Source organism: Paracoccus litorisediminis (assembly GCF_009711205.1).
GTDB lineage: Bacteria > Pseudomonadota > Alphaproteobacteria > Rhodobacterales > Rhodobacteraceae > Paracoccus > Paracoccus litorisediminis.
Map to the genome: position 1 here is coordinate 1 of NZ_WMIG01000019.1, position 85,885 is coordinate 85,885.

The window sequence follows — 85,885 nt, forward strand, 5'->3', positions numbered from 1 at the left end:
CATTAACTGCTCACGCGTCTTCGGCAAATTCGTTGTCCTTGCGATAGGCAATCAGTTCCTCGACCGGAATGGCGACGCGGTGTTCACCCATTCCCAAGAAACCACCGACATCGATCACGGCCTGCGTGATCGCGCCCCGTTCAATGGTCATTGCATCGGCGGATTGCGCCGGAGGCGTCGCCGCTTCGGTCGCTGACGCGCAGGTCGCATCATGGCCGACATTGCCGATCTTGTCGCCTTCGACCTTGGCCGTGCCGCTCACGGCGGGATCGGTCGACGCGACGCCATCAGGCGCGGCCATCGGAGGCGGCGTCGTGGCGTCAGAGGCCGGGTTGGCGGTGCTGGCCGAAGGTGTCGCGTCCGTGCCTGCGACGCTGGTGCTCGCATTGACAAAGACAAGGCCATGAACCTCGCCAAATTCATAGCGCAGATGCCCGCAACGGTGGTCGACATCGTTGCGGGGTCAGCGGATCACGAAACGCTTGAAAAGGCAGTTATTGCGGCTGGGCTTGCCGAAACCCTGTCAGGGCCCGGCCCCTTCACCGTGTTTGGCCCGACCGACAAGGCATTCGCGGCTTTGCCTGCGGGGGCGCTTGATGACGCACTGAAACCGGAGAATGTCGAAATGCTTCGCAAGATCCTCGGCTGTCATGTGGTGTCCAGCAAGGCCATGGCCGCTGACGTCATCGCGCTGGCCGAGAAGGGCGGTGGAACAGCCGAAGTCACCACGATCGGAAACTGCCGCCTGCGGCTGTCGGTCGTGGATGGCAAGGTGAAGATCGACGATGTGGTCACGGTCACCGCCGCTGATCTGGCAGCCGGAAATGGCGTGGTCCATGTCATCGACGGCGTCCTCATGCCGGCGAACTGATCACCGATGCACCTCATCACGCGTGGGGCCAGATGCCTAGACGCACCCGTCCCGCGCCATTCGGGCCCTGTCCGAAGTTCCCGACCCTGCGGCCTTGCCCGCAGGGCCTTCCGAGCCGCCGCGCTCCGCGCAAAGAACGCGTTTGACATGAACGCGGCAAGCATTGGTTTGGAACGACAAAAGCCCTCGCCTTAGGCGAGGGCTTTCCAGTTCATGGAAAAGTCTCAGGTCCGTTCGCGGACGAAATCGTCCATGTGCCGTTCGGCCTCTTCTTTGGTCCAACCGTATTTTTCCTGAAGCTTGCCGGCCAGTTTGTCCTTCTTGCCGGCAATCTCGGTCAATTCGTCATCGGTAAGATCGCCCCATTGCTCTTTGACCGAGCCTTTGATCTGGTTCCACTTGCCTTCAATGATATCCCAATTCATGAGATGCTCCTCCATTTGTATTGCCTTGGGGATTGAAGGGTGAGGCGGCACCGGGCCGCATTCACCCGTTTTTGCAAAACGCCTATTGAACGATCTGGACGACTTTGCGGCTGCTGGGATCGACGATCACCGGCTGCTCGTTGACATAGACATAGCGATATTGCGAATTCGGGATCTGCTGGACTTCGACCGTCTGAGGCAACTCAGTGCCGATCACGACCTGCCCCTCGACGGGCACCGACTGGATGCGGTTTTCCAGCACATAGGTGCGCGTCTCGGCCGTCATCGCATCTTCGGCGACATCGCCCGCCACGGCACCGGCCACGCCGCCGACCACGGCCCCCACCGGACCGCCGACGACCGCACCGGCAATCGCACCGGTCGCCGCACCACTGGCGGCACCGCCGCCCGAGGTATCCTGGCCGGGCTCGACCTTCTGTTGGGTGACGACTACCGGTTCAGTGGTCGTCGTCACCGTCGTTTGTGCAAGGGCGATACCCGAGCCCGAGACAAGCGTGAACGCACCCAGAGAAAGGGCAAAAATGCGGTTCATGGTCTTGTTTCCTCTGCATTATTCCTTCGACGTAACAACAGGGAAGAACGCCCGATGTTCCCAGAAATTTGCCGTAAACACGTTAGAGGGGCCTGTCGCGACGCCCCCGCAGCGCCGCAAAACTTTGAGCGCGCGGGAAAAAAATGCACTCGCAAAAAACCGCCGACGCCGCTTTGACAACGCCTGCCACGCGGCGCGCGACGCGCACAGACGCACCCAAAAGGGACAGTTCGCGCGGCGCTCGATATCAGAATAAGACCTTTCGGCCCTCACGCGGTCTGGCGGGCATTGACCCTCCTGCAAACTTCTGGAACCGCAAGACCATGGCGCGCGTCACTTTGCCACAGGCAGCAGAGGGTCAAGATGGAAACGCAGCAGAATCTGCCAAACGAAGCCGCCAAGGCCATTCCCGCCGAAAAACTTGAAGAGCACATGCCCTCGAAGGCCGCGACGGTGCATGAAATCCTGCGCCGACAGGGCGAGCGCGAGCTTTCGCGCGAGGTCTTCGCGCTTTTCTGGTCGGCCTTGGCGGGCGGCATCACCATGAGCCTCTCGCTGGTGGCGCGCGGCATCTTTCAGGCAAATCTACCCGAGATCGAATTGGGCTTTCTGATCGAGGCCGTGGGCTACACGTTCGGCTTCATCTTCGTCATTGCCGCGGGCCAGCAGCTTTTCACCGAAAACACCGTGACGCCCGTCATCCCAGTGCTGCGTCGACCGAGCCTTGGCAATATCGCACGCCTCTTGAGGCTCTGGGGCGCGGTTCTGGCGGGCAATATCATCGGCGGGGCAATCGCGGCGGCGGTCTTTGTCTGGATGCCCCTCTTCAGCCCCGAGACCGACGAGGCCTTCCTCACGATCAGCCAGCATCTGATGGAAAAGACCCCCATGCAGATGTTCACCGGCGGCATCGTCTCGGGCTGGATGATCGCGACCATGGTCTGGGCGATCCACGGGCTCGAAGCGTCGAAACTGTCGCTGGTTTTCCTTGCGACATATCTGATCGCGATCGGGGATTTTCCGCATGTCGTCATCGGCAGCATTGAGGTCGCCTATCTTCTGTTTTTGGGCGAGACCGCGATCTTCGAGGCATTGCTGACCTTCCTGATCCCGGTGACCTTGGGCAATATCGTCGGCGGCACCGCGATATTTGCGCTGGTGAGCCATCTCGAGGTCCGGGCCGACGAGGAAGCGGACTGATTGCCCCTGCGGGCAAGACGCGCGGTCCCTTGCCGTCGCGGCCGCACCCTCGGAACCCCTGACGCGACAAGGGGTTGGGCCGGTCTGACGCAATTGCCGAAGGGGTCCCGATGCAAGGTTGGGTTCAGACATCGATGATCTTCCTCATGGCGCTCACCGCTGCTTGGAGCGTGGGCTACCTGCTTTACCGCCTCGCGTTGAAGACACTTCAGAACCGCGACAAATTCTGGCGGCGCATGGTTGCGCAGGCGCGCGGGTCGCTGCAGCTTGGGCTGATGGTGGTGGCACTGTCCTTCGCAGCCAATATCGCACCCTTGCCGGAATTGCAGGGCCAGACCCTACGCAAGCCTGCCAAGCGCTACGCCCCGCCGCAGCGACATGCCATCGGCCCCGCGACTTTCCCCTTGCGAGCGGGTCCGCCCCGCCGCATCCATGGCGGAACCAGATGGATGCGAAAATGACGACCGAAAGCCTGCGCCGCGAACTTTATCTCGGCACCCGCGACCTGCATGAGGCGCTTGACCAGAACATCGGGCATTTCGCGCATCCCGGCGATTATGCCCACTATTTGCAAGGCACGTTCCAGTTTCGCTCCGCATTGGAACCCGCGCTTGCGGGCGCTGATTTTCCGCCGCTTCCGATCCTTGCCGATCTGCGCCGCGATCTCGCCGATTTCGGGCTTGAGGCCACGGCAGACCTGCCGCCGCTTGCGCTTGCGACGCGTGAGGCGCGGGTGGCGGCGCTTTATGTCTCGGAAGGCTCGGCGGTTGGCGCGCGGCTGATTTCGCGCAAAGTTGCGGGGCTGGGGCTTGGCGAAAGCTTCGGGGCGCGGCACCTCGCGCGGCAAACCGGCGACCGGAGCCGCTGGCCGGCTTTTCTGGATTGGCTCGCGCTGCAAGAGGTCGCACCGGAACGTGCGGTCATTGAAGCGCGAGGGATTTTCCTGCTTGCAATGCAGGCATATCGGGTCAATGCCTAAGCGATGACATCTCAGCCTGCCTTCGATGCCTCGCTTGTCGGACAACCCATCGATCTCAGCAATTGCGATCGAGAACCCATCCATATTCCGGGCAGCATTCAGCCGCATGGCTGTCTTTTGGCCTGCGACAATACGGGCCGCCAAATCTTGCAGCATTCCGCCAATGCGACCGAGATGCTCGGTCTGCGGGACGCTCCGGTGGGGCAGGATCTTGTAGAAATGATCGGGCATGAAAACGCCCATCGCATCCTGAACACGCTGGCGATCGCGGGGGCACGACCGCAACCTGGCCTGATCTTCGGGATGAAGATCAATGACAGGGCTTTCGATGTCAGCGCGCATCGTTTCAATGGCCGCGCGATCATCGAATTCGAGCCCGCCGCCGAGGTCGGGGCCATTTTCAGCCTGTCGCGCAGCATTCTATCGCGGCTGCGCGGATTGCAGGACCCCGAGGAACTGGTCGAGATGGCAGCGGCGCTGATCCAAGCCCAGATCGGCTATGACCGCGTGATGATCTATGAGCTTGGCCCGGACGGCGCAGGCAAGGTGGTCAGCGAGGCCAAGCGCGAGCATCTCGAAAGCTTCCTCGGCCAATATTTCCCGGCCTCCGACATCCCGCAGCAGGCCCGCGCGCTTTATCTGCGCAACCCGATCCGGGTCATTGGCGATGCCTCTTGCCAGACCGTGCCACTGTGCGGAACAACCGCCGAGCAAGCGCTGGACCTGTCTTATGCGCACCTGCGTAGCGTCTCGCCGATCCATTGCGAATATCTACGCAATATGGGCGTCTCGGCCTCGATGTCGGTGTCGATCATCATCAATGGCGTGCTGTGGGGGCTGATCGCCTGCCATCACTATACGCCCAAGGTCATGGGCATGGCCGAGCGCGCCGCCGCCGAAATGATCGGCGAGTTTTTCGCCATGCATCTTGATACGCTGACCCGCAGGCAGGCGCGACATCTTGAACGCGCCGCGCATCAGACCATCGCGCAACTGCTGATCGATACGAGCCACGGCGCGGATGTCGCGAGCGCGCTGCGCAACCGTCTGCCGGATCTCTCGGAGATGATCGAAGCCGACGGGCTCGCGCTTTATTTCGACGGCACATGGACCTCGCTTGGCTGCGCCCCGAACCTCGAAGAAGTTGCGCCGCTTTTGCACCATATCGAGGCGATGGACAGGGGGCAGGTCTTCAGCAGTTCGCACCTTGCCGTCGTTCTGCCCGAGGCCGGCGAATTGACCGGGCGTTTTGCCGGGGCGCTGGTGGTGCCGCTGTCGCAGCGCTCGCAAAACGCGTTGATCTTTATCCGCCGCGAGGCGCTGCAGACGCTGAACTGGGCGGGCGATCCCAGCAAGAACTATGAAAGCGGGCCGCATGGCGACCGGCTGACGCCAAGGAAAAGCTTCGCGATCTGGAAAGAGACCGTGCGCGCCACCTCGATGCCATGGTCGGAAAATGACCTACGCTTTGCCGAGGCTTTGCGCAATTCCGTGGTCGAGGTCATGCTTATGAACAGCGAGATCCTTGCCGAAGAGCGCGCCCGCGCCGCCACACACCAGAATGTGCTCAATCAGGAACTCAATCACCGGGTGAAGAATATCCTCGCGCTGATCAAATCCCTGATCAATCGCCATCCCGGCGACGATGCTTCGCTGCCCGGCTTTATCGAAAGCCTGAACGGGCGCATTCAGGCGCTGTCGGCCGCGCATGATCAGGTGGTCCGCGATGGCAGCGGCGGCCGTTTGGGCGAGTTGATCGGGGCCGAGCTTGGCCCCTATCTGGCCCAAGACGGGCAGATTGAAATCTCCGGGCCCATGGTCGAGCTGGAAAGCCGCGCCTATTCCATTATGGCGCTGGTGCTGCATGAAATGGCTACCAATGCCGCGAAATACGGGGCCTTGGCACATGGCGGGCATCTGCGCGTCGTCTGGACCATCTCGCCCGGAGGCGATTGCCGCATCGCATGGACCGAGACCGGGCTCACCGGCCTTGTGAAGCCCTCTCGTAGCGGTTTCGGCTCGGAACTTCTGGAGCGTGCGCTGCCCTTCGATCTGGGCGGGGCAAGCCAACTTGAGTTTCGCAGCGAAGGGCTTGCCGCCGAATTCACCCTGCCTGCGCGCTTCATCCGGCTGATCGACGCGCAAGAAGACGTGATCCGCCCGAGTGTTACCGCCGCGAAGCAATCCCCTGCGGCGGCGCTGACCGGCGCGCGCGTGTTGATCGTCGAGGATCAGGCCCTGATCGCGCTGTCGCTGGAATCCGATTTGATCGATCACGGCATGCAGGTCAGCGGCATTGCCGGCAATGTCGCGGCGGCCTTGCGGCTGATCGACAAGGACGCGCCCGATCTTGCGGTGCTGGATGTGAACCTGAACCATGAAAGCTCTCTGCCCATTGCCGAGCGCCTGCTTGCGCTTGCCATCCCCTTCGTCTTCGCGACGGGCTATGGCAGCCGGGTCGATCTGCCAGACGACATGCGCGGCGTGCCGGTGGTCGAGAAACCCTATCAGATCACGGAAATCCTCGCGAAACTGCGCGAGGCGCGCGGAGAGGTCTGATCCGCCGGGCTTAGACGGCTTCGGAAGGGCGCGTCCCCCGAAGCCGCAAGGTGCACCTCAGGCGAGCACGCTTTCAGCTTCCTCGTCATATTCTGCGGCGGCGTCATTGATCGAGCCTTCAGCCAGCGCGCTCAGCTTGCCGTCGGCGGCTTTCTCTTGCCCAAGGATCGCGTCGATATGGTCGCGCACCTCGTCAAGACCCAGTTCCTCGGCAAAGGCGCGGAACGAGCCATAGCGGGTGATCTCCTAATGCTCGACCGCCTGACAACTGAAGATGATCGCCGCATCCGCAGCAATGCTGTCGCCAAAATCCTCAAGGAGGCTTTCGCCTTCCTTGCGGATGCCGTCGATCGCCTCGCATTTCTCGACGCGCGCCCGTTTGCTGCGCTGGTCCCGGCTCGTCTTTGCGCTGTCACGCCCTCGCTGCGCGCCAACTTGCGGGAATTGGACTTGGGTTGGGTCGCCATCGTCATCCTCCATGGGCTGAAATCCAACATGCGGGGCTGGAAATCAGCCAAACCGACGCTTTGCTCCCTGCGTCGCGCATGTATTTTCTTGAATGATATCTCCGGAAACATCCGGCGCAGCTTGAGGTTTCAAACCTTTGGTTTTCCAGCGGGATATGGCGAATGCGTGGTCAGAGTTACCGAGCTTAGGGAACCTATTCCGACCGTTCGGGTTTGGCCTTCCAAACAAGAAGAAGGACTAGGCGAGATGAACTTCCAAATCCGTCATGGCCATTCGGGACATTTTACCAAGGATCAGAACGATCTTACCGGCAACATTGCGCCGAGCCGCGCGCTCATCGACCGGCTGACGCGCAGGCATTATTCGAGCGTGCTTGAACTGGGCTGTTCGCCCGTCACCGCGCATGCGGAGCTGGCGCGCCGCGCCGACCGCTTTCTCGCCCTTGATGACGATGCCGCGCATGTCGCGGCGGCGCAGACGCGGCTGATCTGCCGCCCGCAGGCTCGGGTCCGCCAGACCTCGGTGCCTCGCAACTGGCCCCGGCGCGAGTTCGATCTCATCGTGATCTCCGAGATGATCGCCCGCCTGAACCTTTTCGAACAGCGCGAGCTGGCCCGCAGATGCGCCGAAAGCCTAAGCGATTGCGGCGAGCTGGTCCTGCTCTGCGATCTCGAAGACAGCGCCAGCGTCGTCCAGCGCATCGCGGCGATCGAGGAATTCCGCCGCGCCTTCGGACGCCTGCGGCAGCTTGAGATCAACCGCCATACGCATGCCGGATCGGTCCTGCACCTGACCATTCTGGCGCGCGGCCCGGTAAGCCTGCGCGCCTGTCCCGAGTTTAGCGAGCGGGCATGAAAACCGGCAGGCGCATCGCCTCTGCCCGCGCGTGGCGACAAATTGCCGCCCGGCTTTGGCACGAGATCACCGAGGATCATGTCTCGGTCGTGGCGGCGGGCATCGCATTTTACGCGCTGATCGCCATGTTCCCGGCCATCGCCGCGCTTGTCGGCATGTCCGGGCTGTTTTTCGACCCGGTCGATCTGGGCGGCGAATTGGCGCGTCTCTCGGCGCGGCTTCCCCCGAGCGCCGCCGAGATCGTCCGCGATCAGGTTGTCTCGGTCACGGGCGGCAGCGGCGCAGGCAGCGGGCTGGTCGCGCTTTCGGGCCACGCAGTAGCGATCTATGGCGCGATGAAAGGCGTGCTGACCCTGATCGAAGGGCTGAACATCGCCTATGACGAGGACGGAAAGCGAGGACTTGTTCGGCTCTATCTCACTGCGCTTGCTTTGACCCTCGCGATCCTGATCGGATTTCATTTGCGGCTTGCGATGATTGCAACGGTCATGGCGACCATCGCCCTATATCTGATGCGGATTCTAGTCACCCCGGCCATGCGGCCTGAAGAGGATGACTGAGCGGGATCTGAGATTTTGAAGCTTGCCGGAAACAAACCGCAAGGTCGTTGGTTACTAGCCCTCGGAAACGGGCAAATAGCCCGCTGCGGAAAGGAAAAGCCATGAATGACACGGTTGGAACGCTGGTATCCTCGGCCAATGTGAATGGCACCGCGGTCTATGGCCGCGACGGCAGCCATATCGGCACCATCGGCCACCTGATGATCGACAAGCTCTCGGGCAATGTCGCCTATGCGGTGATGGGCTTCGGCGGCTTTCTGGGGCTGGGCGAAGAGCATCTGCCGGTGCCGTGGCATGCGCTGCGCTATGACAGGACATTGGGTGGCTACGTCACCGACTTGACCGAGGAGCAGGTCACCGGCGCGCCCGCCCGCAGCGAAGGCTGGGACCGCGACCGCAACTGGGAAACCCGGACCTACGAATATTACGGCATCGCGCCCTATTGGATCTGATCCAAATCGCATTTCCGCCCATCCGTCTCACCTTCGCTTGAGCTGGCGAAACGGCGAGGGGCGCGGATCATTGATTTTCCCCACGCAACCATCAGGAGGACGAGAGATGGATCACGCTTTGCATCAACGCCTGACCGAAAGCGAGCTGACCGATGCCGTGCTGTCCGGCGCGACGATCTATGGGCCGGGCGACGAAAACGTCGGCACGGTCTCGCATCTGCATGGTTCTGGCGCCAGCGCCGAAGCCATTATCGATGTCGGCGGTTTTCTTGGCATCGGTGCCAAGCCCGTCGCGATCCGCGTCAGCGAGATCAACTTCATGCGCGTTGAGGATGGCACCGTCCATCGCGTGACGCGCCATAGGCTCCTGCCTCGGTCGATCCGACTGCCGTCATGCGGCTCTGTCGAGAGGTCCTTTGGGAACATGCTTCGGTCCGTGGTCAGCGCAAGGGCTGCCGACAAGATGCTGGTTCGATGCAATTCCGGCGTGTCCATCTCATAGGCGTGCTCAGACTGGCTGGCGACGGTCTAGACCCCGACATCACCGGAACCGCGTCCCTTCGGGACCTCGAGAGCCTGCGGTCAGGCAGGCGAAGCGGCTTGGATTAAGTTGTAGGCGCCCCCTCCATTCTGAAAGTCGTCCCATCGACCCAGATGCGATGCAGCACAACTGCCATGCGCCGCGCCAGGGCGACCATGGCGCGCTTGCGGCCGTGGCGTCGGTCGACACGCGATGCCCATGTCCGGAGGTCATTGCTTCGCCCGCGATTTAGCATGACAGTGGCTGCCTGGCAGAGGGCACGCCTGAGGTTCACATCGCCGGCCTTGGTAGTGCCGCCTGAGACGTCCCGCTCTCCGGACTGGCTGCGAGAGGGTGTCAGGCCAACCCAGGGGCCCACATTCTTTGATGATCGGAAACGCGACGGGTCGTCGATGGCAGAACGATAGGTGAGTGCGACGACGGCTCCGATGCCCGGCATGGTCATCAGGCGCAGGCACACAGGGTCTTCGGAGGCCATCTGCCGGACCAGCTTCTCAGCCCTGCAAATTCCTGGCGCAAGGCCGAACGAACGCGCAGCATCGGGTGCGACGCGGTTTCGAGCATCGTGTTTCCTTCAACCAGTTCCCGGATGCGCGCCTCGAACCTCCCGCGCAAGATCGTGCCCACCTTGAGGCCGAAGTTTCGAAGCAGCCCGCGCAGCGACATCTCCAGTGCGATCATATTGCCCTGGATGGCCTTGCGTGCCGCCAGTATCGCGCGGAGCTCTTGAGAGGAGACCGACTTGCAATGGACCGGGCGGAACCAGCCGAGGTGCAGCAGGCGCGCGATCCCCTCGGCATCGCGCCTGTCTGTCTTGATCGGCATGGCCTTGAGGGCGCCCTTTACTTGACGGGTTTCCATCAGCACGGCGGGCATGCCCGCTTCGGTCATCGCCCGGTGCAGCCATTGCGACAACGGGCCGGCTTCGAGCCCGATCGCTTCGAGAGTGCCCTCGAGGCTCCGGAGATTTCTGATCAGTGGCTCCGGCTCGCTGGCCACTTCCACTTCCATGACAATCTTGCCGTGCTCTGTGAGCGCGCAGAGCGCGGTCTTCGCGAGCGGTACGTCCAGTCCGACAAACAGCTTCATCCCATCGTCCTCCGCAAGAGTTCACTACGGGAAGGGCAGCTGCACGCGCGACATCGGGCAAGTCGTAACGGTCGTGAAGCATCCGACCCGTTACGGCATCTCATTAAATTTCACAGCCAGAACAAGACAGTTGCAGCGAGCATAATTGCAGAGAGGAAAGTCTCGGGGCATCGGTCGTATCGTGTGGCGACGTATGAGGAAGATCAGAAAACAGTCCGGGGGACTGTTTTCCCGACGATTGGCCAGTCCTTGAGGCGGCCAAACATGATCTCGATGCGGTTGCGCCGTTTGTAACGCCGCTTGTCGTATTTCACCGCCTTCTTGCGCGATTTCCGGCCGGGGATGCAGGCCTTTATCTCCTTGTCTTTCAAGCGTCATAGCCCCGATCTGCCAGCAGCCAGTCCGCCTTCGGCAGGCTGCCCAGAAGAGCCGCAGCGCCGGTGTAATCACTCACCTGACCAGCCGACATGAAGAAACCGATCGGTCGCCCTTTGGCCTTGTGTTCAGCGCGCTCAGTGGCCAGACCCACCATGATCCGGGCGAAGACCCCGTTGTCGCTCCAGCGCTTCCAGCGGTTGTAGAGGGTCTTAGCCGGGCCGTATTCCTTCGGCGCATCGCACCAACGCAAGCCATTGCGATTGATGAAGATTATACCGCTCAACACACGTCGATCATCGACCCGCGGCTTGCCATGGCTCTTCGGCAAAAACGGCAACAGGCGCTCCATCTGCGCCTCGGAAAGCCAGTATAGGTTGCTCATCGATCAGATCTCCTTGCAGAGCCTGAATCACGCCAAAAACCTGAAATCAATGGGTCTGGAGCCTAGGTCGCAAATCCCCGCACGTCGCGGGGCGTATCGACCGAGCCTGCGCCCCCCGCGACAGCGCATCAGCGAGCGCCGCCTGATCGCCTTTCTTGGTTTTGCCAATGAAAACGCGTCAAAAGCGCGATGAAACCAATATTTTTTGAAGGCGTTACAGATCCGGTCCCGCAGGCATTGAGCTGCGGGATACGGAACACAACGACTAAACCGGATCACAAGAATAACCCGGAGGACATAATGGCATCAGCAAATCTGGCCCAATCCATTGGTCAGGAACTTCCCTTTTTGCGCCGCTATGCGCGCGCCCTCACAGGAAGCCAGACAGCGGGCGACAATTACGCCGCCGCAACCCTCGAGGCGATCCTGATCGACCAAAATCTGGTTCAGACGGATGACATCCGCGTCGGGCTGTTTCGCACCTTTCACAGCATCTGGCACAGTTCAGGCGAACCGGTCTCGACGGATGTCCAAAGCGTGCGCGAGATGCGCGCGCAGGCCTATCTGCGTCGCCTGACGCCGAATTCGCGCGAGGCGCTGCTGCTTTACACGATCGAAGGCATGACCCTCGAACAGATCGCCCGCATCATGGAGTTCGACCCGATCGAGGCCGACGAGCTGATCACCATCGCCCGGGCCGAGATCACCGATGCGCTTTCGGCCAAGGTGATGATCATCGAGGATGAGGCGATCATCGCGATGGATCTCAAGGGCATCGTGCAATCCATGGGCCATGAGGTCACCGGAATTGCCCGGACGCAACATGCCGCCATCGAGCTTGCGCATCGCGAGCGCCCAGATGTGATCCTGTCCGACATCCATCTTGCCGATGGTTCCTCGGGCGTCGAGGCCGTCGGCCAGTTGCTGAGCGATCTGGGCGATATCCCGGTGATTTTCATCACCGCCTTCCCCGAGCGTTTGCTGACCGCCGAACGGCCCGAACCGGCCTTCCTTTTGCCCAAGCCTTACGGTGCCGAGCAGGTCGCCTCGGCCCTGAGCCAAGCGATCTTTTTCGCCTCGACCGAAGATCTGGTCATCGCATGAACAAGTTCTGTTGAGGCATCCCGCGGATGTCTCGGCAGAGCCCCTTCGGGGCACAGCGGCATGAAACCGCGCATCGGCCCCGCTCGCGAAATCTTGTGCGAACATTGCCCTCGCCCATCAGTTCTTCCCTGACAGCGCCTTTCGCGATGAGGAGAAGCGATGCCGGACTTAAAAAAGACGAGCAGCATCTGCCCCATCATCCCGCCCAAGAACACAGCACCTATCCCTCGGGTATGGAGCGCGAGCGGCGCGAGCCCGTGGGCGGACCGGAAAAACCCAAACCCTCGCCCGGGCCCGTCCCGAGGAAGCAGCAGAAGAAAGGAACGCGTAATGAAAGGTCTCGCCGCATGGTTTCTGGGCGTCCCGATCGTCGTGATCATCCTGCTTTATGTGACCGGGATTTTCTGAAGGGACGTGGTCGGGTGTCAGTCGAAGGAGGTCCATAAGCACCAGCGTGATCCGCTGGGGCGGAGGTAAGTTCCGGATTGCCAACAGCAGACCTTTCCATCCCCGCTCCGCCTGCGATGGGAATGGGACGATTCTGGGCGCCGTCGCCGTCTTGCCGACAGCGGTCGACAGTCTTTCGCATGCATACGACTTCGGCTTTGTCACCTGTGGTGATGACACAAGAATTCGCTGCCTTGGGGTCGATCCGAAATGGCTCGCCGAATATGGAGCCATCTCGCAAAATGGACGTCGCGATGGCAGATCGAGCGTTGCAACGGGCCTCAGCAGGTTTGGCGATTACTGTCGGCGGACCCTGCGACCCTGCTGCGGACGAACGATCGGTTCATTTTGCTCTCGCTGCCTTACAGGACTGGACGTTCGGCTCTTTCGACGTTGGCCCGTCCGCAATCATTGCTTGCGCGTTCTGCTCGATATAGTCGAGGACCGATTGGCCTTGCGCTTCAACCTTCTGTCTAGCGACGCAATGCCCGATCGAGAACGCCAAAAGGTGGATCTATCCGCCTGACGTCAATCCCAGCTCGCGTCTATCGGCGCACGGACAATGCACACGACACCTGTTTCCTCGTAGGTCAACTCCACCTCACCGTTCAATTCGGCGGCCAGGGCATCTTTGATCAGCAGCGATCCAAAGCCCCTTTTTGCCGGCACGCTCACGCGAGGCCCTCCCCTCTCTTCCCAGATCATCCGGAAATTCTCCCGCTCCGGGCAATGAACCCAACGGATCGAAATTTCCCCCGCTGGCGTGGAAAGCGCGCCATATTTTGCGGCATTCGTTGCAAGCTCATGCAGGGCCATCGACAAGGTCACAACTGAGCGTGGCGGCAGGCGCAATTCGGGACCATCGAAGCTGAAACGCTCCCGTCCAAATGCCTTGCTGACGCCGGCAACGACCGAATGCAATGTCGCGCCCTCCCAGCTTTGTTGCGTCAGCAAGGAATGGGCCTGAGACAAGGCGCGAAGGCGGTCTGAAAATGCCCGATATCTCTCCGGGTCGGCAGAGCCGAAACTCTGGTTTGCGATCACCTGGACCGTTGCCAGCACATTCTTGACCCGATGATGAAGCTCTCCAACAAGTATCTGCTGCAGGCGCTCCGATTTTTTCCGATCGGTGATATCGCGCGCAATCTTGGATGCCCCGATAACCTTGCCGTCCGTGTCATGAATCGGCGAGACAGTCAGCGATACGTCAATCAGCGTGCCGTCTCGACGCAAGCGCTGGGTCTCGTGCGTCTCAATCTGCTCGCCGTTCATGATTTGGGCCATGATCACGTCTTCTTCGTCAGGCCGATCGCTCGGGACGAGGACGGTCACCGGTTGCCCCAGGATTTCTTCCTTCCTGTAACCGTAAAGGGTCTCGGCACCCCGATTCCAGTCCGTTACCCGCTGATCGAGATCCATCCCCAAGATCGCATCGCTGGACGAGGACACAATGGCTGCGAGCCTCCGTTCGGCCTTCAGTGCCTCGACACGCTCGGTCGTCTCGGACACGATGCAAAGGACAGCGTGCACGTGGCCCAATTCATCCTGAATCGGTGAATATGAGATGTCGAAATGGACCTTCTCGATGAAGCCGTGACGATCGATCTCAAATGGCCTGTCTTTCGCCGAGACTGTTTCGCCGGTCGTTCGCACCCTCTCGAGCAGTGGCCCAAGATCCTGCCACAGCTCTGCCCAACCTTCGGATGCGGGCCGGCCCAAGGCATGCGGGTGCTTATCACCAATCGTTGGCGCATAAGCATCATTATATAACGCGATATAATCCTTGCCCGCGAAAATGACGATCTGCGCATCTGCAGGCAGCGCAAGGTTGACCGCAGCTTTCAGGCAGCCCGGCCAATTCTCTATCGGACCCAGCGCGCAATTGGAAAAATCCAGACCCGCAATAAGCTGTGCCATGTCACCACGCCTGCGATCTTGAGTCTTGGTCACATTCGGCTCCAGTGCGAAATCCCCGTTTTCTGAACGTAATACATGCTATAATCAATGAAAATCATCATAATATCGTGCTGTCATATGCTGACTTGCTGCCCCAAGATTTGATTGGCATTCTGCTGTCAGCGCCGGATCAATTCATGAATGACCGGCAGCAGAGCATCGGCGCGGAACGGCTTCTCGATGATCGGCGCATCCTGAAAGCCCTGTGGCAGGTGCTGGCGTCCGTAACCAGATACGAAGCAGAAGGGAATCTTGCGTCCCCGTAGCGCATTGGCGACCTCGTCCACGCGTTCGCCGGACAGGTTTCCGTCCAGCAGAGCCACGTCGATTTCGGCGGCGCGGATTGCTTCAAGTGCCTGTCCGATCGAACGCGCGATATCGACCTTGCCGGCCCCGGCGGCAGTCAACTCATACCTGATGTCCAATGCGACAAGCGGCTCGTCTTCGATCACCAGAACTCGCGAACCGTCGAGTTCGGGCCTACCACTCTCGATCTTGGCCGGTTCGATCAAACGCTCCTGATCGGGCTGGTTCGGCTGGGCGACGCCGACAGACAGGGTGATGGTCCAGATCACCCCCGAGGCGCTCCAATCTACCGAGACACCGTCATCCTCGCAACCTGCACTGGCTCGGATCAAGGTGGTGCCAAAGCCTGTGCGGGCCGGCGGATGCACCTCAGGACCGCCGCGTTCCTCCCATCTGAGCACGAGCAGTTCATCGTTGTAGGTCCATGTCAGACGGATCTCCCCGCCTGGAACCGAGAGTGCACCATACTTCGCGGCATTCGTTCCAAGCTCATGCAGGCTCAAGGCAAGGCGTAGGGCGTTCTCGGGGGTCAGCTGGACCGTCGGCCCCTTGCGCAGCAGCCGCGCGGCATCCAGGGTGCCGGCCCGGATCTGCTCGTCGATCAGCTGGTCAAGCGAGGCGCTGGACCATGTCATATCTGACAGGATGGAATGCGTGCGGGCCAAGGCCTGAAGTCGGCCGACAAAGCCCTGCTCGAACCCGGCCAGACTGTCGGCCTGCCGCAGGGTCTGGCGCGCAATGGCCTGGACATTGGCCAGCGTGTTCTTGATGCGGTGGTTCAGCTCTCCGATCAGGAGACTTCGAACCTCTTCGGCGCGACGGCGTTCGGTCACGTCCAGCAATTGCAGCGAGAGCGACAGATTACCGTCATTTAGATCGCACAATGTCGAGCCGAATACTTCGCAAGAGATAGTCTGGCCATCCGCCCGGCGGGCGTCGATTTCGGCGCTGTGGCGCTGCGCGCTGGTGCCGCCGTCTACCCAGGTCTGCAGAATCCCGGCAGCCTCGGCATCAAGCCAGCCGGATTGCGCTATCCGTTGACCTAGCATCGCCTCGGCGGACCGGCCGAACATCCTCTCGGCCCCCTTGGACCAACTGCGTAGGGTCAGGTTTCGGTCGCACTCGATCAGTGCCAGCGGCGAATTGTCTGCATGTGCCTTTAGGCGAGAGATCGCAATGTCGCGGTGATGAGCGAGGACGCGCATTTCATCGCGCTGACACTCCAGCTCGCGTGCCTGCTGGCCGATGCGGAAGAAGACAGCGGCCTTGGATCTCAGCACTACCGGGTCAAGCGGCTTGAAGATATAGTCGACTGCCCCAGCCTCATAGCCTCGGAAGTGGCGACGCTCATCGCGATCGGCGGCTGTCACGAAGATGATGGGAATGTTGCGGGTGCGTTCGGCCCCACGCATCAGTTCAGCCAGTTCGTAGCCATCGGTTTCCGGCATCTGCACGTCAAGGAAAGCCAGAGCGTAATCATTGACCAGCATCAACTCCAGTGCCTCGGCCGCAGACCCGGCGAAGTCGATCTGCAGCCCGTCACGCCGCAGCAAGGCTTCTAGCGCGACCATGTTTTCCCGGATGTCATCGACGACAAGGAACTTGATCTGACTATCGGGCATGGAACATCTCCTGCGATGCGGTGCGGCGCCAGATGCGCTCTTTTTCGTTGAAATCGGAATAGGCGGCGGCATGTTCGGAAAACCGCAGGGTCTCATGTGCTCCAAGGCCAAGGAAGCCGCCGCGGACCAAGGAATCCGCGAAAAGCCCAAGGACCCGGTTCTGTAGCGTGACGTCGAAATAGATCAGGACATTGCGGCATGAGATCAGATGGATCTCGGAGAATACCTCGTCGGTGGCCAGGTCATGCTCGCTGAACACGACCCGGCTTCGCAGGCTGCGGTCAAATACGGCGCGGCCATAGGCGGCCGTATAATGATCCGACAGCGAACCATGCCCACCCGCCAATTGGTAGTTGATCGAGAAGCCAGGCAGGCGGTCGATCTCGTAGACACCGGCCGAAGCCTTGGCCAGAGCACGTCGGTTGATTTCGGTGGCGTAGAAGATGGTGCTATCCAAAAGGCCTTCCTCGCGAAAGAGGATGGCCAGGGAGAGAAGCTCTTCGCCATTCGCGCAGCCTGCCACCCATACCTTGAGCGAGGAATAGGTGCGCAGATGCGGCACGACCTCTTCGCGCAGCGCGCGGTAATACGCCGGGTCGCGAAAGAGGTCGCTCACCTGAACGGTCATCGCGTCGATGACCTCGGGCAGGACGTCGGGCTCGTGCAGCAGACGTCGCTGCGCGTCGGAGAGAGTCTCGCAGCCCAGCCTTTCGCGCGCAACATTGGCCCGCCGCGCCAGAGAGGTTCGCGAATAGGAGCGGAAATCATAATGATACCTGCGGTGCAGTGCTTCCAGAAACAGATCCAACTCGATCTGCTCCAGCCGAGAGGTCTGGACGGGCAGGCTGATCATCGGGGCATCCACACACGTGCCAGCGATAGAAGCTTGCCGACCTCGATGGGCTTCGAGAGATAGTCGTTGGCCCCTGCGGCAAGGCATTGCGCCTGGTCATCCGCCATGGCCTTGGCCGTCAGCATGATGATCGGAAGCGCCCGCCACCGCTCGATCTTGCGGATCTCGCGGGTCGCGGTCAGCCCGTCCATCTCGGGCATCATCACATCCATCAGCACCAGATCCACTGGCGGAGCGTCGCCATCCGCGGCGCGGCCAAGCAAGTCAAGCGCCTCGCGGCCATTGCGTGCGATCTGCACATCGGCGCCATGCGGCTCGAAGATGCCGGTCAGGGCGTAGACGTTGCGGATGTCGTCCTCGACCACCAGGATGCGGCGGCCCTCAAGCAGGTTGTCGCGGCTGAGCGAGGCGGCCAGCATTTCACGCTGTCGGGGCGGCAGATCAGATACGACCTGATGCAGGAACAGGGTCACTTCGTCGATCAGGCGCTCGGGCGATTTAGCGCCCTTGATGATGATCGATTTGGAATAGCGTCGCAGACGCAATTCTTCGTTCTGGTCCAGCGCTCGGGCGGTATAGACAATTACCGGCGGGAATGAGGAATCTTCGTTGGCATGTAGCTGCTCCAGCAGAGAAAAGCCCGAGGCATCGGGCAGCGTCATGTCCAGCACGATACAATCGAAACTGGTGTCACGGCAGGCGGCCAGCGCCTCGGCAGCAGTGGCGGCACCGACCGTATCGACAAGGTCGTTTGCCAGAAGCGCCTTGAGGCCCTCAAGCTGGGCCGGGTCGTCCTCTACGATCAGCACCTTGCGCATAGGCCGTTCGGTCTGGTTGCCCAGACGTTGAATCATCTCTGACAGGGCCTGGCGCTCGACCGGCTTCACCAGATAGCTGACCGCGCCTTGCGCCAGCGCCTCGCGGGTGAAGTCATTTGCCGAAACGACGTGGACCGGGATATGCCGGGTCGCAACATCGCGCTTGAGTCGGTCCAGAACCGACAGGCCAGTATGATCGGGTAGGCCCATATCCAGAACGATGCCTTCCGGAAGGTAGCGCCGCGCCGCCCGGACCGCGTCATCGGCCGTGCCCACGACAACCGAGCGGAAATCAAGCTCACGCACCAGGTCCTGAATCAGACGGGCAAAGGGCGTGTCGTCCTCGACCACAAGAATCACCCGGTCTCCAGGCTGAATCGCGTCGCGATCGTCCATTAGATCATCCAACGTACCCAATTCGATCGCTGGGGCTTTCGGCTCGGGGGGCAGATTGGTCGGGGCGCGCGGCAGGGCCGGAACCACGGTTTCTCTCGCATCGATATTGCGCGGCAGGCTAAGCGTGAAGGTGCTGCCGCGCCCGGGCTGGCTTTCCACCGTGATCTGCCCGCCCAGCAGGTCGGCCAATTCGCGCGAGATCGACAGGCCCAACCCCGTCCCGCCATATTTGCGCGAGATGGTGCCATCGGCCTGACGAAAGGCCTCGAAAATGCTGTCCTGTTCGGATTTCGCAATGCCGATGCCGGTATCCTGGACCGAGAAAGCCACGCCCTCGCCCGTCTGGACCGCACGTATCGTCACCCGCCCCCGCTCGGTGAATTTCAGTGCGTTCGAGAGGAAGTTGCGCATGACCTGGTCCAGCCGCGCCGGATCGGTGCGGATATCGCCCATGTCCGGTGTAACCTCTGCCTGCAATTCCAGCCCCTTGCTGCGGGCCTGAACCTCGAATTTACGCATCAGGCGCCCGACGACACCACCGGGGGCCACCGCCTCGGGCGAGACGTCCAGCTTGCCCGCTTCGATCTTCGCAAGGTCGAGAATGTCGTTGATGAGCGCCAGAAGATCGTGCCCCGAGCCTTCGATCGTCTCGGCCCAGCGGATCTGCTCGTCGCTCAGGTTGCGGCTGCGGTTATCGGCAAGCAGCCGCGCCATGATCAGCAGCGCGTTCAGGGGCGTGCGCAGTTCGTGGGACATGTTGGCCACGAACTCCGACTTGTATCGGCTTTCGCGCGCCAATTTCTCGGCCTGTTCCAGCAATTGACGGCGCGACTGCGCAAGCACGTCGCGCTGCTCTTCCAGCTGTTGGGTCTGACCCTCCAGTTGCGCGTTCTGCTGCTCCAACTCGGCCTGCTGGGCCGACAAGCGCCGTTCGCTTTCCTGGAGCTGGCGGGTCTGCTCTTCCAGCTCTTCGTTGGTGGCCGCCAACTCGTCGGTATGGCTGCGCAGTTCCTCGGCCTGACGTCGGGTTTCTTCCAGCAATTCGCGCAGGTTCTCGCGGTAATGGGCCGAGCGGATCGCAATGCCAACCTTGTCGCCAATACGCTCCAGCAGCGTCGAACCCTCAGGTGTGAGCGCCGCATCCAGCCCGAATTCCATCACGCCATTGGCGTGGGTCCCGTCCTGGAGCGGCAGGATCACCGAATGGGCCGCGCGCCCCCTCAGCAGCGCCGAGCCCCAGCCAAGCGCATTTTCGGCCGAGGTTTGGAACGAGAGGATGCCATTTTCCCGCACCGCGCGCCACAGATGCCCGTCACCCTTTCCGACACTCTGTGCAAGCCCCCCCTCATCCGTGCCCCAAGCCGCAATCCGTCGCAGAACGTCTCCTTCGCGAACATAGGCTACAGCTGCGCGCGCACCCAATGCTTCTGCGAGAATGCGCAAGGCATTGTCGCCCAGCGTTTCCAGATCCAGCTCTCCCTGAATGGCGCGCGAGGTCTCGACTTCGTAGCGCTGCACCCATTGCCCGTGCGACATCGCAAGTCGGCTGCGGATCAGAAAGCTCCCGACACCGCCCAGAAGGATCAAAACGACCGAGGCAAGCGTCCTGTTGATGATCGCAATATGCGGCTCAACGCCGCTATTGGCCAATCCGAACCCAATAGCGATCAGGATCGTCAGCATGACTGCAGTAATGGGCGGAAGCAGTGGCCGCGTCGAAATGTAGGAGATCACCAACGGAATCAGGTAGATCAGCCAAATGGCTGTCCCGAGGGGGAAAATTGAGTCGAGGAAGAACACCAGGCCCGAAATACCGGCAATCAGGGCCAGGATCAGGAACTCCAAGGGTGAGTGCTCCGGCGAACGCGCTTTTACGGTAAAAAAGTCATAAAAGCTCAATTCGCATTCCCTTTTGTCATCCTGTGCGGCCGGAACGAACGCATGGCAGTCTCCGGTGTTCCTGATCAAGAAAAATAACTTTGCCAGGCCCATCAGTCGGCCCACATTTCGCTGCATCGACTGTCTGGCAACCTGTGACGTTGGGCCAAGGCCCTGTTGTCATCGTCACTCAGCTAGCGCCTTTAGCGACGACGTCTTTATCTAACGCGCCACAGGGGTCGCCGTCCGTCGTCGAATGATTTGGAACAGGCGGCCTGATTTTGGACGAGAGAGTCTTAGCACACCGGCTTGGAATTATGCCGCCTGTCCTCGCTGAGCAAGCCGGCGAGGACGATTCGGATCTTTTCCTCGGCCGAATGGACCTTTCGCGACGCACGGCGAACATCTCTCACCGTGCGATCGGCGGCGACTTTCTGATAAACGGGCTTCTTACTAACCCTCGCTCCTTGAAAGCTACGATGCGCAAGAAATCCTCCCGTCATCAACCAAATCTGTCCCAAAGGCCGACGTCGGGCGCGTGGAAATCAATCAACCAACATACCCGCCCAGTCCAGAAGGACGTTCTCCAGCCCCGACTAGGTAGTCCATAAATCCTGTCACGAGTTGGCCGATCCGCACGGCTATTTCCGCACTCCGAACTTAATGTCTGAAAGAACGTTGGATGGGGTGTGGCGGCACATTGAGGGGCGCAGTGATGGAAGATCCGTTTGGCGCTGTCCCAAGACCGGACATCGTGCGAGTCGCAGCATGGTTGCTTGTCACGGCCCTGATACTTGCGGGCCTCTATCTCGGTCGCGAGGTGCTTATCCCGCTGGCAGTCGCCTTCCTCATCAGCTTTGCGCTAAGCCCTCTGGTCGTTTGGCTGGGGCGTCGGGGACTGCCGCGCATTCCCTCGGTCATTCTCGTCATGGCCGCAGTGGTAAGCATCTTCCTGTCGCTGGGCTTTCTTGTCGGGTCGCAGGTTCGTCTACTGGCGGTTCAGCTTCCGATGTATCAAAGCACTGTCCGGGCCAAGATCGACCACCTTGGCGAAAGCATGAAGGGTCCGGGCATTTTCGACGGGGCGATGGACATGATCGACACCGTGCAGAAGGAGGTGGAGAAGGCCGTCGCCCAGAATGAGGAAGGCATGCCCCAGACCCGCGTGCAGGTCGTTCCAACACCAGAATCGCCCTTTCATACTGCAATTGCTTGGCTGCTGCCGGTACTGACGCCAGCCGCTACGGCGGGTATCGTGCTGATCTTTGTCTTCCTGGCGCTTCTTGACAGGGGAGATCTTCGCGACCGTTTGATACGCATTCTGGGCGGAAGCCTCCATCGCTCGACTGATGCGATGGAGGAGGCCAGCAGCCGCATTTCGAAGTATCTGCTGATGCAACTGGTCGTAAATATGACCTACGCAATCCCGATGGCTTTGGGACTGTGGCTGATCGGGGTTCCGGGCTGGGTCCTCTGGGGCACCCTCGCCGCGGTGATGCGCTTTATTCCCTATCTCGGGCCGATGCTTTCCGCACTGTTTCCCATCACACTTGCATTTGCGGTCGATCCGGGATGGAACATGGTCTTGCTGACGGTCGCGTTGATCGTCGTCCTTGAACTTGTCAGCAGCAATATTGTGGAACCTGTTCTCTATGGAACCAGTACTGGTCTTTCGACTCTTTCGTTAATCGCGGCTGCGACTTTCTGGACTGCGCTCTGGGGGCCGGTCGGACTGGTTCTGTCGACTCCACTCACGGTCTGTCTTTTGGTGATTGGGAGGAACTTGCCGCAGCTGCAATTTCTAGACACACTTCTCGGCTCGACCCCGGTCCTCGACGTGCCGACCCGGATTTATCAGCGCCTGATCGCCGACGATCCCGAGGAAGCCATTGAGATCGCGAGTAATGCCATCAACGACAATTCGGTGCCAGAGTTCTACAACCTCTACGGGGTCGAGGTACTTCGTCAGGCCAGCCACGACTTTCTGACTCACGCCCGCGCTGAGCATCGGCTTCGCGTTGTGAGCGGCATGGATGTGATACTCGATGATCTGCGCGACGAATATCCTGCGCCGGAATTGTCGAGTGGCCTACCACGGGTTGCATGCATCGGCGGCAAGTGGGAAACGGACAACGTTGCTTGCGAGATGCTGGTCCATGCACTTGCATTTCACGACATCTTTGCCGTCCAGCGCCCAGCGGGCGTCCTGACCGCCCGCTATCTTGACAAGCTGGACCTCAGCGGGATCGAGATCGTCTGTCTGAGCTATTTCAGCCGCGAGCCAGAGCGGTCTGCCAGTGCCTTCTGCCGACGGCTGCATCATCGCTGGCCTCGTCTTCGGATCGTACTGGCCCTGTGGAATCCCCCTAAAAATTTCGCGGATTCCGAGGTTTATTCCAGAGTGGGTGCGGACGCTGTGGTCGCCTCAATGGATGAGGCCGTGCAGCGGATCGAGCAATTGTTGTCACCAGAAGTCGCCCGCCAACGCAAGATTGCGCCTCGCCCGGAAAATGACGTGGACCGGGTCGCGACACTTCGCAAGACCGGGGTACTGGACGGCCATGCCCGCGAAGAGCTGGACGCACTAGCCGCCCGAGCCGCCGAGGTGTTTGATGTCGAATTCGCCGTCATTACAGCAATCGATGCAGAGCAGGAACTCATCATTGGCCAAAGCATCGAACTACCCGGGGACATAAGCCGGGAGGGCAGCGAGATGATCACACATTCACGCGTCGACGCGGTCTGTGATCACGTCGTGTCGAGCGACGAAACTCTGGTGATCCGCGATGCGCAGCGCGATCCGCGCTTTGCCGACAATCCAGTCATCGGCCTGTGGAAGACGCGCTTCTATGCTGGTGCGCCACTACGTACATCGGAGGGTATGGTGCTGGGGGCACTCTGTTTGCTCGATACCAGCCCCCGCGAACTTACGGACAATGAGGTAGAGTTGCTCAACGAGTTCGCGGCAGATGTCATGCATACAATTACTGCATATCAGCCATCACTGCCTGAGACTCTGGATGAAGGCTCAATACCAACGCGTTCCTGATTGAACACGCCGCGTTCGCTACCGGCCACCCCTCAGGGTGGCGGCCCGAGGCTGACGCGTTAGCACACGGAAAAGCGGCCCTGATGCGCGTTTTTTCGCGTCGAAAGAAATCCTCGGAGCGTTTATCGGAAATCACCGTGCCGAAAAGCATCGCTGATACCATAACTCAATTTCCGAATCATACCCCAATAAAATTGGTCTATTCGGATCTTATCCGCATAAAAGTACCAAATTTCGGTCACCCTTGGCAGCACAGGGCACTCCGCTCAAGGCGATAGCGCGCACGACCAGCCTCTCGCGCCAGACCATCCGAAAGATCGTGCGCGGCAGTTCGATGTAGCGCCGTACAAGCGACTTAAGGCTGATGCGATAGGCGGCTTCTACAGAGGTGGTCCGGGAATTTGGACCAGATTGCCGCTCAGCTAAGCTTCAGCATGGGTTTCATGTCAGGCGGCGGCTTTCAGGTGGTGGTCGGGGGTATCATAGGCCTCGTCTGGCGTCAGCAACCCATGCGATGAGTGCGGGCGTTTTTCATTGTAATAGCTGATCCAGGCACCGATCCCCTTGCGGGCTTCCGAGCCGGTCTCGAAGGCGTTCAGATAGACGCATTCGTATTTGAGCGACGGCCACAGTCTTTCGATCATCCGGTTGTCTATCCAGCGCCCACGACCGTCCATCGAGATCTGCACCTTGGCGTCCACCAGCACCTCGGTGAATTCGGTGCTGGTGAATTGCGAACCCTGGTCGCTGTTGAAGATCTCAGGCGTTCCATATCGGGCCAGGGCCTCCTTCAATGCCTCGACGCAAAAGCCCGCATCCATGGAATTTGACAGCCGCCAGCTCAGCACCTTGCGGCTGTGCCAGTCCATGACGGCGACCAGATACAGGAACCCACGGCGCATGGGGATGTAACTGATGTCAGTTTACCAGTCCTGATTGGGGCGGCTGATGGCTAAATCTTTCACGAGATAGGGATAGATCTTGTGCGCGGGGGTGCTCTTTGCTGGTCTTCGGCTCCTGATAAGTCGGCGGTGAGGAGGTTTAGAAAACAGTCCGGGGGACTGTTTTCCCGACGCGCATCAGCCTCATCAGCCGACGGGCCCGATGCCGCCCACATTGATGCCGCGCTCGTTGCATATGGCGGGCCATTTGCCGTGACCCATACCATGGCGTCTCGAGAAATTGCCGGTCGATGATGTCCATGAATTTCAGGTTGTCGGCGCTTTCACCGCGCGGTTGGCAATAAAGGCCAGAGCGCGCCAGCGACAGCAGACTGCACTGCCGCCGGACGCTGAGATCTGGATGATCCTGTTTCACCGCTTTTTGCCTCCAGTGCCGAGAATGAGACTGGAGGCTGCCGACATCGAAGCAGCGACCGTGGCCCCGGTGGGGCCGCGTAAGACCGCATGTCTTTTTCACCGGCCCGACCCTGACGGATCAGTCTTTATTCTGATCGCGGGGCGGCGGGTGCCGTCCGTTTGCGATGGAGGAAGACATGCGCAACGCTCATGGAACGATCTACGTCGGAATTGATGTGTCGAAGGACAAGCTTGCGGTCGCGATCGCGGGTGGAGAGCGTGGGGATGAGGTGCTGAGTCTGGGCACGTTCGAGAATACCCCTGCCGCCGTCGACAAGCTGCTGAAGAAGCTTGCCGGCAGTGGCGATATCTTGGCCTGCTACGAGGCAGGCCCGACGGGCTACGGCCTTTACCGGCAAATACGCGCGTCCGGCTGCAGTTGCTGCGTGGTCGCGCCGTCCTTAATCCCGGTCAGGGCTGGGGAGCGGGTCAAGACTGATCGACTTGATGCCCTGCGTCTTGCGCGCCTTCTGCGCGCCGGAGAGTTGACCCCCGTTTGGGTCCCCGACGAGACGCACGAGGCGATGCGCGATCTGGTCCGCGCCCGGGAAAGCGCCGCGGAGGATCAACGTCACAAGCGCCAGCTCGTGTCTGCCTTCGTGCTGCGCCACGGGCGGATCTACCCACGGACCAAACCATGGACGATGCGATATCGGCGCTGGCTGCAGACCCTGGCCTTCGATCACCCTGCGCACCAGATTGCGCTTCAGGAGATGCTGCAGGCGGAACGCAATGCCTCGGAGCGGCTGGAGCGACTGACCAAGCATATCGAGGCCCTGGTGCCAGAATGGAACCTCGCACCAGCAGGAAATGCGCTCCAGGCGCTGCGGGGCGTCGCCTTGATCAGCGCCGTCACCTTCATGGCCGAAATCGGCGATGTGCGGCGGTTCGAGACACCGGTGAAGCTGATGGCCTATCTCGGGCTCGTGCCGAGCGAATACTCGACCGGCAAGACGACAAGGCGCGGCGGCATTACCCGGGCGGGCAATGCCCGTGTGCGCCACAAATTGATCGAGGGCGCGTGGACCTATCGTCTGCAGGCGCGACGGGGCGAGAGGAAGCTCTATATCCTCAAGGAACAATCGCCAGAGGTTCAGGACATTGCGTGGAAAGCGCAATCCCGCCTGACGGCCAGATATCGCAAGCTTAGCCAGCGCGGCAAGAAATCGACCGTCGTCACCGCGGCAATCGCGCGGGAGATGGCTGCGTTCATGTGGGACATCGCGCGCCGCACCATGCCCGCGCGCTGATCTGGCGCCCAAAGCGCCCAATGGCGGGCGCGAGGTCGATGGCAGGGGAGTATCCGACAGTCGCTTTGTGGCCAGCTTCGCGCTGACGCCCGTTGTAAGACAGGAATAGCCCCGAGACGCACAATCGGTCCTGCGGTATCCAGCCCGCGCATCAGAGCTTGTTCACCGACGTCTTCAGACCTCGTGCCCACCTTTGGGCGTCCAGAGCACGACGAACGCCCCGGCGTTCCAAATCGCATGGCGCGACCCTTGAAAAAAGACATCAGAGCGCTGCGAAGCATCCCGCTCGATGACAAGCTGGCCGATCTTGGCATGCAGCTTCTCGACCTCACCCGCAGAGATCTGCGGCGCAGCGGGCGAGGCGCCGCCAAAGGCCGCGGCCATATTCTTGATCGCGGTGCGTTTCCATCCCGAGATCATCGTCGGATGGATATCGTTGAACGGTTCGCTCGGACCGATGGCGCTCGCCGTTCAACTTCTTGGCCAACTCGGCCGTCGTCAGCTCCTCGCAGATGGCTTCCAGAGCCACCTTCGCCTTGAAATCTGCAGAATAGCGCTAGCGTTTCGTCATTTCGGGTCGTTTCCTCCTCAGGTGCTGAAGCTTAGCGACTGGTCCGAAATCCCGCGACCACCTCTGTCCCGGCCGGTTGCGGCATTCCCGCGACATGCAGGGCCAGAACAAGGCTCAATCCGGCCAGCGAGATTCTCAGAAGCAGGGTCTTGCGGCACTCTGTCCGGGTCAGTTGCACGGGCCATACCTCGTCGCCGAAGCGCCTGTCGCGCTCACATCCATCCCCAGGATGCCTGCCGCGTCGAGCCGGATCAGCCCGCATGCGGTCCAAAGGCCGCGCTTGGGGGGCGGTTGGGTGGGCGCGAGCTGAAGGCCGATTTTGTCGCAGCCGGATGGTGACGGAATGACTTGCCATCCTAAGAGTTTCCTGCCCCAAAAAGGAAAGACGGAGAGCGGGGTGCGCGACATGGCGATCGAACTTTCACTTGTCCACGACTTGCCCCTGTTTCGGCATCTGTCATCCCGGACGCTGGCGCAACTGCTGACGCGCGCGACATTGGCGCGCGTGCCAAGGGGTAGCGTCATCTTCGAGCAGGGGACCACGGCGACCTCGTTCTACCTGCTGCTGGAAGGTAGGCTGAAGGTCATACAGGTCACGAAAGACGGCCAGCAAGTGATGGTTCGCGTCGTCCATCCCGGTGACCTTTTCGGCTTCGCGCAGGCATTGGCGCGCCCCGATTATCCCGGCACGGCCCGCGCGGCGGTCGATTCCGTCGTGGTCTGCTGGCCGATGTCGGATTGGGACGCGGTGATCGAGACCAACCCGCGCCTTGCGATCAATACAGTCCAGACCATCGGTCAGCGCCTTGATGAGGCGCATACCCGCCTGCGCGAGTTGTCCACCCAGCAGGTCGAGCGCCGCGTCGCCCATGCGATCCTGCGGCTGGCCGAGAAAGCCGGCCGGGTCCAACGGGACTGCGGCATCATGATCGACTTTCCGATCACGCGGCAGGACATCGCCGAGATGACGGGCACGACCCTGCACACCGTCTCGCGCCTTATGTCGGCATGGGAGGGTCAGGGGCTGGTCAAGGGGGGCCGCCAGAAGCTGACGGTCCTCGACGTCGAAAGGCTCCGTCGCGTCGCCGACCCGGAAACCTGATTATTTTTCCCGGTTGTTTGATCTTGCTCAAACAAGCCCGCGCGTGAACAGGCTAGGCGAGGGGCGGCGGGGCCGAAGCGGCCCCTGAATAGGAGAATACATCATGAAACCTCTGTCCCTTCTCGCGCTCGCGCTCGCGCTTCTTGCAGCCGGCCTCGCTTCGACCGCGAACGCCGCCGAGCATGAGGTTCGCCTGCTCAACAAGGGCAAAGCCGGAGCAATGGTCTTTGAGCCGGGTTACGTCAAAGCCGCGCCGGGCGACGTGATCCATTTCGTTCCAACCGACAAAAGCCATAATGTCGAGGCGATCAAGGACATGCTTCCCGACGGAGTCGAGGTCTTCAAAAGCAAGATCAACGAGGGCTATGACCTGACGGTGACCGAGCCGGGTCTTTATGGGGTCAAGTGCACCCCGCATGCCGGCATGGGCATGGTCGCGCTGGTGCAGGTCGGCGACGCGCCGGCCAATCTGGAAGCCGTCAAGACCGGCAAGCTGCCCAAGAAGGCCCGCGAGCGCATGGATGCCGCATTGGCGCAGGTCCAATAAGCGATCCGCCAATCCGGCAAACGGCAGGGGCGGCATGTGCGCCGCCCTGCCTTGACCCAAGGTCCAGGCCCGGACCCGGAAACCTGAAAGGTCAGTCCTTCATGTCCTCCAGACTTGCCCCTGACCATCGCAGGATTGCCTGCCAGTCCCGGCTGATCTCGGCCATGCCCGAGGAGTTGCGCGACACGCTTCTGGCATCGGCCCATCTCGCGCATCTGCGGCGCGGCGAGACGATCTTCCACCACGGAGACACGGCACATGCGATCCACATCGTCGCCGATGGCTGGGTCAAACTGTATCGCATCGCGCCAAACGGGACCGAGGCGGTGGTGGGCGTGATGACCCGCGGCCAAAGCTTCGGCGAGCCGATCGCCCTGCGGCGCGGATCCTATCCCGTCACGGCCGAGGCCACCACGGCCTGTCAGGTGATCGCGATCCCGGCGCAGGCATTTCTGGACATCCTGCACGCCCATCCCGAAATCGCGACCGCGATCCTGTCGGCCACCTTCCTGCACCTTCAGGGGCTGATCGAGCAGATCGAGCAGCTCAAGGCGCTGTCCGGCGCGCAGCGGGTGGCCGAGTTCCTCCTAGAGCTTTGCCCCGAAGGCGTCGAAAGCGCCACCGTGGTCCTGCCCTATGACAAGATCCTGATCGCGGGCCGTCTGGGCATGAAGCCAGAAAGCCTCAGCCGCGCCTTTGCCCGCCTGCGCGATCATGGCGTGCGGATCACGCATTCCAGCGCCGCGATCGCCTCGGTCAGGAACTTGCGCGACATTGCCCATGCCGATGCGGTCGGCGCGCTGAGCCGCGCTATCTGATCAGCGCGGCGTTCAGCCCCCAAAGCAGCCCGAGCCAGATCCCCAAGGGAACCGTCGCCGCAGCCAGCCAGCCCGCGGCCCCTCGCAGATGCAGGAAGCCGCCAAGGATCGCTCTGGCCTTGAAGAAGGCCAGAGCCAGTAATCCGACCGCGACCGGCCTTCCGTCAAAGGCGGACAGCGCCAGGGTCATGGCGATCAAGGCGATCAGCGTCAGCCAGTTGCGGGTCAGCCTGTCCATGTCCTACCCCAGAAGATAGATCGGCGGCAGGATCAACACCCAGACCAGATCGACCATATGCCAGAACATCGCGCCCGCCTGAACCGGCTCGGGCCGCGCCCGCAACGCGACAAGGCCAAGCACGACCACACCCGCCAGAACATGCGCGGCATGAAAGCCGGTCAGCAGGAAGTAGAAGGTGAAAAAGGGATGGGTCTCGATGCCGATGCCCGCGCCGATCTCACGGGCATATTCAACCCACTTGACCAGCAGGAAAAGCAGCCCGCCAAGCGCCGCCAGCGCAAGGCCCAGCCGGGCAGAGCGGCGCTGACCTGCCGCCGAGTCCCGCTCGGCCCGCGCCGCGAACAGACCCGAGGTGACAAGGATCACGGTGTTCAGCGCCGCCATCCTTCCGTCGAGCAGGTCTTGCGCCGAGGCGAAACCCGAGGCATCGGTAAAGCGCATCGCCATCATCGCGGTGGTCCCGGCGGCAAAGATCAGCAGTTCCGAGGCGATCAGAATCCACAGGAGCAACTCGCCGGGCAGGTCGTCGATACGCATCACAGCACCAGCTGTCGATAGATCTCGGGCAAGGCCGAGATCAGCCTGTCGGGATCGCGGATGACCGAAAAGCCGCCCTGCCCGAAGATGCGCGGAAACCACGCCTGCGCGTCGCGGTCGATGGTGATGCCATAGACGGAATGGCCCGCGCGACGCGCCTCGCGCACGGCCTTGGCGCTGTCCTCGATGCCGTGGCGGCCCTCGTAATGGTCCAGATCATTGGGCTTGCCATCGGTGATGACGATCAGCAAGCGCCGCGAACGCGCCTGTTTCGCCAATCCGGCCGAGGCATGGCGGATCGCCGCGCCAAGCCGGGTGTAGAAACCGGGTTGCAAGGCATGGATGCGCGCCTCGATCCCCGATCCCATCGGCTCGTCGAAGCTTTTGCAATCATGCAGCCAGACCCGGTCCCGCTTGAGCGAGGAGAACCCCTGAATGGCGAAGCGGTCGCCACAGGCATCCAAGCCCCAAGCCAGCGCGGTCAGCGCCTCGCGCTCGATCTCGATCACCGGGCGACCCGTCACCGCGCTTTCCGTCGAGCGCGAGACATCCAGCAGGATCGAGACCGCAAGGTCGCGGTTCTCGGGTCGTGCCTGCTGCCAGATCCGGTCCGAGCCGCGCCCGGTCGCGCGCAGATCGGCGCGCGAGCGCAGTGCGGCGTCGAGATCGACCTCGTCCCCATCAGGCTGGGCGCGCCGGATCTGGCGGGCGGGGCGCAATGCCTCGAACTGGCGGCGCACGGCCTCGATCCGGCGACGGCTGGCGGGGTCGGAAATGCCCTGAAACAGTGGGTCCGGCGTGACCGGCGCGGCTAGAACGCGGCAATGGTCGGGCAGCCAGACCCCGCCCCGCGCGTCCCATTCTGGATAGGTAAAGATCCCCGCCAGCCGCTCGCGGTCCACATCCTCGGGCGCAAGGTCCAGATGCAGTTTCAGCTTGGTCGCCGGGGCCTTGGAAAGGTGGCCGAGGACCAGTTCGTCATGGTCCTCGGCGGCTTTCTTGGCATTGTCCAGATCGTCATCCTCGACGCGGCGGTTGATGTTCATGAACTCAGCCCATGAAAGCATGGCCTCGAACTTGTAAAGGATGATGCTATCCTTGCGCCCGGCCTGATCGGCGGCCATCCGGCGGGCTTTGCGCGCGGTGCTGTCGCCCGCCTCCTCGGGCGTGCCGGTCGAGGGAAGGCTGGCCACCTCGGTCGGCGCGGAACTGGCCGCCACCCGCAGATCCGGCCAAAGCGGCACGGGCAGCATGGGCCGGTATCCTTTGGGGGCGCGCCAATGGGCGGGCGGATCGGCAAAGCCCGCCAGCAGCCCCGCATTGGGCATCGCGGGATCGTCAAGCAGGTGACGCACAAGCCGCTCGATTTGGGCCTCGGTTCCTTTCAGGCGGGGGCGGTCGCGTTCGGCAAGATGCGCCGCGCAAAGCCTGTGCCACATCGGGCGCAGACCGGGCGCGGCGTCCAGCGTCGCTTTGGTCATGGCAAGCCCCACGCGGATCGCGGCCAGATCGGCGCGCAGGGGATCGGCCTCGATTGGCTGCGGCGCCGCATGGGCCGCCGATGCAGCAAGCCACAGGTAAAGCGCCTCATTGTCGTCGCGCCGGGGAAACATCGCCAGCTCGGCGGGCAGGCGCAGGGCCATGCCGTCGAAACTGGCGCACGGCAGGGTGTCGGCGTGAACGGCAAGCCTCCTGCGCCACGAGACGCGATGGCGACCGGCCTCATCCGCCACGGGTTTCAGCTCGATATCGGGCGCACCGCCAAGGCCGCGAAACAGCACCGCGATCCGGCCCCGCATCTCGTCGCAGCGAATGGCGGCATCGGGATAGCGGCGCGGCGGGTCCATGCGCGAGGCAAGCATGTGCCACAGCTTGCCAACGGTTTCCTCGGGCTCCCAAGGGGCGATCTCGATATGGCCCATGCTTGTTCCCTGCCCTAGCCCGTCACCGCGACGACGACATCCATCAGGCCCTTACGGATTTCCGGGTCGTCGGTCAGCGGCTCGATCATCGCGGCGCGGATGGCGCGGTGGAAATCCATGCCATTCGCGATCAGCGTCGCGGCATAGACCACAAGGCGGGTCGAGACCCCCTCTTCCAGATCCTGCCCCTTGAGCGCGCGCAGCTTGCCCCCCAGCCGCACCAGCAGCGCGGCTTGTTCCGGCCCAAGGCCGCTTTCCTGCGCGACCACCGGGATTTCCTGCGCGGGCTTGGGAAAGGTGAACTCGACCGACAGGAAACGCTGCCGGGTCGAGGGTTTCAGCGTTTTCAGGATGTTCTGATAGCCGGGGTTATAGCTCGCGACCAGCATGAAGCCGGGGGCGGCCTGCAATTCCTCGCCGGTGCGGTCGATCGGCAACATGCGGCGATCATCGGTCAGCGGGTGCAGAACCACGGCCACGTCCTTGCGGGCCTCGACCACCTCATCGAGATAGCAGATCGCGCCCTCGCGCACGGCGCGGGTCAGCGGCCCGTCCATCCAGACCGTCTCGCCGCCTTTCAAAAGGTAACGCCCGATCAGATCCGCGGCTGACAGATCGTCATGGCAGGCCACGGTGTAAAGCGGGCGGTTAAGCCGGGCCGCCATATGCGCCACGAAACGGGTCTTGCCGCAGCCGGTCGGTCCTTTCAGCAGCAAGGGCAGGTTGGCGTGATAGGCCGCCGCAAAGACCTGGCATTCATCGCCTTGTGCCAGATAGTAGGGGGCTTGCGCCCCCTGCGTTGGGAACCGTCCGTCCATGGCATTACTCCGCTGCATGTTGGATGACGGGGCCGGGTTCGATGACCTCGCGGCGCGGGAAAAGCATGGCGTAGATCAGAAGATAGGCGCCGATCACGACCGCTGCGCCTGCACCGAAGCGCATCCAGTAGAACAGCACGATCTGGTCCTGCACCTCCATGTAATATTGGCCAAGGACGCGTTGCAGATGGGTCTGGATCGTGCCGGCGAAGGTCAGCACGAAAGTCATGAACAGCATGCCCCCCGACATCAGCCAGAAGGCAGCCATGTTCAGCACCTGATTATAGGGATCGCGCTTGCGAAGCATCGGCAGGGCATAGGTGAACAGCGCAAGGTTGAGACAGACATAGGCGCCATAGAAGGCCAGGTGGCCATGCGCGGCGGTGACCTGCGTGCCGTGGGTATAGTAGTTCACCCCATGCAACGTATGCAGGAAGCCCCAGACGCCCGCGCCGAAAAAGGCCAGAACCGAGCAGCCCAGCGACCACAGCAGCGCGGCCTTGTTCGGGTGGTCGCGCCGCCCCTTCCAGACCATGACGAAGGCAAAGGCCATCATCGCGAAGAAGGGCACGATCTCGAAGCTTGAAAAGATCGATCCGATCCATTGCCAATAGCCGGGCAGGCCGATCCAGTAGTAATGGTGTCCAGTGCCAAGGATCCCCGAGAAAAGCGCCGTGGCGACGATGACGTAAAGCCATTTCTCGACGACTTCCCGATCAACCCCGGTCAGCTTCAGCATCAGGAAGCCAAGGATCGAGGCCATGATCAGCTCCCACACGCCTTCGACCCAAAGATGGACGACGTTCCACCAATATTGCTTATCGAGCGCAAGGTTCTCGGGGTTGTAGAACGAGAACAGGAACAACAGTGCCAGCCCCCAAAGCCCCATCAGCAGGATCGACGAGATCACCGTCTTGCGCCCCTTGGCGACGGTCAGCGTCACATTCCACAGGAAGATCAGCGCCGCGACGACGATGCCGATCTTGACCCATGTGGGTTGCTCAAGGAATTCGCGGCCCTGACGGCCCAGCAGGTAATTGCCCTCGAACAGGTTGAACAGATAGGTCACGACGACCCCCGCCGTGCCAAGGACGAGGATGGCGAGTTGCAGATAGGCCGCCTTGACCGAGTGGATCTCGCGTTCGGCCTCTTCGGGGATCAGGAAATAGGCGGCGCCGAAAAAGCCGGTCAGCAGCCAGACGATCAGCGAGTTGGTATGCAGCATCCGCCCGACCGAGAAGGGCAGGATTTCCGAGAGGAAATTCGGCTGGACATAGATATAGCCGATGACCAGCCCCATCGTGACCTGCACCGCGAACAGGGCCAAAGCCACATAGATATAGGCCAGCGCAATTCTTTGAGATTGATATTTCATGATTTTCTCCTAACCCCGCTGATCAGCCCGCGTCATTCGGCGGCCAGTTCTGCGTGTCGATCCGATCGGTCCACAGCAGGAAATCGCTCAGCGCCCGCATGTCTTCGTCGCTCAGATGGAATTGCGGCATCTGGCGGCGGCCCTCGATGCCGGTGGGCTGGGCCTCCATCCAGCCCTTGAGCGTGTCAAAGGCCGCGTCGGGATCGTCCTGCATGCCCCAGCGGGTCATCACATTGCCAAGCTCGGGGGCGAAATAGGCCCCTTCGCCTAGGATCGAGTGGCAGTTCACGCAGGACTTGGCCTCCCAGACATGCTTGCCACGCACGACGCTGTCGGTCAGACCGGCCTGATCGGTCGAGACGTTGACGACATACCAATGCCCATGTGCGAACAGGCCGATGAAGATGAGGATGAAGAACAAAGACCCGCCATAGAAAATGTTCCGGGCCATGCTCTTTGTCAGAACTTCGCGCATGGCGAGCGCCTTTCGAAGCTGTTGCCGATGCCCCGATCATGCCTTCGTGAACCGTTCTCGCCTTAACATCGGTCAAGGACGAAAAAAGAATCTGATGCGATGCATGTTTTCATCGGCAAGGAGGCGAAAATGACCGAAGGCTGGCTCGTCTGGAAACTTGCATTGCTGCTTTACGTCTTTGCGGCAGGGGCGGTCGCGATCAACCTGTTCCTGCTGGGCCTGCTGCTGCAAAGCATTGGCCTGTCTGCGATTTCGCCCGTGACGGCCGTTCTGGCCGCGCTGCCGCTGGGGATCCCCGCGGCATGGGCGGCGGGGCGATGGGTTCGCCGTCTGCTGGATGAGGCAGCCTGACCCAAAGACGATCAGCCCGTCGGGCGTATGCCTATGTTACGATAGGCTTGAAGGCGGTGGCCGTCCAAGCCAAGCCGCGTCAGATCCGCCCGCAACCGCGTCATTGCCGCATCGTCGAAAACCTGCGGATCGAGTGTCGTACGGGTTTCAAATGCGACGCCGCTTTCCCGCAGCAACCGCAGGCTTTCATGGGCGCGGATGGCGCTGCCGGGAACGCCGGTCACACGGGCGTAATCCTGCGCGCCCGCCTTGATGTCGAAGCCGACCCAATCCAGCAGCGGCAGCACCTCGGCCATGCGGGCGGGATAGGCCCCGCCCGTATGAAGTCCCACGTGGTAACCCAAGGCGCGGACCTCGCGCATGGCGCAGGGCAATCCGCGCTGCAAAAGCGGCTCGCCGCCGGAAAAGACGACCCCATCAAGCAATCCCCGCCGCGTTTCCAGAAAGCGCAGGATCGCCTGCCAGTCATATGCGATGCCCCCGTCGCGGGGTATCAAGTCGGGATTATGACAATAGCCACAATCCCAAGGGCAACCCTGACAAAACACCGTCGCCACGATCTGATCCGGCCGATCGGTGAACGAGACCGGCGCAAAGCCGCCGACCCGGATATGCGGGTTGCTGTCAAAGCGCGGCACGGGTTTCCTCGAAATGCAGCCGCTCGTGGAACTCGCCCTTTTTGCCAATATTGAAAGACGAGGCGGGGCGGTGATAGCCCATCACCCGCGTCCAGACCTCGCAACGCTGGCGCTCGTCATCGCGCAGGGCCAGACTGGCATCTGTCAGGTTCTTGTCGTGGATCATCATGGCCTCCTTCAGGCGGGTTGAGTGCCCTTGCGGGCAAGGATTTCGGCATCGCATTTCGGGCAGAACTCGTGCTCGCCCTCGAGATAGCCATGCTTGGGACAGATCGAGAATGTCGGCGTCACCGTGACATAGGGCAGCCGGAAGCGGGTCAAAGCCCGCCGCACCAGCTTGCGGCAGGCATCGGGCGAGGACAGGCGCGTCCCCATGTAAAGATGCAGCACCGTCCCCCCGGTATATTTGCACTGAAGCTGATCCTGCCGCGCCAGCGCCTCGAACGGGTCATCGGTGAAACCGACCGGCAATTGGCTGGAATTGGTGTAATACGGCTCGGCCTTGCTGCCGGCCTGTAGGATGCCCGGAAAGCGTTTCATATCCTCGCGGGCGAAACGATAGGTTGTGCCCTCGGCGGGCGTGGCTTCCAGATTGTAAAGATGGCCGGTTTCCTCTTGAAACTCGACCATCCGCGCGCGGACATGATCCAGCAGCCTCAGCGCGAAATCATGGCCCCAAGCCGTGGTGATGTCATGGCGATCGGAGGTGAAATTGCGGATCATCTCATTGATCCCATTCACGCCCAGCGTCGAGAAATGGTTCCGCAGCGTTCCAAGATAGCGCTTGGTGTAAGGCAGCAGGCCGCCGTCGATCAGCTTCTGGACCTCGGCCCGCTTGATCTCCAGACTGTCGCGACCCAGTTGCAGCAGCTCATCGAGCCGCGCGAACAGGCCAGCCTCATCCCCGGCATGCAGATAGCCCAGCCGCGCGCAGTTGATCGTGACCACCCCCAGAGACCCGGTTTGCTCGGCGCTGCCGAAAAGGCCGTTGCCGCGCTTGAGCAACTCGCCCAGATCAAGCTGCAAACGGCAGCACATCGAGCGCACCATATGCGGCTCAAGCTCGGAATTGATGAAATTCTGGAAATAGGGCAGCCCGTATTTCGCGGTCAGCGCGAAGAGCCGCTCGGCATTTTCAGAGCCCCAAGGGAAATCCTTGGTGATGTTATAAGTCGGGATCGGAAAGGTGAAAACGCGGCCCTTCGCGTCGCCTTCGGACATGATCTCCATATAGGCGCGATTGATCATGTCCATCTCGGACTGCAACTCGCCATAGGTGAAATCGACCTCGCACCCGCCGATGACCGGGTGTTGGTCGCGCAGATCCTCGGGGCAGATCCAGTCGAAAGTCAGGTTGGTGAAGGGCGTCTGCGTGCCCCAGCGCGAGGGCACATTCAGATTGTAGATCAGTTCCTGCATATTCTGGCGCACCTGATCGTAACTCAGTGCATCCAGCCGGATATAGGGTGCCATATAAGTGTCGAAGGAACTGAAGGCCTGCGCCCCGGCCCATTCGTTTTGCAGCGTGCCAAGGAAGTTCACGATCTGCCCGACGGCGCTGGACATGTGTTTCGGAGGACCGGCCTCGACCTTGCCGGGAACGCCGTTCAGCCCCTCGGTCAAGAGCGTCCGCAGCGACCATCCGGCGCAATATCCGGCCAGAACGTCCAGATCATGGATATGCATATCGCCATTGCGATGCGCCGCGCCAATCTCGGGCGGATAGACCTGCGACAGCCAGTAATTCGCCACCATCTTGCCCGAGCTGTTCAGGATCAGCCCGCCCAGAGAGTAGCCCTGATTGGCATTCGCATTTACGCGCCAATCGGTTTGCTCCAGATATTCGCTGATCGTGGCAATGGCATCGACAAGTGCGGTTTTTCGATCTCGGGGAAAGAGCCTGAAATCCTGCGCGCTGGTGGTCGCGGTCATATTGCTATCCAATTGCTACCAATAATGGGGTTATCCGGAAACATGGATACAATATCTGGTGTCTTTATCTTTGTGCTGGCGCAAACAGGTGTCGGAAATCTGACATGCGATCTGCGGATGACCAAAGGTCGCAGCCGGCTTGAAATCCGGCCGATCGAGATGATCTGACTTTGTGAAACACCAAAATACAAAGGCCAGCCGCAATGGACCGCAATCAGATCGTGATGGAGGGTGGCAACTTCGTCGTCCCGGCAGACCTGCTGGGCGTGGCCTTGGGCGTCGAACCGGCATCCGTGCCGGAGATGATGCGAAACGGCCAGATCACCAGCCGTTGCGAGACCGGTAAGGACAAGGACGCCGGAACCTATCGGCTGACCTTCTATCACGCCCGCAACGCGCTGAGGCTGATCGTCAATGAAAAAGGCGAAGTTCTGAAGCGATCTCGCTTCGCAACGCCGGGCCGGAACCCGACCCCCGAAAAAGGGTCGGGTGAGTGATTTTCCCTCAGACGGCCACGGCGCGCGGGAACAGGACGGTTTCCTCCAGCGCGATATGGGCGACGACATCATCGCAGAGTTTGTGCAGGCCGGTGTAAAGCGCCGTCCAAGAGCCGCAGGCTCCGATGGGCAGGCTAAGCCCGTTGGTCAGATGTTCGATCCGGTGCAACAGGGCGGTGGCGTCGGCATGATCCTCGTTCATGATGCGGATCGGCTCGGCCAGATGCGCGCCCGCGCCGTTCAGGATCGCGGGGAACAGGATCTGCTCTTCCATGTTCATATGGTTCTCAAGCTCGTCGCGGAGCGCGATCATCGTCTCGGTCAGACCTAGCGGCGCCTCTTCCTGGTCGCCGTGAACGGTCTCGACCCGATTGGCCAATTGGATCAGGAAATCCAGTTCCTCGCGATGGGCGGCGTGATAGCGGTCCAGAATATGCCGGATCAAGTCGGGCGTCTCTTGCGGCGCGGAGCGCCCGGCGCGGTCGATCAGATCCTGCAGGCGAGAGGTCAGCGCGGCCAGGTCCAGCCCGGCCTTTTCGGCGGCCTGTTTCAGGCTCAAATCGCCGCCGCAGCAGAAGCTGATCTCGGAATTGCGAAAAATTTCGGCCGCGCCCGGCAGCTTGGCCGCGATGTCGCGCACGGTGGTTTCAGCGGCAAGAAGAGTATCGCTCATGGGTTTTCTCCGGCTGGTTCAGGGGTCCATGCCCGCGCCTGCGACGGGGCCAGATGCAAATGATAGACGGCCCGCGCCGCGATCTGGGTCGTCACGTCGGCAAGGCTTGCCGGACGCAGGTAAAAGGCGGGAACGGGCGGCAGGATCACCGCCCGCGTCAGCAGACTGTCGTCAAAGCCATGCGCGATTGCGGCAAGGCTTCGCATCGAGTAGGGCGCGACGATCATGCCCGCGACCGGGCAAGAACCCGAGGCGATCGCCGCCCCCAGATCACCGCGCGGATGCACCCGCGTCGCTGTGGCCTGCAACTGGCCAAGTGCGTCCGGCCTGACCTCCTCGGCCAATGTGCGTTCGGCCATGGCGGAAAGGACCAGATCGATCTCCGCCCCTGCGCGGGCCAAGGCGCGGGCACAATCCAGCGCCAGAACCGCCCCGGAGGCACCGGAGACACCTAAAACCACCCTCATGCCGCGATCCTAGCCAGAAGCGCCTCGGCGCGGGCGGCATGGGCCGGGTCAAGGCGCATCTCGCGGCCCCATTCCCGGCTGGTTTCCGAGCCGATCTTGGTCGTGGCATCCACGCCGATCTTGCCCGCTAGCCCTTCGAGCGGAGAGGCGAAGTCCAAATAATCAATCGGCGTGCGGTCCAGCACCATCACATCGCGAGCGGGGTCCATCCGGGTCGCCAAGGCCCATGCGATGTCGTCCCAATTGCGGATGTCCAGATCGTCATCCACCACGACGATCATCTTGGTATTGGAGAATTGCGGCAGCATCCCCCACAGCGCCATCATCACGCGCCGCGCCTGACCAGGAAAGCGCTTGTCGATCCTGACCACCGCCATGCGATAGGAGCAAGCGGCGGCGGGCAGCCACAGGTCTTGCACCTCGGGGATCTGGATGCGGATCACCGGCAGGGCCAAGGTGTTGAAGACCTCGCCAATGACCGAAGGCTTATCGGGCGGGCGTCCCCTCACGGTCGTCAGGTAAAGCGGATCACGTCGGCTGGTGATCGCCGAGACCCGCATCACCGGGAAGTATTCGACCGCGTTGTAACAGCCGGTATGGTCCCCGAACGGGCCTTCAGGGGCGGTCTCATCGGGATGGCTCCAGCCCTCGATGACGATCTCGGCGCGGGCTGGAACCAGCAGGGGCACCGAGCGCGCCTGAACGAGATCGGTGCGCTGACCGCGCAAGACCCCGGAAAAGCCCAGCTCCGAGACGGCTTCCGGCAAAGGCAGCGCGGCTCCCAGCAAAAGCGCGGGATCGGCCCTAAGCGCAATGGCGACGGGCATCGCCTCGCCTGCACGCTGCCAAGTGCGGTGATGCGCCGCCCCGCCGCGATGCGCGAGCCAGCGCCTGATGAGCCGATCCGGGCCCAGAACCTGCGCGCAGTAGACGCCCAGATAGTAGCGCGCCAGTTCGCCGTCCTTGCTGTCATGCGGGCGCGTCACCACCACCGGCCAAGTGATCAGCGGCCCGGCATCCTCGGGCCAAGGTGTTTGCACGGGCAATGCGTCCAATCCCGGCATGACCTGTTCCTGCACCGGCCCGTGCCGCAACAATTTGGGTCGGGCGGCCAAGGCCGCGCGCAGCATCGGCCAGCGCGAGAGGGCGTCGCGCATCCCTTCGGGCGATTGCCGGCTACGCAGGCTGGCCAGAAAATCGCCGAATGCGGGAATTTGGTCGAGCGTCAGCCCCAGCCCTGCCGCGACCCGCTCACGCGTGCCGAACAGATTGGTCACGACCGGCATGCTCGGGCCGTCATGCGCGTCGAAGCGCAAGGCCGACCCGCCGGCGCGCAAGGCCGCAAGCTGCACGGCCGTCATTTCGTGCCGCAACAAAACCGGATCTGAGACCCGCGCTTCAAGAAAGGCAATAAAATCCCGCAGATCCGGGAAGGAGGGAAGGTGACGCATCTGCGGCTCCGTCGGAATTCTTGCCCAAGGTCTAAGCCACAAAAACCAAGGCGCTCTTGACCAAGATCAATGGGTGGGCGGTTTTTGCGCGCTAGCGTCTTGGCATGATGACGACACGCCCCCTGCCCCCGCTTCTTCTCCGCCTGCCGCTGCCGGCCCCGGCGGCATCGTTGATCGGCCTGAGCTTCAGCGCGTTTCTGCGCCGGATCGCGGGCCGCAAGCCCTCGATCCTGTCCCGCCTTGGCCGCTATGAAAGCGCGCTCATTCTGATCGACGTCGGGGACGGCCCGCTGATCCTGCTGATGCAGCCGTCAACGCGCCGCATCACCGCCCATGCGCGCGATGGAGCCGAGCCTGAGCATTACGCCGCCATTCGCGGTGAGCTGGCGGCGTTTCTGGCGATGCTGCATGGCTCGGAGGACGGGGATGCGCTGTTCTTTTCGGGCGAATTGGAGATCTCGGGCGACACTTCGGTCGTGCAGGCGCTACGCAATGCGCTGGACGATGCCGAATTGGACCTGACCGAGGAACTGGCCCTCATGGCCGGGCCGCTCAGCCGCTGGCTGCGGCGCTTTGCGGCGATGGCCGAAACCCGCACAGGCTATGCGCTGATCCGAAGGGAGCTTTTCTGATGATGGAACTGGTTTGCCCGGCAGGCACTCCTGCGGCTTTCAGCGCGGCGGTCGATGCGGGTGCGCATACGGTCTATTGCGGCTTCGCCGATGAGACGAATGCCCGCAATTTTCCGGGGCTGAACTTCTCACGTGCGGAAATGGCCGAGGGTGTCGCCTATGCCAAGGCCCGCGGCGCGCAGGTGCTGGTCGCGATCAACACATTCCCCCGCGCCGGCGCGCAGGCGATCTGGCACCGCGCCGTGGCAGACGCGAAAACCGCGGGCGCTCATGCGGTTATTTTAGCCGATCCCGGCCTGATCGCCCATGCCGCCGAGACCCATCCCGACCTGCGCCTGCATCTGTCGGTGCAGGCCGCCGCCGCCAATCCCGACACGATCAATATGTATGCCGACACGTTCGGCATCCGCCGCGTCGTGCTGCCGCGTGTCCTGACCGTCGATGAGATCACCGCCATCAACCGCGAAATCGACATCGAGACCGAGGTTTTCGCATTCGGCGGGCTATGCGTCATGGCCGAGGGGCGTTGCTCGCTGTCCTCATGGGCCACTGGTCTTTCTCCCAACATGAACGGGGTCTGCTCTCCAGCAAGCCACGTCGCCTATTCCGAGGTGGACGGGCTTAATGAAGCCCGCTTTCTGGCCGGCGATCCGGGCCTGCGACGTGCCGGCTGAAACCTGCAGGCGCATTTCCGCGCGCTTGATCTGAGTCAAGGCATTCCTTTTGAAACCGTCTAAGCTGCCTTTCATGATCCGCTTGTCATCGCCCCGATTGCTCCGGTTTTGCCTGACGCTTCTGTCAGTGCTGGCGGTGTTTTCCGGGACTGCGGCACAGGCCGGAATGGCGCCGACCCTGCTGACCGAGATGGTGATCTGCAGCGAGGGCGAGGCAAGATCCGTCTATCTGGACGCGGAGGGCAATGAGCGCCCCGCCCCGCATGATTGCCGCAATTGCCCGGCCTGCAATCTGCCGACCATGCCAGGCGGTGGCGAAATCCCGGCACTGGCAACCGAGATCGCATGGTTTTCCGCCACTTACGCGACGTATAGTCCAAGCGCGCGCCTGTCCCCTCGACGGGTCACGATGCAAGCGCGCGCCCCCCCAACCATGACCTCCCTGAACGATCATCCCATCGCGCTTGCTCCTCAAGCCGGCGCTGGGTTTAGGATGGCGCATTTGCCACCCTTCAGACAAGATGATGCGGTCGTGTCCGGGATCACCGTAAGTACGTCCGGAGCCTGAGCCTTTTGCGACATTTCACATTCCTTTTGGTTTTGGCTCTGCTGGCCCTCGCGCCGCTTTCCTCTGCACAGGCCGAAACGATTCTTCAAAAACTCCTGCCCGAGCAGAAGGCCTCGGATCTGGTTCCCGGCGCCGAAGCCTTTGGTCCGATCCGCGACGACATCGCCGCGGCCCCCGTCCTGAAATCGGGCGAGACCGTGGCTTGGGCCTTTGTCACCTCGGATTTCGTCGGCACGACCGGATATTCCGGTAAGCCGATCCATACCCTTGTCGCCGTGGACAAGGATGCGAAGATCACCGGCGTCCGGCTGGTCAAGCATTCCGAGCCGATCGTCCTGATCGGCATCCCCGAGGCCAAGATCAAGAAGCTCGTCGCGGGATATCAGGGCCTCGACCTTGTGGCCGAGGCGAATTCGGGCGGCACCTCGCATGAGGTGGACATCATCTCGGGCGCGACCGTCACCGTCATGGTGATCGACGATTCGATCATCCGCTCGGGTCTGAAGGTGGCGCGCGCCCTTGGTCTTGGTGGGCTGGCCCCCGAGACCGCCGCCACCGGCCCGCGCTTCGAGATCGACCCCGAGGCCACCGCTCTTGCCGATTGGCTGACGCTGGAAGGCGATGGCACGCTGCGCCGGCTGTCGCTGGATGTCGGTCAGGTGAATGCCGCCTTCGCCGAAAACGCCGATCCCCGCGCAGCCGAGCGCGCCCTGACCGAAGCGCCGGACACCACCTTCATCGAGATGCATACCGCGCTGGTTTCCGTCCCGGCCATCGGCGCGGCCCTGCTGGGCGAAGGGGCCATGGCCAATCTGCAAAGTTGGCTTAAGCCGGGCGATCAGGCCGTCGCGGTCCTTGGGCGCGGGATCTACAGCTTCAAGGGCTCGGGCTATGTGCGCGGCGGGATCTTTGACCGGATCGTGCTGATCCAAGACGATGTCTCCGTCCGCTTCCATGACAAGCACCACCGCCGGATCAACGCCGTCGCCGCCTCGGATGCGCCGGACTTCGCCGAGATGGACCTTTTCCGGATCCCGGCGGATTCGGGCTTCGACCCGACCCAACCCTTCCGCATCCAGCTTTTGGTGCAGCGCCCGGTCGGACCGATCGAGAAGCTGTTCCACACGTTCGAACTGGGCTACCAACTGCCGCAGCACTATCTGCGCCAGATCGCCGCCCCTGCCCCGGCCGTGACCGAAACGGCCACGCCTGCGAGCGCGACACAGGACGAAAACCAAGCCCAATCCCTGCTTTGGAAACGGATCTGGCAGGATTCCAAGCCCCGCATCGTCATTCTGGGGGCCATGCTGTCCGTCCTGACGCTGGTCTTTTTCTTTCAAAGCCTCGTCACCCTGAACGAGCGCCGCTTCTATATCTTCCGCATGGGCTATCTGGCCGTCACACTGGTGGTGCTGGGATGGTATTTCAACGCGCAGCTTTCGGTGGTGAACATTCTTGCGCTGTTCAACTCGTTCATCGCGGGCTTCAGCTGGCAAGCCTTCCTGCTGGACCCGCTGACCTTCATCCTGTGGTTCGCCGTCGCCGCCGCGCTGCTCTTCTGGGGGCGCGGGGCCTATTGCGGCTGGCTGTGTCCCTTCGGCGCGTTGCAGGAGCTGACCAACCAGATCGCCCGCAAGCTCCGCATCCCGCAATGGACCCTCCCTTGGGGCCTGCATGAGCGGCTGTGGCCGATCAAATACATGATCTTCCTCGGGCTTTTCGGCGTCTCGCTGATGAGCATCGAGCAGGCCGAGCATCTGGCCGAGGTCGAGCCCTTCAAAACGGCGATCGTGCTGAAATTCATCCGCGCATGGCCCTTTGTCGCCTATGCAGTGGCGCTGCTCGTCGCGGGGCTGTTCGTCGAACGCTTCTATTGCCGCTATCTTTGCCCCTTGGGCGCGGCGCTGGCCATCCCGGCACGGCTGCGGATGTTCGACTGGCTCAAGCGCTATCAGGAATGCGGCAATCCCTGTCAGACCTGCGCCAATGAATGCCCCGTGCAGTCGATCCATCCGACCGGAGAGATCAATCCGAACGAATGCATCAACTGCCTGCATTGTCAGGTGCTGTATCAATCCGAGGCCAAATGCCCGGTGGTCATCAAGAAACTCAAACGGCGCGCGAAGCTGGCCGACAGCCCGCCTCCAGCATTGGGAATGCCCCCTGCCGGGCATCCCAATGCCGCCCGCACCACCAATTCCAACATGTGATCACGAAGGAGACGGATCATGGAATCGACCGAGAATAAGGGCCTGAGCCGCCGCTCGCTGCTTGGGGCAACCGCCGGAGGAATGGCGGCCGGCACCTTGGCGGGACGCCTTGCCCTTGGCACGGCGACCGTCGGGCTGGGGGCAACCGGCGCGACAGTCGCTACCTCCGGCGCGGCATTGGCCGCCGGCGTGGAAGGCGCGGTGGCGCCCGGACAGCTGGACCAATATTACGGCTTCTGGTCCTCGGGCCAGTCGGGCGAGATGCGTATCCTTGGCGTGCCGTCCATGCGCGAGCTGATGCGGGTGCCGGTCTTCAACCGCTGCTCGGCCACGGGCTGGGGCCAGACCAATGAATCCCTTGCCGTCCATGAACGGTCCATGACCGAGAAGACCAAGCAATATCTGGCCGCCAACGGCAAGCGCATTCATGACAATGGCGACCTGCACCACGTCCATATGTCCTTCACCGACGGGAAATATGACGGCCGCTTCCTGTTCATGAACGACAAGGCCAATACCCGCATCGCGCGGGTGCGCTGCGACGTGATGAAATGCGACGCCATCCTCGAGATCCCGAACGCCAAGAGCATCCACGGGTTGCGTCCGCAGAAATTCCCGCGCTCGAACTATGTCTTCTGCAATGGCGAGGATGAGGCTCCGCTGATCAATGACGGCGAGGATATGGAAAACCTGTCCAACTACGTCAATATCTTCACCGCCGTCGATGCCGACAAATGGGACGTGGCATGGCAGGTGAAGGTCTCGGGCAACCTCGACAACTGCGATGCGGATTACGAGGGCAAATGGGCCTTCTCGACCTCCTACAACTCGGAAATGGGCATGACCCTCGCCGAGATGACGGAAGCCGAGATGGATCACATCGTCGTCTTCAACATCGCCGAGATCGAAAAGGCGATTGCCGCCGGCCATTTCGAGGAGATCAACGGCGTCAAAGTCGTCGATGGCCGCAAGGAGGCCAACTCGGCTTTCACCCGCTACATCCCGATCGCCAACAACCCGCATGGCTGCAACATGGCGCCTGACCGCAAGCACCTTTGCGTGGCCGGGAAATTGTCGCCCACCGTCACCGTGGTCGATGTCACCAAGTTCGACGACATCTTCAACAAGGGCGCCGATCCGCGCAGCTGCGTGGTGGCCGAGCCGGAACTGGGCCTTGGCCCGCTGCACACCGCCTTTGACGGGCGCGGCAATGCCTATACCTCGCTTTTCCTCGACAGCCAGGTGGTCAAGTGGAACATCGAGGACGCGATCAAGGCCTATAAGGGCGAGAAGGTCGATCCGATCAAGGACAAGCTGGACGTGCATTACCAGCCCGGCCACCTCAAGACGGTGATGGGCGAGACGCTGGATGCCCGCAATGACTGGCTGGTCTGCCTGTGCAAATTCTCGAAGGACCGCTTCCTGAATGTCGGCCCGCTGAAGCCCGAGAACGACCAGCTGATCGACATTTCGGGCGACAAGATGGTGCTGGTCCATGACGGCCCGACCTTTGCCGAGCCCCATGACGCCATCTCGGTCGATCCCACGATCCTGTCGAACATCAAGTCGGTCTGGGACCGCAACGACCCGATGTGGGCCGGGACCCGTAAACAGGCCGAGGCCGATGGCGTCAATATCGACGATTGGTGCGATCAGGTCATCCGCGACAAGGAGGATCCGACCAAGGTGCGGGTCTACATGACTTCGGTCGCGCCGAATTTCAGCCTCGAAAGCTTCACCGTGAACGAGGGGGACCATGTGACGGTCATAATCTCGAACCAGGACGAGGTCGATGACCTGACGCATGGCTTCACCATCGGCAATCACGGCGTCGCTATGGAAGTCGCCCCGCAGGCCACGGCCTCTATCAGCTTCGTCGCGGCGAAGCCCGGCGTCTACTGGTATTACTGCCAATGGTTCTGCCACGCGCTGCATATGGAGATGCGCGGCAGGATGTTCGTGACGCCCAAGGCCGCATGACCATGAGGCTGTCCGTCCTGATCATCGGCCTGCTGACCGCTCTGCCCGCCTTCGCGGCAGAGCGCGAGGTTGCGCCGGGGCCGGGCAGTCTGGCCCAGGCCATTGCCGGGGCTGCCCCCGGCGATGTGCTGATCCTGAAGGACGGGGCCTTTGCCGGCCCCGTCACCATCGACCGCCCGCTGACCATCAGCGGCCCGGAATCCGCAATTGTGGATGGTCAGGGCAAAGGCACGGTCATCACCATCGACGCGCCCGACGTGACGCTTCGCGGCTTCGGCGTGACGCGCTCGGGCAGCCGCAACGAGGATCTGGATGCCGGGATCAAGATCCGCAAGGCGGCGGATCGCGCGCTGATCGAGGGGCTGACGCTGACCGACAACATGCACGGCATCGACGTGCATGGCGGGCGCGATGCGCGGGTGATCGGCAATCAGATCACCGGGCGTCGGGACATTCAGATGAACCAGCGCGGCAATGGCATCTATGTCTGGAACAGCCCCGGCACGCTGCTGGACGGCAACAGCATCCGCTATGGCCGCGACGGCATCTTCTCGAATACCAGTGCGGACAGCATCTATCGCAACAACCTGATGCGCGACCTGCGCTTTGCCGTGCATTTCATGTATACCCGCAAGACCGAGGTTTCGGGCAATGTCTCGGTCGGGAACCATCTTGGCTTTGCGATCATGTTCTCGGACCGGGCCAAGATCCTGAACAATCTCAGCCTTGGCGACCGCGAACATGGCTTGATGCTGAACTATGCCAACAATGCCGATGTCAGCGGCAATCTGGTGCGCGGCGGGAAGCGGAAATGCCTGTTCATCTATAACGCGCATCGCAACCTGATCTGGAACAACCGCTTTCAGGATTGCGGCATCGGCCTGCATTTCACCGCCGGATCGGAAAAGAACGTGCTGACCGGCAATGCCTTTGTCGGCAATCGCGAGCAGGTTAAATATGTCGGCACCCGCTTCATGGAATGGAGCCATGCGGGGCGCGGCAATTTCTGGTCCGACCATCCGGCCTTCGACCTGAACGGCGACGGTATCGCCGATGGCAGCTATCGCCCGAACGACCTGATGGACCATATCCTGTGGTCGCAACCGGCGGCCTCGCTGCTGACCGGCTCGCCTGCGGTGCAGCTTGTGCGCTGGAGCCAGCAAAGCTTTCCCGCGACCCTTCCCGGCGGCGTCACCGACAGCCATCCGCTGATGCGCCCCCTGACGATAGCCGTCCCTCCCGTGATCGAGGCACTTGAGGCCGAGGCCGCAGGCCGGTGGACGAAAGGAAATTACGATGACATCGACCCTGACGATATCTCGTCTCACTAAGCGCTTCGGCGATGTCGAGGCGCTTTGCGATGTCTCGCTGACGCTCGAGCCCGGCCAGCGGGTCGCGTTGCTGGGTCATAACGGCGCCGGGAAATCGACGATGATGAAGATCATCCTTGGCCTGATCCCCTTTGACGCGGGCGAGGTCACGGTTTGCGGGGCCGCGCCCGGATCGTCCTCGGCGCGCGCGCAGGTCGCTTATCTGCCGGAAAACGCGGCCTTCCACCCCGCCCTAACAGGCGAGGAGCAGATCCGGCATTATTTGGCGCTGCGCCGCGAGCCCGCTGCGCAGGCGATGGGCTTGCTCGGGCGCGTCGGCCTTGGCCATGCCGGAAAGCGCCGGATCGGAACCTATTCCAAAGGGATGCGCCAACGTGTCGGGCTGGCGCAGGCGCTGATCGGACGCCCGCGTCTTCTGGTGCTGGATGAGCCGACGTCGGGGCTGGACCCGGTGTCGCGGCGCGATTTCTACGCGCTGCTCGACGGTCTGGCGGCTGAGGGCGCGTCGATCCTGCTGTCATCGCATGTTCTGACCGAGGTCGAGGCCCGCACCGACCGCATCCTGATCCTGTCGCAAGGCCGCATGGTCGCCGAAGGGACCTTGCCCGAATTGCGCCGCGCCGCCGCCCTGCCGGTCGGGATCAGCGTGACCCCCGCGCCGGGTCAGGCCGAAAACCTCGCGCTGGCCTTGCCCGCCGCTGTCGCCGCCAGCGACGGCAGCCTGCGCCTGACCTGTGCTCAGGACGAAAAGCTGGGCATTCTGGCGCGGATCACTGCTTTGGGCGCGCGGGTCGCCGATCTTGAGGTCATCCCGCCCAGCCTTGAGGATATCTATTCCAGTTTCAGCCGGAGGGACGGGCAATGAGCCGCATACTTTCCATCGCATCCGTCGAGTTCCGCATTGCCTTTCGCAACCGCTGGGTGACGATCGCCATCGCCATGATGGTGATATTTGCGCTGGTTCTGGCCGCCGCCGGAGCTGCCCCGACCGGCGATATAGGGGCCGACCGGCTGTCGGTGACGGTGGCCTCGCTGACCTCGCTTTCGGTCTATCTGATCCCGCTTCTGGCTTTGCTAATGAGCTTTGACGCCATCGCCGGAGAAGTCGAGCGCGGCACATTGCCCTTGCTGCTGACCTATCCCATTGCGCGGGCCGAGGTTCTGGCCGGCAAGATGCTGGCGCATCTGGCCATTCTGGCGCTGGCGGCGCTGGCGGGATATGGCGCGGCGGCGGGCGCGGCGATCTCGGCCGATCCCGCCTCGGTTGCCGGTCTGCCGGCGCTGTTGCGGCTGATCTGGACATCGGTTCTGCTGGGCGCGACCTTTCTGGGCGCGGGCTATGCCTTGTCCGCCTTGGCGCGACGCCCCTCGGGCGCGGCGGGTCTCGCCATCGGGCTATGGCTGGGGGCGGTCGTGCTTTACGATCTGGCGCTGCTCGCGCTGATCGTCTCGGGCGGCGAAGGCAGCGCAATGTCCAGCGTCCTGCCCTATGCGCTTTTGGCCAATCCCGCCGATGCCTTCCGTCTGTTCAATCTCGCCGCCTCCGAGGCCAGCGCCGCTGCCGGCGGCGTCGGCGGGGCGGCGGCCTCCATCCCGCTTTGGCAGTCCGCATCCTCGGTCCTTGTCTGGCCGGTCCTTGCGCTGACCCTTGCCATTGCCGCATTCCGAAAGGTGACGCCATGAAACGCGTCCTGATCCTCGCCCTGTTGCTTGGCCTTGCTGCCTGCAAGCAAGAGACCGCGCAGGATACCAGCCCGGTCGAGCTGACCGCCGAAACGCTCGGGCATTTCTGCCAGATGAACCTGCTGGAGCATCCCGGCCCCAAGGCGCAGGTCCATCTTGAAGGGTTGCCGGGCATGCCGATATTCTTCAGCCAAGTGCGCGACGCGATCGCCTATCAGCGCCTGCCTGAGCAAAGCCACACAATTCTGGCGATGCAGGTCAACGATATGGGCGCGGCCAATGCAACTTGGGACAATCCCGGCAAGGGCAACTGGATCGACGCCAATGAGGCCTATTACGTCATCGGCTCGACGCAGCCCGGCGGCATGGGCGCGCCCGAGACAATCCCCTTTGCCTCGCAAGCCGCGGCCGCATCTATCGCGGCCAGCAATGGCGGGCAGGTCGTGCGCCTGACCGAGATTCCCGATGACATGGTTCTGGCCCCGGTCGCGGCGGATGGGACCACCTCATCGCCCTCCGACAGCAAGGATGAAAGCGATTTCGAACAACGTCTGCGCGCATTGGCGCAACCGGGGAAAGGTTAAGCCATGAAACTCTCTCGACGCCGCTTTCTGGCCATTTCAGCCGTTGCCGCCACGATGCCTCGGGCCCTCGCCGCCAGTTCGGGGCCGCATTGGCTGGGACAAGCAATGGGCGCGCGCGCCTCGATCCGCATCGACCATCCGCAGGCCGCCGCTATCACCGCCCGCTGTCTGGCCGAGATCGAACGGCTGGAATCGATCCTCAGCCTTTACCGGCCGGACAGCGCCCTGATGCAGCTCAATCGCACGGGACGGCTGAATGCTCCGCCCTTTGAACTGCTCGACTGCCTCTCGCTGGCGGGAACCGTGTATCGCGCGAGCGGCGGGAAGTTCGACGTGACCATGCAGCCGCTCTGGGCGCTCTGGGCCGAGGCCGCAGCCGTTGGGCGCAGGCCGGATGCGGCCGAGCGCGTCGCGGCCCTCAGCCGCACAGGCTGGGCGCGGGTTGAGGCATCCGCGGACAGGATCTCGCTGGCATCGGGCATGGCGCTGACCCTGAACGGAATCGGTCAGGGCTATATCGCCGACCGCGTCGCGGCACTTCTCGAAGCGGAGGGGCTGAAAGACATTCTGATCGACACCGGCGAGCTGCGGGCCTTGGGGACGCAGCCCGACGGGCGGGATTGGCCCGTGCGCCTTGCGGAAGGCCGAGCCGAAGTCGCGCTGAACCAAAGGGCTCTGGCGACTTCGGCGCTCTTGGGGACATGCTTCGATGCGGCGGGACGCGATGGACACATCCTCGACCCGCAGACCGGGGCGCCCACCTCCGGCCCTTGGCGTCAGATCAGCATTTCCGCTCCGAGCGCGGCATTGGCCGACGCTCTCAGCACGGCGGCCTGCCTGACGACGGACAAGGCTGAGCTAGACGCCCTGATTGCCGGATTTCCGGCGGTGCTCCTTGAGGACGCTTACGCCACCTGACGGGACGGATCGCGCTTGACATGCTTCCTGCCAGTCAAGCGCGGTCCTCGCAATGCAGCTTCCGCGCCCGCATATAATTCTGGACCCCAATCTTCAGGCCCCCAACTGCCAGCCTTGCAGGTTCAGCAGCTTGGTCGGCTCTGTCGCAAACCTTTTAACGGCCTTTCGCTTCGAACGGCAATTGCTATGTCGTGCCGGGTACAAGCGACGAGAGGACAACAGCGGGATGATCGACTTCAAGGGCAGCCATTACCCGAAATCCGTAATTCTCCACGCCGTGTTCTTCTACGTCCGCTACGCCGTTTCCTACCGCGATCTGGGAGAAATTCTGGCTGAGCGCGGCGTGGCCGTCGATCAAACAACACTGAATCGCTGGGTAGTGAAATACACGCCACTGCTCGCGGCCGAAGCGCAGAAGCGCGAGGCCGCAGTTGGTCGTTCCTGACGCATGGATGAGACGTATATCAGGGTGAAAGAGCGCTGGTGTTATCTCTACCGGACTGTCGACAAGCGTGGTCAAACCATTGACTTTATGTGTCCGAGAGCCGCGACGAAGCTGCGGCCACCACGTTCTTCGCCCAAACGATCGGAAATAACGGCTGGCCAGACAAGGTGGTCATCGACAAGAGCGGCGCGAACTTGGCCGGGCGGGACAACATGAACGTCGAGCTGATCCTCGTCGGTTGGTACTGGCTGATCGAAGTGCTGCAGGTGAAATATCTCAACAACGTCATCGAGCAGGACCATCGCTTCATAAAGAAGCTGACCCGACCGATGCTGGGCTTCAAATCCTTTGCATCTGCTCAGGCAACGATTGCCGGCATCGAGACCGCCCACATGATCCGCCAGGGCTAACTTGCCGCAGACGGCAAGACTTCTTTTCAGCAGTTCGAAGCACTCGCGGGATAAGTATGTCGAGCCAAAGGCTTGTCCTCAACCCGTGCTGAGTTTGCGACAGACCCAGCAATCGCTGCTGGTTGTGTGCCGATAGGTAATCATTATCATGATGAATTCCGACGACACAGATCAAGCTCTGGAGCGCCCCTACGACGGCACATATGCGGATAATGCTACCGTTTCGTCGCGTGAATGTGCGACGACCTCTGTTTGAGCGGCCGATCAGGTCAAAGTATCTGGGCCACGGCGAGTGGCCTGCGATTTACAGCGCTTCGGGCTGCCAGCCGTCGTGCATGCCTTCCACCAACCAAGCGACGCGCCGGGACCGCTACATAAGATGCATCCGTGAGTTCTGGAAAAATTGAGAGGATCTCTCTCACCCCTGCCGGATCGATTGATTTTAATGCTTGCGGTCCCGTGTACAGGCTCTCTGTTGCGACACCATTTGCGATTACGATCTGATGCGCATTCAGCAGGAAGTGCCAATAGGTGACGCTATCTAAATCCGTCAGGGTATCGATGCCGTTCACCGCAAGCAGGTGTTTGGCGGCGACCAAAACTTCTTTGGTGCCGAACATACGGCGGCTGATTTCAGATGTGACCAATATCCTGTGCTGGGGCGAAACGATCAAATCGATATCCGGCAAACCCGGTCCCAAGGCGTTCGCTCTGATGCGCACGGGACAAAGATTGGGATTTCGTTCAAGTGTCGCCCGATCCAGTTGGCGGGAGCCAATCCAGTGAATCTCTTGGAATTCGTTGTCGACTGTCAGGACGCGGTCTCCGACTAAAAGATCGTTGACAGGGACCGGGCCGTTGTCGGTTTCAATAAGCGTTCCAGTGGCGAAGCAGACGACCAGATCCTCATAGGGCACGTTGATCGCGACAGGCGGGCTTTCTTGACTATCGGTGTTGGAAAGGATTGTGAGGGGAACATTCGGGGGCATTTCACCCACAAAGGAGAAGCCCACGATTTGCCCTTCGAACCTCGACTCCGTCGAAAGACGAATTCTGACGGCATACATGTCATAAGTGTCGCCTGTTGCGGGGTCTTCAACAGTGATCATGTACTCGGCTTCGGCCAAAGATCCCGCAGGCCAAGTTGTCCCATCAACAGTCAAAGCGCTCGTCAGAAGCTGCGGGGCACCGTTGTCGTTGTAGCCGTCTCCGGTGTCGTCATCTTCAAACAGATCGTCGTCGTCCGCAACCGAGAGGGGGGTTGTCGTGGCACCTTCCGCAACGTTCAGCGTGCTCCCTGGTAGGAATTCGCCCGTAACGGAATCAAGAGCCCAAGCCCGGTCGAAGCCATTCTCGTCCACCAGTGTAAATTGATCTTTTGGAAGAAGCGTGAAGTTAAATATGGGCATCTTCGATCCCCTTTCTCGGCCTGTTCGCCACAGAACATAGTGAAGTCGAAGTTTGATAGTTGTGTCTATATACTATCGCATTCTGTCCGAACCGCACGAGGTTCGTTGCCAAATGAGCATAGCTGTGCCCCTCTAGGAAACGGCGCAATGCACGAGGCTATTCAGCGCACTTCTGGCCCGGCAGTTAATGCGCAGTCAGAAACGAAAAATGGCAGGATGAAGGCCTTGGCGCGGTTTTCGCAGCGGGTCAGTCTGCCAGTAATTCGGGCAGAATTCTGCTGGTCACATACTCCGAAGGCTGTCATCGGTCGGAGCGATTGCATTCGACGCCGCTACCGCCTGCCAGCTAAGCGCTGTGCGTCTTTGATCTGGGATATGTACGCCGCGAGTAAGCCCGATCACTATGGGTCAACGGCTCAAATGGGCTCAAAGGCGATGTCGTCGCCGGACGCCGGCCGGTGTAATAGCGCATCCACTGACAAATCGCTTGCAAGTTTCTAAAGTTTCCAGATTGTTGGTCTATCATGGTTAAGTTTTCGTAACACGCTGGTTTTTTTCATATTACTTCAGTCTGTTCTGGAACGGGAAAACTGGAATGTCAGACGGGTTGCCGAGTTCGATCCCTGAGCCAGAAATCCGCGCGGAGCTTGAACGCATCCTTGCGTCCTCGGATTTTCAGGCTTCGGCAAGGAACCGCCGCTTTCTGCGCCACGTCGTCGAGGAAACCCTGCTTGGCCGGGGGGGGCGGATCAAGGCCTATAGCATCGCGACCAGCGTCTTTGGCCGCCCGGATGATTTCGATCCCCTGCAGGATTCCATCGTCCGCATCGAGGCCGCACGCCTGCGCCGCGCCATCGAGCGTTTCTACCTGCTGGAAGGCGACCGACTTGGGGCGCGGATCACCATCCCCAAGGGCACCTATGTGCCCGAATTCTCGCGGCCTCAGTCGCCGGCGGAAGCATCGCCGTTGATCGAGCAGAAAGCACCGCCCGCCATTGAGCCCCTGCAGGATTACGGTCCCCGCATTCTGGTCGAACTGTTCGAGCAGGAAGGCGACCTTGCGAGTTGTCCGACCATCGGGCGCACGCTGACGCGGCAGGTGATTTCGGCCCTGACCCGTTTCACCGATCTCTTTGTCTATGGACCTGCCACGGCAGAAGTCGGTGGGGCGGAGCATGATCTGCCGATCGATTATCGCCTGTCGGGCACGCTGACCCTGTCCAGGGACCGCCTGCATGCCGATCTGCTGATGAGTCGGCAAATGGATGGCCGCTATGTCTGGGCGCAGACGTTGGATCACCCCTTGGGGGTTGAGCGTGACCCTCAGCAGATCGTCAGCCTGTGTTCCGAGATCGCCGGCCATGTGGTCCGCGTGGTGGCGCTGCGCGACGGCATCCTTGACAGTCAGGCGCGCGAATCCGGTGGTGCCGCGCCACGGCATTTCGCAGGCTACCAGAAGTTGCTGGATTTCCACGATTACTGGCGCACCCTCGATCCGGCGCGGTTTGAGCCATTGCGCCTTGACCTCGAGGCGACGATTGCCGCCGATTCAGGCTTTGCCGCAGGTCGCGCCTGCCTGTCGCTGCTTTACAGCAATGCGGCCCGCTTTGGATATCAGGCCGGTCCGGCGCCGCTGGATCGCGCATTGTCGCTGGCGCGAGAGGCGATCAGGCTCGCGCCGAATTCCAGCAAGGCCTATCATGCAAGGGCGGTGGCGGAATGGTTTCTGGGTCAGCCCGAGGACGCGCTGGTGACGCTGCAGATGGCCCGCGCGCTCAACCCCAATGACCCCGAGTTGATGGCCGAACTGGGCTTTCGCCATGCCAAGCGGATGGTTTGGGAAATCGCCGTGCCGCTGCTAGAGGAAGCCTATCTGCGCAATCCGCTGCAAAGTGGTCAATACCGGATGGGACTGTTCTTTTTCCATTTTGCGCACGACCGGCCTGCCGAGGCATTGCGCGAGGCATTGGCGATCAACGCCCCCGGCATTGGCCATTTCCACCTGGCCAGTTGCGCGGCGCTGTCCGAAATGGGGCGGATTGATGAGGCGCGCGCCTATCTGGCCGAGACGGACCGGCTGGTTCCCGGCCTGCGTGATCGTCTGGTCGAGGACCTGACCTTTCGCCAGATCCATCCCGATCTGATCGCCGCCATCGCACGCGCCATCGGCCGGGTCGATCCCGGGCCGGGACGCGTCAGGCATCTGCGCCGCCCCCCGGCGCACTAACAGTGAGTTACATACCTGTGTTCGGCACCACGGCAGATTGTCACTAGACTGAGGTCACGCCCGTAAGCTGCCGGCCACCGGAGTCGTAAAAAGGACATACTGCTTGGCGATCGAGATTCGTACTGAGACCTTGTTGCATCCCGAGGCGGTGCCTCATCTGCCGGGCTTCATTACCCTGCCCGGACAAACGGACTGGCTCATGGTGGGGATGGCGGGTTTTCTGATCCTGTTCATCGTCGGGATCGGGGTGTTCTACCTTAGACTGCACGCCCTGCCCGAGCACATGGCCCATCGCGGCCAAAAGGTGCAGCTTGAGCTGGTCGCGGTTCTGGCGCTGATCGCCCTGTTCACCCATAACCACGCCTTCTGGATCGCGGGGCTGCTGCTGGCGATGGTCCCGGTTCCCGATTTCAGCACGCCGCTCAGTTCGATGGCGCAATCACTGGGCCGCATGGCCCCGCCCGCGCCCCCCGAACCCGAATCCGAATCCGTACCCACGGCCGAGGCCGACAAACCGGCGGAGGTCTGAGCCATGCTGGAACTGCTGCTTTGTTCAAGCGTCACCATCCTGCCCGATTACCTGTATCGCCGCTTTGCCCAAGGCAAACGCTTTGGTCGGGAAATCACGCTGTTCACCGTCTGGTACGAATTGCGTTGGGGCATCGTGTTGTGTCTGCTGCTGACCATCAGCCTGATCACCGCGATCTTCTATTTCCACCCCTCGACCAAATCCGCGACCTCGGTCTTTCGCACGGTCACCATCCTGCCGGAAACCAATGGCCGGGTGGCCGAGACCTTTGTCGACATTAACCAAAGCGTTAAACAGGGCGATCCGCTGTTCCGGCTGGACGACACGCGCCAGCGTGCCGCGGTCGAGACCGACCGCCGTACCTTGGCCGAGATTGAGGCCGAACTGAAAGTCGCGCAGATCCAGGTCCGCGAGGCGGATGGCCGCATCGCGCAGGCTCAAGGGATGCTGGCGCAGGCCACGGACGAATATGAGACCCGCAATGCCCTGCTCAAGCAGAACTCCAGCGCCGTCGCCCGCCGCGATGTCGAGCGTGCGCAGGTGCAGGTCGAAACCCAACAGGGCATGGTCGATGCCGCCATCGCCGCGCGGGATGCGCTGAAGGCTCAGGTCGAATTCCAACTGCCTGCCCGCAAGGCCAGCGCCGAAGCCGCCCTGCACGAGGCTCAGGTCGAGCTGGACAAGACGCTTGTGCTGGCAGGCACCGACGGGATCGTCCAGCAGTTCGCATTGCGGCCCGGCGATGTGGTCAACCCGATGCTGCGCCCGGCGGGTATCCTGGTGCCGCAGCGGCAGGTCACCGGCTTGGTCGCCGGCTTTGGCCAAATTGAATCCCAGGTGATGAAACCCGGCATGATCGGTGAAGTCGCCTGCATCGCCAAGCCGTGGCAGGTGATCCCGATGGTGGTGACCGAAGTTCAGGACGTGATCGCCGCCGGTCAGATCCGGCCCACGGATCAGCTGCTTGACATGCAAAACCTGGTACAGGGCGGCACGATCACCGTAATGATGGAGCCGCTGTTCGAAGGCGCTCTGGACGGGCTGCCCCAAGGTGCGACCTGCATCGCCAATGCCTATACCAGCAACCATGACGCGCTGGACGATCCCGGCACAGGCTCATTTAAACGCTTCGGGCTGCATGCGATCGACACGGTGGGGCTGGTGCATGCGCTGATCCTGCGCATTCAGGCCATTCTGCTGCCGGTGCAAACACTGGTGCTGAAGGGCCACTAACACTGAGGAGGAGATCACAGCATGAAGACGAGGACGGTTATCATCACGTCCGGTCTCTGCCTTGCCGCGCTGCCGGGCTGGGCCGAGGACCTGACCTTCATCCATCCCTCCGGCGCGACCGCGACCTTCTATGGCCAGTTGAACCTGACCTATCAGCGCGTCGATGATGGCGAGGAGTCCTTTGACGATTTCGTCGACAACGGCAACTCGGTCAGCCGTCTGGGCTTCTGGGTCGACGTGCCGATGGGTGAAAACAAGCTGCGCTTCAATTTTGAAACCGGGCTGGGCTTCAAGACCACCTCGGATACCAACCAGATCGACGATCCCGACTGGATCGACTGGCAAAGGACCGATCTGCGGAAATTCGAGGCGGTCTATATTGCGAACTTCGGCTCGGTCTGGATTGGTCAGGGCAGCATGGCCACCGATGGCGTGGCCGAGATCGACAATTCCGGCACCAGCGTTGTCGGCTATGCCAACCTGCCCGATACCGCCGGCGGCTATGAATTCCGCGATGGCGATACCCTGTCGGGCATTTCGATCGGGGACACCTTCAAGGATTTCGACGGCTCGCGGCGTTTCCGCGTCCGTTATGACACACCCGAGTTTTCCGGCTTCACCTTCTCGGCCGCCTATGGCGAGGAAATTCTGGCCGAGGATGACGACGCCACCTACTACGACGTCGCTCTGCGCTATGCCTATGACACCGACGTCTACAAGGCCGCTGCCGGGATCGGCTATGCGTGGAAAAGCGACGATGACGACGATACCGAACAGCTGGTCGCCTCGACCTCGATCCAGCATCTGCCGACGGGCCTTAGCGCAACGCTGGCCGCCGGGGATGGGCGGGACGACAATGGCAGCTATGGCTACATCAAGCTGGGCTGGGCGGGCGACCTGATCGATTACGGCAGCACCGCCGTGTCCATCGACTATTTCGACGGCTCTGACTACGTGATTTCGGGGTCGGATTCGAAATCCTGGGGCATTCAGGCAGTCCAGAAATTCGACGATTACAATCTCGAGGCCTATCTGGGCTATCGCGAGTACCAATTCGACGACGATACCGGCGCAGACTATCAGGATATCAGCGCATTGCTGCTGGGAACGCGTTGGAAATTCTAAACGCGCCCCACAAGGAGACGCCGGTTGGACAACCCAAAGGACAGGCCGGAACAGTTTGACGCGCGGGTGACCGATCTCGTGATCCGGCTTTGCCTTCTGGGTCTGTTTATCTACTTGTCCTTCGCGCTGATCCGACCCTTTCTTCCGATCCTGGTCTGGGCGTTGGTCATTGCCGTAGCATTGGCCCCAGTGCATGAGTGGCTCGCGAGAAGTTTGGGCGGAAGACGGATAGCTGCAGTGTTGCTAGGTCTAGTGATGCTGATTGTGGTCCTCGGTCCAATTGCCGCGCTGTCCGCCAGTCTGGTTGAGACGATTCACATCCTCAAGGCTCGCATCGAGGGCGGTGCGCTGCATCTTCCGCCAATACCTACACGCCTGTCCGGTCTCCCACTGGTCGGGGAAACGATCGCGGCGGCTTGGCAGATGGCGTCAACCAATCTAGAAGGCTTGATGCTGCGTTATCGCGGTGCAGTGGCCCCGTTGGGAGCACGTTTGCTCGGGCTCTTCTCGCAGATCGGGCTGGATCTGGTACGCTTCATCCTGTCCATCCTTCTGGCCTCTGTACTTCTTGTGGCAGCCCCGGGCCTTTCCGTCTGGGGGCGAATGCTTGCCACGCGCATCCTTGCGCCACGCGGCGAACAATTCGTGGAAATTGTAGCTCAGACGATCCGCAATGTTTCGCGAGGAGTCGTAGGAATTGCCTTGCTGCAATCGATCCTGATCAGTGTGGTCTTGCAACTGGCTGGTGTGGCCGGAGCAGGCCTTTTGGCCTTTGTGATCCTTATTCTATGTATCCTGCAGATAGGGCCTGCGCTGGTCGTACTTCCCGTTTTGGTTTGGGCCTGGCTGACTATGTCGGCAGGGCAGGCCATCCTGTTGACGGCCTTGCTTCTTCCGCTGACCTTCATGGACAACGTGCTAAAACCCATGTTGATGGGGCGAGGGCTTTCGACACCGGCGGTTGTTATCTTTCTAGGCCTGATTGGCGGCACCCTGTCGTTTGGGCTGATTGGGTTGTTCCTCGGACCGGTGGTTTTGGCAGTGTTTTATGACCTTCTGCGGTCTTGGATCCTGTATACCGATCCGTCCAACGAATGATCTGTCATTCCACCGGTGCCCATTCCTCGGTCGGGTCGAAAAGCTCAATCTTTGCGGCTTTTTCCAGCGTGTCTTCGCCCAGATCGGTCTGATAGACGATGCCGGGTTCGGCCACGATGAAGCTCATGATGCCGCTGTCGCCATAGGCTGCGGGATAGGCCACGATGGCATGGCCTGAAACCATGTTGCCATTGACCATGTAGCTATAGGCCCCGCCGGGTGCCGCCGGACCCTGACCCTGAAGGATGCGGAAATAGTAGCCCTCATAGGGTTCGGGCTCCCGGTCCTCTCCGTCGCTGCTGAAGCCGGTGAAATTGGCGCGGGCAAGACTTTCGTCAAAGGGACTGGGCGGCGAGTCGGGGTCTTCTGCCCAGAAAAGCCCGTCATGCTGGCCCGGCGTGGACAGAATCGACGCGGCGAACTCCATTACCCCGTCGCCGTCATAATCGGTCTGACGAAAGCTTGCCTGAACCTCATGGGCGCGGCGCAGCAGGCCGATGACCTCAAGCTCATTCCGACCGATGCGCCGTGCCAAGACCTCCTCGCGCGCGCTTTCGGCGTCAAAGCTCCAACCGGTATCGCCTTTGACCAGATCGGCGGGAAAGGGCCACATCTCGCGCCCGGCCAGCAGCGTCATCCGGCCGTCGCCCGCAGGTTCCAGCCGGTGGATCGCATGCATGTCGTCAAGGAATTCGCGCCAAACCACGCGATCCTCTTCGGCGTCTCCGGTGGAGACCACGTCTTCGGCCTCGGGGCCGAAAATCTGCAGGACCGCCGCCTTGTCCTTGGCCTCAAGTGCCGTGACAAGTGCCGTGACCGCGGCCTCGGGCGTGTCGAAATATTGCGGCGCGGCCCAGGCACCCGGTGCCGTGCCGATGAGCAGGGCGAGTGTGGAAATGATGCGTTTCATCTTCTTCCTCCCCGACCGCCGCCGCGGCCGCCCATGCTGCTGTGCCCGCGCTGGCTTGCCGCCGAGGGGTGTGGCCCGCTGGGTTTCTTGAACGCGTTCGGACGGCTCTGGGTGGCGCGCGCCTTGGGCATCTTTTGCGCCGAAGGCCGAGACGCATGGCTCGCGCGCTGCCCCGAGGGGCGTGCGCCCGCGCTAGGCCGATTGGCTGCGGGCTTGGCCTGCCGCACCGGCTGCTTGCGGTTCGCGGCGGCCTGACCAGTCTTTTTCTTGGCGGCCTTGAGATTGGCGGGCTTCGCCCCCGAGGCCTTGCGCGCCTCGATCTTTTTCTTGGCGGCATCGCGGTTTGCCGGAGTGGCCAGCGGCTTCTGGTTCGGCCGGTTGCCTGCCCGGTCACCGACGGCCTGACGGACATCGCCGCGGTCGATCTGGGCGCGATTGGCCGCACCGATACTGACCCGTTCGCCGCCGCCGATCCGGTCGCGGTCTATGTTGACCTTGTCGCGGTCGATATTGATATCGCCCCGGTCGATATTGCGGTCACCGCGATCGATGGTGATGTCGCCGCGATCCCAGTCGATATCGTCATCGACATCCCAGCCATCCCAATCATCATCGTCGAAGATCTCGTCAAGAATTACCGCGCCGCCCAGCAGCACGCCGCCGGTCACCAGAATGTCGTCCCAGTCGGTGCCGTCGTCATAGCCGTAATTGTAGCCATAGTGGTAATTGGGCGCGGTCGAGGCAGGGATCGGGGTCGAATAGACCACATTGCTGTCATAGGTCGGGACATAGACCACGCCGGGATCTGCCGGGGCGATCTGGATCTTGTCATTGACCTTTTCGACCTTCTGGACCGGGCTATCGGCAAGATAGCCCATTTTCTCGGCCTTGCCCCGCAGGCGCTGGATCGAGGCCAGCACGTCGTCGGTCTGTCCGACCACGGCCTCACCAGCCTGCTCGGTCCAGTCCATATTGTCGCTCATGCGGGTAATCACGTCGGGAAAGCCGGCGGCAAGCTCGCGCACGCTGTCATCCCAAGGCTCGGCCGAAGCCAGTTTGGCGCGTTCCTTGTCGGGCGTGTCGGCATTGTCCTCGACGAAGTTTCCGGCTTTGGCCACGTCCAGCGGAAAGGTCGTGGCAACCAGCGTCGGGGTCAGCAACTGGTCCGGGAACAGCGCGACCGGCCCGAACAGCGTGTCGAGTTCGTCGGGCGAAAGCGTGCCCTCGGCCGCGATCGCGGCCTGCATCGCCGGTGAGGGCGTCGCACCCTGCGCACCGCTGGCGCAGGGGATGTTCAACGTCATTCCGACCGCAAGGCTTTCCGGTTTGCCGCCCAGCACATCCCGGTTTGCATCAAGGATGAGGCCGTAAAGATTGGCGTCGCCATAGGCGCGTGTGGCGAGCTTGCTCAGCGTCTCGCCGCTGGCAACCACATGCGGGTTGCCGCAGGTCAGGGCGTCCTGTGCCAGCAATGGTGGGGCGGTTGCAGACAGCATCAGGCCTGCCGCGAGACCGCGGCGCAGACAACGACCTGAAAGCAAGTAGAGGCTCCTCGACTGAGCTTGAGACATCTGCCCGCTCCCCGATCAAAAAAAGCACAAAATGCCTAGCATACGAATCAGACCCTAGGCTGGAGATGGATAGTTGGGAAGTGATGCAATTACATCAGGGGCGGTTTATCCACCTAGGATCCGTGGGGTCAGTTGTACAAATCCCTTCAGGGATTCATCATTAGAAGCCAGTTGGATAGCTTGTGTCGTGTGATGAAGGTTACGAGATATCCGCCGACTTCGCCTGCCCCGATAGGGTGGTCCACTAAACGATAGGATTTCGAACTGACGTTTGTTTTTGGCGAGCGCGGCGTCCCACTCAGCCTCCGGAAATTTGAATAGGCACTTTGTTCAGCATATCTGCAAGACCGGGTGTTCGACCACGCGAGAAACCGCCGTGTCTCCTGACGTAACCATCCGGCGCAGGCCGCGGCTGCGATGCTCAGGGGGCGCCCATGGGCGCTTTGGGTTTGGCGGGCCGGGGAGCCCATCTTTTCGCGAGCCGGTCAAGGCGTTCGACTATGCTGTCGCTACAGGCATCTTCGGGATCAAATGATCAACCTGACCAGCGAACCATATCGTCGTGCTGCTCGTGGTCCGGATCGGCGAGGGCTAGGAGGAATTCCTCTTAGCCTAGGGCACCACCGGCGTCCTCGGGTGGGCAGGCTCCGCTGACCTTCAGAAGCCGCGGATAGGTCACACCCGGGACGGTCTCGTTGACCTCCTCTATCCGGATGCTGTGATCCCAGTCATCACCGACGTCGTCTCAGCCCTTGGAAATCGGTTGGTCAGGTCGAATGGGAAGCCCTGAAATGGGTCGACTGGTATAACAAGACGCGCCTGCACAGAGCCATCGGTTACGTAACCCCGAACGAAGCTGAGGAGGCATTCTACACAAGCTTGATCGCCGCCGAAAAAGCAGCCTAGTCATTGAACCACAAACTCTACGGTAAACCCGGGGCGCTTCAGCCAAGTAACTGCCGGTTATCGCATTCATTCCCGGATTGACGGCGACAGGATGCGAGGTTTGGCCGCATCGATGGGTCGTCGAGCGAACATTCGCATCACTCGGACGATTCCGCAGGTTGGCAAAGGATTGGGAGCGATCGGTGGACAGCTCAGGGGCCCGAACCCTAAACGCAAGCATCAGGCGCACCGCGACTCGCAAGACACTGCGATTTCAAGGGAGATATTTGAATCAGGTTCTCATGCAGGCCGGGCGCCCGTCCGTCAGTTTTCGTCAAAAGGCATAGCTCATGCCGACGAGAAGATCGAAGGTCTCGAACTTGCCGTCGAAGCTCTCCTCGTCGGGGCCGTCAAACTTTCCCGACTCGGTCTCGAACCAGCGTCCCTCGGCATAGAGGCTTACATTGGGGTTCAGTTCGTAGCTGACACCGCCGATCAACTGGTAGGCAAACAACGTCTCGCTGTCGAAATCCTGGCCGCCGGCACTCATCTCCACGTTGGCCCCGCCGATGCCACCGCCGAGATAGGGCCGCATCGCCCCGCTCGCACCCATGCCGTCGAACATGTAAAGGGCATTGAACATGAAAGCGTTGGCAGAGGTGTCGCCGTCGGTCCGGTCGCCTTCGTCACGGTCTGTGACGGTGAAGTCGGCGTTGCGGTAGGCGTATTCGATCTCCATCGAGATATTCGGCGTGACGGCCGCGCCGACCGCGACGCCCAAGGTATACCCGGTGTCATGATCGAAGCTGGGGAGGGCGATTTGCGTCCCATCCTCCGTGAGGGCGGAGTCAAAGCTCGACGGCCAGGTCGCGCCTCCGAAACTCTTGACGTAGAGTTCTCCCAGCGAAAACGCCTGACCGGATGCCATCTCCTCACCCCCCGCCAGCGTGGCGATCGCCACTGCTGCGACAAAAGGAGCATGTCTCATCGACCTCTACCTTTCTCGGTTCCTCGCCCAAGCATAATTTTACACCACCCGCGATCAATGTGTAACAAATTTGTCGGGGCGCGGCGGATAGAGCGCAAAGGCATATTTGCTGCTGAAGGACAGCATGATCCAGCTTGGCGCCTCCAGATCGGCTTCGACCTCAGGCGTCAGCTTCAGGACGCAGAGGCACTCACTGCTCATGTCGGCTGCGCATGCGACCCTTGAACGATCCCAATCGAAAGGTCTGTCACGGCCGCTTTCAACACCGGTCGTGACAGCGGCTAGCAGCTGCTCCACTGCCTGGGACCGGTCCTGGTCACGCCTGATCAAATAGCGCACATAATCACTGGAATTGCTGACGCGGCCGCCTTGAGCCTGCTCTTCGACCCAGGTCTTCATTGGGTCGGGGATAGAGACGTTCATCGTTGCCATCGAGGCTGCTCCACCGTGCGCGCCCAGCAATGATGACAATCTTTGCTATTAAAGTTCAGAGAGCCGGCCAAAGCTGTGGGGCTGTTGGATGGGTTCCTGTGTGAGAGGTGGCCGTTGATGAAAGCAGTCGTCGCGGAAAGCTCGCCAGAAACATTTTCGATGAGGTCGCCTGAGACTTCGCCTATTGAATGGCCAGACTTCAGAAGGACGGTGGGCAAGCTTGCGGGCCCCCTCGCGCAGTCTGCTCTCCCCCTGATTGCACCACATAACACCCGTTCCCAAAAGTTCGCGGTTTGTTATGGTAGGGAAGAGTCGCCGGGTGGTTGTGAGAAACGAACCGGCGCCAGCGTTCCCACATCCCGATCGCGGCACTTATAGAATCGAACGCCATACGGCGAAGATCCAGTGCCGGCTTTCGACCCCCGGTGCGATCCGGGCGGCCGCTCCGTCTGCGGCTTCAATCACCGTGGCATAGAACTGGTGAGCCCATCCTCGCAACCGCGGCTGCTAAACTGCACCTCCAATTGCCCAGCCCAGACACCGGGCGTCAGCCCACCCTACTGTCCTGATAAATAGTTGTTGCTTATCCCGCCCTCGCGAGGGCCTTCCGTAGGAGCTCGTTTACGAAGGCGCTCTTGTTACCGACCGCATCCAGCTTTGCGGCAATCTCGCGATCCAACATGAAATTCCGCCGAACCTTGCGATCATCCGGCAACATGCTCGGGCGACCCCGCGCGGCCTTAGTGAAAAAGGCGTCTCCCAGTTCTGGCACCTCGCCGTCAGCGTCGATCAGGGGTTTGGTCTTGCTCATAGCGTCTCCTTTCTCGGTCATTTGCCTTGCGCAGGCTGATCACACGTAGGGTATCACTGCGCACACACCATGCCACGACGCATAGCCGATCCTGTATGGGGACAAGGCTAATAAAGCGGGCCTCGCCATAATCGGCGCGATCGTCTTCGACGGTCAGGGCGGCATCCCATTCGGCATCTGCCACCGATGCGAAATCCAAGCCGCGCTCTTGCAGCGTGTTGGATCGCTTCGTCTCATCCCATTCAAGCTTCATAGAATTAAATATACACACATAAATTGATCTGTCAATTGATGCGTGCGTTTGACATAATGGGTCTAACTCCGCCTACTCACGCCCCTCGGCGTCTTTGTCGGTAGCGTCTCCGTCATCTGGATGCTGTGCAGTGCGGGTGCCAGCGGCTTGCGTTAACAGGACATAAAGTAGTCGGGTTGGGGTCCCCGCGAGCCTAAGGGAGGTGAGCGATATCCGAATCGGCACTAGCGTCGGGAGTGGCAAAGCTACGCACGTCACGGATTTGCCAATTACTTGCCGAGCTTACTCATCGCCTTCAGAGACGACGGCTTCAACTTTTAATCCGCAAAAACATATAGTTATAATGTATACGCCGCGATTGATCGTCCAACTTGCACTCATGGTCCTCAAAATAATGTTTGCCTGACCAATGGTTGCATGTCATTTCTTGTCCCGACGCTCAAAAGGGTAATTTCGACCTCATCAGCGTCAACTACTCACGAAGAGCCATAAACGGCCGACAGAGCGGGGCATTGATGAACGATCTGAGCAGCACATCGTCTGATGATCTGGGTGTCGATGTCGACATGATCAGTCACTATTCGGACGTTCTGGCAGCATCGCTTGATCAGGAGATGCGGCGCGCGTATCGGCCAACAGAACGCAAGACCTTACGCAAGTTCACTGCTGGCGAGGTGTCGGAATATACCGGCATCACGGCGTCAAACTTGAGAACTCGCCACAAGGACGGCTCCTTCCCCGAGGTCGAGACTGACGCGCGCGGGCATCGGCTTTACTCCGCCGAGGAAATTGCAAAAATCCGGGACATCATGTTTCGCACCGGCAAGAACGGCGAAGCATACAAACCCGGTCGCCGCGATGGCGACGAAATGCAGGTCATTTCGGTAGTGAATTTCAAAGGTGGGAGTTCGAAGACGACCACCTGCATCCATTTGGCTCAGCGTTATGCCTTGCGGGGATATCGCGTGCTCGCCATCGACATGGATGCGCAAGGCAGCTTGACGACCTTCTTTGGCTATCGTCCGGAACTGGATTTCGAAAAGGATGGCGAGTTCACGATCTATGATGCCTTGGCTTATGAGGACCCCGCATCCGGCATTCGCCGCGCAGACCTAAAGCAGGTCATCCGCAAGACCTATTTCCCGAATCTCGACATTGCGCCTGCCAGTCTGATCCTAGCCGAATACGAGACCGAGACGGCAAACGCGCTCAGCCAGAACGCGATGGGCCGGGCTGCCCATTCGCTGTTTGCGGTCCGCCTGACCGAAGCGCTGCTGAGTGCCCGGGATGACTATGACCTTGTTCTGATTGACTGCCCGCCCCAGCTCGGCTTCACGACCCTGACTGCTTTGGCGGCATCCAACGGGCTTCTCGTGACCGTTGTCCCTGGGATGCTGGACATCGCGAGCATGAGCCAGTTTCTCAAGTTAGCGGCCGAAACCATGCGTGCGATCAATGAAAGCACCGGGGGATCGCAAGAATGGGATTTCCTCAAATTTCTGATCACACGCTACGAGCCCTCGGATGGGCCGCAGACACAGATGTCGAGCTACCTGCGCCACCTTCTGGGCAGCCTGGTGATGGTCAATCCCATGCTTAAATCCACGGCTATCAGTGATGCGGGCATGACCCATCAGACGATATATGAAGTTGATCCAAAGCAACTTGTGCGGACGACGCTCGATCGAGCCCGAAACAGCGTGAATGCGGTTGCAGACGAGCTTGAGGTCGCGATCCAGAAAGTTTGGGCTCGTTAATGGCACGGAAGCTATTCGATACGATCAAGGCTGGCACGCCCTCCCCTATCGTCTCTGACTCTTATCCGTCAGCTGGAGACGAGCTAGGTCAGCCTCGAAACCGTTCTGCTCGCGCGCTGCGCGGTGGCCTTCTGGAAATGAGCGCGAACTCTGTCCGGGATTTGGACCCGTCTTCGATTATCGAGGACGGGCCGAAGGACCGGCTCGCCCTTGAGGTGGAGGGCATCCAGGCCCTTGCGGAGAGCATAAGACAACATGGCCAGCAAGTTCCGATTCTGGTGCGCCCCACTAGCGAACCTGACCGATATCGCGTGGTCTATGGTCGGAGGCGCCTTGCCGCGGCCCGCCTCGCTGGTGTTCCAGTCAAAGCGCTTGTCCGCAGTCTTGACGATACCGCATCCATCGTCGCGCAAGGTCAAGAAAACAGCCTTCGCCTCAACCCATCCTTCATCGAAAAGGCGATCTTCGTCGGCGCTCTGCGGGACGCGGGCTACGAGAGCGGTACGATACAGGACGCTCTGGGTATTAGCCGGCAAGCACTGTCCTTGCTGAGCATTGTGCAGCAGGCAATTCCACTGACTGTCATCGAAGCAATCGGTCCTGCCCATGACATCGGGCGTCGCCGCTGGATGGAACTGGCTGACCTCGCCCGCGAGTCAAGCACCGACCTCTTGGCAGCGCTTTCGAAGGCTCAGCCCCGCCTGTCGAAAGAGCTCTCCAGCGACCGACGCTTTGAAATTGTCCTGGCCGCCTCAAAGACCAAACCAACCGCTCACGCCGCCGACAAAACATCGGATGAAATGATCGCTGCCGCTGATGGCACGAGGCTTGGGCGAGTAAAGCGAACTGGCCAAGATGTTCTCCTTGCCTTCTCCGGGAAGGGAGCGCCCGAATTCTGCGCGTGGGTCGAGGAAAATGCCGACACCCTCATGCAGGAGCTTCACTCGAAATGGCTTAACAGACAAAAGCCAAGCGAGTGATCTTGCAGGCAACCCATTAACAAAGGAGCAGAAAGTCACCGCCAAAAAATAAGAGCCCCCCAGAGTATCCTCCGGAGAGCCCTAAGCTGTATGTGGTAATTCAGCTTTAGCAGCTTTTCCCTTGAATGGTCAAGAACTGCCAGATTGGCAGACTGGTCTTTTATGCCCTTTTTGCGGTGATTCCGCTGGAGGGCAGCGGATACTCATGGCCCAGCGGTGGTCCTGAAGAACAGTCATGAGACAGCTAGCCAGAAATCTCGCCGTCGCCGCACCTGCAACCGCCTCAAGTCGGCAGGCAAGCTCTTGGTGGGCCGTATTCCGCGACTTACGGGATGCACGCAGTGCCTATGGGCTCAAGGCCAGACATCTGACGACCCTTGCCGCCCTTTTAACTTTCCTGCCCGAAGGCGACGAAGAAATGATCGTTTTCGCATCAAACCGCACTATCCTTGAGCGTCTGAATGGCCTTTGCGAGCGCACTTTCCAACGGCATGTCGGAGAGCTTTGCGAAGCCGGCTTGGTGCGCCGCAACGACAGTTCCAATGGCAAACGCTTCAGGATGCGCCGTTCTGCCGAGATGGCCCTTAGCTACGGCTTCGACTTATCCCCGCTCATTGAGCAGGCCTCTCCAATTGCAGAGGCGGCCCAAGCCCAAAGGCACCGCGCGGCACATGTCGCGATGCTGCGACAGCAAATCCTCAAACGCCTTGCAAATCGTGATGAAATTGCGCTCAGCCCGAGCCGAGAAGCCGAGCTGCGGCTTTTCCTGAGGCGAGATCAGTCAGTCGAGGCTCTCAACGAACTCTTGAATGCGTTGCAGACCTCCTCTACCTCACCTGAGGAGGTGGTCTCGGAAGAGGCTACTAGCCTCGCCAAAACAACGAATTTGTCGGCCAGCAACCGTCATTTTGTCGGGCATCATCATAAGTCAAAAGAAAACGATATTGATAAAGATACGTCATCTGTACGCCCTGACACAGGATCGAAGCATCCAAGCGAATTTCTCGAAAAGCTTAGAAAAGCTTGCCCCACATCCAGCGAATGGCTCTCCAAAGGGCTTTCCACTTGGCGCGAGATCTTCGAGCAATTGCAACAGCTAGCCTCGTGGGCTGGAATCTCTGGCGCAGTCTATGCCAAAGCCGAACATCAAAACGGACCTGAGAAGACTGGAACGACACTTTTGGCTATCCTGGAAAGTGCGGACCGTATCAAACATCCAGCTGCCTATTTCTACGCGGTAACACTTGGTCAGCGTGCAGCCTCCTTTTCCACGGAAAAACTTCTCAATCGACTAACTGCAGCCCAACCATGTCATCCGTGGATGACATCGTGATTTGTCATCCGCGGATGACATTCTTGTCCCAATGAAAATCTCTGCTCGGAAACAGCTTCTTGGCCTGCTCGCGGGGATGCCGGGCGGCGGTTCGACTGCCAAGCCTGCCGGGCCGCAGATTCTCCCCTGCCCTTTCGGTTTCCGCGCCGATCTTGAGTTCTCGGCCGAGGATGCCAAGGCGCGGGGAAAGATCCTCGATATGTTCGGCGACGAGGTGGGTGACGGCACCTTCGCGCTCGATCCGGCCGGTGACGCGAAGCAGGCGGCCGGCGATGACCGGTTTGCGGAAGGCCTCGTAGACGGTTTTCCAGACGACGACATTGGCCACGCCGGTCTCGTCCTCGAGGGTCAGGAAGATGACGCCCGAGGCGGTGCCGGGGCGCTGGCGGGTGATGACGAGGCCGGTCACGGCCACCCTGCCCCGCGCCTCCGCCAGCCGCGCATGCGGCAGGCTTTCCGGCAGGTTCGGGCGCAGGATCTCGAGCGGATGGGCACGCAGGGACAGGCGCAGCGCGAGGTAGTCCTCGATCACCTCCTGGCCCAGCGTCATCTGCGGCAGATCGACTTGCGGCTCCAGGCCCCCTTCCCCGTCGAGGCCGAACAGCGGCAAAGGCTTCGCCGCGCGCAGCGCCTTGGCCTGCCAGAGCGCCTCGCGGCGGTTCAGCCCGAGGCTTGCAAAGGCGTCCGCCTCGGCCAGCCGCTCGAGCCCGTCGGGATGAATCCCTGCCCTGCGCCTGAGGCTTTCGACATCGGGATAGCCATTGCCGCGCGCGGCACCGATCCATGCGGCGTCTTCCTCGCGCATCGACTTGATCTGCCGGAAACCCAGCCGCAGCGCCAGGCTGCCATCGCCGCGCGGTTCCAGCAAGCAGTCCCAGTCCGAGTGATTGACCGAGACCGGGCGGATCTCGACGCCGTGGTCGCGGGCATCGCGGACCAGTTGCGCGGGCGCGTAGAAGCCCATCGGCTGGGCGTTCAACAGCGCGCAGGTGAAGACCGCTTGGTGGTGGCATTTGAGCCAGGCCGAGACATAGACCAGCCGGGCGAAGCTCGCGGCATGGCTTTCCGGGAAGCCGTAGGAGCCGAAGCCCTCGATCTGGGCAAAGCAGCGCGCCGCGAATTCGGCGTCATAGCCGCGCGCCAGCATGCCGCCGATGAAGCGGTCGCGGAAGGAACCGATCGTCCCCATGCGCTTGAAGGTGGCAAGCGAGCGGCGCAGCCGGTCCGCCTCGGCCGGCGAAAAACCCGCTGCGACAACGGCGATCTGCATCGTCTGCTCCTGGAACAGCGGCACGCCATAGGTGCGGCAGAGCACCTCCATCATCGCCGGGCCCAAGTCCTCGACCGGTTCCTTCTTTTGCCGGCGGTTGATGAAAGGATGAACCATGCCGCCCTGGATCGGGCCGGTTCGGACGATGGCGACCTCACAGAACAGATCGTAGAATTTGCGCGGCTGCATGCGCGGCAGGAAATTCAGCTGGGCCCGGCTCTCGACCTGGAAGACCCCGATAGCATCGGCGCGGCAGAGCATGTCATAGATGCGCGGGTCCTCGGCCGGGATATTCGCCAAGGTCCAGTCCTCGCGGTGATGGTCCCTGATCAGCCCGAAAGCCTTGCGGATCGCGGTCAGCATCCCGAACGCCAGGATGTCGACCTTGAGAAGACCCAGCGCGTCGATATCGTCCTTGTCCCATTCGATGACGGTGCGATCCTCCATCGCCGCATTCTCGATCGGGAAAAGCTCGTCGAGGCGATGACGAAGCGGCCGACATGCCGGCTGAGATGGCGCGGAAAGCCGATGATCTCGGCGATCAACTGCGTGGCCAGCGCGACGCGGCGGTCGCCGGGATTGAGGCCCGCGTCGCGCAAGCGGTCCTCGTCCGGCGCCGCGGATGACCAGCTCCAGATCTGTCCGGCGAGCCGCGCGATCACGTCCTGGCTCAGGCCCATGACCTTGCCGACCTCGCGGATCGCGGCGCGCGAGCGGAAATGGATCACCACCGCGGTCAGCCCGGCGCGCTCGCGGGTGTAGCGGTCATAGATCCACTGGATGACCTCCTCGCGGCACTCATGTTCGAAATCGACGTCGATATCCGGCGGCTCGCCGCGTTCCTTGGAAATGAAGCGCTCAAAGATCAGGGTGATGGTTTCCGGCGGGACCTCGGTGATGCCCAAGAGGTAGCAGACCACCGAATATGCCGCCGAGCCGCGGCCCTGGCACAGGATGCCTTGCGAGCGGGCATAGGTCACGATGTCATGCACGGTCAGGAAGTAAGGCGCGTAATCGACCTCGCGGATCAGGCGCAATTCCTTTTCGACCCGCGTCACGATCTTCGGCGGCGCGCCCTTGGGATAGCGCCAGGCGAGGCCTTCGCGGGCGAGGCGCTCCAGCCGGTTCTGCGCCGGCTCGCCGTCCAGGGCCTCGTCAGGATACTGATAGCGCAGCTCGTCAAGGCGGAAGCTGCAGCGATTGGCTATCTCGGCACTGCGGCGGAGCGCGGCCGGGTAACGGTGGAACATGCAGGCCATCTCGGCCCCGGACTTCAACCGGCGTTCACCATTGGCGAGGCGGTTCTCGCCGAGATTGTCGATGGTGCAGCCGAGCCGCAGGCAGGTCAGCACATCCGCGAGCGGCCGGCGGGCCGAGCGGTGCATCATCACCTCGCCGCAAGCGACCATGGGCAGGCCGGTCACCTGCGCCAGTTCCGCCAGCCGGTTGAAGCGCTCCTGATCCTGGCCATCATAGAAGGGGGCGGCACCGAGATGGCATTGCCCGGCAAAGGCCCGCGCGACCTGGCGCAGATCGGCCCTGTTCTGGTCCCGGGCGTCGGTGTCCAGGATATCCGGGGGCAGGGCGATCAGCACCATGCCCTGGCCCCAATCCAAGAGGTCCGCGCGGGTCAGGTGGCACTCGCCCTTGGGCGCGCGGCGCTTGCCCAAGGACAGCAGCCGCGTCAGTCGCGACCAGGCGGCAAGGTCGATCGGCAGGGCCAGCCATTCGACGGCGCTGTCCGTCAGCACAAGGCGCGCGCCGGGAATGAGCCGGGGCAGGGGCGTATCCACCGGGGATGACAGTCCCTCCAAAGGCGCTGCGGCGATCCGCTGGCGGCTGGAAGGATCGGTCACCTGCCGCGAGCGGATCTCGGGGCCTTCGCCCTGAGCCTCGTCACGTAGCCGCTGCAATTCCTTCAGCGCCGAGAAGGCTCGCACGACGCCCGCGACGGAATTGCGGTCGGTGATGGCAATGGCCGCAAGCCCCAGTTCGGCGGCGCGGGTGACCAGTTCCTCGGGATGCGAGGCGCCGCGCAGAAAGCTGAAATTCGAGGTCACGCAAAGCTCGGCATAATCCATCACAGGAAGGTCCCCTGGATCTGCCAGCCGGGCGCCATGGGCGTGTGAAAGAGCCAGAGCCGCGGCCCCTCGCAGGTCTCGATCCGCCAGTAGTCGCGCGTGCCGCTGCGCCAGGCCGGATCGTCCTGCCACCAATCCGGGGTGATCCGTTCCGGTCCTGCGGCACGCAGCGTGGTAAACTTCATGCGCCGCCAGCGGAAGCGGGCGGGTGGGTGACCCGAGGCGGAGAGGATAGGCTCTGGCGGAAAGATCAGCACGGGACGCCGCGGGCGCGGCCTGTGGGGCAGGGGGCTTGGCGCGCTATAGGCGGCGGGACCAGACGGAACGTGCGTTCGGGCAGCTGGCTTTCCACGGGCAGGAAGCACAGCACATGCTCGAAGCCCAGCCGGTTGCCGGGACGCGAGATCAGGTCGGAAAGTTCATCCGCCTGAGTGATCCGCATATCGCCGATTTGCTGCGGAGCCAGTGGTTCGGTGACAATGGCCTCAATGCGCAGGGCATCGATGCCGAAACCGGAATCCACCTCGTCCACCTGCTTGCGGAACAAGGCGGCCATGGCTTTGGGCTCGCGCATCGCCCGCGCAAGGCCGATCTCGATGGTGACGGCCTCCTTGTCAACCCGGTGCAACTCGAAGCAGAGCCGCCGCGCGCCCATGTGATTGGCTGCTAGCTTGTCGCAAAGCCACGCCAGCAGATGCTCGACGCCGGCCATGACATCCGCGGTCAGGCCGATTGGTTCGGCCAGGCTCATCCGCACCCCGAAATGCGGCGGCTCGGGTTCCGCCCCGACCGGCTCGGGCAGGGTGCCGAGCATCTGGTCGAGCCGCTGCACCAACTCGCGTCCAAAACGACGGGCAAGCGGCGCACGGGGCAGGGGGATCAGGTCAGAGATACGGACCAGCCCCATCCGGGCCAGCCCCTCGGCCGTGGCGGGCGGGATCCGCAGCGCCGAGACGGGCAGGGGGCCGAGCCGTTCCGCCAGCAGCCCGTCGGGCACGATCCCGTCACCATGCCGGGCCAGCGCATGCGCGCCGCCGCGCGATCCGGCGATCGCGCTACGCGCACTCAGACCCGCCCGGGCCAGCCGGGCTTGGAGGTCTTCTCGCAACTCCTCCTCGCCGCCAAAAAGATGCGCGACCCCGGTGATATCGGCGATCAGCCCGTCCTCGCCATCCGTGGCGATCTGGGGCGAGTAGCGGTCGGCCCAGCGGCGCAAGAGCTTCAGCCCCGCGATCTCGCCCGGGGGATCAGAGGGGCGGGTGGCCAGTTCGGGCAGGATGGCGCGGGCATCGGCCAGCGCCATGCCACGATAAAGGCCGCGCGCCTCGGCCTCGGCGTTCAGGCAGCGCAGGTGATCGGCATTGCCCGCGCGATGCGTCAGGGCAAAGGGCCCCGCCAAGGGGCGGGTCCGCAGGCTGATCTCACTCGCCAGCCTCGGAAACCAGATCGCAAACAGCCGACGCGCCATCCCAATGCACGGCCCACATCCCAAAAGTTCCTGATTTGTTCTTTTTAAGCCTCCAGCGATGCCGAGTCGAGTCCGCCGGGCCGGCGACCGGTTCACAATGCCAGCGCGTCTCGGCGGCATTGCAGCCATGGCCCTCGCGGATCAACAGAAGGCCGGTGGTGCGGCCCGCCTCGGCCGCCAGCTGCAGCCGCCGTCCGGCCGTCAGGTTGAGCGCTTTGCCGGGCTCGCCAATGACAAAGCCGCTGGCCGGGCTGCGCAGCGCCTCTTCGATGGCCCAGAGTAGATCGGTCTCGGTCCGGGTCTCGATGAGGTGCAAGCGCTCGGCAACACCCGGTGGCAGACCGTCGGGCAGGGGGCGGTGAGGTTCACGCTGCGGCAGCACCCAGAAGATCGGCCCCGGATGGCGCAGTGCTTGGAACAGCGCGAAACTGCTGCGGCCCTGACCCTCGGCCTCGTGGACCCGGGCCGGAGCAAGGGCCAGCGGATCTGCCGCTTGGCGGTTCTCATGCGGCATCTTCACGCGCCCCCTCCAGAACGATGTCCAATGCCCCATCGGCGAGTGGCCGTTGCAGCCGCAGCGCCTGATCAGTTGGCGCGGTCAGCCAGATGCGCCACTCCTCGGGCCGGGTCAGCACCACCGGCATGGCCTTGGGATGGACCCACCCCACCTCGCGATTGGGCGCGCAGGTCAGAAAGCCGAAGAGTTCGGCTCTGACTTCACCCTCCTTCAACTTGCGGACGGAGGTCCATTCGGTGCGGATGCCGGCAAAGAATCCCAGCGGCCGCTCCGCCCCGAGGGCGAACCGGATTGGATGGTTGCGCGGCGCGCCGGGACGCGCGTCCAGTTCCGAGAAGCTGGTGAAGGGCACACGGCACCGATGCTCGACCCCCAGCCAGCGCCGCCAATGCGGCGAGCCGAGATTGCGGATATTGGTGACCCTCGGATCGGTCCGCTTGCCCTCGAGATAAGCGGGCGGCGTCGGCATGCCCCAGCGCGCCATGGCCAACTGCCATCCGACATCGGGATGACGACGAATGATCGGCGCGGGATAATCCGGCCAGATCGCCGAAAGGGCAGGGAGGTTCCCGGTCTCGTCGATCAGGTCCTCGCCGGGCTCCAGCACATCGCGAACACCTGTCGCATCGCGTCTTGGCTCTTCGTCTGGGAGTAAAGATTGCACAAGAGAGACGTTCCTCATCCTACCTATACATGAAATAGCGCAGAACATTAAGCGAACAAATATACATCGAATGCCGATGCTGCGCGACAGGAGGAACCGCGCCTGACACCCGCGGACGCTAAAACATGCCGGTTTCTGTTTGATCCGGACGCCGCGCTCTGAAAGATGGGTAAAAGTTCAGGCCTCAAACTCGACCTCTCCAGAAATGTCCAAGAAAACCCTCAACCGCGACAATCTCGAAAAGCTCGGGGCGGAAAAGCTCGCCTCCTTAGTCATGGAACTGGTGCAGGGCAGCGCCGCGCTGCAGCGGCGGGCCCGGATGGAGCTCAGCGCCGCGCAGGGCCCCAAGGATGTGGCGGCGGATATCCGCAAGCGTTTCGCCTCGCTGCGCCGCTCCAGCAGCTTCGTCGATTGGCGCGGGCAGAAGGCACTGGTGAAGGACCTGAACGGCCTTCTCACGATGATCGAGAATACCGTCGCGCCGCATGATGTGAACGAGGCCTTTGAGCTGCTCTGGGCTTTCCTCCAATTGGCCCCCTCGATCCACGCGCGCACTGACGACAGTAACGGCGCAATCGGCGATGTCCTGCATGAGGCCGTCCAGATCATCGAGCGACTGTCGCCGAAGTTCACCATGTCGCCCCATGCGCTGGCCGAGCGGATTTTCGATGCGGTCAGCGATGCCGGCAATGGCGAATTCGACGACATCATCCCGGCCTTGTCGGGGAACCTCGGACCCGCAGGGCTCGAACATCTCAAGGAGATCACGAAGGCCTGGCAGGCCTCGCCGCCGACCGTGTTGGAACTGCAGCGCTTTCGCGGCTACGGGCGCACCACCAACCCCGAGGAAAGCGTGCGACGCAGCCGGGCCTCGACCGCCTCGGTCATCCTGGCGGATATCGCGGATGCGCAGGGCGATGTCGATGCCTATATGGCGCGCTATTCGGCGCAGCAGCTGACCTACGGCACCATCGCGCCCGACGTCGCGCGGCGCCTGCTCGATGCCGGTCGTGTCGAGGAGGCCTGCGAGATCATCTCGAAGGCGCGCGCCGCCGATCAGGCCCGAAACTTCCGCTACGAGCTCGACGAAATCCATGCCGAATGCCTTGAGCGGCAGGGCAGGGGGGACGAATTGAAGGCGCATCTCTGGCAGGCCTTCGAAGAGGTGCTTGACGGCCAGAGCCTGCGTAAATACCTCAAGCTGCTTCCCGATTTCGACGATATCGAAGCCGAGGAGAAGGCGCTGAACCTTGCCGAGGCCCATCCCGATCTGGCTGCGGCCCTGTATTTTCTGATCAAATGGCCTGCGCAGGATCGCGCCGCTCGCCTTGTGCTGGCGCGGGACGATGAGCTGGATGGGGATTTCTACGAGCTGTTGACGAGCTCGGCCGAGGCACTCGAGGCCCATCATCCCCTCGCCGCCACGCTGCTGCGCCGCGCGATGATCGAGGACACGCTCGAGGGCGGAAAATCGAAGCGCTACCGCTACGCCGCCCGCGATCTTGCGGAATGCAAGGCAAGCGAGCCCGCCATCGAAGACTTCGGTCGTTTTGCGACCCATCAGCAATTCGTCGATAGGCTCAAGCAGAAGCACGGCCGCAAATACGGATTCTGGCAATTGGTCGAGGCCTAAGGGCGGAGCCATCTCGTTCAGAGCGGGACCCGCTAGCCGGTGCGCGGCAGACCTCAGTTTATAACGATAAGCTGACAGAAGCGGATATTTGAGAATTCGCATACTCGTTCGCATTCTCTTACCGTTTTGGATAATACTTCGTCTCGAAGCCCGGAGCTGACGAGTATATTACCCAAAAAGATAAGATGGATTGCTGAAGTTCGCTCATCATTGTAATCTTACCTAAATAGGTAAGGACCTGAACCGGTGATCACTGATAACGAGCGCCAACTGCTTCATCATATGGGCCAACGCATCCGGGAGGTTAGAAACTCTCAGGGCCTGACGCTGGATCAACTCGCCCGTCTCACTGGTATCAGTGCCCCGGCACTGTCGCTGATAGAGACGGCGAAACGCGACCCTCGATTGACAACGCTTGCCCGTATTGCAGATGCGCTACGCTTGCCAGTTTCGCGCTTAATCGAGGCCGACGCCGCAGCCAGAACAACGCTTAGCGGGGACGCATCACAAGGCTATGACCTCGGAGACTACCAATGACGGCCTCTGTCCCGATTTGGTTTGACCAATTCCTGATCGGGCAGGTCGATGTCGCAGCGGATGGCGCGCTGTCACTGCGATATGCAGAGCCATGGCTGCAGACTGCCGGGGCATTTCCGCTTTCCGTTACCATGCCGCTGCGGCCTGATCCTTATCCGTCCGATCTCATATCGCCTTGGCTTGCGAACCTGCTGCCGGAAGAGCAGCAACTGCAGCTCCTGACGCGGTCACTGGGTTTGGACCAGGCGGATGTGCTGGCAGTGCTCAATGAGATAGGGGGCGATACTGCGGGCGCATTATCGTTTGGTGAACCGTCGGATCGTGGTCGCTGGGCCTATACGCCGCTCACGGAACTTTATCGGACCGGCGATGAACAGGAAGCACTGGAGCGCCACTTTCAGGATCTGGGCCGCAGGCCGTTCCTTGTGGGCGAGGAGGGCGTGCGTCAGTCCCTTGCAGGGGGTCAGAAAAAATCAGCTTTAGCCGTTCTTGCTGCCGATGGAGCGCCTGTGCTGCGCTTGCCCGGCAAAGGAGACATACTTGCCGTACCCCGCAATGGCGCGCCCTCCACGCTGATCGTGAAACCTGACAATCCCAATCTACCCGGTATCACCGAGAACGAAGTCTGGTGCCTGCGCATGGCACAGGCCATCGGCATTGCAGCCGCACAGACGACGGTCCTGCAGGCGACTGAGCGTTCGGCAATCGGGGTGTTGCGCTATGATCGCAGGCTCGGCCGCAACGGTCGTTTGCTCCGCCTGCACCAAGAGGACTTCGCCCAAGCGAATGGTCTGCCGCCTGGGCGTAAGTATGAGCGCGGTACCTTACCCGGCCTCGACCTGAAAATGCTTCTGGAAACAGGACGCCATGTCAGCGCGAGTGACGCGCTGGCGCTGCTCGATCAGGTCATCTTCAACATCCTTGTTGCCAACACCGATGCCCATGCGAAAAACTATTCCTTGATCCTGCCCGTGGGGGCGACACCGCGACTGGCGCCACTTTACGATGTGTCATCGGTATTGCCTTGGCCGCATGTCGTGCAGAGCTTCGCGCAAAAGATCGCCGGGAAAAAAAGGACATCAGAGCAGATCTCGGGTCGACACTGGGAAACGATTGCCCGCGAGATCGGATATCGCCCGACCGATGTTCGCAATCGGGTTCAGGAGCTCGTCGACAAAATGGTGGCCAATAGGGTGGAGATCACCGAGCAGGTTGCTGCCTTGGCAGGTGCGACCGAGGGCTATGCCGCGCAGGCTGCCGAGTTGATTGAAGAGAATGCACGTCGCATCGCTGGGCGATTGTAATCGATAACTCGGAAAGCTGCGAATTTCTGAAGGGCGGTCAGAGCACCGTTGGACAATGGCTTTCTAAGGAGGCCGTAATCCGCCTGGAGGCTAGCTGATTGCTGCCCCATTCTTCACCCCCACATATCGCGCATGCTGGCGCGGATATCGACGCTGCCCGGGGCAGGGGAGGCGGCCTCGGTCGCGTGTGGCGGTGCCCAACGCGTGACATCGAAATGCTGCAGCATGTCGCTGGTGATGAAGCGGGTGCGGGCGGCAAAAAGATGGCGGTCGCCGCGTTTTGCCTGCTGAGTGACATAGAAGCGCAAGGGCACGCCCAGCGTCAGTTGATCCTTGGCCCGGGTCATGGCGACATAGAGAAGCCGTCGCTCTTCTTCGAGATCGGCGCTCTGTCCAGTGCCGAGATCCGAAGAGATGCAGCCATCAACGACATTCAGCACGAAGACCGCCTTCCATTCCTGCCCTTTGGCGGAATGGATGGTGGAGAGGATCAGGTAATCCTCATCCTTCAGCGGCACGCCGGCTTCAGCGCTGGTCGCCTCAGGTGGATCCAGCGTCACATCGGTGAGGAATTTTTCGCGGCTGTGATAGGCCGACGCGATCTGTTCCAGTTGCAGCAGATCGGCGCGGCGGAACTCGGCATCCTCATGGATGCGCTCGAGATGCGGTTCGTACCAGACGCGGGCGCGGCCAAGGGCCTCGGGCCAGGCGGCGGGCTGCAGCACGGCGATAAGGTCTTCCCATCCTGTCACCTTGGTCGGTGCTGGCATCTGCGCCAGTGCGGCGAGAGGATCGGGCACGGTCGCGATGCGGTCCAAAACCTTCGCCGCCGTACCCGGCCCCAACCCTGGCAGCAGCTGTAGCAGCCGGAAGCCTGCCACCCGGTCGCGCGGGTTCTGGGCAAAGCGCAGCAATGCCAGCAGATCCTTGACATGCGCGGCCTCCAGAAACTTCAGCCCGCCGAACTTGACGAAGGGAATGTTGCGGCGGGTCAGCTCGATCTCGAGTTGACCAGAATGGCTGGAGGTCCGGAACAGCACCGCCTGCTGCTTCAAGGTCATGCCGGTCTCACGGTTGGCCAGAACCTGATCGGCGACGAAGCGGGCCTGATCGCCCTCATTCGGCAGATTCACCAGCCGCGGTTTCTCGAGTGATGTGCGATCAGACCAGAGGTCCTTGGTGAAACGTTCCGAGGCCCGCGCGATGACCGCATTGGCGGCGGTCAGGATCGGTTGGGTCGAGCGGTAATTGCGCTCGAGCGTCACCACGCGGGCAGGTGGGGTGAAGGCCCCAGGGAAATCGAGAATATTGCGCACCGTCGCCGCTCGGAAGGCGTAGATTGACTGCGCATCATCACCGACCACGGTCAGCCCGCGGCCCTCGGGCTTCAGTGCCAGCAGGATGCGCGCCTGCAGCCGGTTGGTGTCCTGATATTCGTCGATCAAGACATGATCCCAGAGCGCGCCAATATGGGCGGCAAAGCCGGGATCCTGCATCACCTGCGCCCAGGCCAGCAGCAGATCGTCGTAATCCAGCACATTCTGCGCCTGCTTGGCCGCGACATAGGCCCCGAACAGGCGCTTCAGCTCGACTTCCCACATGGCGCACCAGGGGAAGTGATCGATCAGCACCTCGGCCAGAGGTATCCCGGAATTCACCACGCGGGAATAGATCGCGAGGCAGGTGCCCTTAGCCGGAAATCGGATTTGCGCTTTGGAAAAGCCCAGCTCATGTCGGCAGAGATTCATCAGGTCGGCGGAATCCTCGCGATCATGGATGGTGAACTCCGGGTTCAAACCGATCTGCAGCGCCAGATCGCGCAGGAGGCGCGCGCCGATGCCGTGGAAGGTGCCGGCCCAGGTCAGAGCCTCGGCCGCGTAGCCGGTGCCCATGACGCTTTCGGTGATCCGCGAGACACGGCGGGTCAGTTCGGAGGCGGCGCGGCGCGAAAACGTCATCAACAGGATGCGTCGTGGATCGGCACCCTGTTTCAAGAGATGGGCGAGGCGATGGGCGAGGGTATTGGTCTTGCCCGATCCGGCGCCAGCGATGATCAGCAGGGGCTCCAGGCCATGCTCGACGGCCGCACGCTGCGCATCGTTGAGGTTTTGCAGATATCCCATGTCACCCCTCGGTCCCTGAAGTTGAATTACCGCAATTGGAACGGAAAGGGAACGCGTTTGGCGGGACCATTCCGCGAAGTCCGGCCCGAAGTCAAAAGAAGAGGGCAGGTTAGGGGGAGGCGACCGTCCTGTCCGGACGTCCTGAATTGGTTTCAGGGACAAGTTCTGACGTGCGGGGACTCGGACAAGCCGAACGCCCGCATGCCTGCTTGGGCCGCGCTGAAGCGCGTCCGTATTGGGAACCGCCGGTTCCCCCACGCCAGCCCGGCGCGCGGCGTCAGAGCGGGTGCCCCCAACACCCGTGTCGGCCAGGGGCCGAGCTGCGTGGCCGGGCGATCCCCGCTCCTGCCCTCGCCGGAAGGCAGTTCGGTAAGAGAGGCGCCGCTTCGCGGACCTCACTTGCCAGACCGCCCCGAGTATTCGGCCGATGACCGCAAACGGGGCCTCACCATGAAGGAGGCCAGATATGGTTCAGGATCAATGCAACAGTTGCGGCGAGATCGAGGTCTCGGACCTGGCCGCCCCCAAGGTTTGCACCCAATGCGGGCAAACAGCCGCGATCAATCTGGAGGCCCAGACCGCGGAAATCGCCAAGGCCATTCAACCGTACCGCAGCGAAATCCTCGATTGGATAGCAACGATGTGGGCTGAGTTGCCGTTCGCCGGAGTGGCGCGCCGATTGCGTTCATCACGAAAAGGTCTTCCTGCAGGTTAAAAAACAAGCCTTCGCCAAGGGTTGAGGGAAGGGGCGATGCGCAGCGTTCATGAATACCGCCCCCTCCAGCGGCGGCCGGTCCGGGACAGTGCATCCCTCCGTAAGTCGATCTCGACCCGATCTTCGTGCGCGCCAGAGCCCTTCCGTGATCGAGCCGACACGACTCGCGGGTCATATCGCCGCGATAGGCGCAGAGGGGACGATGACTCAGCAGCATGACACCGACCCTCCCGCGATCTCGGCAAGCCGGTGGCGCGCCATTTCCGCATAGGCGTCGTCTATCTCGATACCGATCCCGTTCCAGCCGAGCATCCTGGCCGCAACCAGGGTTGTCCCGGACCCGGCAAACGGGTCGAGGACTGTTCCTGTTTCGCCATGCATCTGTAGGCATCTGAGAGGCAGATCCACCGGGAATATGGCGGGATGCCCGTGTTTTCCTGCCCGTGCTCGGACTGTTTCATACGGTATGAACCAGGAGTTGCCCGCGCATCGCCGGTCTGACCGCGCAGCTTGCCAACGCCCCAGGTTGGTTTTGTCCTCGTAGGGGACGCCAATCGCCAAGCGATCGATTTCGACGTCTCCGCGCTTGGTGAAATGAAGGATCTCCTCGTGGGTTCTGTTCAGAAACCGCTTGCTGTTGATCGGCTTGAAATGACCGCTGGTTCGGTCACCGATCGCGATCGATTTTATCCAGGAAATCCGGTTCTGCAGGGTTAGATGGCTACGGAATGCCTGCGCGACATCTGTAGCGATCCAAGGGTCGGGCCCCGCCGCGATATTCAGGAACAGTGCGCCATCGTCTGCGAGGAGGCGCGCGATCTGCCCGGCCACCTCCTCCATCCAGCGCAGATAGACCTCGGGCGGCTTGCGATCATCGTAGCTCCGATAGGGGACCCCGATATTATAGGGTGGAGAGGTCACGACCACGTCAATGCTGCCGGCTTTCATCCTGCGCATGGCATCCAGACAATCGCCATGAATGATGGTTTGCCGAGCCGCGTGCGACCGCCTGTGCAGGTCGCACCCCGGCGCATCTTCCTGCGACTGGGCCGGCGCAACTGTATGCTGGTGGGGAATATTTATAGGAATGCAGGTCATATTGTCGGCGCTCCGCTCTTGACGTCCGACAGGTATAATAGAGGCGAATTCTCGGATCGAAACAAGGTGGCGAGCGTAATCCACAAGTTTCGAACGCGCCCTTCGACAGAGCCACCGCGCCTCGATATCCAGGATGAGAACGCTGTTGCGGATCCTGACATTGGGCCGGAATGCGCTCGACATCGTCTGGTTCGCCACGGCGCGGGCCTGCCCTCATCCGTCAGGCGCGGATCCAGGCTGGTTCCCGCGTTCCCGGTCCCTAACCGGACAGGCGCCAGATGATGCTGGCCTATTACACCCAGAAGGAATGTTGGCGTTGGTATCTCTATCTTTCTGTTTTTGACAGGGAACATGCGGGAACAAGGGAACAGGGAGATGAAAGCGCTCAGGCTTATTCATAATTGTTTCATTTTTTATCAAATAGTTATGGATTTTATTCCAACGGAATCTGCGGTTATCCACATGCGCGTCGTGACGGACCCGTAGTCGCAGACGCATCCCGCGACAATTTCTCCGGCATCGAGACTGCGGTCGGAGATGATGGCACGGGTGTCGGGGTTCCCAGACAATGCGCCCAGACCTTTGCTCCTCTCCGGCACGGGCTCGTGTCGAAACCTGGCTGGTCCCCGGACCAGTTCCTCGAGAGGAGTTCTTTATGCACCCGTCCGAAATCGGCCTGCGCCGTCCCGCGCCCAAACCCGTACCTCGTTCCAATCCTAGCCGGGAGGGCTCCGCCAGCGATATTTTCTGCGCGGTGAACGCCGCAGCCCGCGGCCAGATCCGGGCATTGGCGGAACGCTGGCTGGCGACGACCCGCATGTCCGGCGTCAACCTGATGGCGCTCAACCCGACGCGCGCGGACCGGCGTATCGGCTCGTTCTCGATCAATACCCGCACCGGTCTCTGGGCGGATTTCGCGACCGGGGACAAGGGAGGCGACATCGTTTCGTTCTATGCCTATCTGCAGGGGGTCAGCCAGATCGAGGCGGCGCGCGAACTGGCAAAAATTCTGGGAGTGCGGGCATGAACGTTCCGGTCACCCAAACCAACATCCGGGTTCTGAGCAGCCCGCCTGAGGGGGCCTCACAGCTCCGCAGCATTCCGGATCACGTCCCAACGCCGGAGCTGCGCTGGAAGGACGCGCGAGTGGTAGCGCTCTACGACTATCGTAATGCGAACGGCTCGCGCGCATTCCTCGTCGCTCGCGTCGAAACCGCTGAGGGCAAACGCATACTGCCGCTCACCGTGTGGTCAACGCCTGATGGTCGCCTGGAATGGTGCTATAGATTACTGCCGGATCAGCGCCCTCTCTACCGCCTGCCGCAGTTGCTGGTTGAAGCGTCCAAACCCGTGCTGATCAGCGAGGGCGAGAAATGCGCCGATGCCGCGGCCGGTTTTGGCGACTATGCCAGCGTGACCTGGGCCGGTGGGTGTAAAGCCCTCTCCCAGACCGACCTCACGCCGCTGGCCGGGCGCGATGTCATCATCCTGCCCGATCATGACGAGCCGGGCCAGGATGTGGCCACGCAGCTGGAGCAGAGGTTGCAAGAGATTGGCGCCGCGTCCATCCGGAGGCTGGATATCGTCCGCCTCGCCGAGGCCTGCGGGCTAGGTGTTCAGTCCCGGCATCTGGTGGATCGGGTTCAAGATGAATCTGTCTGGCTCGGAGGTCCAGACCTTGCAGATGTATTCGTATGGCGTGAGGCCGTTGAGGGTCTTGAGTCTGCGCGCGAAGTTGTAGGCTGCTATGAAGTCGCTGAGGTGGACGCGAAGCTGATCGTGTCGCTCGTAGTGGAAACGCTTCACAGTGGCCTCCTTGATCGTCCGGTTCATCCGTTCGACCTGTCCGTTGGTCCAAGGGTGTTTCACTCTGGTCAGCCGGTGATCGATGTCGTGTTCGCGGCATACGCGCCCGAAGATGTGCTCGAAGGCGCTGGTATCGACGCTGCGATTTGCGAACTGCACACCATTGTCGGTCAACACCGTGTGGATCCGGTATGGCACAGCTACGATCAAGTCGCGCAGAAACTGGGCTGCAGCCATCTTTCCCGCCTTCTGGACGAGGCGAACGAAGGCAAACTTGCTGGTTCTGTCAATTGCGACAAAGAGATAGAGCTTCCCTTCGGCGGTCTGGACCTCGGCGATATCGACATGGAAGTAACCAATGGGGTAGCGCTTGAAACGCTGCCGTTGCGGTTTGTCCCCATCGACGTCGGGCAGGCGCGATATCCCATTGCGCTGTAGGCAACGGTGCAAGGCCGAGCGTGTCAGATGCGGTAGAGACGGCTGCAGCGCATAGAGGCAGTCGTCCAGTGGCAGCAGCGTGTGGCGCCTGAACGCCACGACCATTGCTTCTTCCTCCCCTGTCAGCACCGTTGAACGAGGCTCCTTCGGCCCGGTCTTCATGTCCTCGACTGTCTGACGCTTTCGCCACTTCGCCACGGTCTTGGGGTTGATGCCCAGCTCGCGGCTCAGCGCCGCGGTTGAAGCTTCCGATCGCTGTATTGCTGCTCGGATGGCGTGCGTAGTCGTGGCGCTGCCGTGACGAACTTGTCCCATAGGGCATCCTTCCATTCCGACGAAAGGATCGCACCATCAAACCATGGGATCAAACACCTAACGACGCACCAGAGTGACCACATGCATTGGAGCCATATGTGGAGGCATCAGATGTTCAGGAAACTCGCTCTCGTCGCATTGTTTTTCTCTGTTGCGACGGGATCGGCTCTTGCAGA

The 85,885-nt window shown here is 61.6% G+C and carries 74 protein-coding genes and 10 pseudogenes; 42 read left to right on the forward strand and 42 right to left on the reverse strand.

Going from position 1 to position 85,885, the window contains the following annotated elements; all coding sequences use genetic code 11:
- Positions 1–10: 10 nt before the first annotated feature.
- Entirely contained in the window at positions 11–301 is a 291-nt protein-coding gene (locus GL300_RS26440) for a hypothetical protein (protein WP_211595283.1), read from the reverse strand.
- A 102-nt stretch (positions 302–403) separates the two neighbouring features.
- Between GL300_RS26440 and GL300_RS20890 the strand changes: the two genes are divergently transcribed.
- On the forward strand, positions 404–871 hold the full coding sequence (locus GL300_RS20890) for a fasciclin domain-containing protein (RefSeq protein WP_170297758.1): 468 nt from the start codon (positions 404–406) through the stop codon (positions 869–871).
- 224 nt (positions 872–1,095) lie between these two features.
- On the opposite strand, the gene GL300_RS20895 is transcribed toward GL300_RS20890, so the two are convergent.
- Both GL300_RS20895 and GL300_RS20900 read right to left on the reverse strand, forming a co-directional pair.
- Positions 1,096–1,296, reverse strand: coding sequence for a CsbD family protein (locus tag GL300_RS20895; RefSeq protein ID WP_155041635.1), 201 nt, complete (start codon positions 1,294–1,296; stop codon positions 1,096–1,098).
- Between the two features lie 82 nt (positions 1,297–1,378).
- Complete coding sequence (locus GL300_RS20900) at positions 1,379–1,849, reverse strand: DUF1236 domain-containing protein (protein ID WP_155041636.1); 471 nt, start codon at positions 1,847–1,849, stop codon at positions 1,379–1,381.
- 363 nt (positions 1,850–2,212) lie between these two features.
- Between GL300_RS20900 and GL300_RS20905 the strand changes: the two genes are divergently transcribed.
- The 4 genes from GL300_RS20905 (at position 2,213) to GL300_RS20920 (ending at position 6,587) form a co-directional block, all read left to right on the forward strand.
- Positions 2,213–3,049 carry a formate/nitrite transporter family protein gene (locus GL300_RS20905; RefSeq protein ID WP_155041637.1) on the forward strand — a complete coding sequence of 279 codons (837 nt, stop codon included), beginning with the start codon at positions 2,213–2,215 and terminating at the stop codon, positions 3,047–3,049.
- A 146-nt stretch (positions 3,050–3,195) separates the two neighbouring features.
- A complete protein-coding gene (locus GL300_RS20910; protein WP_170297759.1) occupies positions 3,196–3,510 on the forward strand; it encodes a hypothetical protein in 315 nt (104 codons plus the stop codon).
- Entirely contained in the window at positions 3,507–4,028 is a 522-nt protein-coding gene (locus tag GL300_RS20915; protein WP_155041639.1) for a biliverdin-producing heme oxygenase, read from the forward strand. The genes GL300_RS20910 and GL300_RS20915 overlap by 4 nt, the downstream gene beginning before the upstream one ends.
- Positions 4,029–4,031: 3 nt before the next feature.
- Complete coding sequence (locus GL300_RS20920) at positions 4,032–6,587, forward strand: HWE histidine kinase domain-containing protein (protein WP_155041640.1); 2,556 nt, start codon at positions 4,032–4,034, stop codon at positions 6,585–6,587.
- 57 nt (positions 6,588–6,644) lie between these two features.
- On the opposite strand, the gene GL300_RS27515 is transcribed toward GL300_RS20920, so the two are convergent.
- Positions 6,645–6,776: a hypothetical protein gene (locus tag GL300_RS27515; RefSeq protein ID WP_425495931.1), complete on the reverse strand. Its 132-nt coding sequence runs from the start codon at positions 6,774–6,776 to the stop codon at positions 6,645–6,647.
- Here GL300_RS27515 and GL300_RS20935 point away from each other — a divergent pair.
- From GL300_RS20935 to GL300_RS26845, 4 genes are all read left to right on the forward strand, one after another.
- Positions 6,765–7,910 (forward strand): hypothetical protein, encoded by a 1,146-nt coding sequence (locus GL300_RS20935; protein ID WP_425495932.1) that lies wholly within the window; start codon positions 6,765–6,767, stop codon positions 7,908–7,910. The genes GL300_RS27515 and GL300_RS20935 overlap by 12 nt on opposite strands.
- Complete coding sequence (locus GL300_RS20940; protein ID WP_155041644.1) at positions 7,907–8,470, forward strand: YihY/virulence factor BrkB family protein; 564 nt, start codon at positions 7,907–7,909, stop codon at positions 8,468–8,470. The genes GL300_RS20935 and GL300_RS20940 overlap by 4 nt, the downstream gene beginning before the upstream one ends.
- Before the next feature lie 101 nt (positions 8,471–8,571).
- A complete protein-coding gene (locus tag GL300_RS20945) occupies positions 8,572–8,922 on the forward strand; it encodes a PRC-barrel domain-containing protein (protein WP_155041645.1) in 351 nt (116 codons plus the stop codon).
- Between the two features lie 106 nt (positions 8,923–9,028).
- Positions 9,029–9,424, forward strand: a complete 396-nt coding sequence (locus tag GL300_RS26845; protein ID WP_246195291.1) for a PRC-barrel domain-containing protein — start codon at positions 9,029–9,031, stop codon at positions 9,422–9,424.
- A 103-nt stretch (positions 9,425–9,527) separates the two neighbouring features.
- On the opposite strand, the pseudogene GL300_RS20955 reads toward GL300_RS26845, so the two are convergent.
- Together GL300_RS20955 and GL300_RS20960 are read right to left on the reverse strand one after the other, a co-directional pair.
- A pseudogene (locus tag GL300_RS20955) lies at positions 9,528–10,552 on the reverse strand (IS110 family RNA-guided transposase).
- 110 nt (positions 10,553–10,662) lie between these two features.
- Positions 10,663–11,312, reverse strand: a pseudogene (locus tag GL300_RS20960) (transposase).
- A 300-nt stretch (positions 11,313–11,612) separates the two neighbouring features.
- Between GL300_RS20960 and GL300_RS20965 the strand changes: the two are divergent.
- Entirely contained in the window at positions 11,613–12,416 is an 804-nt protein-coding gene (locus GL300_RS20965) for a response regulator (RefSeq protein WP_155041646.1), read from the forward strand.
- A gap of 975 nt (positions 12,417–13,391) precedes the next feature.
- On the opposite strand, the gene GL300_RS20970 is transcribed toward GL300_RS20965, so the two are convergent.
- The 4 genes from GL300_RS20970 to GL300_RS20985 form a co-directional block, all read right to left on the reverse strand.
- On the reverse strand, positions 13,392–14,780 hold the full coding sequence (locus tag GL300_RS20970) for a PAS domain S-box protein (RefSeq protein WP_155041647.1): 1,389 nt from the start codon (positions 14,778–14,780) through the stop codon (positions 13,392–13,394).
- 158 nt (positions 14,781–14,938) lie between these two features.
- The gene (locus tag GL300_RS20975) at positions 14,939–16,747 is read right to left on the reverse strand and encodes a response regulator (protein ID WP_155041648.1); all 1,809 of its coding nucleotides are present in this window, start codon (positions 16,745–16,747) and stop codon (positions 14,939–14,941) included.
- Complete coding sequence (locus tag GL300_RS20980) at positions 16,737–17,600, reverse strand: CheR family methyltransferase (protein WP_155041649.1); 864 nt, start codon at positions 17,598–17,600, stop codon at positions 16,737–16,739. Before GL300_RS20980 ends, GL300_RS20975 begins: the two co-directional genes overlap by 11 nt.
- The gene (locus tag GL300_RS20985; protein WP_246195293.1) at positions 17,597–20,659 is read right to left on the reverse strand and encodes a response regulator; all 3,063 of its coding nucleotides are present in this window, start codon (positions 20,657–20,659) and stop codon (positions 17,597–17,599) included. Before GL300_RS20985 ends, GL300_RS20980 begins: the two co-directional genes overlap by 4 nt.
- A 748-nt stretch (positions 20,660–21,407) precedes the next feature.
- Between GL300_RS20985 and GL300_RS20990 the strand changes: the two genes are divergently transcribed.
- Positions 21,408–23,741, forward strand: a complete 2,334-nt coding sequence (locus GL300_RS20990; RefSeq protein WP_170297760.1) for an AI-2E family transporter — start codon at positions 21,408–21,410, stop codon at positions 23,739–23,741.
- A 446-nt stretch (positions 23,742–24,187) separates the two neighbouring features.
- Here the strand turns inward: GL300_RS20990 and GL300_RS26850 are convergent.
- Positions 24,188–25,115: pseudogene (locus tag GL300_RS26850) on the reverse strand (IS3 family transposase); the annotation flags it as partial.
- A gap of 121 nt (positions 25,116–25,236) precedes the next feature.
- Between GL300_RS26850 and GL300_RS21000 the strand changes: the two are divergent.
- Positions 25,237–26,349, forward strand: a complete 1,113-nt coding sequence (locus GL300_RS21000; protein WP_155041653.1) for an IS110 family RNA-guided transposase — start codon at positions 25,237–25,239, stop codon at positions 26,347–26,349.
- 279 nt (positions 26,350–26,628) lie between these two features.
- On the opposite strand, the pseudogene GL300_RS26855 reads toward GL300_RS21000, so the two are convergent.
- A pseudogene (locus tag GL300_RS26855) lies at positions 26,629–26,878 on the reverse strand (transposase); the annotation flags it as partial.
- A gap of 73 nt (positions 26,879–26,951) precedes the next feature.
- Positions 26,952–27,098 carry a hypothetical protein gene (locus tag GL300_RS21010; protein ID WP_155041655.1) on the reverse strand — a complete coding sequence of 49 codons (147 nt, stop codon included), beginning with the start codon at positions 27,096–27,098 and terminating at the stop codon, positions 26,952–26,954.
- Positions 27,099–27,326: 228 nt separating this feature from the next.
- Between GL300_RS21010 and GL300_RS21015 the strand changes: the two genes are divergently transcribed.
- From GL300_RS21015 to GL300_RS21025, 3 genes are all read left to right on the forward strand, one after another.
- On the forward strand, positions 27,327–28,022 hold the full coding sequence (locus GL300_RS21015) for a Crp/Fnr family transcriptional regulator (RefSeq protein WP_155041656.1): 696 nt from the start codon (positions 27,327–27,329) through the stop codon (positions 28,020–28,022).
- Between the two features lie 103 nt (positions 28,023–28,125).
- Positions 28,126–28,569, forward strand: a complete 444-nt coding sequence (locus tag GL300_RS21020) for a pseudoazurin (protein ID WP_155041657.1) — start codon at positions 28,126–28,128, stop codon at positions 28,567–28,569.
- A gap of 101 nt (positions 28,570–28,670) precedes the next feature.
- Complete coding sequence (locus GL300_RS21025; protein WP_155041658.1) at positions 28,671–29,387, forward strand: Crp/Fnr family transcriptional regulator; 717 nt, start codon at positions 28,671–28,673, stop codon at positions 29,385–29,387.
- Here GL300_RS21025 and GL300_RS21030 read toward each other — a convergent pair.
- Genes GL300_RS21030 through GL300_RS21055 form a run of 6 tightly spaced genes read right to left on the reverse strand, consistent with a single transcriptional unit; the run spans position 29,380 to position 34,755 of the window.
- On the reverse strand, positions 29,380–29,625 hold the full coding sequence (locus GL300_RS21030) for a cytochrome C oxidase subunit IV family protein (protein ID WP_155041659.1): 246 nt from the start codon (positions 29,623–29,625) through the stop codon (positions 29,380–29,382). The two genes, GL300_RS21025 and GL300_RS21030, sit on opposite strands and share 8 nt — an antisense overlap.
- A 3-nt stretch (positions 29,626–29,628) precedes the next feature.
- Positions 29,629–30,165 (reverse strand): cytochrome c oxidase subunit 3, encoded by a 537-nt coding sequence (locus tag GL300_RS21035; RefSeq protein ID WP_155041660.1) that lies wholly within the window; start codon positions 30,163–30,165, stop codon positions 29,629–29,631.
- Positions 30,165–32,087 (reverse strand): nitric oxide reductase activation protein NorD, encoded by a 1,923-nt coding sequence (locus GL300_RS21040; protein WP_155041661.1) that lies wholly within the window; start codon positions 32,085–32,087, stop codon positions 30,165–30,167. The genes GL300_RS21035 and GL300_RS21040 overlap by 1 nt, the downstream gene beginning before the upstream one ends.
- Positions 32,088–32,101: 14 nt before the next feature.
- Complete coding sequence (locus tag GL300_RS21045; RefSeq protein WP_155041662.1) at positions 32,102–32,905, reverse strand: CbbQ/NirQ/NorQ/GpvN family protein; 804 nt, start codon at positions 32,903–32,905, stop codon at positions 32,102–32,104.
- Positions 32,906–32,909: 4 nt separating this feature from the next.
- Positions 32,910–34,280: a cbb3-type cytochrome c oxidase subunit I gene (locus GL300_RS21050; RefSeq protein WP_155041663.1), complete on the reverse strand. Its 1,371-nt coding sequence runs from the start codon at positions 34,278–34,280 to the stop codon at positions 32,910–32,912.
- Positions 34,281–34,302: 22 nt separating this feature from the next.
- Positions 34,303–34,755, reverse strand: coding sequence for a c-type cytochrome (locus GL300_RS21055; RefSeq protein WP_155041664.1), 453 nt, complete (start codon positions 34,753–34,755; stop codon positions 34,303–34,305).
- Positions 34,756–34,884: 129 nt separating this feature from the next.
- On the opposite strand from GL300_RS21055, the gene GL300_RS21060 reads away from it, so the two are divergent.
- Positions 34,885–35,106 (forward strand): hypothetical protein, encoded by a 222-nt coding sequence (locus GL300_RS21060; RefSeq protein WP_155041665.1) that lies wholly within the window; start codon positions 34,885–34,887, stop codon positions 35,104–35,106.
- Positions 35,107–35,117: 11 nt separating this feature from the next.
- On the opposite strand, the gene GL300_RS21065 is transcribed toward GL300_RS21060, so the two are convergent.
- The 3 genes from GL300_RS21065 to GL300_RS21075 are packed head-to-tail and all read right to left on the reverse strand — an operon-like array spanning position 35,118 to position 37,676.
- Entirely contained in the window at positions 35,118–35,744 is a 627-nt protein-coding gene (locus tag GL300_RS21065) for an anaerobic ribonucleoside-triphosphate reductase activating protein (protein WP_343043151.1), read from the reverse strand.
- Complete coding sequence (gene nrdD, locus GL300_RS27175) at positions 35,731–35,910, reverse strand: anaerobic ribonucleoside-triphosphate reductase (protein ID WP_211595286.1); 180 nt, start codon at positions 35,908–35,910, stop codon at positions 35,731–35,733. The genes GL300_RS21065 and nrdD overlap by 14 nt, the downstream gene beginning before the upstream one ends.
- A gap of 11 nt (positions 35,911–35,921) precedes the next feature.
- Positions 35,922–37,676: a ribonucleoside triphosphate reductase gene (locus GL300_RS21075; protein ID WP_211595289.1), complete on the reverse strand. Its 1,755-nt coding sequence runs from the start codon at positions 37,674–37,676 to the stop codon at positions 35,922–35,924.
- Positions 37,677–37,879: 203 nt separating this feature from the next.
- Here GL300_RS21075 and GL300_RS21080 point away from each other — a divergent pair, with 203 nt between their 5' ends.
- Positions 37,880–38,173 carry a DUF6522 family protein gene (locus GL300_RS21080; protein WP_155041668.1) on the forward strand — a complete coding sequence of 98 codons (294 nt, stop codon included), beginning with the start codon at positions 37,880–37,882 and terminating at the stop codon, positions 38,171–38,173.
- A gap of 7 nt (positions 38,174–38,180) precedes the next feature.
- On the opposite strand, the gene ric is transcribed toward GL300_RS21080, so the two are convergent.
- The 3 genes from ric to GL300_RS21095 are packed head-to-tail and all read right to left on the reverse strand — an operon-like array spanning position 38,181 to position 40,764.
- Positions 38,181–38,846, reverse strand: a complete 666-nt coding sequence (gene ric / locus GL300_RS21085; RefSeq protein ID WP_155041669.1) for an iron-sulfur cluster repair di-iron protein — start codon at positions 38,844–38,846, stop codon at positions 38,181–38,183.
- Positions 38,843–39,313: a flavoprotein gene (locus GL300_RS21090; RefSeq protein ID WP_155041670.1), complete on the reverse strand. Its 471-nt coding sequence runs from the start codon at positions 39,311–39,313 to the stop codon at positions 38,843–38,845. Before GL300_RS21090 ends, ric begins: the two co-directional genes overlap by 4 nt.
- Entirely contained in the window at positions 39,310–40,764 is a 1,455-nt protein-coding gene (locus GL300_RS21095; RefSeq protein WP_155041671.1) for a UbiD family decarboxylase, read from the reverse strand. Before GL300_RS21095 ends, GL300_RS21090 begins: the two co-directional genes overlap by 4 nt.
- A gap of 104 nt (positions 40,765–40,868) precedes the next feature.
- On the opposite strand from GL300_RS21095, the gene ubiT reads away from it, so the two are divergent.
- The 10 genes and pseudogenes from ubiT (at position 40,869) to GL300_RS21145 (ending at position 52,199) form a co-directional block, all read left to right on the forward strand.
- Positions 40,869–41,396 (forward strand): ubiquinone anaerobic biosynthesis accessory factor UbiT, encoded by a 528-nt coding sequence (ubiT, locus tag GL300_RS21100; RefSeq protein WP_246195295.1) that lies wholly within the window; start codon positions 40,869–40,871, stop codon positions 41,394–41,396.
- Between the two features lie 2 nt (positions 41,397–41,398).
- Positions 41,399–42,067: pseudogene (locus GL300_RS21105) on the forward strand (peptidase U32 family protein); the annotation flags it as partial.
- Positions 42,068–42,643: 576 nt separating this feature from the next.
- Complete coding sequence (locus GL300_RS21110) at positions 42,644–44,848, forward strand: NosR/NirI family protein (protein ID WP_155041672.1); 2,205 nt, start codon at positions 42,644–42,646, stop codon at positions 44,846–44,848.
- Between the two features lie 18 nt (positions 44,849–44,866).
- Positions 44,867–46,828 carry a TAT-dependent nitrous-oxide reductase gene (gene nosZ / locus GL300_RS21115; RefSeq protein ID WP_155041673.1) on the forward strand — a complete coding sequence of 654 codons (1,962 nt, stop codon included), beginning with the start codon at positions 44,867–44,869 and terminating at the stop codon, positions 46,826–46,828.
- 2 nt (positions 46,829–46,830) lie between these two features.
- On the forward strand, positions 46,831–48,159 hold the full coding sequence (locus GL300_RS21120) for a nitrous oxide reductase family maturation protein NosD (protein WP_155041674.1): 1,329 nt from the start codon (positions 46,831–46,833) through the stop codon (positions 48,157–48,159).
- Positions 48,125–49,024: an ABC transporter ATP-binding protein gene (locus GL300_RS21125; protein WP_155041675.1), complete on the forward strand. Its 900-nt coding sequence runs from the start codon at positions 48,125–48,127 to the stop codon at positions 49,022–49,024. Before GL300_RS21120 ends, GL300_RS21125 begins: the two co-directional genes overlap by 35 nt.
- Complete coding sequence (locus tag GL300_RS21130; RefSeq protein WP_155041676.1) at positions 49,021–49,842, forward strand: ABC transporter permease; 822 nt, start codon at positions 49,021–49,023, stop codon at positions 49,840–49,842. The genes GL300_RS21125 and GL300_RS21130 overlap by 4 nt, the downstream gene beginning before the upstream one ends.
- On the forward strand, positions 49,839–50,426 hold the full coding sequence (locus GL300_RS21135; protein WP_155041677.1) for a nitrous oxide reductase accessory protein NosL: 588 nt from the start codon (positions 49,839–49,841) through the stop codon (positions 50,424–50,426). The genes GL300_RS21130 and GL300_RS21135 overlap by 4 nt, the downstream gene beginning before the upstream one ends.
- Positions 50,427–50,429: 3 nt before the next feature.
- A complete protein-coding gene (locus tag GL300_RS21140; RefSeq protein ID WP_155041678.1) occupies positions 50,430–51,344 on the forward strand; it encodes an FAD:protein FMN transferase in 915 nt (304 codons plus the stop codon).
- A gap of 226 nt (positions 51,345–51,570) precedes the next feature.
- Positions 51,571–52,199: pseudogene (locus GL300_RS21145) on the forward strand (IS6 family transposase).
- Positions 52,200–52,468: 269 nt separating this feature from the next.
- Here GL300_RS21145 and GL300_RS26860 read toward each other — a convergent pair.
- Entirely contained in the window at positions 52,469–53,608 is a 1,140-nt protein-coding gene (locus tag GL300_RS26860) for a Hint domain-containing protein (protein ID WP_246195296.1), read from the reverse strand.
- A 595-nt stretch (positions 53,609–54,203) separates the two neighbouring features.
- Here GL300_RS26860 and GL300_RS21155 point away from each other — a divergent pair.
- From GL300_RS21155 to GL300_RS21175, 5 genes are all read left to right on the forward strand, one after another.
- Complete coding sequence (locus tag GL300_RS21155) at positions 54,204–55,835, forward strand: hypothetical protein (protein ID WP_155041679.1); 1,632 nt, start codon at positions 54,204–54,206, stop codon at positions 55,833–55,835.
- 103 nt (positions 55,836–55,938) lie between these two features.
- Positions 55,939–56,364: a hypothetical protein gene (locus GL300_RS21160; protein ID WP_211595291.1), complete on the forward strand. Its 426-nt coding sequence runs from the start codon at positions 55,939–55,941 to the stop codon at positions 56,362–56,364.
- Between the two features lie 3 nt (positions 56,365–56,367).
- Positions 56,368–57,597 carry an HlyD family secretion protein gene (locus GL300_RS21165; RefSeq protein WP_155041680.1) on the forward strand — a complete coding sequence of 410 codons (1,230 nt, stop codon included), beginning with the start codon at positions 56,368–56,370 and terminating at the stop codon, positions 57,595–57,597.
- A gap of 21 nt (positions 57,598–57,618) precedes the next feature.
- Positions 57,619–58,722 (forward strand): porin, encoded by a 1,104-nt coding sequence (locus tag GL300_RS21170; protein ID WP_155041681.1) that lies wholly within the window; start codon positions 57,619–57,621, stop codon positions 58,720–58,722.
- A 24-nt stretch (positions 58,723–58,746) separates the two neighbouring features.
- Complete coding sequence (locus GL300_RS21175) at positions 58,747–59,820, forward strand: AI-2E family transporter (protein ID WP_155041682.1); 1,074 nt, start codon at positions 58,747–58,749, stop codon at positions 59,818–59,820.
- A 4-nt stretch (positions 59,821–59,824) separates the two neighbouring features.
- On the opposite strand, the gene GL300_RS21180 is transcribed toward GL300_RS21175, so the two are convergent.
- The 3 genes and pseudogenes from GL300_RS21180 to GL300_RS27520 form a co-directional block, all read right to left on the reverse strand.
- Positions 59,825–60,730, reverse strand: coding sequence for a DUF2950 domain-containing protein (locus GL300_RS21180; protein WP_155041683.1), 906 nt, complete (start codon positions 60,728–60,730; stop codon positions 59,825–59,827).
- A complete protein-coding gene (locus tag GL300_RS21185) occupies positions 60,727–62,226 on the reverse strand; it encodes a DUF3300 domain-containing protein (RefSeq protein ID WP_170297761.1) in 1,500 nt (499 codons plus the stop codon). Before GL300_RS21185 ends, GL300_RS21180 begins: the two co-directional genes overlap by 4 nt.
- Positions 62,227–62,908: 682 nt before the next feature.
- Positions 62,909–63,031 (reverse strand): annotated as a pseudogene (locus tag GL300_RS27520) (IS1096 element passenger TnpR family protein); the annotation flags it as partial.
- A 29-nt stretch (positions 63,032–63,060) separates the two neighbouring features.
- Between GL300_RS27520 and GL300_RS27525 the strand changes: the two are divergent.
- Positions 63,061–63,207: pseudogene (locus tag GL300_RS27525) on the forward strand (integrase core domain-containing protein); the annotation flags it as partial.
- Positions 63,208–63,287: 80 nt separating this feature from the next.
- Positions 63,288–63,458, forward strand: a pseudogene (locus GL300_RS21200) (transposase); the annotation flags it as partial.
- Between the two features lie 62 nt (positions 63,459–63,520).
- Here GL300_RS21200 and GL300_RS21205 read toward each other — a convergent pair.
- The 4 genes from GL300_RS21205 to GL300_RS21220 all read right to left on the reverse strand — a co-directional run bounded on the left by GL300_RS21205 (position 63,521) and on the right by GL300_RS21220 (position 65,670).
- Positions 63,521–64,174, reverse strand: coding sequence for an outer membrane protein (locus tag GL300_RS21205; protein WP_155041685.1), 654 nt, complete (start codon positions 64,172–64,174; stop codon positions 63,521–63,523).
- Between the two features lie 54 nt (positions 64,175–64,228).
- Positions 64,229–64,606 carry a type II toxin-antitoxin system ParD family antitoxin gene (locus GL300_RS27325; protein WP_155041686.1) on the reverse strand — a complete coding sequence of 126 codons (378 nt, stop codon included), beginning with the start codon at positions 64,604–64,606 and terminating at the stop codon, positions 64,229–64,231.
- 583 nt (positions 64,607–65,189) lie between these two features.
- A complete protein-coding gene (locus tag GL300_RS21215) occupies positions 65,190–65,417 on the reverse strand; it encodes a hypothetical protein (RefSeq protein WP_155041687.1) in 228 nt (75 codons plus the stop codon).
- Positions 65,386–65,670, reverse strand: coding sequence for a BrnT family toxin (locus GL300_RS21220; protein ID WP_155041688.1), 285 nt, complete (start codon positions 65,668–65,670; stop codon positions 65,386–65,388). The genes GL300_RS21215 and GL300_RS21220 overlap by 32 nt, the downstream gene beginning before the upstream one ends.
- A 515-nt stretch (positions 65,671–66,185) precedes the next feature.
- Here GL300_RS21220 and repA point away from each other — a divergent pair.
- The 3 genes from repA to repC all read left to right on the forward strand — a co-directional run bounded on the left by repA (position 66,186) and on the right by repC (position 69,740).
- On the forward strand, positions 66,186–67,427 hold the full coding sequence (gene repA / locus GL300_RS21225) for a plasmid partitioning protein RepA (RefSeq protein ID WP_155041689.1): 1,242 nt from the start codon (positions 66,186–66,188) through the stop codon (positions 67,425–67,427).
- The gene (gene repB / locus GL300_RS21230; protein ID WP_155041690.1) at positions 67,427–68,407 is read left to right on the forward strand and encodes a plasmid partitioning protein RepB; all 981 of its coding nucleotides are present in this window, start codon (positions 67,427–67,429) and stop codon (positions 68,405–68,407) included. Before repA ends, repB begins: the two co-directional genes overlap by 1 nt.
- A gap of 235 nt (positions 68,408–68,642) precedes the next feature.
- Complete coding sequence (gene repC, locus GL300_RS21235; protein ID WP_155041691.1) at positions 68,643–69,740, forward strand: plasmid replication protein RepC; 1,098 nt, start codon at positions 68,643–68,645, stop codon at positions 69,738–69,740.
- A 4-nt stretch (positions 69,741–69,744) separates the two neighbouring features.
- Here the strand turns inward: repC and GL300_RS21240 are convergent.
- The 5 genes and pseudogenes from GL300_RS21240 to GL300_RS21255 form a co-directional block, all read right to left on the reverse strand.
- Positions 69,745–73,091, reverse strand: a pseudogene (locus tag GL300_RS21240) (error-prone DNA polymerase).
- Positions 73,091–73,276, reverse strand: coding sequence for a hypothetical protein (locus GL300_RS27330; RefSeq protein WP_343043153.1), 186 nt, complete (start codon positions 73,274–73,276; stop codon positions 73,091–73,093). Before GL300_RS27330 ends, GL300_RS21240 begins: the two are co-directional and overlap by 1 nt.
- Before the next feature lie 65 nt (positions 73,277–73,341).
- Positions 73,342–74,490: a Y-family DNA polymerase gene (locus GL300_RS21245; RefSeq protein WP_343043154.1), complete on the reverse strand. Its 1,149-nt coding sequence runs from the start codon at positions 74,488–74,490 to the stop codon at positions 73,342–73,344.
- Positions 74,491–74,512: 22 nt separating this feature from the next.
- A complete protein-coding gene (locus tag GL300_RS21250) occupies positions 74,513–75,073 on the reverse strand; it encodes an ImuA family protein (RefSeq protein ID WP_155041700.1) in 561 nt (186 codons plus the stop codon).
- On the reverse strand, positions 75,063–75,683 hold the full coding sequence (locus tag GL300_RS21255) for an SOS response-associated peptidase family protein (protein ID WP_246195299.1): 621 nt from the start codon (positions 75,681–75,683) through the stop codon (positions 75,063–75,065). The genes GL300_RS21250 and GL300_RS21255 overlap by 11 nt, the downstream gene beginning before the upstream one ends.
- A 262-nt stretch (positions 75,684–75,945) precedes the next feature.
- Here GL300_RS21255 and GL300_RS21260 point away from each other — a divergent pair, with 262 nt between their 5' ends.
- The 3 genes from GL300_RS21260 to GL300_RS21270 all read left to right on the forward strand — a co-directional run bounded on the left by GL300_RS21260 (position 75,946) and on the right by GL300_RS21270 (position 79,214).
- Entirely contained in the window at positions 75,946–77,373 is a 1,428-nt protein-coding gene (locus GL300_RS21260) for a DUF6880 family protein (RefSeq protein ID WP_155041692.1), read from the forward strand.
- Positions 77,374–77,619: 246 nt separating this feature from the next.
- Positions 77,620–77,910 (forward strand): helix-turn-helix domain-containing protein, encoded by a 291-nt coding sequence (locus tag GL300_RS21265; RefSeq protein ID WP_343043156.1) that lies wholly within the window; start codon positions 77,620–77,622, stop codon positions 77,908–77,910.
- Positions 77,907–79,214 carry a HipA domain-containing protein gene (locus GL300_RS21270; RefSeq protein ID WP_155041693.1) on the forward strand — a complete coding sequence of 436 codons (1,308 nt, stop codon included), beginning with the start codon at positions 77,907–77,909 and terminating at the stop codon, positions 79,212–79,214. The genes GL300_RS21265 and GL300_RS21270 overlap by 4 nt, the downstream gene beginning before the upstream one ends.
- Before the next feature lie 113 nt (positions 79,215–79,327).
- Here GL300_RS21270 and GL300_RS21275 read toward each other — a convergent pair whose 3' ends face one another.
- Positions 79,328–81,736, reverse strand: coding sequence for an ATP-dependent helicase (locus GL300_RS21275; RefSeq protein WP_343043158.1), 2,409 nt, complete (start codon positions 81,734–81,736; stop codon positions 79,328–79,330).
- Positions 81,737–81,803: 67 nt separating this feature from the next.
- Here GL300_RS21275 and GL300_RS21280 point away from each other — a divergent pair, with 67 nt between their 5' ends.
- Positions 81,804–82,052 carry a hypothetical protein gene (locus GL300_RS21280; protein ID WP_155041694.1) on the forward strand — a complete coding sequence of 83 codons (249 nt, stop codon included), beginning with the start codon at positions 81,804–81,806 and terminating at the stop codon, positions 82,050–82,052.
- A 207-nt stretch (positions 82,053–82,259) separates the two neighbouring features.
- Here GL300_RS21280 and GL300_RS21285 read toward each other — a convergent pair whose 3' ends face one another.
- Positions 82,260–83,348: a DNA-methyltransferase gene (locus tag GL300_RS21285; protein WP_211595293.1), complete on the reverse strand. Its 1,089-nt coding sequence runs from the start codon at positions 83,346–83,348 to the stop codon at positions 82,260–82,262.
- Positions 83,349–83,805: 457 nt separating this feature from the next.
- Here GL300_RS21285 and GL300_RS26445 point away from each other — a divergent pair, with 457 nt between their 5' ends.
- Positions 83,806–84,177, forward strand: coding sequence for a hypothetical protein (locus GL300_RS26445; RefSeq protein WP_211595295.1), 372 nt, complete (start codon positions 83,806–83,808; stop codon positions 84,175–84,177).
- A gap of 260 nt (positions 84,178–84,437) precedes the next feature.
- On the opposite strand, the gene GL300_RS21295 is transcribed toward GL300_RS26445, so the two are convergent.
- Complete coding sequence (locus GL300_RS21295; protein ID WP_155041695.1) at positions 84,438–84,698, reverse strand: hypothetical protein; 261 nt, start codon at positions 84,696–84,698, stop codon at positions 84,438–84,440.
- Between the two features lie 60 nt (positions 84,699–84,758).
- Complete coding sequence (locus tag GL300_RS21300) at positions 84,759–85,709, reverse strand: IS481 family transposase (RefSeq protein WP_155041696.1); 951 nt, start codon at positions 85,707–85,709, stop codon at positions 84,759–84,761.
- Between the last annotated feature and the right edge of the window lie 176 nt (positions 85,710–85,885).

What these genes read in the sequence shown, in the direction of transcription:
- GL300_RS26440 (WP_211595283.1), bottom strand. Translation starts at nt 301, where the DNA reads ATGGCCGCGCCTGATGGCGTCGCGTCGACCGATCCCGCCGTGAGCGGC.
- GL300_RS20890 (WP_170297758.1), top strand. Translation starts at nt 404, where the DNA reads ATGAACCTCGCCAAATTCATAGCGCAGATGCCCGCAACGGTGGTCGAC.
- GL300_RS20895 (WP_155041635.1), bottom strand. Translation starts at nt 1,296, where the DNA reads ATGAATTGGGATATCATTGAAGGCAAGTGGAACCAGATCAAAGGCTCG.
- GL300_RS20900 (WP_155041636.1), bottom strand. Translation starts at nt 1,849, where the DNA reads ATGAACCGCATTTTTGCCCTTTCTCTGGGTGCGTTCACGCTTGTCTCG.
- GL300_RS20905 (WP_155041637.1), top strand. Translation starts at nt 2,213, where the DNA reads ATGGAAACGCAGCAGAATCTGCCAAACGAAGCCGCCAAGGCCATTCCC.
- GL300_RS20910 (WP_170297759.1), top strand. Translation starts at nt 3,196, where the DNA reads ATGGCGCTCACCGCTGCTTGGAGCGTGGGCTACCTGCTTTACCGCCTC.
- GL300_RS20915 (WP_155041639.1), top strand. Translation starts at nt 3,507, where the DNA reads ATGACGACCGAAAGCCTGCGCCGCGAACTTTATCTCGGCACCCGCGAC.
- GL300_RS20920 (WP_155041640.1), top strand. Translation starts at nt 4,032, where the DNA reads ATGACATCTCAGCCTGCCTTCGATGCCTCGCTTGTCGGACAACCCATC.
- GL300_RS20935 (WP_425495932.1), top strand. Translation starts at nt 6,765, where the DNA reads ATGGTCGCGCACCTCGTCAAGACCCAGTTCCTCGGCAAAGGCGCGGAA.
- GL300_RS20940 (WP_155041644.1), top strand. Translation starts at nt 7,907, where the DNA reads ATGAAAACCGGCAGGCGCATCGCCTCTGCCCGCGCGTGGCGACAAATT.
- GL300_RS20945 (WP_155041645.1), top strand. Translation starts at nt 8,572, where the DNA reads ATGAATGACACGGTTGGAACGCTGGTATCCTCGGCCAATGTGAATGGC.
- GL300_RS26845 (WP_246195291.1), top strand. Translation starts at nt 9,029, where the DNA reads ATGGATCACGCTTTGCATCAACGCCTGACCGAAAGCGAGCTGACCGAT.
- GL300_RS20965 (WP_155041646.1), top strand. Translation starts at nt 11,613, where the DNA reads ATGGCATCAGCAAATCTGGCCCAATCCATTGGTCAGGAACTTCCCTTT.
- GL300_RS20970 (WP_155041647.1), bottom strand. Translation starts at nt 14,780, where the DNA reads ATGGCACAGCTTATTGCGGGTCTGGATTTTTCCAATTGCGCGCTGGGT.
- GL300_RS20975 (WP_155041648.1), bottom strand. Translation starts at nt 16,747, where the DNA reads ATGCCCGATAGTCAGATCAAGTTCCTTGTCGTCGATGACATCCGGGAA.
- GL300_RS20980 (WP_155041649.1), bottom strand. Translation starts at nt 17,600, where the DNA reads ATGATCAGCCTGCCCGTCCAGACCTCTCGGCTGGAGCAGATCGAGTTG.
- GL300_RS20990 (WP_170297760.1), top strand. Translation starts at nt 21,408, where the DNA reads ATGGAAGATCCGTTTGGCGCTGTCCCAAGACCGGACATCGTGCGAGTC.
- GL300_RS21000 (WP_155041653.1), top strand. Translation starts at nt 25,237, where the DNA reads ATGCGCAACGCTCATGGAACGATCTACGTCGGAATTGATGTGTCGAAG.
- GL300_RS21015 (WP_155041656.1), top strand. Translation starts at nt 27,327, where the DNA reads ATGGCGATCGAACTTTCACTTGTCCACGACTTGCCCCTGTTTCGGCAT.
- GL300_RS21020 (WP_155041657.1), top strand. Translation starts at nt 28,126, where the DNA reads ATGAAACCTCTGTCCCTTCTCGCGCTCGCGCTCGCGCTTCTTGCAGCC.
- GL300_RS21025 (WP_155041658.1), top strand. Translation starts at nt 28,671, where the DNA reads ATGTCCTCCAGACTTGCCCCTGACCATCGCAGGATTGCCTGCCAGTCC.
- GL300_RS21030 (WP_155041659.1), bottom strand. Translation starts at nt 29,625, where the DNA reads ATGGACAGGCTGACCCGCAACTGGCTGACGCTGATCGCCTTGATCGCC.
- GL300_RS21035 (WP_155041660.1), bottom strand. Translation starts at nt 30,165, where the DNA reads ATGCGTATCGACGACCTGCCCGGCGAGTTGCTCCTGTGGATTCTGATC.
- GL300_RS21040 (WP_155041661.1), bottom strand. Translation starts at nt 32,087, where the DNA reads ATGGGCCATATCGAGATCGCCCCTTGGGAGCCCGAGGAAACCGTTGGC.
- GL300_RS21045 (WP_155041662.1), bottom strand. Translation starts at nt 32,905, where the DNA reads ATGGACGGACGGTTCCCAACGCAGGGGGCGCAAGCCCCCTACTATCTG.
- GL300_RS21050 (WP_155041663.1), bottom strand. Translation starts at nt 34,280, where the DNA reads ATGAAATATCAATCTCAAAGAATTGCGCTGGCCTATATCTATGTGGCT.
- GL300_RS21055 (WP_155041664.1), bottom strand. Translation starts at nt 34,755, where the DNA reads ATGCGCGAAGTTCTGACAAAGAGCATGGCCCGGAACATTTTCTATGGC.
- GL300_RS21060 (WP_155041665.1), top strand. Translation starts at nt 34,885, where the DNA reads ATGACCGAAGGCTGGCTCGTCTGGAAACTTGCATTGCTGCTTTACGTC.
- nrdD (WP_211595286.1), bottom strand. Translation starts at nt 35,910, where the DNA reads ATGATCCACGACAAGAACCTGACAGATGCCAGTCTGGCCCTGCGCGAT.
- GL300_RS21075 (WP_211595289.1), bottom strand. Translation starts at nt 37,676, where the DNA reads ATGACCGCGACCACCAGCGCGCAGGATTTCAGGCTCTTTCCCCGAGAT.
- GL300_RS21080 (WP_155041668.1), top strand. Translation starts at nt 37,880, where the DNA reads ATGGACCGCAATCAGATCGTGATGGAGGGTGGCAACTTCGTCGTCCCG.
- ric (WP_155041669.1), bottom strand. Translation starts at nt 38,846, where the DNA reads ATGAGCGATACTCTTCTTGCCGCTGAAACCACCGTGCGCGACATCGCG.
- GL300_RS21090 (WP_155041670.1), bottom strand. Translation starts at nt 39,313, where the DNA reads ATGAGGGTGGTTTTAGGTGTCTCCGGTGCCTCCGGGGCGGTTCTGGCG.
- GL300_RS21095 (WP_155041671.1), bottom strand. Translation starts at nt 40,764, where the DNA reads ATGCGTCACCTTCCCTCCTTCCCGGATCTGCGGGATTTTATTGCCTTT.
- ubiT (WP_246195295.1), top strand. Translation starts at nt 40,869, where the DNA reads ATGATGACGACACGCCCCCTGCCCCCGCTTCTTCTCCGCCTGCCGCTG.
- nosZ (WP_155041673.1), top strand. Translation starts at nt 44,867, where the DNA reads ATGGAATCGACCGAGAATAAGGGCCTGAGCCGCCGCTCGCTGCTTGGG.
- GL300_RS21120 (WP_155041674.1), top strand. Translation starts at nt 46,831, where the DNA reads ATGAGGCTGTCCGTCCTGATCATCGGCCTGCTGACCGCTCTGCCCGCC.
- GL300_RS21125 (WP_155041675.1), top strand. Translation starts at nt 48,125, where the DNA reads ATGACATCGACCCTGACGATATCTCGTCTCACTAAGCGCTTCGGCGAT.
- GL300_RS21130 (WP_155041676.1), top strand. Translation starts at nt 49,021, where the DNA reads ATGAGCCGCATACTTTCCATCGCATCCGTCGAGTTCCGCATTGCCTTT.
- GL300_RS21135 (WP_155041677.1), top strand. Translation starts at nt 49,839, where the DNA reads ATGAAACGCGTCCTGATCCTCGCCCTGTTGCTTGGCCTTGCTGCCTGC.
- GL300_RS21140 (WP_155041678.1), top strand. Translation starts at nt 50,430, where the DNA reads ATGAAACTCTCTCGACGCCGCTTTCTGGCCATTTCAGCCGTTGCCGCC.
- GL300_RS26860 (WP_246195296.1), bottom strand. Translation starts at nt 53,608, where the DNA reads ATGCCCATATTTAACTTCACGCTTCTTCCAAAAGATCAATTTACACTG.
- GL300_RS21155 (WP_155041679.1), top strand. Translation starts at nt 54,204, where the DNA reads ATGTCAGACGGGTTGCCGAGTTCGATCCCTGAGCCAGAAATCCGCGCG.
- GL300_RS21165 (WP_155041680.1), top strand. Translation starts at nt 56,368, where the DNA reads ATGCTGGAACTGCTGCTTTGTTCAAGCGTCACCATCCTGCCCGATTAC.
- GL300_RS21170 (WP_155041681.1), top strand. Translation starts at nt 57,619, where the DNA reads ATGAAGACGAGGACGGTTATCATCACGTCCGGTCTCTGCCTTGCCGCG.
- GL300_RS21180 (WP_155041683.1), bottom strand. Translation starts at nt 60,730, where the DNA reads ATGAAACGCATCATTTCCACACTCGCCCTGCTCATCGGCACGGCACCG.
- GL300_RS21185 (WP_170297761.1), bottom strand. Translation starts at nt 62,226, where the DNA reads ATGCTGTCTGCAACCGCCCCACCATTGCTGGCACAGGACGCCCTGACC.
- GL300_RS21205 (WP_155041685.1), bottom strand. Translation starts at nt 64,174, where the DNA reads ATGAGACATGCTCCTTTTGTCGCAGCAGTGGCGATCGCCACGCTGGCG.
- GL300_RS27325 (WP_155041686.1), bottom strand. Translation starts at nt 64,606, where the DNA reads ATGGCAACGATGAACGTCTCTATCCCCGACCCAATGAAGACCTGGGTC.
- GL300_RS21215 (WP_155041687.1), bottom strand. Translation starts at nt 65,417, where the DNA reads ATGAGCAAGACCAAACCCCTGATCGACGCTGACGGCGAGGTGCCAGAA.
- GL300_RS21220 (WP_155041688.1), bottom strand. Translation starts at nt 65,670, where the DNA reads ATGAAGCTTGAATGGGATGAGACGAAGCGATCCAACACGCTGCAAGAG.
- repA (WP_155041689.1), top strand. Translation starts at nt 66,186, where the DNA reads ATGAACGATCTGAGCAGCACATCGTCTGATGATCTGGGTGTCGATGTC.
- repB (WP_155041690.1), top strand. Translation starts at nt 67,427, where the DNA reads ATGGCACGGAAGCTATTCGATACGATCAAGGCTGGCACGCCCTCCCCT.
- repC (WP_155041691.1), top strand. Translation starts at nt 68,643, where the DNA reads ATGAGACAGCTAGCCAGAAATCTCGCCGTCGCCGCACCTGCAACCGCC.
- GL300_RS27330 (WP_343043153.1), bottom strand. Translation starts at nt 73,276, where the DNA reads ATGAAGTTTACCACGCTGCGTGCCGCAGGACCGGAACGGATCACCCCG.
- GL300_RS21250 (WP_155041700.1), bottom strand. Translation starts at nt 75,073, where the DNA reads ATGCCGCATGAGAACCGCCAAGCGGCAGATCCGCTGGCCCTTGCTCCG.
- GL300_RS21260 (WP_155041692.1), top strand. Translation starts at nt 75,946, where the DNA reads ATGTCCAAGAAAACCCTCAACCGCGACAATCTCGAAAAGCTCGGGGCG.
- GL300_RS21270 (WP_155041693.1), top strand. Translation starts at nt 77,907, where the DNA reads ATGACGGCCTCTGTCCCGATTTGGTTTGACCAATTCCTGATCGGGCAG.
- GL300_RS21280 (WP_155041694.1), top strand. Translation starts at nt 81,804, where the DNA reads ATGGTTCAGGATCAATGCAACAGTTGCGGCGAGATCGAGGTCTCGGAC.
- GL300_RS26445 (WP_211595295.1), top strand. Translation starts at nt 83,806, where the DNA reads ATGCACCCGTCCGAAATCGGCCTGCGCCGTCCCGCGCCCAAACCCGTA.
- GL300_RS21300 (WP_155041696.1), bottom strand. Translation starts at nt 85,709, where the DNA reads ATGGGACAAGTTCGTCACGGCAGCGCCACGACTACGCACGCCATCCGA.